The sequence below is a fragment of the Rhodococcus sp. CH91 genome, from assembly GCF_022554085.1.
Lineage (GTDB): Bacteria > Actinomycetota > Actinomycetes > Mycobacteriales > Mycobacteriaceae > Rhodococcus.
Genome location: NZ_JAKFYR010000001.1, coordinates 115,344 through 230,686, shown reverse-complemented (window position 1 = coordinate 230,686; position 115,343 = coordinate 115,344). Strand labels below are relative to the sequence as shown.

The window sequence follows — 115,343 nt, the reverse complement described above, 5'->3', positions numbered from 1 at the left end:
GCTGAAGGTCTGACGAAAGCCTCGGACGTATCCGGACGCGAGGTCTAACCTCGAATGTGTGACCGAGATTACACAGACACGTCAGGGCTTCGCGTCGTTGCGGGAAGGCGGCCTGAACTGGGACGCCTTCCCGCTTCGTCTCTTCGCCAAGGGCAATGCGGGATTCTGGGATCCGATGGACATCGACTTCTCCCGCGATGCGGACGACTGGGCCGCCCTCGACGACGAACAGCGTCGTAGCTCCACCTACCTGGTGGCACAGTTCGTCGCCGGGGAGGAAGCCGTCACACAGGACATCCTGCCGTTCCTCCGGGCGATGGAGTCCGAAGGGCGTCTCGGTGACGAGATGTACCTGACGCAGTTCTGCTTCGAGGAGGCAAGGCACGTCCAGGTGTTCCGCCGGTGGATGGACGCCGTGGGACTGGTCTCCGATCTCCACCCGTACGTCGCGGACAATCCCTACTACCGGCAGCTGTTCTACGAGGAACTCCCGCACAGCCTCCGGGTGCTCGAACACGATCCCTCCCCGGCGAACCAGGTCCGCGCGAGCGTCACCTACAACCACGTCATCGAGGGCAGCCTCGCGCTGACCGGCTACTACGCGTGGCAGAAGGTGTGCATGAAACACGGGATCCTGCCAGGCATGCAGGAACTCATCCGCCGGATCGGTTCCGACGAGCGCCGGCACATGGCCTGGGGGACCTTCACGTGCCGACGGCATGTGGCAGCGGACGACGCGAACTGGGACGTCGTGCTGCAGCGGATGGGGGAGTTGTTACCCCTCGCGACCGGGATGATCGAGTGGGTCGACGGGCAGTTCGACGAACAACCCTACGGACTCGACAACTCGGAGTTCGTCGCCTACGCCACCGATCGCGCCCAACGGCGTCTCAGCGCCATCGAATCCGCGCGGGGACGTCCGCTGGAGGAGATCGATCTCGATTTCGCGCCGGCCGTGCTCGAGGAACGATTCGGGGACGAGGATGCCGCCGCGCTCGCTGCGGTTCCGCTCGCCGCCCGTCCCCGGGCGGAGTGACCGGTCAGAGAAACACGGCGAAAACGACCGCGAGCAGCACGAGAACGGCGACCGCAAGGATGACGACGGTCCTCGTCCTGCCGGCCTCCCGCGTCTCCGGATCGGCCGACGCGGCGATGAGAGAGCGAGCGGGCAGCTGTTCTTCGTCGTCCTCGTCCTCGGGAACGCGGCGTCTCTCCTCGAGTTCGCGCAGGCGCACGAGACCACCGGTGAGCACGTCGGTCTGGTCGTAGGAGGGCGGTAGCCCGATCCGGGTCTTCGTGGATTCACGTGCGGGAGTGAATCCGGCGGCGAGGATCGCCGCGCCGAGCGCCGCGGTCTGTTCCGGGCCCGGACCGACGAGACTGCGCACGGTGAGCTTGGTGGCGAGACTGTTGGCGATCTCCTGGATGTGGGTGCGGTCGCGCGCGACCAGACCGTCGCCCATGACCACCACGGCCTCGAGATTGCTGGGCATCCAGCCGAACGATCCCAGCGCGGTGGCGAGTTGTGCCGCGGGGGACGCCGCGCCCTTGGCCGGTGTGCGATACGCCTTGCCGGCAGGAACGCCGGAACGCACGAGGGTGACGGTCGAACCGCCGTCGTCGAGATGGAAGACGCCCACGAGCTGTCCTGGGGTCTCGGAGATTTCGGAGGCGTACCAGGCGGCGGCCGCCTGTGCGTCGGAGACGAGATCGACGTGGCGCAGATCCGCGTAGTCCAGGGCGGCGCGCAGGGTCGCCACGGTGACCGGATCCCAGTGCGAAGGATAGGTCGCGGCGTAGCCGGGGTCGCTGTCCCTGTCCATACCCCCGAAGGTCGGCAGAGGGTGGCATTCCGTCAGCAGGCAGTGGATGGCGGTGGCCATGGCATCCTCGGCGCGGTACATGCGGCCGTCGCTCGCGGTGATGCCCGTCGCATCGCCCACCCGGGTGAGGAAGCCTGCGATCGTCCGTGCCTCTTCTCCGCGTGTGACCTCGCCGAGCGATGTGGTGCCGTCGTGATCGACGTGCAGCACGGTGTCCCGCGCGAGGACGACGGGATCGGGAGTGCCGGGTTCGTTGGATGCGATGACCGCCGTGGAGACGACTCGCCCGATCCGGAGGCCGACACCGATCGCCATGTCTTCCCTTCCTCGAGAGGCTGCTCGTCGAGCGTGCCGCCGAGCACCTGCCTCGCTCTGAACGTGCCGGACAAAAGCACCGTATCCGGCGCGGAAGACGATTGTGGCAGACAGGTAGGGAGTACCGACCTTACTCGTCGGTAAGTGCGTGTTACAGTCCGTACCGCAGTGACGAGGGACACACGGTTTCCCGAGGTGGTGGAGGTTTACATGATGGGGCGTGCTCGGCGATGGGCGGCCGTGACGGTGGCGGCGACATTTCTCGCCGGTACCTTTCTCGGAACGGCGGCTACGGCGGGAGCGGAGACCGACTTCTACCTCCCGCCCGACCCCCTGCCGGCCGGTGAACCCGGCGACATCCTCCGGACGGCGCCGTCCGACCTGGCATTGAGGGTGCCCACAGCGAACGGGGCGTTCCCCGGCCAGGGCACCAAGCTGCTGTATCGCAGCAACGACGCGAAGGGCGCACCCAACGCGGTGAGCGGCACGTACATCGAGCCGTCGACCCCGTGGAACGGACCGGGGGACCGTCCTCTCGTCGCGCTCGCGATCGGAACGCACGGCCAGGGCGACCAGTGCGCCCCGTCGAAGAATCTCGGTGCGCTCGTTCACTACAACCCGCCCCTCGACTTCTTCACCGAGTACGAGGTGCTGTCGATCAATGCCCTGCTGGCGAAGGGTATCGCCCTCGTCGTCACCGACTACGACGGTCTGGGTACCCCGGGGCATCACACCTACGTGAACCGGGCGGCCGAAGCGCATGCCGTCTTGGACTCGGTCCGCGCCGCACTGAAACTCGAGAACGCCTCCGTCACGGAGAACAGCCCGGTCGGGTTGTTCGGTTACTCGCAGGGCGGAGGCGCCTCGGGCGCGGCGGTCGAGCTCGCCCCCGAGTACGCACCCGAACTGAACCTCGCCGGTGCGTACGTCGGTGCTCCGCCCGCCGACCTCGTGGCCACGCTGAAGCAGATCGACGGCACACTTCTCACCGGTGCGATCGGCTACACCATCAACGGTCTGAGCGAGGCGTATCCGGAGCTGCGCGACGACATCGACGCCGAGGTCAGCGACCGCGGACGGCAGATGCTCGCGGCGGTGGCGAACCAGTGCGTCCCGGAGACCGTCGCGAACTTCGCCTTCCAGCGGACCAGCGACTACACGCGCACCGGCGAGCCCCTCGACGTCGTGCTCGGCCGGATGCCCGAGGTCCAGAAGATCCTCGAGGAACAGCGCATCGGCACGCGCACCCCGGCCGTGCCCGTCCTGCTCCAGCACGGCACACAGGACGACACCGTCCCCTACGGCCAGGGCCGCGAGCTCGCGCTGAACTGGTGCGATCAGGGCGCGACCGTGCAGTTCCTGCCGAACACCACGCCGCCGGTCCTTCCGGGATTCCTCGTCAACCACGCAGTTCCCATGATCGCGGGTCTGCCCGACTCCGTCGCGTACATCGACGCGCGACTGCGTGGTGAGCCGGCACCGTCCAATTGTGGAAGCTTCTGACACACCGGACGATTCACGACCGGACCGGCCCGCATCCCTCTCTTGGGTGCGGGCCGGTGCCGTGTCCGGGTGCTACACCGAGTGGCGGGTGTCGATGATCCGGCGGGCGACATTCGCCTCGGACGACGGTCCCGGTTCCCACGGAGCGATCCACGGGCCGGTGCCTTCGCTCGGATCGGGTATACCGCGCTCGAGCCACTCGTATCTGCCCTCGAGGACGCCGGCCGAGGTGCGCCGGTCCTCACGGTCGGTGTTCGTCCACAGCGCACCGAACAACGCCTCGACACGCAGCCGGGACTGCCGGCAGAAGGCGTCCGCCAGCTCGAAAGCGGCATCGGCGCCGGGATGTCCGTCCACGCGCTGGCGTTCGGCCCGCACGCACACGGCTGTCGCGGCGAACAGTTCGGCTCCGATGTCGACGATCCGCCCCAGGAAGTTCTCCCGCTTCTCGAGTCCGGCCTGCCAGCGGGCCATCCCGTAGAAGGTCGAGCGCGCGAGTTTCCGTGAACTGCGCTCGATGTATCTCAGATGCGGTGCCAGAGAACCGAATTCCTTGTACGACCCCGGCAGGACGCCTTTTCCGGCCACGAGCTTGGGAAGCCATCCGGCGTAGAAGCCGCTCGCTCCCGCGACGGCTCGCGCCTTGGCCCCGCCCGTCGCATCGGGGTCGGCGAGGTCTCCGGCGGCACGCAGGTGGGTGTCCACCGCTTCACGGGCGACGAGCAGGCGCATGATCTCGCTCGAACCCTCGAAGATCCGGTTGATCCGCAGGTCGCGGACGAGTTGTTCGGCAGGAACGGCCCTTTCGCCACGCGCGGCGAGCGACTCGGCGGTCTCGTAGCCGCGGCCACCGCGAATCTGCACCAGTTCGTCGGCTATGAGGCAGCCCATTTCGCTCGCCCACAGCTTCGCCAGGGCGGCTTCGATGCGGATGTCGTTGCGCTTCTCGTCGTTCATCTGCCCGGACAGTTCCACGACGGACTCGAGAGCGTAGGTCGTCGCTGCGATGAAGGAGATCTTCGCGGCGACGGCTTCGTGTTCGCCGACGGGCTTTCCCCACTGCACACGGGCCGACGACCATTCCCGGGCGATCTTCAGGGCCCACTTCCCGCCTCCCGCGCACATCGCAGGGATGGCGAGCCGGCCCGCGTTGAGTGTCGTCAGCGCGATCTTCAGGCCGTCGCCCTCGCGTCCGACGAGGTTCTCCTTCGGCACCCGGACCTTGTGCAATCGGGTCACGCCGTTCTCGATGCCGCGCAATCCCATGAAGACGTTGCGTCGCTCGACGGTGATTCCGGGCGAATCCGCTTCCACGACGAAGGCGGAGATCCCTCCACGGTGCCCTTCGCTCCTCGGAATTCGTGCCATGACGACGAGCAGTTCGGCGATCACACCGTTGGTCGTCCACAGCTTGACGCCCTCGAGTTCGTAGGCGTTGCCGTCTTCGATCGGAGTCGCGGTGGAGGCCAGTCGTGCCGGGTCGGACCCGACGTCGGGCTCGGTGAGCAGGAATGCGGAGATCGCGCCGCGGGCGCATCGGGGCAGGAATCGCCGCTTCTGTTCGGGCGTGCCGGCAAGCTTCAGTGGTTCCGGTACACCGATCGACTGGTGTGCCGACAACAGTGCACCGAGGCTGGGATGCACCCCCGCGACAACCGCCAGAGCCCGGTTGTAGGCGACCTGCGACAGACCGAGTCCGCCGTATTCCTCCGGGATCTTCATGCCGAAACAGCCGAGCTGGGCGAGCATCCGCACGTATTGGTCGGGGATCTGCGCGTCGCGCTCGATGCGCGTGCCCTCCATCGAACGGCACAGCGCGCGTAGTCGTGCGAGGAACTCTTCGGTGCGGGAGTCCTCGTCGGGCGTGGGTCTCGGGAACGGATGGACGAGGTCGAGGGTGAGACGTCCGAGGAAGAGTTCCTTGGCGAAGGACGGTTTGTTCCATTCGGACTCACGAGCCTGTTCGGCCACCTCCCTGGCCTGCCGCTCGCTGATCTGTGGGGTTCGGACATCGGCGCTGTCTGCCATGACTGCCTCCGGGTCGCGTGCCTACCGGTGAGTATGCACCCGGATGTGTCACGCATCACAGATTTGCCCGAGTTGATCGTGAAGCGGCGGAATGTGAACGACGTCACTGCTCGGGCCGGCGCCCGCGGGCTGCCGCGCACCCGGAATGGGCCTACCCTCGAAGAGTCACTGTCGACGTGCCCCCGCCCGTCACTCGCCGATCCTCCGGGAATCGGAACGGAGGTGGCCATGGAATTCCTGGCCCTCGTCCCCGTACTGTTCATCTTCCTGGGCGTGCTCTACTTCGCGGCGTGCCTGATCGTCGATCACGAAATCCGCTCTGCAGAAAAGAAATTCGGTTATGTAGAGGGCATGCCTGCCGGATCCGGTGGTCAGTCGCCGGAAGTGTCGGTGGGCTTCGGCGAAGCGGTCTTCGAGACGTCCTCGGCGGCGGCCGCCGGCGAGTCGACCGGTCGCACACGCGGCGGTTCGGGTGCGATCGGCGGATGGGCCGGCCGGCGCCTGCGGTAGAGCACGACTCCTCCGGCGGCCACCGTTGCAAGGGCGACTGCGACGACGAGCCCGGTCCGTCCGCCCGTGCGATCCGGCCGTGCGGCAGCAGCCTTCCCGGCCCGTCGTTCGGCCGCCGCGCGACGCGTGGCCGCGAAAATCCCGCCGGCGGCGTCCAGACCCTTGCGGGCCGCGAACAATCCGGCTGCGCTCGAACCCTGGGCGAGTGCCACCGCGCCCTCACCGGCCACCCGAAGCGCCTCCGCGAGAGTGTCGGAGTCGTCGTGACGCTGCACGAACGCCGGAAGTCGCAGGTCGTGGGTGTCGGCATGGATCAGCTTGCTCATGGCGTCCACTCTTGCACAAGGCCGGCCTCCGTGGTCGCGACCGGAGAGTGTGTGTCCCGCGCGCGGCGTGTCCTGCCCGGCAACGGGCAATGGCACCATGGTGGGGTGACTTCACCGCATCAGACAGCAACGGCCACGCTCCACACCAACCGTGGCGACATCGCGATCGCACTCTTCGGCAACCACGCTCCCAAGACGGTCGAGAACTTCGTCGGCCTCGCCCAGGGCACCAAGGAGTACAAGACCCAGAACGCCAAGGGCGAGACCAGCGGCCCGTTCTACGACGGCGCGATCTTCCACCGCGTCATCGACGGATTCATGATCCAGGGTGGCGACCCGACCGGCACCGGTCGCGGCGGCCCGGGCTACCAGTTCGGCGACGAGTTCCACCCCGAACTGCAGTTCGACCGCGGCTACCTGCTCGCGATGGCCAATGCAGGCCCGGGCACCAACGGTTCGCAGTTCTTCATCACCGTCGGCCCGACCCCGCATCTCAACCGCCGCCACACCATCTTCGGCGAGGTCGTCGACCCCGAGTCGAAGAAGGTCGTCGACGCGATCGCCACCACCGCCACCGACCGCGGCGACCGTCCGGTCGACGACGTCGTGATCAACAGCATCACCATTTCCTGAGAGAGTTCCCATGACGAACCCCGGCTGGGGCTCCGCGGCCGAGGGTGGAGGCCCGCAGTCCCAGCCGCGGTGCGTTCGCCACCCCGACCGCCCCACCCTTCTGTCCTGCTCCCGCTGCGGGCGCCCCGCGTGCCCCGAGTGCCTGCGTCCCGCAGCCGTCGGGCAGCACTGTGTCGACTGCGTGGCCGAAGCCGAACGGTCGACGCCGCAGGCGCGCACCGTCGCCGGTGCACCCGTGCGTTCGGACCGGCCCACGCCGATCGTGACGTACGTGCTCATCGCGCTGAACGTGCTCGTCTTCGGAATCACCGCCGCACAGTCGGCCAGCGTGATGAACAACGAGCAGGGTTCGGCGCTCTTCCTCGACTGGGCGCTGTGGCCGCCCGTCATCGCCGCGCACGGCGACTACGTCCGGCTTCTCGGCAGCGGCTTCCTGCACTTCGGCCTCGTCCACCTGGCCGTCAACATGTTCGCCCTGTGGGTGATCGGCCGCGACACCGAACTCGTTCTCGGCCGTGCCCGCTATCTCTCGGTCTATCTCGTGTCGATCTTCGGCGGTTCTGCCGCCGTCATGCTGATGGAGACACAGGCGGTCACTGCGGGCGCCTCGGGTGCGGTCTTCGGGCTCCTCGGAGCGCAGGCCATCATCCTGTTGCGGCTGCGCCGGAGTCCGACACCGGTGCTGACCATCGTCGGCCTCAACATGATCATCAGCATCACGATTCCGGGCATCTCGCTGTGGGGCCACCTCGGTGGACTCGTCGCCGGTGCCGCGGCGACCGCTGCCCTGCTGTACGCGCCGCAGTTCCTCGGTGCCGGCACCGACCGGGAGCGCATCGTCCGCACGGGCTGGTTCGCTCTGGTCGCCGTTCTGGTGGTGACGCTGGTCGTGATCGTGCTCGCCGTGTTGCGACTACGCGCTCAGTTGGGCGTCTGATCGGGAGCCAGATCGCGAGCCGCGAGAGCTTCGTGCACATTCCTCGGGTCGGTCCCCAGATCCCATCGGCCGAAGATCATCAGGTGCTCCGCGCCGGTGGACGGGTCGAGCGCATCGATCTCGAGCATCGGCACACGGCGCCCGAACCGGGGATACTCGACGATCCGTACGCGCTGCAACGCCGCGCGCGGGAATTCGCGACGGCCCGTCAGCCTCGTCGCGGCGATCCCCTTGCCTTCCGGAAGCACCTCGAGTCGTGGCCGCTGTCGCAGCGCGAGCACGACGGTCGTCAGGACGATCAGCGCCGCGAACCCCACCAGTACCCGGCCGGCCGCGTCGGGCACCGCCACCGCGGCTATGACGGCGAGCCCGATTCCGGCGAGCGACAATGCCGCCACCGCGGCGGGCGGTGTCGACCACCGCAGCGGCAGATCGTCGGGCATGGGTGTCCTCTTCGTCGGTCCGGTCACGGGGTTGTGCACAGCCTTATCCCCAGGTGGGGATGAATCACATCGATGTAACCCGGAGCGGTGGAGTTCAGCGCCACCGCATCGTCATGATCAGACCGACGACCATGAAGCCGAAGCCGATCAGGAAGTTCCAGGCACCCAGATCGTTCATCCAGGAGATCTGCTCGGCAGCGAGGTAGTAGACGACCAGCCACAGCAGACCGATGACCATCAGGCCGAGCATGACCGCCACGTACAGCGTGCTCGAGGGCGCGGCCTTGATCTTCACCGGTGTGCGGCTCACCGTCCGGGGCGCGGAGTCGTCCTTCTTGCGAACCTTCGACTTGGGCATGATGTCCTCGTTCTCGGACTCCACCCGTCGCACGCGAGTGGAGTGATCGGTCGGCTACCTGTAGAGATCACGCTAACGTAAGGCCAGGATCGGAGGTACGACGTGTCGGAACGACGACTGCGCGCACCCGCCTGGGGTGTCGCGACCCTCGTCGTCTGCCTCGTGGCGGGAGTGCTCGTCGGCGCCACCCGCGGAGTATCCGAGGGCGACGAACTGCGGGCCGGTGATTCACCCCGGCTTTCCGACCTCGTCCGGGCCGCGCAGGAGCAGGTCGACGAATCGGCCGCCGCCCGCGACGATCTCACCGCGCGTGTCGCCGAACTCCGCAACCGGGCTGCCGCGACCGACGAGGACGTCGCGGCGGTGCTCGACGAACTGTCCGCACTCGAGGATCCGGCCGGGCTCGTCGCCAGGCGCGGCCCGGGCGTGACCGTGACCCTGACCGACGCGCCCCGGGACGCGAGCGGACGGTATCCGTCCGGCGCCTCACCCGACGACCTCGTCGTCCACCAGCAGGACGTGCAGAGCGTGCTCAACGCGGTATGGGCCGGAGGCGCCGAGGCGGTGGCCATGCAGGACCAGCGGATCGTCGCGACGTCCGCACCTCGCTGCATCGGCAACACCCTGCTGTTGCACGGACGCACCTATTCGCCTCCCTATGTCGTCACCGCGCTGGGCGATCCTGCTCGCCTCGAGGCGGCCCTCGACGCGGAACCCGGCATCCGCATCTACAAGCAGTACGCGAACCGCTACCACCTCGGATACACCCAGCAGGCCTCGGACGATCTGTTCGTTCCCGCCTACACCGGTGGCTCGTCCGCCCGCTGAGCTGCGCCCGGGTGCACGACTCGACGCGCACCACTGAGTACCCTCGTCTCATGCGCATCCTGGTCGTCGACAACTACGACAGCTTCGTCTTCAACCTGGTCCAGTATCTGGGCCAGCTCGGAACGACAGCGGACGTCTGGCGCAACGACGACGAACGTCTCACCGCTCCGGGTGCTCTCGCCCGCGTCGCGGCGGAATACGACGGCATCCTGCTCAGCCCCGGACCGGGCACTCCCGAGCGTGCCGGGGTGAGCATCGACCTCGTCAAGGCCTGCGCCGACACGAGTACCCCGTTGCTCGGTGTGTGCCTCGGCCACCAGTCCATCGGCGTCGCGTTCGGAGCGACCGTCGACCGCGCCCCGGAACTCCTGCACGGCAAGACCAGCATGGTCCACCACACCGGTGCCGGTGTGCTCGCCGGCCTGCCCGATCCGTTCACCGCGACCCGCTACCACTCGCTGACCGTGCTGCCCGAGACGATGCCCGCCGAACTCGAGCCGACGGGCCACACCGACACGGGGATCGTCATGGCTCTGCGCCACGTCGAACTGCCGATCCACGGTGTGCAGTTCCACCCGGAGTCGGTGCTCACCCAGGGCGGACATCGGATGCTCGCGAACTGGCTCGCGGCCTGCGGCCGGGCACCGGAGGACGCGCTCGTCGCCCGCCTCGAAGCGCAGGTGGCGCGCGCTCTCGACGGTGGAGCCGCCTGACGCAGCGGGATGATTCGACGGGAAAGGCGCCGGTCGCGAGGACCGGCGCCTTTCGTCGTCTGCGAGGGGCTCAGCGGATACCGAGCACACCCACTCCGACCGTGATCGGCTGGTTCTTCGAGATCTCCGAACCCGGGGGCTGGGCCTGTGTGATCACCGTTCCCACGAGATCGACGTCGAGCGTCGCCTCCCGCGTCTGCTGGAGCTGTGAGCCACTTCCCGTCCAGCCCGCGGCGCGCAGCGCTGCGAGCGCATCCGAGACGGATCGGTTGGTGATCACCGGCATCTCGATGCGGTCGCCGTTGGAGACCCGGATGGTCACGGTCGAGCCCTGCTCGGTGGAGGCGCCACCGGCCGGACTCGTCGACACGACGGTACCGGCCTTCTCGCTCGAGTCGATCTGCTCGACGACGACCTCGAATCCGGCGCCTTCGATGTTGTCGCCGGCGACCTCGGCCGTCTGGCCCACGACATTGGGGACCCGCACCAGCTCCGGTCCGGACCCGAGCGTGATGGTGATCGGGCTGTCGCGTTCGACGCTCGCTCCCGCATCGGGGCTCTGCTCGACGACGAGATCCTCGTCGTCCGCGGCGGACGGCGCCCGGCCGACATTCGGGTCGAGCCGAAGGCCGACGGCAGCGAGTTCCTGGGCCGCACGGTCCTGCGTCATGCCCTCGAGCCGGGGAATCTGCACCTGCTCCGGCCCGCTCGACACCTCGAGCGTCACGGTCGACCCCTGCTCGGCCTGACTTCCGGGCACCGGCCGGGTGTTGATGACATTGCCGTTCGCGACGACCGGATCGCTCTTCTGCTGGATCGAGACACGGAATCCGGCGTCCTGCAGCCGGCTCTCCGCAACCTCGGCGGCGACATTGCGGACGTCGGGAACCGCGACCTGCGCTGCGGTCGAACCGGGTCCGAGCGACCACAGGAAGACGCCGACGATACCGACGACCACCACTGCGGCGAGGCCGAGCAGCACCTTCTTGAGAACCGAGCCGCCGCCACCGTCGTCGTCGGACCCGCCGGACGCACCCGCGGCAGCGACGCGGCTGTGCCGGCCGTTGGTGTGGTCGACGGAATCGATCAGCGTCGTGCGGTCCTCGTCGGTCATCACCATCGGGGCGCTCGGACGCTGCCCGCCCAGGACGCGGATCAGGTCGCTGCGCATCTCCGCTGCCGACTGGTAGCGATTGGCGGGATTCTTCGCCATCGCCTTGAGGATCACGGAGTCGAGCTCGGGCGGCACCGACGGATTCACCGACGACGGCAGCGGCGGATCCTCCCGCACGTGCTGGTAGGCCACCGCGACCGGCGAGTCACCTTTGAACGGCGGCTCGCCGGTGAGGATCTCGAACAGGACGCAACCGACCGAGTAGACATCCGACCGGGCGTCGACCTGCTCACCGCGCGCCTGCTCGGGAGAGAGGTACTGCGCGGTGCCGATCACGGCGGCCGTCTGCGTCATCGGGCTGGCCGCATCCGAGATGGCCCGGGCGATGCCGAAATCCATGACTTTGACCGCGCCGGCCTTGTTGATCATGATGTTGGCCGGCTTCACGTCGCGGTGGACGATCATGTTGCGGTGGCTGAAGTCCAGGGCCGCGCACACGTCGGCGATGATCTCCATCGCCCGCTTCGGGTTCATCGGCCCGTCCGCACGCACGATGTCGCGCAGCGTGTCGCCCTCGACGTACTCCATCACGATGTACGGCAGCGGTCCGGCCTCGGTTTCGGCTTCACCGGTGTCGTAGACGGCCACGATGGCCGGATGATTGAGCGCAGCGGCGTTCTGCGCCTCGCGCCGGAAACGCAGATAGAAGGTGGGGTCGCGCGCGAGATCGGCGCGCAACACCTTGATGGCCACATCCCGGCCGAGCCGCAGATCCCGCGCGAGGTGCACCTCGGACATACCGCCGAAGCCGAGGATCTCACCCAGCTCGTAGCGGGAGGAGAGCTTGCGGGGTGTGGTCATGACGTTCCTTGATTGTTCGTACCGTTGCTGGTTGCGGATGGATTGTCGTCCCCTCCACCTGCGGCCCCGGGATCGACCTCGTCGCCGTCCCCATCACCCTCCGCACCGTCGTCGGTACCCCCTCCGTCGCCGGTGTCCTGAGTGGTGGTGGGAGGGGGCGTGATCGTGGTCGTGGTGGTGACGGGTGGTGTGGTGGTGGGCTGCGTGGTGGTGGGTTGCGCGGTCGTGGGTGGCTCGGTGGTCGTCGGCGGCACCGTCGTGGTCGGAGTCGGGGAGAAGGTCTCCGGCTGCACGGGCGGCGGCACCGGCCGAACCGTCGTGGTGGTGGTCTCCGGTGGACGAGTCGTCGTGGTGGTCGTGCGGGTCGTGGTGAGCTGTGTGGTCGGCGACGGGGTGCTCGGACCCTCGTCGTCGTCGCCACCGAGCAGCACTATTCCCAGGGTCACGAGGGCGAGCACCACAGCGGCTCCCGCGGCCCACGCCAGAGCGGTCGGGCTCGGCGAGCGCTTGCCACCGTCGTCGGCGGGCACACCCGCGGTGGGCGGACCGGCGACGGGCGGGCCCCCCATGGTGGGCGGCCGATCGGCGCGCGGAACGGACGAGTACGCGGTCTGGTCGTACTGCTGTGTCGGATGCAGGGCGCGGGTCGAGGAGGTCGGTGCCGAGGTTCCCGGCACACCGGGAGGTAGCACCCGGTTCGCGCTGGTCACGGGCGGCACGTTGCCCGGCGGGGGCACCGGTCGCCCCGACCGCACCGCCGCGACGGCGTTCGCGAACTCCCCACCGTTCGAATAGCGGTAGGACGGATCCTTCGACATCGCGATCTCGATGAGCTCGCGCACCTCGGGCGGCAGATCCGTCGGCAACGGCGCCGGCGTCTCCTGGACGTGCTTCATCGCGACGGTCACGACGCTGTCGCCGAGGAACGGGCGTCGACCCGACAGCACCTCGTAACCGACGACACCGAGCGAATACACGTCGCTCGCCGATGTCGCCTCCTGGCCGAGGGCCTGCTCGGGAGCGATGTACTGGGCGGTACCCATCACCATGCCGGTACGCGTGACGGGGGAGGCGTCCACCGCTTTCGCGATACCGAAGTCGGTGATCTTCACCTGACCCGTGGGAGTGATGAGGATGTTGCCCGGCTTGACGTCGCGGTGCACCACCCCGGCGTTGTGCGCGGCCTGCAGGGCGCGACCGGTCTGCTCGAGCATGTCCAGCGCATGCGGCAGCGACAGACGTCCCAGCCGCTGCAGGACGGCGTTGAGCGGCTCACCGTGCACGAGTTCCATCACCAGATAGGCGATCGACTGGCCCTCGGCGTCGGTGGTCTCGCCGTAGTCGAACACCCCCGCGATGCCGGGGTGGTTGAGCTGCGCGGTGGTACGCGCCTCGAACCGGAAGCGCGCGAGGAAGTCCTCGTCGCCGGACAGTTCGGCCTTGAGGACCTTCACCGCGACGCGGCGGTCGAGCCGCGTGTCGAGTCCCTCCCACACCTGACCCATTCCGCCGGTCGCGATGAGTCGCTGGAGACGGTAACGGTCGGCGATCATGGCGCCGCTGCTCAGAGCCATGTCAGCCTCCCTGTAATCCGGCCGAGATGACGGCCCGTCCGATCGGAGCGGCCACCGAGCCGCCGGTCGCGGCGAGTGCACGGTCGCCGCCGTCCTCCACGATCACCGCGACGGCGATCGTGGGCTGCTGTGCAGGTGCGAAAGCGATGTACCAGGTGTGCGGTGGCGTGTTCCGCGGGTCGCTTCCGTGTTCCGCGGTGCCGGTCTTCGACGCGATCTGCACGCCGGGAATCGCGCCCTGCCCGCCGGCGTTGTTCTCCGCCCCGATCATCAGGTCGGTGAGCGTCGACGAGACGGTCGGGGAAATGGCCTGGCCGAGGGACTCGGGGGTGGTCTCCTCGAGCACCGACAGATCGGGACCCTGACGGCGGTCGACGAGATACGGCTTCATGCGGACCCCACCGTTGGCGATCGTCGCAGCGATCGACGCGTTCTGCAGCGGAGTGAGCGCCACGTCGCGCTGCCCGATGCTCGACTGGCCCAGGGCCGCACCGTCCGGAATCGGGCCGACGGTGCTGGCCGCGACGGGCAGCGGGATGTCCAGATTCTCTCCGATCCCGAGTTTCTCCGCCTGGGTGATCAGGGCCTCCCGGCCGTCGTCGATACCCATTTCGACGAAGGCGGTGTTGCACGACCGCGCGAAGGCCTCCCGCAGGGAGACCGTCGGTGCCGAACCGCACGCCGCACCGCCGTAGTTCTCGAGCGTCGTGGCGGTGTCCGGCAACGTGATCTGCGGCGCCGCGGTGAACTGCGTGTCGGGGGTGACGCCTCTCTCGAGCGCGGCCGCGGTCACGACGACCTTGAAGGTCGAGCCCGGGGGATAGGTCTGGGAGATCGCACGGTTGAGCATGGGCTTGTCGGGGTCTGCGTTCAACTCGTCCCATGCCTGGGAGGTCGCGGCCCCGTCGTGCCCCGACAGCAGGTTCGGGTCGTAGCTCGGCGTGCTCACCATCGCGAGGATCCTGCCGGTACTCGGTTCGATCGCGACGACCGACCCCGTGTACCCCTTCGCGGTCAGTTCGTCGTAGGCCACCTGCTGCATGACCGGATCGATCGTCGTGACGACGTTGCCGCCGCGCGGATTGCGTCCCGACACCAGATCGAAGAGGCGACGACCGAACAGCAGATTGTCCGAACCGTTGAGGAGCGAGTCTTCGGCACGTTCGAGCCCGGTGCTGCCGTACTGCATCGAGTAGAAGCCCGTCACGGGCGCGTAGGCCAGCGGGCTCATCGGCAGGCTCGGCGGAGCCGGGTACTCGCGCAGGTACTTGTAGCGGCTGTCGGTGGGCACCGACACCGCCAGTGCCTGCCCGGAAGCGACGATCTGCCCCCGCTGACGGGAGTACTCGTCGATCAGCACACGCGAGTTGCGCGGATCGGTACGGAGATCGTCGGCCTTGATGACCTGGACGTAGGTGGCATTTGCGAGCAACGCGACGACCATGAACATGACGGCCATCGCGACCTTGCGGAGCGGACCGTTCATTCGCGCCCCATCATCTCGGTTCGGGCCTCGGCGATGGGCGTGGGTGCCTTCTTACGGGGTGTCGCGGGTTGACGCGCAGCGTGCGAGATCTTCATCAGCAGAGCCAGGAGCAGATAGTTTGCGAGCAGCGACGAGCCTCCGTAGGAGACGAACGGTGTGGTCAGGCCCGTCAGGGGGATCAACTTCGTGACGCCGCCGACCACCACGAACAGCTGCACCGCGAGCGTGAACGACAGGCCTGCGGCGAGCAGCTTGCCGAAGCTGTCGCGTACCGCCAGGGCGGTGCGCATGCCTCGTACGACGAGGATCAGGAACAGCAGCAGGATGGCGGCGAGACCGATCAGACCGAGTTCTTCACCGATCGCAGCGACGATGAAGTCGGTCTTCGCGAACGGCACCTGACCGGGCCGTCCACTACCCAGACCGGTCCCGGCGACACCGCCGGTCGCCAGACCGAACAGGGACTGGGAGATCTGGTAACCGGTGTTGTTGTAGTCGGCGAGAGGGTCGAGCCACGTCTCGACGCGCACCCGCACGTGGCCGAACATCTGGTACGCCGCGTAGAAGCCGACGGCGAGCAACGAGAATCCGATGATCAACCAGCCGACACGCTCGGTCGCGATGTACAGCATCACCAGCACGGTGGTGAACAACAGCAGCGATGTGCCGAGATCCTTCTCGAAGACCATGACACCGATCGAGATGACCCAGGCCGCCAGAATGGGGCCGAGATCGCGGGCGCGGGGGAAATCCATGCCCAGGAAGTGCTTGCCGGCCGTAGTGAACAGATCGCGTTTGGCGACGAGTACGGACGCGAAGAAGATGATCAGCAGGATCTTTGCGAACTCGCCCGGCTGGATGCTGAAACCGGGCAGCCTGATCCAGATCTTCGCGCCGTTGACCTCGGAGAAGCGGCTCGGCAACAGTGCCGGGATCGCCAGTGCCACCAGCCCCACGAGACCGAGGGTGTAGCTGAATCGTGCGAGCAGACGGTAGTCGTGCAGGAACACGAGAACGGCGATGAACAGGGCGATACCGAACGCTGTCCACAGCACCTGTTGCGTCGCGTCGGGAGACGGCGGTGGCAGGCCCATATAGCGGGCGTTCTCCTGATCGGACAGGTCGAGCCGGTGGATCAGCACGAGTCCGAGACCGTTGAGCAACGCCACGATCGGCAGCAGCAGAGGATCGGCGTACTTCGCGTAACGCCGCACGGCGAGGTGCGCAGCGAGGAACAGCGCGGCGAAGGTCAGCCCGTACTTGAGCAGGTCGAACGTGAGTGCCTGCTCCATCGAGACCTCGACGAGCATCAGCGACACCGTCGTGACACCGATGGCCGCGAGGATCAGGGCCAACTCGGTGTTGCGGCGGGTCGACTGGACCGGGGCCGGGGCGAAACCTCCCGGAGGGCTCGGGAAGGCTCCCACACCATGGGACACCGACATCAGGCGCCCACCCTGCAGTTCTGGCCGGGGACCTGAGGCACGGGCTCGGGAGCCGGTTCCGTGGTCGGCGCGGGCTCGCCGGGCTGAGGTGAGGGCGCCGGTTCGCCGGGCTGAGGCGTGGGTACCGGCTCCCCGGGCTGGGCTGTGGGTGCCGGTTCGCCGGGCTGTGCTGTGGGTGCCGGCTCGCCCGGGGCCGGAGACTGCCCTGCAGGGGTCTCCGTGGCCGGGGCGCCGTTCGTTCCGGGTACCGGTGCCGGCTCGCCCGGAGCGGGGGCCTGCCCCGGTACCGGCTCGGGTTCCGGCTCCTCGGGGGTGCACACGGGCAGCAGGTCCAGTTCCGCGAGTCGTTGCATCTGCTCGCGGGTGTCGTCGAGCGAACCCGAGGGCAGACCGGCGCGCACCTGTTCACGGGCGGCGGGCCACAGATCGTCGACGAGCATCACCCGGCACGAGGCGCTGTTCGGCTCGACGAGAGTCAGATCGCCCTCGTCGGTGATACAGCCGACGCGCGCGGGCTCCTGCAGCGAGTAGCCGAAGATGTCGCCGGGGATGCCGCGCAGCACGGTCACACGACCGTCGTCGGCACCCACGTAGTAGTTGTTCCGGAGCAACTGCCGGCCCACGAACAGGCCTCCGACCAGCACCACGATCACCAGGAGAGCGGCGACCGGCCACCACAGGCGGCTCCGCTTCTTCTCCGGCTCCGCTTCCGGGGCCTTGTTGATGACCCGCTTCGGTGCGGCACGAGGCGGCCGCATCGCAGCGGCCCGGCCGGCCGCGGTGTTCGGCGGGGGAGTGTCTTCGTCGTCGTCCGCCGATGCCGCACCGGCGACGATGGGATTCGACTGCCCGTAATCGAGATCGATCACGTCGGCGACGACCACGGTGACGTTGTCGGGACCACCGCTGCGCAAGGCCAGTTCGATGAGCCGATCGGCGCACTCGTCCTGCGTACCCTGCCGCATGGTGTCGGCGATCGTCTCGTCGCTGACGACGTCCGACAGTCCGTCCGAACACACCAGATAGCGGTCACCGGCCCGCGCTTCGCGCACGGTGAGCGTGGGTTCCACCTCGCTGCCTGTCAGCGCACGCATGATCAGCGACCGTTGCGGATGCGTGTGCGCCTGCTCCGGCGTGATGCGCCCCTCGTCGACCAGCGACTGCACGAATGTGTCGTCGCGGGTGATCTGGGTCAGCTGACCGTCGCGCAGCAGATACGCACGGGAGTCGCCGATGTGTGCGAGTCCGAGCTTGCTGCCCGCGAACAGGATGGCCGTGAGCGTGGTGCCCATGCCGTCGAGTTCGGGTTCCTCCTCCACCTGATCGGCAATCGAGGCATTGCCCTCGCGGACGGCTTCGGCGAGCTTGCCGAGGAGGTCGCCACCCGGCTCGTCGTCGTCCAGGTGGGCGAGCGCAGCGATCATCAGCTGCGAGGCGACCTCGCCGGCCGCATGACCGCCCATGCCGTCGGCGAGAGCGAGCAGGCGTGCACCGGCGTAGACGGAATCCTCGTTGTTCGAGCGAACGAGGCCGCGGTCGCTGCGGGCGGCGTAACGGAGTACGAGGGTCACGGGCGGAGCTCGATCACGGTCTTGCCCACGCGGACGGGTGTTCCGAGCGGGACACGGACGGCGGTGGTGACCTTGGCACGGTCGAGATACGTACCGTTCGTCGATCCCAGGTCCTCGACGTACCAGTCGGACCCTCGTGGCGACAACCGCGCGTGACGTGTCGACGCGTAGTCGTCGGTCAGGACGAGTGTGGAGTCGTCGGCGCGGCCGATGAGCACCGGCTGGGTGCCGAGCGTGATCCTGGTTCCGGCCAGGGCACCTTGGGTGACCACCAGATACTTGGCGGTCTTGTTACGGCTGAGCGTCGGCAGTACCGACTGCTTGCGGGAGTAACGAGGGAGCGGACGCGCGGCGCCGGCGTAGATGTCGGACCGGAGCGTGCGCAACACCGCCCACACGAACAACCACAGCAGGAGGAGGAATCCCGCTCGGGTCAGCTGCAGAATCAGCCCCTGCACGGTGCATCCTCCTTCGGGGTAGTCGACCGGCCGTCGTCGTCCGGGTCGTGCGGTCACTCACAATACGGACACCGGACGATTCCATGCAGCGTCCGACGCGTCGATACACGCGTCGGACGGTATGAACGGGTCCGGTAGGTCCTTCGATACCGGCTGCTCAGAGGATGCGCACCAGAATTTCGGAATGTCCGGCGCGAATCACATCACCATCGGCGAGCTGCCAGTCCTGCACGGACGCACCGTTCACGGTGGTGCCGTTGGTGGAGCCGAGATCGGAGAGCATCGCGACCTGGCCGTCCCAGCGGATGTCGATGTGGCGGCGGGAGACGCCCGTGTCCGGGAGACGGAACTGTGCGTCCTGGCCGCGGCCGATGATGTTGCTGCCTTCGCGGAGCTGGTAGTACCGGCCGCTGCCGTCCTCGAGCTGGAGAGTGGCGGTCAGCACACGACCGGCGGCCGGTGACTGGTAGCCACCGCCCTGGTAACCCTGGTCGTAGGCCGGGGCGGCGCCGTAGCTCTGCTGGTCGTATCCGCCCGGCTGGTCGCCGTAGCTCTGCTGGTCGGAGTAACCCTGCTGGTCGGAGTACGGCTGCTGGCCGTAGCCCTGCGAGTAACCCTGCTGGCCGTAGGCCTGCTGGTCGTAACCGCCCTGCTGCTGGTAACCCTGATCCTGGTAGCCCTGGTCGTATCCGCCCTGCCGGTCGTACGCCTGCTGGCCGTAGGCCTGCTGCTCGTAGGCCTGCTGGTCGTAACCGCCCTGCTGCTGGTAACCCTGATCCTGGTAGCCCTGGTCGTATCCGCCCTGCCGGTCGTACGCCTGCTGGCCGTAGGCCTGCTGGTCGTAGGCCTGCTGGTCGTAACCGCCCTGCTGGGGGTAGTCGCCACGGCCGTAGTCCTGGCTGTACGCCTGCGGCTGCGCGTTCTGGCCGCCGTAGCTCTGCTGGTCGTAACCGCCCTGCTGCTGGTAACCCTGATCCTGTTCGTCCTGGTCGCTGTAGGCCTGACCGCCGTAGGCCTGCTGGTCGTAACCGCCCTGCTGCTGGTAACCCTGATCCTGATAGTCCTGGTCGCTGTAGGCCTGACCGCCGTAGGCCTGCTGGTCGTAACCGCCCTGCGCCTGGTCGTAACCGGCGGCGTTGCCGTAGCCCTGGTTGTAGCGCTGCTCCTGGCCGACGTGCGCGTGACCGTTGCGTGCGTACTGCGGTTCCGCCTCGGCGGGGTCACGGCTGGGGTCGTAGCCGGGGTTCTGCGTCATGGGGCCAGCTCCTGGTTCAGAGTTCACGGGTGGGCGGTTCTGTGGGTTCCGCGGTGACGGAGCACGCGTCGCTGAGCGCCCCGCATCGGGATCTACCGAGCCGCGAGTCCGGAACTGCCCGGTGTGCAGTGCCGACGACGACTCGAAGACGACTTGGATCTCACCGTACGTCTGCCATCCCTGTTCTCGGATGAAGTCCTCAAGGTGACGGGAGAAGGCCTTCACAGTCAAGTCCCGATCCGCCGCGAGCGCGTCGTGATCGGATTCGCTGATGGTGATGACGTATCTGTTGGGGGCGAGCATATGGCCCCGATCGAGCTGTTGGACACCGTCCGCTGCCTCCTGCTGCAGCGCGGCCTCCACTTCCTGGGGCACGACGCCGCCGCCGAACACGCGCGCGAAAGCGTCGCCGATCGCGGCCTGGAGTTTGCGCTCGAAACGCTGGGCGATGCCCATGGCGACCCCCTTTCCGTACTCAGCGTGTCGCAATGCAGATCTCGTCACTGCATGGTATCCACTTTTCCCGAGTTTCGACCTCGGGGCGCTCGGTGCGTCGTGGCCGGATGTGTCCCCGGCCTGCGCGAGTCCCTCGTTCGGTGGTCTGACCAGGCGAATAGATGTTTGGCTTCCGCGTGTGTTACTGTTTTCGGCGTTGCTCGGGCGAGTGGCGGAATGGCAGACGCGCTGGCTTCAGGTGCCAGTGTCCTTCGGGACGTGGGGGTTCAAGTCCCCCTTCGCCCACAGTGTGCAGTTCTACGAACTGCGACGAACGAGGTCACGAACTCGAAAGAGATCTTGACCTCGTTTTCGTATGCAGGGATCGTGACGAGAATGCTCGCTCTCACCTTCCGGTGGGAAGCACCCCCGGTCACTTCCGCCAGAACAGGTGATGTGTCACGCCGCTGGGACTCGGCACGACCTCGAGGTGGAAGCGATCGCGCAGTTCGTCCGGCGAATCCCAGAGCCGCAACCCGGAGCCGATCTCCACGGGCGAGACGGCGACATGCATGGTGTCGACGAGGTCGGCGTCGAGGAATCGGCGGATGGTGGTGACACCGCCGCCCAACCGGACGTCCTGGCCGGCCGCAGCCTCACGGGCCTGTTCCAGGACGGCGGCCGGCTCGTCGTCGACGAAATGGAAGGTCGTGTCCGAAAGGGTGAACGACGGCCGCACATGATGGGTCAGGACGAAGACCGGGGTGTGGAAGGGCGGTTCGTCGCCCCACCAGCCGAGCCAGTCGTAGTTCTCCCAGGGCCCGCGCTGCGGACCGAACTTGTTGCGCCCCATGATCTCGGCGCCGATGTTGTGGGCGAAGTCGCGCGTGAAGTAATCGTCGAGTCCCCGGCTTCCGCCCGGCTCGGTGCGGTTGGGCCAGCCGGCTGTCGCCCCGGCCCACGCGAACAGGGCGCTGTGGTCGAAGCCGAACGGACTCTCGAAGCTCTGGTTCTCTCCGGCCGCGACTCCGTCGCTCGAGACGCAGAAGTTCTGAACTCGCAACAGCTGGCCCATGGCCCCTCCCTGGGCGAAGACGATCGTCGGCAAGTGAGACCCGGCAGCTCGGCGAAAGTCATCGCGACGATCCGCGCGCGTCGCCCGTCCGGACATCCCGGCAGGAGATCGACCGGCAGGGCGGACCGGCGCACAATGGGAAGAGGAGGTCGTCATGCGAGCGTTGAGTGGCCTGCTGGATGTCGTGCTCGGACTTCTCACGGCCGTGCTCGGCACGGTTCTGGGGATCGTCGCCGCGGTGGTGATGCTTCTGGGGGCGGTGCTGTGCGTGACGATTCTGCTGATTCCGCTGGGAATCCCTGTCATCAGGTTGTCGCGCCGTTTGTTCACACTTGCGGGGAAGATGATGCACGTGCCCTGATCGCAGGGGTGGCACGCGCATATCGTTCGCGCATCTCCGGTCCCGCGGCCGGCCCGGCGGCGTAGACGTAGCGGGGATCGTCGACGCGGTCGCCCGTCGAGGCATCGACGACCACCGGTTCGATCTCACGACCGGTCTGCGAATCGACCAGGATCATGGATCGCTCCTGCGGATCCAGCTGGGCGTTCCGCCAGGCCGCCAGCGCCACCAGCACGGGTCGCAGCGAGCGGCCGAGTTCGGTGAGGACGTATTCGTAGCGGACCGGGCGTTCCTGATACGGCCTCCGTTCGAGGATTCCCGCATCGACCAGCGTTTTCAGTCGGCTCGTGAGCATGCTCGACGAGATTCCGGTGTTGGCCTGGAACTCGTCGAACCGCGAATAACCGTCGAAGCAGTCGTGGAGGATCAGCACCGTCCACCACTCACCGACGAGGCCCAGCGTCGTCGACAGTGGGCATTCACGGTCTTCGAGGCGAATTCTCGCGGCCACACATCCTCCTTCAGGTCACTGCTATTCTAGCAGTCACAGTCACTTCTAAAACAGAAGTGATGACGGAGACTCTCGGAAGGTATGGCAATGACCGATTCCACGATCGCCCGATGCCCGGACGCCGTGCGCGCCTACATGACCCTCGCGACGGGGGACGACCGCCCTGCCGCGACCGTTCTCTTCGCGGAGGACGCGCACGTCACCGACGACGGCGTGGACCATCGCGGCCGGGACGGGATCAGGACGTGGCTCGACCGGGTCGCCGGTGAGTTCTCGTACACCACGACCCCCGTCTCGGTGTACGGCGACGCACACTCGGATCGGGTGACCATCCGGTGCCGGATCGAAGGCGACTTCCCCGGGGGCGTGGTCGACCTGGACTACGACTTCCGGCTCGACACCTCGGGCCGGATCGCGAGTCTCGTGATCGCTCCCGCCACCGACCTGGGTTGATGCTGCAGCGGTGCGATCGGTTGCAGCGTATACCCTAGGGGGGTATGGTATCGAGCAGACGATCGCACCGTGCACCGACAAGGACGACTCCGATGCCGAAGAACACCGCTGAGAACGTGACCGCCGACGAGGTCGTGCAGGCGGACGCCCACCAGCACAGCTACATCGCCAACAACTCCAAGGCGGACTACCTCAAACGACTCCGTCGCATCGAGGGGCAGGCCCGGGGTCTGCAGCGCATGGTCGAGGAGGAGAAGTACTGCATCGACATCCTCACCCAGGTCGCGGCGATGAAGAAGGCACTCGAGGCCGTCGCACTCGGTCTGCTCGACGAGCACATGGCCCACTGCGTGGCCGGTGCGGTGCGAGCGGGGGGCGAGGAGGCCGACCTGAAATTGAAGGAAGCCAGTGACGCCATCGCGCGACTCGTCCGTTCCTGATCGTCTCGAAGTATTCCCGATCCACCCGGAAGGAATTCCCGTGAGCCAGACCAGCACCTACACCGTCACCGGCATGACCTGCGGCCACTGCGTCGCGTCCGTCACCGAGGAGGTCCAGGAGATCCCCGGTGTCGAGACCGTCGAGGTCGACCTGCCGACCGGTGCCGTAACCGTCACGAGCGCTGCGCCTCTCGACGATGCCGCCGTCGCGGCCGCCGTCGAGGAGGCCGGCTACCGGCTCGCATGAACACGCCGGTCAGGCTCGCCGGATTCGCCGCGGCCGTCGCCGCGGTCTTCGGTGTCGCGCTGCTCGTCGGTGCGACCGTCGGCCCGGTGAGCGATCCGGCCGGCAGTACACACGACAGTGATCACAGCGGCGCGTCCGGAAGTGAAGATTCTACGGAAGTGTCTGCTGCGGAAGATATCCCGGGGGGTCTGATGACGTCCGGCAACGGTTATTCCCTCGCTCTCGGGGAGGTGAACCTCGCCCCGGGCGAGGATCGGGAGCTGACCTTCGTGATCAACGGCCCCGGCGGCGTACCGGTGACCGAGTACGACGTCGAACACGAGAAGGAACTGCACCTGATCGCCGTGCGTCGCGACTTCACCGGCTACCAGCACATCCATCCCGTGCTCGACGAGAACACCGGGATCTGGTCCGCCGACGTCGATCTCACTCCCGGCACGTGGCGGATCCTCACCGATTTCGTGCCCACGGGCGGTGAGCCGCTCACGCTCGGTGCAGACCTCGCGGTCGGAGGCGAATTCCTCCCCGCTGCACCAGCAGTCGACAACCGCATCGCCGTCGTCGGCGACTACGAGGTCACCCTCGACGGCGACCTGCGGGCAGGCGAGGACGCGACGCTCACCGTGACCGTGACGAAGGACGGCGAACCGGTCACGGATCTGCAGCCCTATCTCGGCGCTTACGGGCACCTGGTCGCGCTACGTGCCGGCGATCTCGCCTATCTCCACGTCCATCCGGACGGCACGCCGGACGACGGCACCACGCGGCCCGGTCCCGAGGTCGTCTTCCACACCGACGTCCCGAGCGCCGGTAGGTACCACCTCTATCTCGACTTCCGGCACGACGGTGTCGTCCGCACCGCCGCGTTCACACTCACCGCCGACGGCGCCGGAGACGCACACGCCGAACCCGGCGTACCCGCCGAGCACAGCCATTCCGGCCGCTGAGACCCACCCCCGAGGAGACATCCATGACCACGCAGAGTCAGCCGGTCGCAACCGAATCGATCGAACTCGCCATCACCGGCATGACCTGCGCATCCTGCGCGAACCGCATCGAACGCAAGCTCAACAAGCTCGACGGTGTCACCGCGACCGTCAACTACGCCACCGAGAAGGCGAAGGTCACCTATCCGGAGGACATGACACCCGACGATCTCGTCGACGTCGTCGAACAGGCCGGATACGGAGCCCGCCTGCCACGTCCGCCGGTCGAGAAGGCCGACGGTGATGCGGTCGTCGAATCCGATCCCGTTGCGGCACTTCGGCGCAGGCTGATCGTCTCGGCAGTTCTCACCGTGCCGGTGATCGCGATGGCGATGATTCCGGCCCTGCAGTTCACCAACTGGCAGTGGCTCTCCCTCACTCTCGCGGCGCCCGTCGTGGTGTGGGGCGCCTGGCCCTTCCACAAGGCCGCCTGGACCAATCTGCGCCACGGCACCTCCACGATGGACACCCTCGTCTCGCTGGGAACCCTGGCCGCCTTCGGCTGGTCGATCTACGCCCTGTTCTGGGGAACGGCCGGGACGCCGGGGATGACCCACCCGTTCGAATTCGTCATCGAACGCGGAGACGGCAGCGGCAACATCTATCTCGAAGCAGCGGCCGGCGTGACGACGTTCATCCTGGCCGGACGCTATTTCGAGCAACGGTCCAAGCGACGTGCCGGTGCTGCTCTGCACGCCCTGCTCGAGCTCGGCGCCAAGGATGTCGCGGTGCTCGGACCGGACGGAGTCACCGAGAACCGGGTTCCGGTGGAACAGTTGGCCGTCGGGGATCTGTTCGTCGTCCGGCCGGGCGAGAAGATCGCCACCGACGGCGTGATCGAGCGCGGAACGTCCGCGGTGGATGCGTCGATGCTGACCGGGGAATCGGTGCCCGTCGAGGTCGGAGTGGGAGACACCGTCGTCGGCGGAACGGTCGACGTGGGCGGACGACTGGTGGTGCGCGCGACCCGCGTGGGTTCCGACACCCAGCTCGCACAGATGGCGAAGCTGGTCGAGGACGCCCAGAACGGCAAGGCCGAGGTCCAGCGTCTGGCGGACCGGATCTCCGGCATCTTCGTGCCGATCGTGCTGCTGATCGCCGCCGGCACACTCGGTTTCTGGCTCGGGACCGGAAACGGAGCCGCAGCGGCGTTCACCGCTGCGGTCGCGGTGCTGATCATCGCGTGCCCCTGCGCCCTCGGCCTGGCCACTCCGACCGCGTTGATGGTCGGCACCGGACGTGGCGCCCAGCTCGGCATCCTCATCAAGGGTCCCGAGGTGCTCGAGTCCACCCGCTCGGTCGACACGGTGGTGCTCGACAAGACCGGCACGATCACCACGGGCCGGATGACCCTGCGCGAGGTCGTGGCCGACGACGGTGAGGATGCCGCCGACGTGTTGCGTTACGCCGGCGCACTCGAGTCCGCCTCCGAGCATCCGATCGCCCGTGCCATCAGTGAGGCCGCCACGGCGAAACACGGTCCGCTTCCCGAGGTGGAGGACTTCACGAACATCGAAGGCCTCGGTGTCCAGGGAATGATCGTCGACGGTGACGCCGGCCGTGCCGTGCTGGTGGGACGGCCGACGTTGCTGGCCGACTGGTCGCAGCGCCTCTCCGACCGCCTGCAGCACGCGTTCGAGGAGGCACAGCAGACCGGTGGTACGGCGGTCGCGGTCGGCTGGGACGGAAAGGCCCGCGGCATCGTTGTGGTCGCGGATGCGGTCAAGCCGACCTCTGCAAGGGCCGTCGCCGAGCTCCGCGAGCTCGGTCTGCGGCCGATCCTGCTCACCGGCGACAACGCTGCCGTCGCCCGTGAGGTGGCCGCCGAAGTGGGCATCGACGAGGCCGACGTGATCGCCGACGTCCTGCCCACCGGCAAGGTCGACGTGGTCGAGCGACTCCAGCGCGACGGCAAGGTGGTCGCGATGGTCGGCGACGGTGTCAACGACGCCGCAGCACTCGCCAAGGCCGATCTCGGCCTCGCGATGGGCACCGGCACCGATGTCGCCATCGAGGCGAGCGATCTGACTCTGGTCCGCGGCGACCTGCTGGTCGCGGTCGACGCCATCCGCTTGTCCCGCCGCACACTGTCGACGATCAAGGGCAACCTGTTCTGGGCCTTCGCGTACAACGTCGCCGCACTACCGCTCGCGGCGGCGGGTCTGCTCAACCCGATGCTCGCCGGTGCCGCGATGGCGTTCTCGTCGGTGTTCGTGGTGTCCAACAGTCTGAGGCTGCGGCGGTTCCGGGCTCACGCGGCCTGACCGGCCGGCTCGTTTTCCGCTGCAGCGAGCAGGATGGCCTGCCAGGATCGGATCCATGACCGAGTCCTCCTCCTTCCGCGCCCTCGTCGTCGACGACACCGACGACGGCCAGACGGCACAGTTCCGCGACCTGACCGAGGCCGACCTTCCCGACCACGACGTCCTCGTGGAGGTCGAGTACTCCTCGCTGAACTACAAGGACGGTCTCGTCGTCGCGGGACCGCAGAAGATGGCGCGGCGCACGCCGCTGGTCGCCGGAGCCGACCTGGCCGGCACCGTCCTCGACAGCCGCAGCCCCGACTGGAAAGCCGGCGATCGTGTCGTCGTCAACGGCTGGGGACTGTCCGAGACGCAGTCGGGCGGATACACCCGGCGTCAGCGGGTGAAGCCCGAATGGCTGGTGCGCATCCCCGAGGTGTTCTCCACCCGTGACGCGATGGCGATCGGCACGGCCGGATACACCTCTGCGTTGTGCCTCGACGCACTCGAGCGGTACGGAATCGCGTCGGGTGCCGAACTGCTCGTCACCGGGGCGGCGGGTGGCGTCGGTTCGGTCGCCGTCGCGCTCGCCGCCGCTGCGGGACACACGGTCGTCGCTGCGACCGGACGCCCCGAAACTCACGACTTCCTGAGGGAACTCGGTGCGTCCTCGTTCGTCGACCGCGCCGAACTCCAGGGAGAGGGCCGGCCGCTGGGCAAGGAGCGCTGGGATGCGGCTGTCGACGTGGTCGGCGGTTCGACACTGGTGAACCTGCTGTCGCAGATCAGGTACCGCGGCGCGGTCGCCGCGTGCGGACTCACCGAGTCGCCCTCGATGCCGAATGCCACGGTGCTGCCGCACATCCTGCGCGGAGTCGCCTTGCTCGGAGTCGACTCCGTGATGGCTCCCGCGGACGTGCGCCGGGCAGCGTGGGAACGTCTCGCCCGCGATCTTCCTGCTGCGACCGTGGATTCGCTCTCTCGGGTCGAGCCGCTCTCCGAGATCCCCCGCCTCGCCGAGGAGATCCTGGCCGGGGGTGTGCGCGGCCGCGTGGTCGTCGACGTCACCGCCTGACGGTCCGGGACCGTCAGCCCGGCGTCCGCAGGTTCGACAGCGGTGCCGGCGACAGGCTTTCCGGACTCGTGCGGCGAGCGAACGCGACCCACAGGAGGAATCCGGATCCGACCGCCACGTACAGGGCTCCGAGCAGATGCTGCCAGGGGGCCCAGGCGAGTTCGAGATCGTCCCCGCTGGGTAACAGGTGGTGCGGTCCGATCAGGAAGATCAGCGCGATACCGGCTGTGATCGCGGCGAACTTCCGCGAGGCGGGTGTGCTCAGTGCTGCGAGGGTCACGGTGAGCAGCGCCGGTGCGATCCACACCCAGTGGTGCGACCACGACACCGGCGATGCCAGCAGAACGGCCGTCGCGTTGGCGAGCAGGGCGAGCACGAGGTCGCCTCGTTCGAGGGCGCGCCGGATGGCGACCACCGCGACCGACAGCATCACCGCGACGGCGATCATCCACAGCACCGAGCCCACGGTCTCGGGCGTGCCGAACCGGGAGATAACGGCTTCGAACGCCTGGTTGGTGGCGAAATAGGATGCGCCGATCCGGCCGGTGTCGGCCAAGGTCTGCAACCAGTACTTCGCGGAGGCGCCCGGCAGCACGAGGAAGGCCAGCGCGGTGAAGCCCAGCGTCGACGCGATGATGGTGATGCTGGTCCGCCGATCGCGCCGGAGCAGGAACAACAACAGGAAGGCGATGGGTGTGAGCTTGACGGCGGCGGCCAGTCCGATCAGCAATCCACGCGGCCATCTCGGGTTCTTCGACAGCACGTCGACCGCGACCAGCGCCATGAGGACCAGGTTGATCTGCCCGAACGAGACGGTCTCGCGTACGGGTTCGAGCAGCAGCGCCCCGGCGAGCGCGATCATCGTGATGATCCACGATGTCCGGCGGTCGAGGTCCGGGCGGATCCGGTCCAGCACGACCCGCAGGGTGACGACGAGCGCCGCGACGGACACGAGGGTGAAGACGATCTTGCCCAGTACGACGGGGATCACCGCCAGAGGCGTGAAGAGCATCGCGGACAGTGGGGGATAGGTGAAGGGCAGGGTGAAATCGTCGGTCACCGGGGGCATCTGCCCGTAGATGTCTTCCCCGTCGAGCAGAACCCGGGCGCCCATCCGGTAGACGAGCAGGTCGATGAGTTCGCTTCGGACGAGGATCGTGACGAGCACACCGACCGAGACGAGCGAGGCGACCACGGCGGCGGCAGTGCCCGCACGGCCGTCGAGGGAGAACGAAGATGTCGTCGAGCCGATCGATTTCTGCCGTGGATGTCGCACCCGGCAACTTTAGTCAATTTCGATGATGTCGTTTCTCCGACGGGAAAACGACATGCCGACCGGTCTGTCAGGAATCGACGGGGCGCAGCAGGTCGGGGCCGTTGTTGCGGGGTGAATTGACGGCGGTGCTCACTTCGTACGGTTCGAGATGCGGTTCCGGAATCGAATTCAGCAGGGCGTCGACGTCGTCGCGGTCGTTCAGTCCGGGATCGAGCCAGGGACCGACGAACGTCTCGGGAAGGATCACCGGTGACCGTTCGTGGATGTGCCCGGCGGCGTCGGTGGCAGGACGGGTCAGCACGGTGCACGTCCACAGCCAGCGGCCGGGGTCGTCCTCGGGCAGTTCCGGGTTCGGCCACAGTTCGTAGAGCCCGGCCATCGACAGCGGTGCCTCGGCGTGCAGGAAGAACGGAATTTTCCGGCCGTCCTCACCCTTCATCCATTCGTAGTAGCCGTCGGCGGGCAGGACACAGCGCCTGCGTGCCGCGGCGGCCTTGAAGGCGGGCTTCTGCGTGATCGTCTCCGACCGGGCATTGATCATCCGGGACCCGATCTTCGGGTCCTTCGCCCAGGAGGGTACGAGTCCCCACTTGACCTGCGAGGACACGATGCGCACCGGCTCGGCGTCCGGTTCCTCGCGTGGAGCACGCTCGAGGACCACGTTCACCCGCTGGGTCGGGGCGATGTTGTACGAGGGCGGCAGTTCCTCTCCGGCGGTCTCGACGGCGTCGTAGGCCGCGAGCAGATCACCGCGGGTACTGGTGCTGGCATAACGTCCACACACGATGCATCTCCTGTCGGCGACTGCGGAGCGACGATCCGATTCTCCCGCATTCGACCCTCCGGAGTGGCTCGCTCAGACGGAGACCTCGACGCCGAGTGCTTCGAGCAGGACGCGGCGGTACTCGGCCGTCTCGACGACGTGATCGGTTCGCGGGTGCGGTATGTCGATGGTGAGTTCGACGGCGAAGGCACCGTGGTCGAGCACGAGCACGCGGTCGGCGAGAGCGATCGCCTCGTCGACGTCGTGGGTGACGAGCAGCACTGCGGGCCGGTGCCTGGTGCACAGTTCCTGCAGCAGTCCGTGCATTCTGATCTTGGTCAGGGCATCGAGGGCACCGAACGGTTCGTCGGCGAGCAGCAGTTCGGGTTCGCGTACGAGCGATCGGGCGAGCGACACACGTTGCTGTTCGCCACCGGACAACTCGTTGGGCCAGGCCCTTTCGCGTCCGGCGAGCCCGACCTCGGCGAGAGCGGTGCGGCCACGCTCGGTGGCGTCGGCTCCGCCGAGACCGAGAACGACGTTGTCGAGCACCCGCGCCCACGGCAGCAGGCGGGAATCCTGGAAGACGACAGCACGCTTCTCCGGTACCTCGATCGTGCCGGAGCCGGGTACGCCGTGGTCGAGTTCGGCGAGGGCCCGCAGCAGTGTGCTCTTGCCCGACCCGCTGCGCCCGAGCAACGCCACGAACTCGCCGGCCCGGATCTCGAGATCGATGTTGTTCAGAACCGCACGCCCGTCGAAGCCACGGCTCAGGCCGGACGTCCGGACGGTCAGCTCCCGATGGTCCTGCGCCATGCCAGGGCCTTCCTCTCTGCTGCGCGGACCAGCAGGTCGCTGCCGAATCCGAGGATCGCGTACACCACCAGCCCGACGATGATGATGTCGGTCAGTCCGTAGTTGCGGGCTTGGAACATCAGGTATCCGATGCCGCTCGAGGCGTTGACCTGTTCCACGACCACGAGTGCGAGCCACGCGATGGTGACGGACAGTCGCAGGCCGGTGAAGAAGCCGGGCAGTGCGCCCGGAAGGGCGATACGTCGGATGAACTGTGCCCGGGACAGATCGAGTGTCTCGGCGAGCTCGACGTAGCGGGCGTCGATCCCGCGCAGTGCGGAGTAGGTGTTGATGTAGACGGGCACGAAGACCGACAGGGTGATGAGCAGGATCTTCATCTCTTCACCGATCCCGAACCACAGGATCGCCAGGGGCATCAGTGCGAGGGTGGGGATGGACCGTTTGATCTGCACCGGTCCGTCGATGAGCGCCTCACCGATACGGGACAGACCTGCGATCAGGGCCAGGAGCACGCCGAGGGCGACACCCGCGACTCCACCGATCACCGCTCGTTCTACCGATGTCAGGAGGTTGCTGCCCAACCGGCCGTCCACGATCAGATCCCACGCGGTGGTCACCACCGTCCACGGTTCCGAGAGGGTCTTCGGGTCGAGGAGACCGGTGGCCGAAGCGACGGTCCACGCGATCAGCAGGAGCAGCGGACCGAGGGCCAAGCCGAACTCGATGGGCCGGCCGGGCGCGAGACGACTGCGCGTTCGTCTCGGCGGCAGGTCGGGGGCGTCACCCGGGCGGGGTTTCCGATCGGTGTCGGCATCACCGGCGAGACCGCTGCCGAAGCGCCGGGATCCGAGGGCCGAGACGCTCATGAGCTGTGTCCTCTCGTCGATAGGTCAGATGCCGGCCGCAGCGAGTGCGCGGGCGTACTGGCTGGCAGGGCGCGGGAGGCCGTAGTGGTCACGGAGCGTGGTTCCCGAGTACTCGGTCCGGAACAGGCCACGTTCCTGCAGGATCGGTACGACCTGGGATGTGAACGCCTCGAGTCCCTGCGGGTACTGCGGGGGCATGATGTTGAACCCGTCTGCAGCGCCGTTGGTGAACCACTCCTCGATGATGTCGGCGATGCGAACGGGTGTGCCCGCGACGACGTTGTGACCGCGAGCGCCGGCGAGCTTGTGCAGAAGCCGGCGCAGGGTGGGCTGCTCGCGCTCCACGATCTTGGCGACCACGAGGCGACGGCTGTGATCGTTGTCGGTGATGTCTCCGGAACCGGCGAACAGTTCGGCGGGGACCGTGTCGTCGAGTTCGAGTCCGGAGACGTCGACGTTCCCCATCTTCCGAAGTTGCCCCAGTCCGTATTCGGCGATGGTGAGTCCGTTGAATTCGCGGTGCAGTTCGTCTGCTTCGGCCTGGCTCGCGCCGATGAAGGGGCTCAGTCCGGGAAGGATCTTGACGTGGTCGGGGTTGCGTCCGATCTCGGCCGTGCGGGTCTTGATGTCGCGATAGAACGCCTGCGCATCCTCGATCCGCTGGTGTGCGGTGAAGATGGCCTCGGCGTAGGTGGAGGCGAAGTCGCGTCCGTCGTTCGATGAACCGGCCTGGACGAGCACCGGGCGTCCCTGCGGGGACCGTGCGGAGCCGAACGGCCCACGGACCTTGACGTATTCACCTTCGACATCGATGCGATGGATCTTCTCGGGGTCGGCGTACACGCCGGCTTCCTTGTCGATGACGACGGCATCGTCCTCCCACGAATCCCACAACTTGATGGCGGCGTCGACGAACTCGCGGGCGCGGGCATAGCGTTCGCGCACATCGGGGTGCTCGGTGAGTCCGAAGTTGGCGGCCGCCGCGTCGGTGGCGGTGGTGACGATGTTCCACGCCGCACGGCCGCCGGAGATGTGGTCGAGCGAGGAGAACAGCCGGGCGAGATTGTAGGGCTCGTAGTAGGTCGTCGAGGCGGTGGCAATGAGGCCGAGATGCGTTGTGGCGGTGGCCATCGCGACCAGTGTGGTGATCGGTTCGAGACCGTAGTCGGGGCGGTATCTCACCTCGGTGCGCAGCGCAGGCCCGTCGGCGAAGAACACCGCGTCGAACTTCGCGCTCTCGGCCAGCCGGGCGAGTTCCTGGAAGTAGGTGACGTCGTACAGCCGCTCGGGCACGCTGGCGGGGTGCCGCCAGGACGCCTCGTGGTGACCGGTCGGGTAGATGAACGCGTTGAGGTTGAGCTGACGGTTCGTCACGGGTTGTCTCCTCGGGATCGATCGCGGGTGTGAGCGGCGCCGACTTCGGCGACGGTGGTGGCGACCACCTCGTCGAACCGCAGGTCGTAGGCATCGGCTGCCTCGACTGGTCGCGGAAGTTCGCCGGCCTCGTCGATCACGTCGACGATGTGCTGCTGCACAGCGACGAGATTCTCGTCGAGCCGGGGGAAAGAGGTGGGACCACTCGCGTCGAGGATGCGCCGTCCGTCGTCGGCGGTGAGCCCCTGGCTCTTCACGAAGTATTCGTCGATCCAGACGTCGCGGTTGTCGTTCGCCCAGTCGACCGCGGTGATGTAGGCGGCCACGTAGGCGCGGATCGCGGCAGCGGTGCCGGGATCCGACAGCGCCGTGCCGGCGGCGTACAGATAGGAGACGCCGTCGCTCAGCGTCGCGGTCTCCGCCCGGGGCAGGGCGCTCGCACCGGGGGACTGCATGTACCGCGAGAAGACCGGTTCGCTCATCGGTGCTGCGTCGATCTGGTTCGAGCGCAGCGCGTCGGGGAAGTCGGGCAGAGCCATCGGCACGAGGGTCACGTCGTCGACGCTCAGCCCGGCCCGGTCGAGGGCGCGGAGTACGAACGCCTGCTGGGAGGTGCCTTCCGCGTAGCCGATTCTCCGGCCCTTCAGGCCGGCGAGGGAGGTGATGTCCGAGGCGCCCGGAGCGATGCCCATGTTCAGGCCGTTGTCCGTCTGCAGCGCGGCGACCACCCGGACGTCGTCACCGGCGACGAGTGACTGGATCGCCATGATCTCTCCCGCCCACGCGACATCCACGGCGTCGGCCCGGAATGCCTCGAGGATGGCCGGCGCGCCCTGGAAGGTGGCGAATTCGTGGCCGAACGGAAGAGTGTCGAGCTGCCCTGACGCGGCGAGCGCGACCTGCTGGCGTTCGCCCTGATCGGCGATGACGAGCGTCGTACCGGCGGGGATCTCGGTGGGCAGCGGGCTGTCGGAGGCGAGTCCGTCGCCGGAGGATCCGGAGCTACACGCGGTGATCGCGGTCAGCAGGAATGCGACGGCAACCATGAGTCCGGATCGACGTGGGCTCGGCATGGACTTCCTCACAGATCGGATGACAGGAACGGTTCCGACGGATCGAAACCCCTCGCCGATCCTGGCCGCCCGGCTCGTCACGAGCCAGGTTTTACATCAGCGTGAGCAAAAGGGCGCGGCGCCGGATCGGAACCTCGATCGGCGGTCCGATATGGGCGATGTGCGGGGGCGTTCGCGGTTACTGTGCGAGGACGACCTCCGGAAGGAGCCAGGCATGACCGGGGACGATCGGCGGATGTCGCAAGCGGATCTCATGTCCTGGCGGATGGAGGAGGATCCCGTTCTCCGGTCCACCATCGTCGCGGTCGCGCTGCTCGATCGTTCCCCGGATCAGGATCGCTTCGTCCGGATGATGGATCGGGGAACGCGCGCGGTACCGGCGTTCCGGCGCACGATGGCCGAATCCGCCTTCGGACAGACCCCACCACGCTGGGTGGACGATCCGGATTTCGATCTGTCCTGGCATCTGCGGCGAATTGCTCTTCCACATCCCGGAGGGCTCGATGCCGTGCTGCCGCTCGTGCGCGCCGCCGCGATGACGGCCTTCGACAAGGACCGGCCGCTGTGGGAGGCCACCGTCGTCGACGGGCTCGACGGCGGTGGTGCCGCCGTTCTCCTCAAGATCCACCATTCGCTGACCGACGGTATCGGTGGCATCCAGATAGCCCAGGAGATCGTCGATTTCGAGCGTGAGGGTACCGATCGGGGGACCCTGCCGGAGAGCCCGCCCGCATCGGGACCCGAATCGGATATCGCCGATTCGGTGAACTGGTATCTGTCGGCGGCCGGTGCGGCGGTGAGCAATGCCGTCCCGTGGGCGCTCCGGTCGGGTCTTCGATCCCTGGCGAATCCCGTCTCCGCGATACGCACCGTCGTGGGCACGGCCCGATCGACCGCGCGATTCGCTCGCCCGGTGTTCACGACACGTTCCCCGGTGATGACCGGTCGCAGCACGGTGCGCGAGGTCGCCGCGCTCGACCTGCCGCTCGCAGCCCTGCGGAATGCCGGGCGGGCGGCGGATGCGTCGCTCAACGACGCCTTTCTCACCGGAATTCTGCTGGGGCTGAGGAAATATCATGCTCGCCACGGAAGGCAGGTTTCAGAGCTGATGACGACGCTGCCGATCAGTCTCCGCCGGGAGGGAGACGCGATCGGAGGGAACAGGATCACGCTGGCGCGGTTCGCCCTGCCGCTGGACGTCGCCGAGCCGGTGGCCTTGATGCACAGGGTGGGCCGGATCGTCCGGTCCTGGCGGGACGAGCCGGCCGTGCCGCTCTCGTCCGCCATCGCGGCCGTCCTGAACGTCCTCCCGGCCGGCGTGCTGGGCGGGATCCTGAAGCACATGGATTTCCTCGCCTCCAACGTCCCCGGATCACCCGTTCCGCTCTACATCGCAGGTGCCGAGGTGCTCAGGTACTACCCGTTCGCCCCCACCATCGGTTCGGCGATCAACATCACCCTGATGTCCCACACCACCCACTGCTGCATCGGCATCAACGCCGATTCTGCAGCCGTGCCGGATCTTCCGGTCCTCGTCGACGCCATGGCGGAGGGATACGGCGAGGTGCTGGCCGTGGGTACGGGCGCGGAGGACAGTGTCACCGTCGAGGTCACCCTGCCCACGGGAACCGGCTGACGGCGGCGAGTGCTCCGGCTGCGCAGGAGATGTTCGTGGGTGCACCGCACGGACGGCGCCTACAGGGCGTCGAAGTGGCGATCGGCGAGAACACCCATGGCGGAACGCAATTGCTGGGTCCGGCCCGCGATCTGACGGAAGAGGACGTTCAGGACCCCGGCGACGGGGATCTCTCCGGCGAGATGTCGCTCCACCAGTGCGGCCGTGCCGTCGGCGACGGTGTCGGGCCGTGTCCCCAGAACGCCCTCGAGATCGTGCAGGTCGCGTTCGGACACGCGGTCGGCGTACCGATCGGCGTCGCGGAGATACTTCAGGATGCGGGCGAGACCCTTGCTGCGCTGGATGACGAAGGCATCCTCGCTGCGCGGCACGATGATGTGCCGGATCTGTTCGAGGGCCGCGTCGTAGAGCCATTCGCGCTCGGTCGACTCCGCGTCGACGTCCTCCGGCGGGGTGAGTTCGATATCGAGGACGTCGCCGAGTGCCTCGATCAGGAGGCGGCGGTGAAGAAGGCCGTAGGCCAGGGCATTTCCCACCTCGGACAACGGATCCGGATGCACGGAACCCCCGTGCCCGAGTATCACGATGCGCAACTCGGCGAGCACCCGGTAGTAACGCACCCGGTCGAGATCGACGGTGATTCCGGACGCCCGCTCGTAGTCGCGGAATCGGTCGTGGATGTCGGTGAAGGGTTCCTGTACCGCGCGGGTCGTCACCCAGGCCAGGTCGTCGTGCGGATCGCCGAGATGGCCGAGTTCGAGGTCGAGTACCGCGGTGACCTTCCCGTCCTCGAACAGGAAGTTCCCCGGCCCGGTGTCCCCTTGGACGATCACGACGGGCCCGTCGCTGTCGGGGATGTTCTGCTTCACCCACGCCAGTGCGAGTTCGATCAGGGGGTCGGCCTTCGCGCCGGCGCCGCGGTAGATCGTCTCCCACGTGTCGATCTCGTGGGCGACGAGTTGCCGCAGACCGCTTTCCGGGTTCCGGTCGGTCAGCTGCAGGCGGTGCGGATCGACGCGGTGCATCTCTGCCAGGATGCGCATGAAGTCCGATGCCACCGACACCCGTTCGTCCTCGTCCCGGATCCGGGAGAACCAGGCCTGCCCGGGCACCCGTTCGGAGAGGATCGCCTGTTCGGTGGGGTGGACGCCGACGATGCGGGGGACGGGGACCGGGGAATCCTCGAACGCGCGGTAGAACTGCGCTTCGCGGTGCAGCGTGAACGGGTCCCCGCGCTGTTCCGGAACGAGCCGGTCGTACCGCAGGAACAAGGGGAGGAGCGTGCCGTCTTCGGTCTCGACGTCCACCACCCAGGCTTCGCGCCGGCCACCACCCGGGCGCCGGTCGATGTCGACGATCCGCCCACCCGCCGTCTCCGCCACCCATTCGATGAGGGCGGGGTCGAGTGCACTTCGGTTCTCGCTCATGTCTCTGCTCCTTCGTGCACCGCGCACCGTTGGTTGTGAACTAGGTTATATATCTCAGCACGCCCCGGACAGTGCTCGGGTCACTTTGCCGGGCGTTTTCGAGCATGGGGTGACGTGGGTCATAGCCGGTGCTAGCATCCGTCCCCAAGTTGTCTAACTTGGTGATCGGGCACAGGGGGTGAAGAGTGGGAGAGTCCCGCAGACCGTTGCCTCAGCCCACCCTGACCACGGCCGGGTTCTGGGCCTCCGGAGCCGAGGGCGTTCTGAAGGTCGCGCAGTGCGCGTCGTGCGGAAAGTACATGCACCCGACGGCGGTGCTGTGCTCGGAGTGCGGCTCCCGCGACGTCTCGCTGCAACCGGTCTCGGGGCGCGGCGTCGTCGTCGGCACCACCGTCAACGCGCAGCACTGGCTCCCGGACCTCCCACCGCCCTACGTCATCGCGATCGTCGCCCTGCAGGAGGATCCCGACGTCCGTCTGACCACCAACATCATCGGGTGTGAGCCGGACGATGTCGCGGTGGGGGACCGCGTGCGGGTCGTCTTCGAGAAGGCCGCCGACGACATCTGGCTGCCGCTGTTCGAACCGGACCCCGAGGCCGAGGGCGGAGCCCGGTCCCTGCCCGGCTCGTACGACCCCCGGGTGCATGTCCGAGCCGCGTCCGGCACCACCAAGTTCGAGGACCGGGTCGCGATCACCGGGACAGGACAATCCGCGGTCGGACGGCGACTGATGGTCGACCCCCTGACCCTCACCGTCGATGCGTGCCTGCAGGCCGTCGCCGACGCGGGTCTCACCCTCGCCGATATCGACGGTCTGTCCACCTATCCGGGAGCCGCGCCGGGGGGTATCTCGGAAGGCGGGATCATGCCCGTCGAACAAGCTCTGCGGATCCGTCCGAACTGGGTCAACGGCGGGGGCGACCTGCCCGGGCAGAACGGTTCGATCATCGCCGCGATGCTCGCCGTCTCGTCGGGCCTGTGCCGGCACGTGCTGTGCTTCCGGACGGTCTGGGAGTCGACGCACGCCGAGTTGACGAAACAGGGGCGGTGGGCGCCGGCCGGTGGCCGCGCGACGGGCATGCTCGAATTCCGCCACCCTTTCGGTGCCGTCTCGGCCGCCAACTGGATCGCGTGCCAGGCGTCGCACTATTTCCACCGGTACGGCGACGCGAAGGAAGCGCTCGGTGCGATCGCCGTCACGGCCCGCGGCAATGCGTCGGCGAATCCCGAAGCCGTCTACCGTGATCCGATCACGATGGACGATTACCTCGCAGCGCGCGTGGTGTCCACTCCCTTCGGTCTCTACGACTGCGACGTGCCTGTCGACGGTGCCGTCGCGGTCGTGGTCTCCGCCGTCGAGACGGCACACGACCTGCGACACGAGCCGGTGCTCGTCGAAGCCGTCGGTACGCAGATCACCGAGAATCTGTCCTGGGACCAGGGCACGCTGACGCATCTACCGCAGTCGCTCGGTCCTGCCGCGCACCTGTGGAGTCGTACGGATCTGCGACCGGACGACGTCGATGTGGCCCTGCTGTACGACGGGTTCACGTTCAACGCCCTGTCGTGGCTCGAAGGTCTCGGCTTCTGCGAGTTCGGCGGTGCCGCCGACTTCATCGACGGTGGGAAGGGAATCGCCGTCGACGGCCTGCTGCCGCTCAATCCGCACGGAGGTCAGCTGTCGGCCGGGCGGACCCACGGATACGGGTTCGTGCGCGAAGCCGTACTGCAGTTGCGAGGACAGGCGCCCGGCCGCTGCGTCCCCGACGCGCAGGTCGCCGTCGTCACCGCCGGGGGAGGTGTGCCCTCGGGCGCGCTCCTCCTGCGAGCCGGATGAATCGAACCGCCCCACCGCACCAGGAAAGCAGGAGTCGTCATGGACCGTCCCTTGGAGGGCATCCGCATTCTCGAGGTCGCGCAGTTCACCTTCGTTCCCGCCGCCGGCGCGGTGCTCGCCGACTGGGGAGCCGACATCGTGAAGGTCGAGCACGCCGAGAGCGGCGATGCCCAGCGTGGGCTCGTCCGAGTGCTCGGCCTCGCCGCGAGCAAGGCGGGCTCGTCGTTCGCACCGATCATGGAAGGGCCCAACCGCAGCAAGCGCAGCATCGGCATCGATCTCGCCAATCCCGAGGCGCGGCCGGTACTCGAGGAACTCATCCGGCGCAGCGACGTCTTCCTGACGAACTACCTGCCGGGGCCACGGTCGAAGCTCGCGATCACCCTGGACGACGTCCGGGCGATCAATCCGAGGATCATCTACGTCACCGGAAGCGGATTCGGCACCGAGGGACCCGATGCGGACAAGGGCGCCTACGACGCGACAGCGTTCTGGGCACGCGGGGGCAGTGCCGACGGTGTCATGCCCCCGGGCACCGACCACATGGCGTTCATGCCCTCCGGTGCCTACGGGGACAACATCGGAGGGATGACCATCGCGGGGGGAATCGCCGCCGCGATCGCCGGGCGGGAACGCACCGGGCAGCCGTCCGAGGTGGACGTCTCGCTGCTCGCCGTCGGGGCCTGGGCCACTCAGTTCTCGGTCAATCTGTCGCTGTTCACGGGTGGGCCGCTTCCGAAGGTGCAACGCACGACGGCTGCGCCCGGAAACCCTCTCAGCGGGTCGTACCGTACGGCCGACGGCCGCTGGCTCCAGTTCTCGATGCTCCAGCCGACCCGGTACTGGAACGAATTCGTCACCGCTCTCGGCCGGGAGGATCTGGTGGACGATCCACGATTCGCGACGATGGAGTCGATCTTCGAACACGCGGAGGAGATCGGCGGGTGGTTCGCCGACGCCGTCGCGCAGCGCGACTACGACGAGTGGCTCGAGGTGTTCGCGTCTCTGACAGGGCAGTGGGCGCCGGTGCAGGACGGCTGGGATCTCGGACACGACGAGGCCCTCGTCGCGAACGGACGGATAGTCGACGTCGTCGACGCCGACGGCAATCCGCAGAAGCTCGTCGCGAGCCCGGTCAAGTTCGACAATGCGCCGGTGAGGATGACCCGGGCCCCGCAGTTCGCCGAACATACCGACGACATACTCCGGGAACTCGGCTTCGACGACGACGGGCTCATCGAGCTGAAGATCGCCGGTGCCGTGACGTAGTCAGCTCGCCTCGTGCTTCCGGCGGATCTCCGCTGCCTGCCGGGCCGCGATCTCGATCGCGTCCTTCGCTGTGGCAAGCGCCTTTTCGAGTTCCGCCTGAGCTTCCTCGCGTGCACCCCCGGTCGGCTGAGGACGCAGAGCCGGAAGTACGAACCGCCGGAATCGGAGCCGCGCCGCATCCTCGGACCGGTCGGGATCCTCCGCTGCGAGGAAGGTCTGCTCGACGAGGAATTCCATCAGTTCGTCCAGCGGGATGTCGGTGCGCACGAGGCCGGACTCCTGGCCCGCGCGCAGCAGCGGTTCGGAGACGCTTGACGTCACCGCCCGGATGTCGGGATGTCGCGCCGACGCCGAGTGCTGTGCCATGAGGGCGACGATCACCGGGTCGCGGGGCAACTCCCGCGCGTTGTAGACCATGGTGTCTTCCATCTTCGAGAAAATGTCCCCGCGCCCGGCGGAGCGTTCCAGTGCCCGCTCGATGTGCCTCTCGGCCCGGAGCAGCGCGACCTGAATGATCATCTCCTGGGCACCGCCGAGCTGCCGGAAGGCGGTGGCGCGGGAGACGCCGGCTCTCTCGGCCACGGCCGTCATGCCGACGGCCACCGTGCCGCGGCGCCGTATCTCCTCGTCGGCTGCACGAACGAGGCGCTCTCGCAAGCTCATCTCGGTGTCGGTCGCGGCATCGTCGCTCGGCATCGTCTCAGCCTAACGGCGTATCGGGAACCGTCCGGAAACCGACCGAGCGGCCGACATAGTGAACTTGGTAAAAAGTGTGATCCAGGTCTCGACTTACACGCCTCATGTTGCTACTGTGTGTCGTATGAGTCTCAGTCCGTGAGACCGATCGGGTATCGGGTCTCACGTGTCGTCGCGACTGTCCTCATCCCGCGTCTCTTCGTCCACCGAAAGCAGGGCCTCATGAGACTTACGATCGACGCCGGAAAATGCACCGGTCATGCGCGTTGCTGGGAGACCGCGCCGGACGTCTTCGACATCGACGACCACGGCTACGCTCTGCCGCTCGATCGTGAGGTCCACGAGCCGCTGGACGAAGCCGTCCGGGCCGGAATCGCGGCCTGCCCCGAGCGGGCCATCTCCGTCCACTGATCCGTTCGACGGATCTATGTCACCGATCCGTTCGGCGGATCTCTGTTCACCGATCCGTTCGACGGAACATGTTCACCGGCACCACTGTTCACGTCGTTCGATCCGCCTCGGACGGTTTCCCGTCGACGTCCGACGAGGCGTACCGCCTCCCTCGGAGGCTTCCCCGGATCTCGAGTAAAGGACACCCATCATGGGCCGTTTGCAGGACAGAGTCGTCTTCGTCACCGGCGTCGCCCGCGGTCAGGGACGCGCCCACGCCGTGCGTCTCGCCCGCGAGGGCGCACAGGTCATCGGCGTCGATCTCTGCGACAACATCAAGACCAATGGCTACCCGCTCGCCACACCGGACGATCTCGCCGAGACCACCCGTCTCGTCGAGGACGCCGGCGGCACACTGATCACGACGGTCGCCGACGTGCGCGACCGGCAGGCGTTGTTCGCCGCCGTACAGCGTGGGGTCGAGGAGTTCGGCAGGCTCGACGGGGTTGTCGCCCAGGCGGGCATCTGTCCGCTGGGAACCGACGACCCGCAGGCCTTCGTCGACGCGTTCACCGTCGATTTCGTCGGCGTCGTCAACGCGGTCGAGGCGAGTCTGCCCCATCTCTCCGAGGGCGGATCGATCGTCGCCACAGGCAGTCTCGCGGCCCTGCTCCCGGGTGCCACCGACAATCCCACCAACGGTGCGGGTGGCCTCGGCTACTCGCTCGCCAAGCGGATGATCTCCTCGTTCGTGAACGACCTGTCGGTCGTGTTGGGGCCGAAGAAGATCCGCGTCAATGCGGTGCATCCGACGAACTGCAACACCGACATGCTCAACAGCGAGGTCATGTACCGGCAGTTCCGGCCCGACCTCGAATCGCCCACTCTCGAGGACGCCCTGCCGGTCTTCCCCGTCATGAGTGTGATGGGTGTTCCCTATGTCGAACCCGAGGACGTCACCGACACGGTGCTGTTCCTGCTCTCCGACGAATCGCGGTATGTCACCGGCATGCAGATGCGTGTCGACGCCGGCGGTTACGTCCGCAACCGACCCGCCACACCGGCCGTCTGAGTCCTTCCCGCGCTACCGCCGAATCCGGAGAATCACAGTGACACACAACTTCACGGAACTGTTCATCGACGGAGCCTGGGTGGAGAGCGACGGCGGTGAGATCCTCGACGTCGTCAATCCGGCGACCGGCGAACTCGTCGGTCGCGCCCCGCAGGCCACCGTCTCCGATGTCCGCCGCGCGATCACCGCCGCCCGGCGCGCCTTCGACGAAGGCCCGTGGCCGCTCATGTCCCCGCGCGAACGTGCACAGGTGATGCTGCGCATGGCGGACGCCCTCGACAAGCGCCGCGCAGAACTGGTCGATCTGAGTATCGCCGAGGCAGGTTCCACCCGAGCGCTTGCGGAATATCTGCAGGTGGGGGCGCCGTTGCAGCACTTCCGCGACATGGCCGAACGCATCCTCCCGGCATTCGACTTCGAACGGCCTGTGCTGCCGACCATCGGGCAGGGCATCGGCCAGGGTGTCGTCCTGCGGGAACCGGCCGGGGTCGCCGCGCTGATCTCGGCATACAACTTCCCCCTCTTCCTCAACATCATGAAGGTCGCGCCGGCGCTCGCCGCGGGGTGTACCGCCGTGCTCAAACCGGCACCCGCCACTCCTCTCGAGGCACTGATCCTCGGCACGATCGCCGAGGAAGCCGGGCTGCCGGCGGGCGTCCTCAACATCGTCACCGGCGACACCGAGGCCGGTCGCGAACTCACGACGCACCGCGATGTCGATCTGGTGAGCTTCACAGGCTCCGACACCGTCGGCCGGGCCGTCTACGAACAGGCCGCACCCACGCTGAAGAAGGTCGTCCTCGAGCTCGGAGGCAAGTCGGCCAATATCGTCTGCGAGGACGCCGATCTCGCCAAGGCCGCCGAATCGGTGATCGGGAACATGATCACCCATGCCGGACAGGGCTGCTCCCTGTTCACCCGCACCCTGGTGCACCGCTCCCGCTACGACGAACTCGTCGCCTACGTGACCGCGGGGCTGGGGAGCATCGCTGTCGGCGATCCGGCGGATCCCGGCGTCATGATGGGTCCACTGATCAGCGAGGCCCAACGCACCAAGGTCGAGAAGCTCATCGCCCGCGGCATCGAGGAGGGCGCGACGCTCGCCTTCGGCGGCGGTCGTCCGGAAGGCCTCGAGGAGGGCTTCTTCGTCGAGCCCACCCTGTTCGTCGACGTCGACAATTCGATGGACATCGCGCAGAAGGAGTTCTTCGGTCCCGTCGGTGTCCTGATCCCGTTCGACGACGACGATCACGCGGTACGCCTGGCCAACGAGAGCGATTTCGGGCTCGGGGGAAGCGTCTTCACCGCAGATCCGGTGCGCGGCTACGGCATCGCCAAACGAATCCGCACCGGTTTCGTGTCGCTCAACGGAGGTGGCGGCGGAGTGACCCCGCACATCCCGTTCGGCGGATACAAGCAGTCGGGACTCGGACGCGAATGGGGCGCGGCAGGACTCGAGGAATATCTGGAAACCAAAGCCGTGACGTGGAGCGCCGCGAGCGGCTGAGCGTCGCACCCGTCCCCACCCTTGTCATCCCCCTCCGTAAGGACCTGTCATGACCCGAGCCGAATCCGACCGAACCACCACCTCCGGTTGCCCCGTCCACAATTTCAACTACACCGACCTGCAGAAAGCCGGTACATGGTTCGAGAAGTACGACACGCTGCGCACCGAATCGGCCGTCTACCGCAACGAATTCGGACCGGGATTCTATTCGGTGGTGAACTACGAGGGCATTCTCGATCTGCTCCAGCGTCCCGACACGTTCTCGAACAGCGTGGTCACACCGCTCGATCCGGAGCCGGTGTTCAAGTGGATTCCCGAGATGCTCGACGGTGACGAACACCGCCAGTGGCGGCATCAACTCGGCCCGCTGTTCTCACCCAAGTGGGTGCAGTCGCTCGAGCCGCACATCCGGCAGTGCGCAGCGGACCTGACCGAGGAGATCGCATCGCGGGCGGACAACCAGGTGGATTTCATGCGCGAATTCGCGCAGGTCTTCCCCGCGACCATCTTCCTCGAACTCATGGGCATGCCCGTCGAGGAACTCGACCTGTTCATGGAATGGGAGCACGCGATCCTGCATGCGACCGACGACGACGTCGAAGCCCGCGGGCAGCGTCAGCTCGCCGCGATGCAGGCCGTGATGGGGAGATTCGCCTCGATCATCGCCGAACGACGCGCCGAGCCCCGGGACGACATCGTCAGCAAGGCACTGGAGTTCGAGATCGACGGGCAGCCTGTCGGTGACGAGGACCTGCTGTCGTTCTGCCTGCTGATGTTCATGGCCGGGCTGGACACCGTCGCCGCCACGCTGGGATGGTCCTTCTACCATCTGGCGACCCATCCCGAGGATCGCGCACGGATCGTCGAGGACCCCTCACTCGTCCCGGGTGCGGTCGAGGAGTTCCTGCGTGCCTACGCGATCGTCGTTCCGGCCCGGAAGGTGCTGCACGACACCGAGCTCGAGGGCGTCCGGCTGAAGGCCGGCGACATGGTGAACTTCCCGCTCAGCGGCGCGACCCGCGACGAGGCGGCGTTCGACGACGCGGCGGAGGTCGACATCGAGCGCAGCCCGAACAATCACATCGCCTTCGGTGCAGGACCGCATCGTTGTCTCGGTTCCCATCTCGCGCGGCGGGAACTACGCATCGCACTGGAGGAGTGGCACAAGAGAATTCCCGACTACCGCCTCGTTCCGGGTGTCGAGCTCACCGAGACCGGCGGCCAGCTCGGACTCACCTCGCTACCGATCGAATGGGACCGCGCCTGAGGTCTCGGATCCGCCGCACGACGATCCACCGCCCATCCAGGAGGATGCAATGCCATTGCAGGACCATATGCATTTGATCTCCACCGACGATCATCTGATCGAACATCCGGCGCTGTGGTCGGATCGGTTGCCGTCGAAATTTCTCGAGGCCGGTCCGAAGATCGTCGAGAAGGAACTACCGCGGGCCATCCACGTCGGAGACGGCGACCGTGCGTTGGACTCGGCGACCAAGATCGCGCAGGTGTGGGAGTACGAGGGCCGGATCTATCCCTACATCGGCCTCAATGCCGTGGCGGGCAAGAAACCCGAGGAGTACGGCATCGAACCGACTCGTTACGACGAGATGCTCCCCGGTTGCTACGACCCCACGGCTCGCGTGCAGGACATGGACATCGACGGGGTGCAGGCCACCCTGTCGTTCCCGTCGTTCCCGCGCTTCGCGGGCACGGTCTTCCTCGAAGGGCAGGACAAGGACCTCGCGCTCGCCTGTGTCCGCGCCTGGAACGACTACATCCTGGACGAGTGGTGCCCCACTGCACCCGACCGTCTGATCCCGTTGACCATCCTGCCGCTGTGGTCGGTGGACGAGGCCGTGGCGGAGGTGCGGCGCACGGCCGCGAAGGGTTCGCGGGCGATCTCGTTCGTGGAGAATCCGGTACCGCTCGGACTGCCGTCCTTCCACACCGATCACTGGGACCCGTTGTTCTCGGCGGTGGAGGAGACGGGTCAGCCGCTGTGCGTGCACTTCGGAACGTCGGGTCAGGCACCGATCACCGCGCCCGAGGCTCCGATGGCCGTGATGATCGCCCTGTTCGGCTGCAACTCGATGTACGCGACCGCCGACCTGCTGTTCTCTCCGGTCTTCCACAGGCATCCGGGCCTGAAGTTCCTGCTCTCCGAGGGGGGAATCGGCTGGGTGCCGTATCTTCTCGAACGGATGGACCAGACCTGGGAGAAGCATCGCTTCTATCAGAACATCCATCAGTCGGCCCGTCCCTCCGAGTTGTTCGCGAAGCACATCTACGGCTGCTTCATCGACGACCAGTTCGGCGTGGACAACCGTGAGGCCGTCGGTATCGGCAACATCACCTGGGAGGGCGACTATCCGCACTCCGATTCCAACTGGCCCAACAGCCGCAAGGTGGTGCAGGAGCAGATGCGCCTGGTGCCCGACGAGGACGTGCACAGGATCGTCGAACTCAACGCACGTGGTCTCTTCCGGTTTCCGCGGACGTGACAGGACGGAGAGTGGGTCATGGAGGAACCGGTCACGCAGATCCCGCAGGACGATTGGGTCGATCAGGATCTGCTCACCCGCGATCTCGCGGGGTCGCTTCTCGAGCGTGAGATCGAGGCCGAGCGCGACCGGCTGGCGCGGGTCGACAGAGGTGAAGGGGGAGACGACATCGTGATGTCCAGGGAGGACATGCAGCGCAGGCTCACCGCGATGATCGCCGTACGTGACCGGGTGCGGGGCGAGGGCCGCCGCGCGCCCCTGAGAGGACTTCCGTGATGTCGGTCTTCGGACCCGAGGACGACGGGCTGCACGCCGTTTCCGGCAACTTCTACGAGACGGAGACCTTCTGGTTCTCGTTCTTCGTACCCGAACGCAACATCGGTGCGTGGGTGTACGTGAGTGTCCGGCAGAATGCCGGCACGACCGGTGGGGGACTGTGGATGTGGGACGACACGGGCACCGCGCCGTGGGAAGTTCCCTTCTTCGAGGGGTTTTCGCATCTCAAGCCTGCGAAGTACGAGAACGGGATACTGGTCAGCCCCACCGGAGCGACGATCACGGTGATCGAACCGGGTATGCGGTACCGGATCGGGTACGACGACCGCGATCGCATCGTCGCGGATCTGTACTTCGAGGGGGCGGAGCGGCCGGTGCCGTTGCGGAGCGGATCGCCGCCGTACCCGTCCGCATCGCACTACGACCAGACCGGTCACGTCACCGGAACGGTGGTGCTGGACGGCGAACGGATCGCCGTCGATTGTTACGCGATGCGGGATCGTTCGTGGGGGCCGAGGACCGAACGCGGTTACCGCCGTGTCGGTTACACCTGGCTGGCCGACTCGGAGATCGGTCTGCTCACCTATTCGGCACCCACCGACGACAGCGACGACATCCATTCGGGATATGTGCGCCGGGGTGACCGGGTCGTCGCGGTGAGCGGTGGCCACCGGAAGGCCGGTCGCGATCCCGACCGAGGATGGATCGACACGCTGGATCTGACCGCGGTCGACGAGCGCGGTGAGGAGATCGCGGTGAGCGGCCGGGCGCGGAGCCGCCTGATCCTGCCCGGGTCGACGAACATCTGCATCAACACCCTGCTCGAGTTCGACGTAGCCGGCCGCATCGTCTACGGGGAGGATCAGGACGTGTGGCCGGTCAAGGAGTTTCGGGCGGCGGTGCGCAGGGAGTGAGGAGCCTGAAGTTGGTCAACCGGTGGTTGACGGGATGAAATCGTCAACCTACAGTTGACGCATGGACACCATTCGGCCATCGCATCCGATCCGGCTCGACGACCTCATCGACGCGATCACGAAGGTTCACGACGATCCCCTCGAGCAACTCTCCGATGCCGTCGTCACCGCCGATCATCTCGGTGAGGTCGCCGACCATCTGATCGGCCACTTCGTGGACCGGGCTCGTCGTTCCGGCAAGTCGTGGTCCGAGATCGGCCGGAGCATGGGCGTCTCGAAACAGGCCGCCCAGAAACGCTTCGTGCCGAAGAACGAGAACGACCTCGACCCCGAGCAGGGATTCTCACGCTTCACGCCGCGGGCGAAGAACACCGTGGTGGCCTCGATGAACGAAGCGCGTGCCGCGGGCAGCATCGAGATCACACCCGTGCACCTTCTTCTGGGGCTGCTCGTCGACGCCGACTCGATCGCTGCGAGAGTGTTCCGTTCCCGGGGGGTGGATTTCGCGGCTCTGCGCTCGGCCGCCGAGGCGAGATTGCCCGAGCCGGCCGAGGCGATCCCCGATCTCATCCCCTACGACGCCGACGCCCGCAAGGCCCTCGAACTGACCTTCCGCGAGGCACTGCGACTCGGGCACAACTACATCGGCACCGAACACATCCTCCTCGCGCTCCTCGAACTCGAGAACGGTGCGGGGGTGCTGTCGGAGGCCGGAGTGCGCAAGGCGGATGTGGAGTCCGCGATCGAGGACGAGCTCGCCGCAATCCAGGAACGATCGGGTTCGGAGTAGGACGTTTCGGGGTACGTCCCGGGCATGAACACACGCCAGGCATGTCTCGTCGCAGGTATCTCCGTCGCCACCCTCGTCGCCGCAGGATGCAGCAACGACGACTCGGCCACCGACAACGAGACCACTGTCGAAACCCCGTCCACGACGACCACCGACGTGCAGCCCACCCCGTTTCCGGGTATGAGCGGAGACGCCTTCGGCCTTCCGGGCGAGGGGACCGACGACGACAACGCTTTCACCTACGACGAGGCGGCCGTGCCGGCCGGGGCGACCTTCGACGTCGAATCCGACGACGAGGACGGCCGGACCACGGTGCGCCTCGTCGTGAACGGCCTGCAGCCCGACCGGGATTTCGGTGTGCACGTCCATACGCGGCCGTGCGGGCCGAACCCCTCCGATTCGGGGCCGCACTACCAGAACGAGACCGATCCGGCGGCGAGTCCCGACTCGCCGTCCACCGATCCCGCCTACGCGAATCCGCAGAACGAGATCTGGCTCGACATGACCACCGACGCCGAGGGCAACGCCGAGGCCTCCACGACCGTCGACTGGGAATTCCGCGACGGGGAAGCCAATTCGGTGGTTCTCCACGAGCGGCACACGATGACGGCGGCGGGTGAGGCCGGTCAGGCCGGCGACCGTCTGGCCTGCATCGACGAGGATTTCTGAGCCGCATCACGCGGATCCGATTCCGCCGTCGACGTTTGATCTTCCGTCTACCGGGTAGTCGCCGGACGGACCTGTCCCAGCCACCGATCGGAGTTGCCAGATGTCCGGTGACACACCCAAGGTTCCTGGAGTACCCGCCTCCATCGAACCGTCGTTCGACGAGCCCACCACGCCGGTCGAACCCCCCGCGGCCAAGCCCGACCAGGCCGAGCCGGCCGTAGCCACCGCTACCGGTACGCCGGCGGATCTGCCCCGCGGGCGCGCGCAGCAGGGTGCCTACCTGACCACCGCGCAAGGCGCCCGGCTCACCGATACGGATCATTCGCTCAAGGCCGGCCGACGCGGCCCGATCCTGCTGCAGGATCACCATTTCCGCGAGAAGATCACACACTTCGATCACGAGCGCATCCCGGAGCGGGTGGTGCACGCCCGCGGCGCCGGCGCCCATGGCGTCTTCCGGGCGACGGGCGCCGCGAGTTCCATCACGAGTGCCGGGTTCCTGCAGAAGGATGTCGAGACACCGGTGTTCGTGCGGTTCTCGACGGTGCTCGGTTCCCGCGGTTCGGCCGACACCGTGCGCGACACGCGTGGTTTCGCGACGAAGTTCTACACCGAAGACGGCACCTTCGACCTCGTGGGCAACAACATCCCGGTGTTCTTCATCCAGGACGCGATCAAGTTCCCCGACATCATCCACGCGGGCAAGCCGCATCCGGATCGGGAGATCCCGCAGGCCCAGAGTGCGCACGACACCTTCTGGGATTTCGTCTCGCTCCATACCGAGGCCACGGCGCACACGATGTGGAACATGTCGGACCGCGGTATCCCGCGTTCCTACCGGATGATGGAGGGCTTCGGTGTCCACACCTTCCGCATGATCAACGCCGAGGGTGAGACGGCGCTGGTGAAGTTCCACTGGAAGCCGCGTCTCGGCGTGCATTCGCTGGTGTGGGAGGAAGCCCAGCTCATCAACGGCTTCGATCCCGACTTCCATCGTCGCGATCTCGCCGACGCGATCGAGGCCGGAGCCTACCCCGAGTGGGATCTCGGTGTGCAGGTCTTCCCGGACACCCCGGAGCAGACCTTCGAAGGGATCGATCTGCTCGATCCGACGAAGATCGTTCCCGAAGAGCTCGCTCCCGTGCAGATCATCGGCACGATGGTGCTCAACGCGAATCCGACCAACTTCTTCGCCGAGACCGAGCAGGTCGCCTTCCATCCCGGTCATCTCGTCCCGGGCATCGACGTCACCGACGATCCGCTGCTGCAGGGTCGCCTGTTCTCCTATCTCGACACGCAGCTCACCCGGCTGGGTGGGCCGAACTTCGCCCAGATCCCGATCAACCGTCCGCATGCACCCGTCAACGACATGTTCCGCGACGGCTTCCACCAGCACGCCGTCCACACCGGTGTCGCGCCCTACAAGCCGAACTCGCTCGACGCGGGATGCCCGTTCATGGCCGGGGTCACCGAGGGCGCGTTCGTCGACGTGCCGGTGGTGGTGCCGGAGGGGAAGAAGGAACGCGAGGTCTCCCGCTCCTTCGACGACCACTACACCCAGGTCCGCCAGTTCTACCGGAGCTTGTCGGACATCGAGAAGGCACATGTGGCCTACGCCTACACGTTCGAGCTGGGCAAGTGCTACGAGCAGGCGATCAAGGAACGGCAGCTGCAGATCCTGGCGAACATCGACACGGGACTGTGCGAGACGGTGGCCGCGGGGCTCGGACTGCCCGCGCCGAAGCCGACCGTCGAGGTCTCCGACCTCCCGCCGAGCCCGGCGCTGGCCCAGATCGGCAAGACCTGGCCCGTGAAGGGCCGGTTGATCGGCATCGTCGTCGACGACACGACGGAGGTCGATCAGGTTCTCGAGGCCGTGCAGGCCGTCGATGCCGCCGATTGTGTGCCCCTGGTCGTCGCTCCGCACGGCGGCAAGCTCGGGGGAGTCGTGCCGATCTCGCGCACCTTCCTCACCGCACGCTCGATCGAGTTCGACGCCGTGATTCTTGCGACGTCCGTGGCCGACGATCGGGTCCGGATCCTCGTCGACGAGATGTTCCGTCACCACAAGGCACTGGCGGCGTGGGGAGCGGGAGCGGCGGTACTCGAGGACCGCAAGGCACCGGGTGTCGAGATCGTGGACGGCCCCGGAACCGCCGTTGCGCAGGTACTGGAGCTGCTGGGTACCCACCGCGTGTGGGAGCGAGACATGGTGTGACAGACCTCACCTGAACTCGGCTTACGGGTTTCGGGTGCCCCAAGTTATTCTTTCGTTACCTCTGGCCGCAGCTGATATCCATCGCTGCGGCCAGTTGTTATTTCAGGGGTGATCCGTCGCTTTCGGGCGCGGTGTCAGGCGACGCGCGCGGCCGTTCCCACCAGCCTGTCGCGCAGAGCGGTGAACCGGCTCGCGGTCGCGACCCGTGCGACTGCCCGGGAGGCCCGGACGAGCCGTTGCGTGCGCCTCCGCCGCGCGCGGTCGTAGCGCTGAAGTGCCTCGGACACCGGATGTTCGGACAGCAGAGCTGCAAGGGTCGTCGCGTCGATGATCGCTTCGCACGCGCCGCGGCCGAGGTTGGGCGCCATCGCGTGCGCCGCATCGCCGACGAGCGCGACCTTCCCCCGCACGTACGCCGGCAGGGGAGGGCTTTCGTACAAGTCGTGGTGGAGTATCCGGCCGGGCTCGATCCGATCGAGTACATCGCGCACGGCCGGGTGCCACCCGCGGTAGCGTTCGCGCAGTTCGGCGGCGCCTCCCGTCCGGCCGGGCGGCGTGCGTACGGCGGCGAACCAGTTGGTCAGATCTCCGTCGCGCGGGGTGATGCCGAACAGTGCGCCCGGCCCCCACGACTCGCTCGCTGTCGTGGTGACCCCGGGAACCCAGCCGCGCCACGCCGCATAACCGGTGTGGACGGGACGGTAGGCGGGCCCGAAGAGCCGGTCGCGCACGGCGCTGTTGATGCCGTCCGAGGCGATGACGACGTCGTAGTCCTCGAGCTCGGAGACCTCCGGGCCGGGAGTGGCGAAGTGGAGGAGTCCGGGCGGGAGATTCTCGGCGAGGATCTCGAGGAGGGCCGGCCGGGAGAGCAGGACGGGTGAGCGCGTGAGGCCGTCGACACGCCCGATCACCGTGCCGTCCCATCGGAGGAGGGTGGCGGTCTCCTGCAGCACGCCGAGCTTCTCGATGCGCCGGCTCCGGTCGCCGTCCCCGTCGGCGGTCGTGAGGGCGTCGAGGGCTTCGGGCCATATACCGAGCGCTGTGCCGGTCGTGGGGAGGGACGGTGCGCGTTCGAACACGTCCACGTGCCAGCCGCTGCGGAGAAGGGCATCGGCAGCGGTGAGCCCGCCGATCCCGCCGCCGAGAATCGCTGCCCTTCGCTGTGATGTGGCCATGCTGCCACGCTACTACTTCTGTAGTGCCCCGTCACTACTTCTGTAGTGAGAGTCGTAGGATCGAATCGTGAGCGACAAACGCACCGCGGTTCTCGACGCCGCGATCGCCCTGGTGGGCACGGAAGGGCTGCGGGCTCTCACACATCGCCGCGTCGATGCCGTCGCCGGAGTGCCCGCCGGCTCGACGTCCAACTACTTCCGTACCCGGCAGACCCTCGTGGAGGGCGTGCTCGACCGGCTCCTCGAGAAGGATCGAGTCGAACTCGCGGCCATCGCCGAGAGCGCGATGCCCCGCGACACATGTGAACTCGAGAACCTCGTACACGGATATGTGATGTTCGCTACCGGCCCCGACCGTCCGCGGACGCGGGCACGCTTCGCGATGTTCGTCGAGGCGATGGCGACACCCCGATTGCGCGCCGGCGTCGACGCCCGGCGCAGTGAACTGCGCGCGTGGATCGGCGGGATGCTGACGGCGCTCGGAGTGGAGGATTCCGCCACTGCCGCCCGGGTTCTCATCGATTACCTGGACGGACTCGTCCTGCACCGATGCACCTCGCCGGACGACCAGCCGGACCCGCGCGAGGGGATAGCCCGGATGCTGCGGGCGCTTGTGCCCGTAGCCACGTGACGCCCGCGATTCACGCGCGTTACGACCGCGTTTCCGCAGGTGAGTACGACAATAGGGCAGGCTTGCTTGCGTTACCCCCGGTTACCTGACATATCGTTCATTTCGAAGACGGTGGGACCACGACGTCCCACCGGTCGCCGGGTCCACGCTCGCGCTGCCGAAAAAAGGCACCCGCACCGTCGCGGATGAGCGGATACTGGCGATGTCGAAGGTATCGGGCACCCGGCCGATACCCGTCTACGGCAGTAGATGGCCATCAGCGCTGCTGGTCGTCGGTGCTATCGCATCAACGAAGGCTAGGTATGACTCATCTTCCCGGGCCTCGAGGGCTCTACCACCCGGCGAACGAGCACGACTCGTGCGGCGTCGCGTTCGTCGTCGACATGCACGGGCGTCGCAGCCGCGACATCGTCGAGAAGGCGATCACCGCCCTGGTGAATCTCGAACACCGCGGTGCCGCGGGCGCGGAACAGAACACCGGCGACGGCGCCGGCATTCTGATCCAGGTCCCGGATGCCTACTTCCGCGAGGTCGTCGACTTCGACCTTCCCCCCGAAGGCGCATATGCGACCGGTATGGCGTTCCTGCCCCAGGGTGACGCCGCCGCCGATGCCGCTGCCGCAGACGTGAGCCGCATCGTCGAGGAAGAAGGCCTCCAGGTCCTCGGCTGGCGCGAGGTGCCGATCGACGACTCCGAGCTGGGTTCCATGGCGAAGAACGCCATGCCCACCTTCCGGCAGATCTTCATCGCCTCCGGCGCCCGGGCGCTGACCGGCCTCGAGCTCGAGCGTCGCGCCTACGTCGTGCGCAAGCGGACCGAGCACGAGCTCGGACACCACGGCGCGGGGGAGGACGGCCCCGGCAGCGAGACCGTCTACTTCCCGAGCCTGTCGACCTCGACCTTCGTCTACAAGGGCATGCTCACCACGCCGCAGATGAAGGGCTTCTACCGCGACCTGCAGGACGAGCGTGTCGTCTCGGCTCTCGGCCTCGTGCACTCGCGTTTCTCCACGAACACCTTCCCCTCGTGGCCGCTCGCCCACCCCTTCCGGCGTGTGGCGCACAACGGTGAGATCAACACCGTCACCGGCAACGCGAACTGGATGCGCGCCCGCGAGGCACTCATCGACACCGAGGTCTTCGGCGGCCGCGACAAGCTCGAGAAGATCTTCCCCGTCTGCACGCCGGGGGCGTCCGACACCGCGCGTTTCGACGAGGTGCTCGAACTGCTGCACCTCGGTGGTCGCAGCCTGCCGCACGCCGTTCTCATGATGATCCCCGAGGCGTGGGAGCGGAACGAGTCGATGGACCCGGCCCGCCGCGCTTTCTACGAGTACCACGCGGCCCTGATGGAGCCCTGGGACGGACCGGCCTCGGTGTGCTTCACCGACGGCACCGTCATCGGCGCGGTGCTCGACCGCAACGGCCTGCGTCCGTCGCGCGCCTGGGTGACCGACGACGGCCTCGTCGTCATGGCCTCCGAGGTGGGCGTGCTCGACATCCCCACCGAGAAGATCGTCAGCAAGCGCCGCCTGCAGCCGGGCCGCATGTTCCTCGTCGACACCGCGAAGGGACGGATCGTCGAGGACGAGGAGATCAAGCGCGAACTCGCTGCCGAGCATCCTTACGAGGAGTGGGTCGCCAACGGCGTCACCCGCCTCGAGGATCTGCCCGAGAGCAAGTACACCTACATGTCGCACGAGCGTGTGGTGTTGCGTCAGCAGGTCTTCGGCTACACCCGCGAGGAAGTCGACCTGCTCGTCAAGCCCATGGCGGCCTCCGGGGCGGAAGCGCTCGGATCGATGGGCACCGACACGCCCATCGCCGTCCTGTCGTCGCGTCCGCGTCAGCTGTTCGATTTCTTCTCGCAGCTCTTCGCCCAGGTGACGAACCCGCCGCTCGACGCGATCCGTGAGGAGATCGTCACGAGCATGGGCGGCATGCTCGGCCCCGAGGGCGACCTGCTGAACCCCACCGAGGCGTCCTGCCGGCAGATCCTGCTCTCGGCACCGGTCATCGACAACGACGACCTGCAGAAGCTCATCCACGTCAACGACGAGAAGCAGTTCCCGGGCTTCAACAGCGTCATCATCCGCGGCCTGTACCCGGTCGCGGAGGGCGGCGAGGGCCTGCGGCGCGCACTCGACACGATCCGCGAGCAGGTCTCGCAGGCCATCGAGAAGGGCGCCCGCCTGATCGTGCTCTCCGACCGTGAGTCGGACGAGAAGCTCGCGCCGATCCCGTCGCTGCTGCTGACCTCCGCGGTGCACCACCACCTCGTCCGGGAGAAGACCCGCACCAAGGTGGGTCTGCTGGTCGAGGCGGGCGACGCCCGCGAGGTCCATCACATCGCCGCGCTGTGCGGTTTCGGTGCGGCCGTGGTCAACCCGTACATGGCGTTCGAGAGCATCGACGAGCTGTTGCAGAACGGCGACCTGCCCGAGGGCATCACCCTCGAGAAGGCGATCGCCAACTACATCAAGGCGGCCTCGAAGGGCGTGCTGAAGGTGATGTCCAAGATGGGCATCTCCACACTCGCCTCCTACACCGGTGCCCAGCTGTTCCAGGTCATCGGCCTGTCGCAGGAACTCGTCGACGAGTACTTCACCGGTCTGCAGTCGCAGCTCGGTGGTGTGGGACTCGACGAGATCGCCGCGGACGTCGCGGCCCGGCACCGCACGGCCTTCCTCGATCGCCAGTCCGAGCGCGCGCACCGCGAGCTCGAGGTGGGCGGCGAGTACCAGTGGCGCCGCGAGGGCGAGTACCACCTGTTCAACCCGGACACGGTGTTCAAGCTCCAGCATGCGACCCGCACCGGTCAGTACTCGATCTTCAAGGAGTACACCAAGCTCGTCGACGATCAGTCGGAGCGGCTCGCGTCGCTGCGCGGTCTGTTCGAGTTCAAGAAGGGTGTGCGTCCGCCGGTGCCGCTCGACGAGGTCGAGCCGGCGAGTGAGATCGTCAAGCGCTTCTCCACCGGCGCGATGAGCTACGGCTCCATCTCGGCCGAAGCACACGAGACCCTCGCGATCGCGATGAACCGTCTCGGTGGCCGGTCGAATTCCGGTGAGGGCGGGGAACATCCCAGCCGCTTCATCCCGGACGAGAACGGCGACTGGCGGCGCTCGGCCATCAAGCAGGTCGCCTCGGGCCGCTTCGGCGTCACCGCGCACTACCTGAGCAACTGCACCGACATCCAGATCAAGATGGCGCAGGGTGCGAAGCCCGGTGAGGGTGGTCAGCTCCCGCCGCACAAGGTGTACCCGTGGGTCGCCGAGGTGCGTGGCTCGACGCCGGGTGTCGGCCTGATCTCGCCGCCGCCGCACCACGACATCTACTCGATCGAGGATCTCGCGCAGCTGATCCACGACCTGAAGAACGCCAACCCGCAGGCCCGCATCCACGTGAAGCTGGTCTCCGAGCTCGGTGTCGGCACGGTCGCCGCGGGTGTGTCGAAGGCACATGCCGACGTCGTGCTCATCTCCGGTCACGACGGTGGTACCGGAGCCTCGCCGCTGACCTCCCTCAAGCACGCGGGTGCTCCCTGGGAGATCGGTCTGGCCGAGACCCAGCAGACCCTCATGCTCAACGGTCTGCGCGACCGCATCGTCGTGCAGGTCGACGGGCAGATGAAGACGGGCCGTGACGTCGTCGTCGCCGCACTCCTCGGTGCCGAGGAGTTCGGTTTCGCGACCGCACCGCTGGTGGTCTCGGGTTGCATCATGATGCGCGTCTGCCATCTCGACACCTGCCCCGTGGGTGTGGCGACGCAGAACCCGGTGCTGCGCAAGCGGTTCACCGGCAAGCCCGAGTTCGTCGAGAACTTCATGCTCTACATCGCCGAGGAGGTGCGGGAGTACCTGGCGGAGCTCGGTTTCCGCAGCCTCGACGAGGCGATCGGCCAGGTGGACGTCCTCGACACCCGCAAGGCCGTCGAGCACTACCGCGCGTCGAAGCTCGATCTGTCGCCGCTGCTCGAGAAGGTCACCTCCCCGATCTTCGGCGAGCAGGACATGTACTGCACCAAGGAGCAGTACCACGCCCTGGACAAGGCGCTCGACAACGAGCTGATCGCGAAGGCGCAGCCGGCTCTGGAGTCGGGTACGGCGATCGCGTTCGACACGCCGATCACCAACGTCAACCGCACCGTCGGCACGATGCTCGGTCACGAGCTCACCAAGAAGTACGGTGCGGAAGGGTTGCCGGACGACACGATCGACATCACCTTCACGGGTTCGGCCGGCAACAGCTTCGGCGCGTTCGTCCCGCGCGGTATCACGATGCGCCTGAACGGGGATGCGAACGACTTCGTCGGCAAGGGCCTGTCGGGTGGCCGCATCGTCGTGCGCCCGCCGCACAACGCCGCCGAGGGCTTCGTGCCCGAGGACAACATCATCGCCGGCAACGTGATCCTGTTCGGTGCCACTGCGGGTGAGGTTCTCATCCGGGGCATCGCGGGCGAGCGTTTCGCGGTCCGCAATTCCGGAGCCACGGCCGTCGTCGAAGGCGTCGGCGACCACGGCTGCGAGTACATGACGGGTGGCAAGGTCGTCATCCTCGGCAAGACCGGCCGCAACTTCGGTGCGGGCATGTCCGGTGGCGTCGCGTTCGTGTACAACCCGGACAAGGACTTCGAGAACAACCTGAACACCGAGTTGGTCGACCTCGAGGATCTCGAGGGTGAGGACTTCGCCTGGCTCAAGGGCGCGGTGGAACGGCATCGTGACGAAACGGGCTCCGAGGTCGCAGCCCGCATCCTGGCCGACTGGTCGCAACAGGTCAGCCACTTCGCGAAGGTCATGCCTCGCGATTACAAGAAGGTGCTCATGGCTATCAAGGACGCCACCATCCGTGGTGCGAACGTGGACGAGGCGATCATGGAGGCTGCTCGTGGCTGATCCCACCGGTTTCCTCAAGCACGGTTCCCGCGAGACCCCGGTTCGCCGGCCCGTCCCGCTGCGCTTGCTCGATTGGAAGGAGGTCTACGAGCCGTTCCCGCTCGAGACCCTCCAGGTTCAGGCGAGCCGCTGCATGGACTGCGGTATTCCCTTCTGCCACAACGGTTGCCCGCTCGGAAACCTCATCCCCGAGTGGAACGACCTCGCCTACAAGGGCAAGTGGGAGGACGGCATCGAGCGTCTCCACGCCACGAACAACTTCCCCGAGTTCACCGGACGCCTGTGCCCGGCGCCGTGCGAGGCATCGTGCGTGCTGGGCATCAACCAGGACCCGGTGACCATCAAGCAGGTCGAGGTCGAGCTGATCGAGAAGGCCTTCGACGAGGGCCGCGTCAAGCCCGTCCCGCCGTCGAAGCTCACCGGTCGCAAGGTCGCGGTCGTCGGCTCCGGCCCTGCGGGACTCGCTGCTGCACAGCAGCTCACGCGTGCCGGTCACACGGTGACGGTGTTCGAGCGTGCCGATCGCATCGGCGGCCTGCTGCGCTACGGCATCCCCGAGTTCAAGATGGAGAAGCGTTTCATCGACCGCCGTCTCGCGCAGATGGAGGCCGAGGGCACCGTCTTCAAGCCGGGCGTGAACGTCGGTGTCGACATCACCGCCGACGAGCTGCGCGAGCAGTTCGACGCCGTGGTGCTCGCCGGTGGTGCGACCGTCGCGCGTGATCTGCCGATCCCCGGTCGTGAACTCGACGGCATCCACCAGGCGATGGAGTTCCTGCCGATCGCCAATCGTGTGCAGCTCGGTGACCTGCCCGCCCCGACCATTACGGCAGAGGGCAAGAAGGTCGTCATCATCGGCGGTGGCGACACCGGTGCCGACTGCCTCGGCACCTCGCATCGTCAGGGCGCGGCCAGCGTCCACCAGTTCGAGATCATGCCGCGTCCGCCGGAGCAGCGTGCCGACTCGACCCCGTGGCCGACCTACCCACTGATGTACCGCGTCTCCTCGGCTCACGAGGAGGGCGGCGAGCGTGTGTTCTCCGTCAACACCGAGGAATTCATCGGTGAGGGCGGCAAGGTCACCGCGCTCAAGGCGCACGAGGTGGAGATGGTCGACGGCCGCTTCCAGAAGGTGGAGGGCAGCGACTTCGAGCTGGAGGCCGATCTGGTGCTTCTCGCGATGGGCTTCACCGGCGCCGAGAAGCCCGGCCTGCTCACCGATCTCGGTGTCGACTTCGACCAGCGCGGCAACGTGGCCCGCTCGCCGGAGTGGGCCACCAACGTCGACGGTGTCTTCGTCGCCGGCGACATGGGCCGGGGGCAGTCGCTCATCGTGTGGGCCATCGCGGAAGGGCGCGCATGCGCCGCGGCGGTGGATCGTTTCCTCGAGGGCGCGTCGGCGTTGCCGGAGCCGATCACGACGAGCACGATGCCGCAGCGCTGATCCGCCTCTCCGGACGACAGACGGGGCCGCACACCGCAAGGGGTGCGGCCCCGTTCTCGTTCCGCCGACACCTCCCCGAGATTCTCCTGCCGTTCCGCATCCCGACCGTTATGGTTCTGCGCATGACGGCTACGAGACGGGCACTGACCGCGATCCTGATGGGTGTGGGTGCCGTCGCTGCGGCCGTGGCGACAGCACCGAGTGCGGCCGCCGATCCGGCGGATACGTGCGTGCGCAACGGCGGGGGGCTGGTCTCCGTGGACGGCGCCGAACCTCTTCCGCCGGTCTTCGGATTCGACGGACCGCGACTGCTCGGTCTCCAGGCCGGGGTAGGGAACGCGTGCATCACGAACGTCGGGCCCGGAGCGGTCACCGTCACTCATCCCGAAGGGCGTGTCCCGGGGCGAACCGAGGTCTCCACTGCCCTCGTGGAGATGCGGGTCGACGGCGGATTGGGCAATGTCGCGGTCACGAATGTGGGTACCGGCGCGGTGACCGTGCATCGCAGCCGGGTCGTCCCCGCGCCCACCGCGGCGCCCGCCCCGGCGCCGGATCCGGAGATGCCCGAGCTGATCCTCGATGCGGGAACCGACGGCGTGTACGTGACGAACATCGGAACGGGCGGCGTCACGGTCGTCGACCGTGAGGTCGCGTCGGCGCAACTCCCGCCGCCGCCCCCGCCGCCGGGTGCCGTGGTCACCGATCTGTTCAGCGGAAACGTCTACGTCACCAACCTTTTCGGGCCGGACATCGTCATCACCGAGACCGTCCCGACCACGGGTGCGAGTGTGGTGGAGCGACCGGTACCGGGTACCGCGATCGACTACGGGACGGGCAACGTCTTCGTCACCAACATCGGTGGGGGACAGGTCACCGTCGTCCGGAACTGACGTCTCCGTCGCCCGGTCGCGACATTCCGGACTCGGATACATCACATCCGGTTCACGAGTATGTCATTCTTCTCCGGAACACTGCCGTGGAGGGACGACACGAGGACGGTGGCGGGGCGGGCTATGGGGATGACGAGAATGTGGGCGACGGCGGTCGCTGCGATGCTGGCGTGGGCAATGGGATCGGTGGCAGTTCCTGCGGCACAGGCGAACCCGCCGGGGTGTCCGGTCTTGCACGTGGTCGCGGTCCCGGGCACCTGGGAGACCTCGGACGAGCCCGACCCGGGCCGAGGGAGCGGCATGCTGGCCGAGGTCACGTCCGGGTTACCGCCGGGCACGCGGGTCGACTACGTGGCCTATCCCGCGACGGCCTTCCCCTGGGAGGGCGACATGTACGCCGTCTCCCGGGACCGTGCCGTCGACAACGCCCGGGACCTCGTCGCCGCGACCGCTGCCCGCTGCCCGCTCACGAACTTCGCGCTCGTCGGATACAGCCAGGGAGCCGACGCCGCGGGCGATCTCGCAGCCGAGATCGGCTCGGGGATCGGCGTGGTCGGTCCTCATCGTCTCGTCGCGGTCGGCCTGCTGTCGGATCCGCGTCGCTCGGAACTCGATCCGTTCGTCGGCCCCCCGGTGGCAGGGGGCGGTGCCGGTGGCGCTCGTGCGGGCGGATTCGGGCTCGTGACGCCGAACGTCCGGACCCTCTGCGCCGTCGGCGATCTGTACTGCTCCACTCCACCCGAGGATTTCGTGACACGACTGGCCGGTTTTCTCGCGATCTCCGCGGGCAGCCCGTTCGAGCAGTTCGAGAACTATCGGGACGAGGCGGCCGCGCTCTACGACGACATCATGATCGCCGGGGGCATCCCGATGCTGCAGGTGCAATTGTCGCCGGAGGCGAACGGCGTGCGCGGGGAGAAGATCCGCCGCTTCTACGGCTCACAGGTGCATCAGGACTATTCGAACTACGTCGTCGACGATCGTGGCACCACCGCGACCCGCTGGCTGCGCGACTGGATCGCCTCGAAGGCGTGATGCGTGCGACGCCGGGCTCAGTACAGGAATTCGCGGTAGAGCTCCCGCTTCCCTGGTTCGGCGTCGGCCGGCACCTCGATCGAATGCAGTTCGGCGTGCATGTCGCGCATCGAGGGCACGGCCGCACGATCGGGATAAGTCGCCGGATCCCACAGCTTCGCTCGGAGCAACGCCCGGGCACAGTGGAGGAACACCTCGTCGATCTGCACGATGACGGCCAGCTGTGCCGGCTTGTCCTGAAGCGACAGCTTTTCCAGTAGTTCGGGGTCGGTCGAGAGAGTGGCGCGGCCGTTGATCCGGAGCACCTCTTCGTCGCCGGGCACGAAGAACAGCAGGCCGACGTGCGGGTTCTCGAGGATATTGCGGTAGGAATCGGCGCGGCGGTTACCCGGCCGGTCGGGTAGCGCGATCGTGTGATCGTCGAGCACCAGCACCGACGACTCGAGGTCGCCGCGGGGCGAGCAGTCGCAGTTGCCGACGGCGTCGGCGGTCGCGATCGTGAAGAACCGCGCGAGGGACAGGAAATGCCGGATGAGCGGCGTCAGGTGTGGGCGCGCCTTGTCGACGATCGCAGGGTGCGGAATGCCGAGAACGGCTTCGAGTTCGCCCTGGGTCCGTATCCCGGTCTGCACGAGTTCGTCGATCCTGTCCGCATCCATTCGGTGCCACCTCCGGCGGTGACCGTACCAATCGGTCGAAACGGCGCGTCCACCGGAACGGCATTCTCGCGTGATCCGCCGATCAGACGCGCAGTGTGTCGCGCACGTGGCCCGTCTCGTTGATCGATGCGACCCGGCGGGCACCGCTGCGGGAGACGAGGATGCGGGTCACCGACGCGTACTCGATAGGGAACATCAGTGGCCGGGGCAGATCGAGCAACTGCTGCAACACGATGTTGACGACCCCACCGTGGACGAAGAGCGCCACCGTCTCGGAGTGGTCGCACGCGGCCACGACGTCGTCGATCCCCTTCGCCACACGGGTGCGGAAAACATCCGCATCGACGAAATCAGGAAGATGACCGGCGAGAATGCGCTGGTAGGCGGCCGGCGCGACCTCCTTCGCGGCGTCGATCGTGAAGTAGTGATCGTGCCCGTAATCGTATTCGGCGATGTCCTCCACCTTCTCCACACCGAGATGCCGGTGCTGTGCGACGGGCTCGGCCGTCTGCAGTGCGCGCAACTGCGGGCTCGAGAACAGCCGGGTGATGGTGTAGGGGGCCAGCGCCTCCGGTAGGCGCGCAGCCTGCAGACGGCCGGTCTCGGTGAGCGGCGGGTCGGCGACCCCCGTCTCTGCTCGGGCATTGTTCGGCTCGGCATGGCGGATCAGGAGTAGCTGCACGACCTCACGATGCCAGCAACGCCGGTTTCACGTGAAACCGCCCTCACACGCGGCGCGGCTTCGTGAACGGGAACGCCAGCGACTCGCGGATGCTGCCGCCGAGCACGAGCATCACCACCCGGTCGACACCCATCCCGAGTCCGCCCGTCGGGGGCATGGCGTATTCGAGGGCTTCGAGGAAGTCCTCGTCGAGTTCCATCGCCTCCTCGTCACCCCCCGCTGCGAGCAGCGACTGCTCGGTGAGCCGGGCACGCTGATCGAGCGGATCGGTGAGTTCGCTGTAGGCCGTGCCGAGTTCGACACCCCACGCCACGAGATCCCATTTCGCCGCGACTCCGGGCTTGCGTGGGTGTGGGCGGGTCAACGGGGACACCGAGGTCGGAAAGTCCGTGTAGAAGGTGGGGAACTCGGTCCGCGACTCCACGAGATGCTCGTACATCTCCTGCGCGGTGGCACCGGCGTCCCAGGCCGGGTTGTAGGGGATCTCGTGCTCGTCGCAGAGGCGGCGCAACACCGCGACGGGTGTCTGCGCATCGACGAACGTGCCGAGTGCCTCCGAGATCGCATCGTGGAAGGTCTTCACGGGCCATTCGCCGGAGATGTCGACCTCGACCGGACTGCCGTCGGGGCCGGGCCGCAGGATGACCTCGCGTCCGTGTGCCGCACGGGCCGCGGCCTGGATCAGCTCGCGAGCCATGACACGCATCTTCTCGTAGTCGCTGTGCGCCTCGTACGCCTCGAGGATCGTGAACTCCGGGTTGTGTTTGAAGTCCGCACCCTCGTTGCGGAACACCCGCCCGATCTCGAAGACCTTCGCCATGCCCGCCACGCACAGTCTCTTCAGATACAGCTCGGGAGCGATGCGCAGATACAGATCGGCGTCGTAGGCGTTGATGTGTGTGATGAACGGTGCCGCGTTCGCGCCACCGTGCACGGACTGCAGGATCGGTGTCTCGACCTCCAGATATCCACGAGCCTGGAGTTCGTCGCGCAACGACCGCACGACGGCACTGCGCGCCGCGAGATGCCCGCGCGCTCCGGCGTCGATCGCGAGGTGCAGATAGCGTTGCCGTACCCGGGCTTCGGGATCGACGAGACCGTGATACTTGTCGGGCAGCGGATGCAGGCACTTGCCGTCGATGCGCCACGAATCGGCGAGCACCGATATCTCCCCGGTACGGCTGCGACCCATCGTGCCGGAGACCTCCACGAGATCGCCGAGATCGAACAGGAAGCGCCGTCCCTCGACCCGCCGGCGGTCGACGAGGATCTGGATGTCGCCCGACCAGTCGCGCACCACCGCGAACAGCACTCCACCGAAATCGCGGATCCGCAGCAGACGGCCGGCCACGACCACCTCGGTGCCGGCCTTCGCGCTCGCGGCCTCTGCTGCGGTGTGGGTCGGTGGGTGGGCGACCGGATAGGGATCCACCCCGTGTTCGACGATCCGGTGCAGTGTCTCCATACGCACCTGGACCTGTTCCGGAAGCTGCCGGGTGTGCGCCGCCCCCGCGGCGGTGTCTCCGGTCATACTGTCGGGAGCGCTGCCGTCGTCGTGCAGCGCGACCGCGGCTTCCTGGTTCTCGGGGAACGACGAATGCGTTCCGGTGTGGGTCCGGGTGTTCCGGCGGCCGAAGGTCGGGAGCGCGAGGAATCCTTCGGCGATCGCCGCGGCGAGTGCGACACGCGGGATGAGGCGGTTGTCGCGGAAACACAGAAAACGCGGAACCCATTCGGGATGGTACTTGACGTTGGAGCGGTACAGCGCCTCGAGCTGCCACCACCGGGAGAAGAAGAGCAGGATCGACCGCCACAACCGGAGGATCGGCCCGGCGCCGATCTTCGCGCCCTCTTCGAACACCGACCGGAAGACCGCGAAGTTCAACGAGATCCGCTCGATGTCGAATTCGGCGCTACGCGAGGCGAGGTCGGACACCATGAGTTCGACGACCCCGTTGGGAGCCTGCGGGTCGCGGCGCATGAGGTCCAGGGACACGCCGTCCTTCCCCCACGGAACGAACGAGAGCATCGCGACCACCCGGTCGTCCACGACCGCTTCGACGAGCAGGCAGTCCCCGTCGAGCGGATCACCGAGTCGGCCGAGCGCCATGGAGAATCCGCGCTCGTCCTCGGTGTCGCGCCACGCGTCGGCGCGCCGGATCACCGCCGCCGTCTCCGCGGGCGACAGGTCGCGGTGACGCATGATGCGTGCCGTCACACCGTGTTTGCGGGCTCGGTTGACCGCCTGGCGCACGGGCCGCATGTCGCGTCCGGTGAGGGTGAATTCCCGGGTGTGCAGGACTGCCTCGTCGCCGAGTTGCAGTGCGTTCAGACCGGCGCGGTGATACGCCGTCGCTCCGTCCTCGCTCGCACCCATCACCGCGGGTGTCCATCCGTAGGCGCGTGTCAGCGCGAGCCATTCGTCGATCGCATGCGGCCACGCCTCGGGATTGCCGATCGGATCGCCGCTCGCGAGGCATACGCCGAGCTCGACACGGTAGGTCACCGCTGCCTTGCCGCTGGGCGCGAACACGACGGCCTTGTCCCGGCGGGTCGCGAAGTAGCCGAGCGAGTCGTCGCCGTAGGTGAGCAGTCCCCGGATGGCCGATTCGTCGCTGCCGGTCAGTGCGTTGCTCGCTCGTTGCGAGCGGAACAGGACCACGACGGCGGCGAGGAGCGCCAGGGCGCCGAACAGCCCGAGGAGGGTGTTGACCAGTCCGTGCGGGCGGCCGCCGAACTGGTCGTTGTCGATGAACGACAGGGCGGTGACACGGTTGAACGCCCACAGGAACCGATCGGCGGACGGGAGACTGCCGGGGAACAGTTCCACCAGCCCCCAGCCGAGCAGTGTCCCGACGGCAAGGCCCCCGACGAGCACACCGAGTGCGGCCCAGACGTTTCCACGCCGAACCCGGGTGCGGAATTCGGGATAGGACAGCAGTAACAGCGCGACGACGGCCAGATGGACGATCAGCGCGGCCAGATGGTTCGGATCCCGGTCCGCGATGGCCATGACGAGATTGGTGATCGCGAAGCCGCCGAGATAGATCGTCAGGATCCACCATGCGATGCGCTTGCGTCCGGCGATCGCGCCGGCGAGCAGACCCAGGACGAGGGCGAACGACAGGCTCGTGTCGGGAGCATCGAAGTAGTACTCGTCGACGTACTCGCGTGGTGTGTGGATCCAGTAGCGCAGGGTGGGGGAGATCGACCACAACGCCATCGCGATCGCGTAGATGCCGAGGGTCAGGCCGACGATGTGCGGCACGGCGGACAGGCGCCCGTCGATACGGTCGGTCACCGACGGCCGCGAGGTCCGTCGCTCGTCCTCCGCCGGAGGGCGCTCGGCAGGAGCGGTGAGATCCGCAGACATGACATAGAACGGTAACGGGCAAAGACGGCAACTGTCGGGAGAACGGCCGCGGGACGGATCACACCTTCCGTCCCGCGGCCGTCGTCCGTGCGGCTACGAGCTACAGCTACGAGCGCGGTGTTCCCGCGGTCGCGACATCGGCCGGGGCATCAGGCTCGGACGGCTCGGTGCGGGCCAGCCGGCTCGGCCACCAGACCTTCTTCCCGATATCGATGGTCAACGCGGGCACGACCAGCGACCGCACGAGCAGCGCGTCGAGCAACACGCCGAAGGCGACGATGAACGCGAGCTGCGCCAGGAACAGCAGCGGGATCACCGCCAGCGCCGAGAACGTCGCGGCGAGAACCACGCCGGCGGACGTGATGACACCGCCGGTGACGGTCAGTGCCCGCAGCGTGCCCGCACGTGTCCCGACCTTCTTCGTCTCCTCCCGGACACGGGTCATGAGGAAGATGTTGTAGTCGATGCCCAATGCCACGAGGAAGACGAACCCGAACAGGGGCACCACCGGGTCGGCGCCGGGGAACCCGAACACGTGGTTGAACAGCAGGGACGACACGCCGAGCGTGGCGGCGAACGACACGATCACGGTGATCATCAACAGGATCGGGGCGACGAGCGCACGCAGCAGGACGATCAGCACCAGCAGGACCACGAGTGTCACGGCCGGGATGATGACGGTACGGTCGCGGGTCGCGGTGTCCTTGGTGTCGAGGTCGACGGCGGTCGGGCCACCGACGAGTGCCTCGGACCCGGGCACGGCGTGCACCGCCTCGCGGAGGCGTTCGACCGTCTGCTCGGCAGCGAGCGAGTCGGCCGGATCCGACAGGGTGGCCTGTACCGCGACCAGGCCGTCGACGACCCGGGGCGCGCCGTCGGGGCCGGGGACGGGCTGGACGGTCGTGACACCCTCGACGCCTTCGGCGGCGCGGAGCACACCGTCGAGAGAGCCCTCGCGGGCGACGACGATGCTGGGCGAGCCGGTGCCGGCGTCGAAGTGCTCACCGAGCACCTCCTGGCCGGACTTCGAATCGGTCTGCAGCAGGAAGACATCCGAGGACGCGACACCGGAGGCCTTGAACTGCGGTGCGAGTACAGCGAAGGCGACGAGCACGAGGCTGCACACGATCCAGATGGGCCGCGGCTTCGAACCGACGAAGGCAGCGACCCGGCCCCACAGCTTGTGCGACTGCTGCATGTCGTTCACGTCGGCGTTCGCGTCGTAGCGCGGGCGGGTGGGCCAGAACGCCGCGCGGCCGAGGAGGACGAGGGCAGCGGGCAGGAAGGTCACCGAAGCCAGGAACGAGGTGGCGATACCGATGGCGGCGACCGGGCCGAGACCACGGTTGGAGTTCAGGTCGGACAGCAACAGGCACAGCACACCGAGGATGACGGTGCCGGCCGACGCCGAGATCGGTTCGATCGAGCCGCGCAGAGCGCTGCGCATCGCGGCGTACTTGTCCTGCTGCAGTCGCAGTTCCTCGCGGTACCGGGAGACCAGCAGCAGCGCATAGTCGGTGGCCGCACCGAACACGAGGATGAACATGATGCCCTGGCTCTGGCCGTTGAGGGCGATCGCTCCGGCGTCGGCGAGCACGTAGACGAGCAGGCTGGCGAGCGCGAGGGCGAACAGCGCCGAGAGGATGACGACGAACGGCAGGATCGGGCTGCGGTAGACCACCACGAGGATGACCAGGACGACACCGCCGGCGACGAGCAGCAGCAGCCCGTCGATGCCGCCGAATGCCGACGACAGATCGGCTGCCTGCCCGGCCGGACCGGTGACGTAGACGGTCAGCCCCTCCGGTGCGGCCTCGAGTGCGGTGCGGAGTTCTTCGACGGAATCCTGCACCTCCCCGGAGGCGTCGAGCGGAACGATCATCTGCGCCGCTGCACCGTCCTCGGACGGGATCGGCGGGGGTCCCGCGGACTCGGTCGCCAGGAAGGCGAGATCCTGGTCGGTGATGCCACCCTCGCGCTCGGCGACGACGATCGCGGGGATGAACTCGCTTTCGTTGAACTGGGCGTACAGCTCGTCGGCGCGGGTGGATTCGGCAGAAGCGGGAAGGAACGAACTCGCATCGGTCGATGCCACTTCGCTGAGCTTGCCGGCGAACGGGCCGCCGCCACCGGCGGCCACGAGCCACGCGATGAGCAACAGGGCGGGCAGCAGCCACCGCCATCGGCTGGTTCTGCGTGGGGGCTCGGTAGCAGTGCTCAAGATTCCTCCTGGCGTGAGCGGATGATCCGGATCTAGATTATTCAGCGTGCTGAACGATGGGGGAGGAGACGACCTCGACGAGTGGCCCACCGGCCGCTTGCTGTCCACGGCGGCCAGGCTCGTCGAACAGGCCTGGGAACAGTCGCTGCGTCGGCGGGGGCTCACCCATGCGGGGGTGATCGCCCTGCACGCGGTGGCCCACGCTCCGTTGTCTCAACGGCAGATGGCGCGTGCCTGCCGGGTGACGGATCAGACCATGAGCCGGACCGTCGATCATCTGGTGCGCGGCGGCTTCGTCACCCGGACGGTCGACCCCGAGGACGAACGCCGGATGCGGGTGGAGATCACGCCCTCGGGTGTGGAGGCGTACCGGCGGGTGATCGAACTCGAGCGCGACGACGCGGCCGACGGTGACTCGCCCGTGGCGGTGTCCGATCCGGCGGCCCTGCGCCGGCTCCTGCTCGAGATCGTCCGTTCCCACAACACCCCTCGTGACAGCGGTCCGGATATCCGGCCCGGCCGGAGGGCGGATACCCGTCACAGCCGGAGGGCGGATACCCGCAGCGGCGGGGTTCCATCCCTCGACGGGATGTGAGCTGCCGATACCCCGCATGCGTGCGCGGTAGGGTGCCTCATGGTCTCCGCCCACCAGGCCCGAGCCGACATCGTCACCACGCTGCGTGCAGCCGGATGCGTGTTCGCCGAGCAGGAGGCGCAGCTGCTCGCCGAGGCCGCTCGCACGCCCCCCGACCTGGAACGGCTCGTCGCGCGGAGGGTCGCCGGCGAGCCGCTCGAACACGTGCTGGGCTGGGTCTCCTTCCGCGGTGACCGCATCGCGGTACGGCCGGGAGTGTTCGTGCCCCGGCGGCGCACCGAATATCTTGCCCACTGCGCGATCGAGCTCGCTGCGCCCGGCGCCGTGATCGTCGACATGTGCTGTGGATCCGGTGCGATCGGGGCGTCGATCGCGAATGCCGTCGAGTCGTGCGAGATCTACGCGGTGGATATCGACCCCGTGGCGGTCGACTGCGCGCGACTCAACCTGCCCGCGGACCACGTGTTCGAGGGAGACCTGTGCGCCCCGCTGCCCGGAAGGCTGCGGGGCCGCATCGACGTGATGGTGGCCAACGCCCCCTACGTACCGTCCGCGGCGATCGGATCGATGCCGCGCGAGGCACGGTGCAGCGAACCCCGGCTCGCGCTCGACGGCGGGATCGACGGCCTCGACATCCACCGCCGGCTCGCGGCGGACGGCGTCCGGTGGCTGGCCGACGGCGGTGCGCTGCTCGTCGAGTCGGCTGCGGCGCAGTCCTTCGCGGTGGAGGATCTCATGTCCCGCACCGGCCTCGATCCGGTCACCCGGGTCTCTCCGGAATTCGACGCCACGGTCGTCATCGGCTTCCGTCGATGAAGCGAGCGTTGCCGGAGACATGTCAACCGAGTGGGAGTTGAGCGAAGATCGCACTCGGCTCCGTCGATCCGCCCGCCGGCTCCACGCTGAAGCCCAGAGCGGTGGCCCCGGAGATGTCCTCGAGCACCGCGGTCGTCGACGGTGCGACGTCCTCCGGTGTCATCGTGCCCGCCGCCTGCGCACCGTCCGGCCCGAGCAGCCACATCTGGTAGACGCTTCCCTCGGCCGGCGGTGCGACGTTGTTCATCACCAGGACACCGGCGTCCGCCTCTTTGGAGAACACCACGGTCGCGGTGCCGCCCCCTTCGAGGACACCCGAGGAGGTTCGTACGTCCTCGGCAGCGAAGACCCGTTCGCTCGTGGCCGGTGCCGATTCGGTCGACCACTGGCCGGCCACCACGACACCGCCGATCGCCACGATCACGGCCGCCGCCGCGGCGAGCAGGAAGTTGCGCCGACGTCCCCGGCGTCGCTCGTCGAGCGAGACGGGCGGGGTGACAGCGTCGTCCTCCACGGACTCCGGTGAACCGGTTTCCTGCCGATCCTCGGTGGACGTCTTCGCGGTGAGTTCGGCACGGACGAGGTCGAGCAGTCGCACCCTGAGTTCGGGCGGGGGCTCGGTCGCGGTACCCGCCGACATGGCCGCGAGAGTCTCGTGGATCTCGCGGACCTCGGTGGTGAACCGTTCGGCCACCTCCGGATCGGCCTCTGCGAGGCGGTCGGCGATCTCCCGGCGTTCGCCGGGCGCGACGATGTCCAGTGCGAAACCGGGCGCCATGTCGAGCAGATCGTGAGAGGAATCGTTCGTCTCATTCGCCATCGACGGTCACCCCCAGACAATTCTTCAGTCGTTTCAGACCGTCCCGGATACGCGACTTCACTGTCGGTAACGGAGACGAAAGTTCTTCTGCCACTTCGTTGTACGTGAACCCTCGGTAGTAGGCGAGCTCGACGGAGCGGCGTTGAAGTTCCGTGAGCGAACCCAGGCAGTCGTTGACCCGGCGACGCGCGTCGCGCTGGGTGACCTCCTCGCTCACCGAGTCGAAGGCCGCGTCGACGTTCCTCGAGCCGTAGTGGGCCTCCCGGTCGGCCCCGGACTGCTCGCTGCGGACCCGGTCGACGGCCCGCCGATGGGCGAGGGTGATGATCCACGCCAGCGCGGAACCCTGGCGCGGATCGAAATTCCCCGCCGACCGCCACACCTGCAGGTAGACCTCCTGGGTGGTTTCCTCGCTGTACCCGGGATCGCGGAGTACGCGCAGCACCATGCCGAATACGCGTGCACGCGTGGCGTCGTACAGTTCGGCGAAGGCCGTAGGGTCTTGTCGGGCCACCCGCTCGAGCAGGTCGCCGAGGGTATCGGTGTGGCCTCCGACGCCGGTCATCGGCTCAGTCCGCTCATCGGGGGCAAGCCTAGCCGGGACATTCCCTCCACTCAAGGCAACCGTTCCGGTCACGCCGTCACCCCATCCACATCCGTGCGCGCAACACTGTGGTCGGATCGACGGGCAACCGCTCGCCGCTGACGGTCGCGGTGAACACCGGGACACCGGGACGCCGGAGCGCGATCGAGACCGCGAACATGTCGCCCGCCCGGGTGACGATGTCGATCTCGTCCGATCTCAGCGTGTAACAGTGCGGTCCGCTCCGGCGCGTGTGCACCTCCGCGACCACGTAGGCCAGCGCCCCGCCCTGCTCGTGACACCAGAACAGATTCAACGGATCCGACCCGAGACCGAGACGGCGGATGTTGAGCAGGGCCGTGATCCGTCCCCGCGGTGGCTGGACGCCGTCGGCCACCAGCTGATCCTCGACCCGCCCGCGGAAGGTATCGGAATCGCTGGCAGCGAAGTGATCCCACGGCTCGAACCGCATGAGCGTACGCAGCCACCAGGGCGACGAGGGAGCCTCGTCCACATCCACCATCCAGCTGTAGCCGTGATATTCGAGCAGGGGCCGCTCGGCGGAGCCCCGGGCATGGCGGACGAAGGTGCGATAGATCGCCGGCGTGAGCATGCCCTGGCCGTTCAGGAACTCGACGTCGTCGCCGATCATCGCGACGGCTCGGGGGAGTTCAGGATGCATGGTCGTCTCCGGGGCACGTGGTCGGTTTCCCCGACAGTGTGCACGTCAGGAAATCGGCAGTCGTGTCGGCCCACCAATGTGGGTCGGCGAGAAGGAAGTGCCCACCTCCGGGCAGCGGACGCCACCGCGCGTGCACCCCTCGTTGTCCCGCCGCCATCACCTGACTCTGCGCTGCCCGGGGGTCGGTGCGGGTGTCCTCCGTGCCGTGAGCGACCAGCAGGTGCCGGCCGGCCGGAATCAGATCCGCGTCGTCGGTGGGCCACCACGGCGCCAGGGCGACGAGGGACTCCACTCCGTGCTGGCCCGCGAGATGCGCGACCGCCCGTGCGCCCATCGCGTGCCCGACCAGACCGATCCGCACGTCCCCGCGGCGCCGCACCACCGACTCGATCGCCCGCAGGCCGTCGCGCACCGGACTCAAGTGGTCGTCGTTCCACCCGCGATAGCGGTAGTCGACCAGATCGACCGCGATGCCGTACTTGCGCAGCCGTCCACGCAGCGCGCCGGCGAACAGACGCATACGCACCTGCGGCGGATGCCACGGACGTGCCGGTGTGGTGCCGACCGGACGCCCGCCGGGCAGCACGAGCACGTGAGCCGGTCGGCGATCCGAGAAGTCGTCCATGACCTGCATTCGGAGCGACCCCGCGATGCGGATGGGTTCCGGATGAATACCGATCCGGAAAAAATTCTTCCGATCCGACCCATCCGCCCCGTCCCCGGGGTCGAATGACCCGTGACACACCTGATCGACGTGGCCGCTCCGGCCACGGCCTACGAAGGGAAATCACAGTCATGAACATCACTGCGCGTAAGAGCCTTGCCGCCGTCGGCGTCGGTGCGCTGTCCCTGCTGGGTGTCGCGGCGTGCTCCGACGACGGAGGAACGGACAACGGGGAAGTCACCGTCGAGGAGACCATCGAGGAGACGATGGAGCCGACCACGGAGGCAACGGGAACCGAGACGACCGGAACGGAGACGACCGGAACCGCGGCCGCGTCCGCTCCCGTCGGCCCCGGATGTGCCGACTACGTCGCCGCGAACCCCAGCGGCCCCGCTTCCGTCGAGGAACTCGCGAACCAGACCATCGTCGAAGCCGCCGGCAGCGTGCCGATTCTCACCACCCTCACCGAGGCCCTCTCCGGACAGCTCAACCCCGACGTGAACCTGGTCGAGACTCTCAACGACGGCGAATACACCGTCTTCGCCCCGGTCGACGATGCGTTCGCGGCACTGCCCCCCGAGACGATCCAGACACTGCAGACCGACTCGGGTGCGCTCACCGACATCCTCACCTACCACGTGGTTCCGGGCGATCTGACCGTCGAGGACGTCGCCGGCACGCAGACCACCGTGCAGGGCGGCACCGTCGAGGTCACCGGTGAAGGCGAGATGTGGACGGTCAACGACGCCAACGTGATCTGCGGCGGCATCGAAACCGAGAACGGCACCGTGTACCTGATCGACACCGTTCTCACCCCGCAGTGATCCGCGCCGTGCAGTAGTCCCCACTCTGCAGCGAGCGGCATGCGGCACCAGGCCGCATGCCCTGGCAAACGATGCCCGGTCGACGAAAGGTAGAAGATATGCGTTGGTCCCGACACGGCGTTCGGGGGCTTGCGGCGGCGTTCATCGCCGCCGCAGGCGCGTTCCTGTTCGCCGCGCCCGCAGCCGCAGCGCCCCTCACCCCGGTCCCGGAACTGGACGTGAACCGGTATGTGGGGCAGTGGTACCAGCTCGCCGCCAATCCGGCCCCCTTCAACATCGACTGCGTGCGCGACACCACCGCGGTCTACACGCTGCTCGACGAACGTAATGTCCGCGTGGAGAATTCGTGCACCACGGTCACCGGGGAGCGCCGCGGAATCGTCGGGAACGCGCGCGTGAACGACACCGCTTCGCTGCACGTGTCGTTCCCCGGTGTGCCGTTCCAGGATTCGCTCGACGGCCCGAGCAATTACATCGTCACGTACCTGGCGGACGACTACTCGTGGGCATTCGTCGGTGACCCGACCCGCGTCTCCGGATTCGTCCTGTCACGTTCGCCCGTCGTCGGACCCGACGCGTGGCGGCAGATCCGGGAGGTCGTCGAAGCGCGTGGTTACAACTCGTGCCTGATGCTCACGTCGCCGACCACCGAGGGCCTGCAGGAGATCCGGCCGCTCTGCACCGTCTGACCCCGCAGAGGGAGAGGGCCGTGTGCGCATTCGAGGAAGATGCGCACACGGCCCCGCCTTCGTCACCTCATCTGCCGGCAGCGCCGACCCACCTCACCTGCCGGCAGCGCCGGCAATATGCTCCAGCATTCCCCGGAAGATGATGCCGTGGAAGGGAACCAGCACGTACCAGTAGAGACGGCCGGCGATTCCTCGCGGAAAGAACACGGCCCGCTGATGTACACGGCAGGGCGCCGGCGATCCCGGCTCGAGTGGTTCGACCCTCCACTCCAGCCACGCGCGTCCGGGCATCCGCATCTCGGCGCGCAACCGGAGCAGCTTCGGTCGTTCGATGCGTTCGACCCGCCAGAAGTCCAGGGCGTCACCGGTGTGCAAGGTCTTCGGATGACGTCGGCCCCTGGTGAGACCCACGCCCCCGACGAACCGGTCGAGCCAGCCCCGCATCGTCCACGCCAATGGGAAGGAATACCAGCCGTTCTCGCCGCCGATGCTTTCCACCACCGCGAAGACCTCTCCGGCGGAGGAATCCGACACGAGCGACCGCTCGTCCGTGAAGACGACCTCGCCCGCCCAGTCCGGATCGGAGGGGAGCGGATCGGCGGGTGCCCCGACCGGCGACGCCCCGGCCCAGGTCGTCTCCACCTCGCCTCGTTCGAGACGTCCCAGAGCCAGTCGCACGGCCTCCCGGTAGCCGGTAGGGCCTCCCTCCGGCGGCGGGATGATGGCGTCGATGTCGTGATTGCGCATGACCGCATCCGTGGCCAGTGATTCGATGAGCGCACGTCCGAGTCCCGGAGGAATCGGGGTCACCAGACCGATCCACAGACCGGCGAGTTTCGGTGTGAGAACGGGCAGGACGAGGATCCGCCGCTTCGTCAATCCCGCGACCTCCGCGTACTGCTGCATCATCTCGCCGTACCGCAACACGTCGGGCCCGCCGATGTCGTATGTGCCACTGCGGGGCAGTGGTGCCTCGGCGGCTGCGACCAGATAGTGCAGTACGTCGCGGACGGCGATCGGCTGGATCCGGTTGTTCACCCACCGGGGAGTGGTCATGACCGGAAGCCGGTTGCTCAGATGCCGGATCATCTCGAAGGATGCCGAACCCGAACCGATCACCACACCGGCTTGCAGCACGAGCGTGGGTACGCCGGATGCGATGAGGATGCGTCCCACCTGAGCCCGCGAATACAGATGTGGCGAGAGCTCGCCCGATTCGGGATGCAGCCCGCCGAGGTACACGATCCGCGAGACGCCGCAACGCCGCGCGGCGCCGGCGACGTTCTGTGCGGCCCGCTTCTCGGTATCGACGAACTCGTCGCGACCACCCATCGAATGCACCAGGTAGTACACGACATCGATGTCGCGGAAGGCCTCGACCAGGGACTCCGCATCGTCGAGGTCCCCCCGGACGATCTCGACATCGTCCGCCCACGGCACGTCCCGCAGCTTGTCGGGATCGCGGGCGAGTACCCGCACGCGAAAACCTGCCTCGAGCAGGCGGGGGGCGAGCCTGCCACCGATATATCCTGTTGCTCCCGTGACCAGCACCCGGATGTCGCTCACGGCTGCTCCAGGATGTGGCCGAGCTGGTGACGCAGCGACGCTTCGAGATCGGGCCGGCGGAACCGGTGCCCGATGTCGAGCAATGCCTTCGGGACGACGAACTGGTCCGCCTGCGCGACCTCGCGCGCGCCTTGGTCACCGAGCAGCAGGCGAGGCCCCAAGCCGGGAACGGGAAGCAGCGCGGGCCGATGCAGCACCGACGCCAGGACGCGGGTGTAGTCCTGGTTCCGTACCGGTTGCGGCGCCACGGCGTTCACCGGTCCGGTCATGGAGGGGTCGGCGAGCGCACGATGGTAGACGTCGACCAGATCGTCGAGATCGATCCAGGAGAACCATTGCCGTCCGTCACCGAGACGGCCTCCGAGGCCCGCCGCGAACAGCGGGCGCATCAACTGCAGTGTTCCCCCGCGAGGTGTCTGGACGATCCCCGTGCGTACCTGTACGACCCGCAGCCCTTTCCTCTCGGCAGGAGCTGTCGCGGCCTCCCAGTCGGCGACCACGCCTGCCAGGAATCCGGTTCCCCGAGAAGCGTGCTCGTCCAGCGGGGTGTCGCCCCGGTCGTACCCGTAGAGTCCGATCGCGGAGGCGGAGACGAAGGTCGCCGGCCCGTTGGGCGTTGTCGCGGCGAGTTCGGCGAGTCGCCGTGTCGGTTCGATCCGGCTGTCCCGGATCGCCGCCTTGTGTGCATCGGTGAACCGGCCGGCGATCGAGGCACCCGCGAGGTGGACGACGGCGTCGACACCTTCGAGCAGGTCGGGTGCGGGATCGGCGGGATCCCACTGCCGTTCGTCCGATCGTTGCCGTTCGTCGGATCGCTGCGGCGGACGACGGACGAGGCGGATCACCCGGTATCCACCGCTGGACAGGAAAGCGGTGAGGGCGGTGCCGACGAGACCGCTCGACCCGGTCACGGCGACGGTCGCGGGACGGACACCCTGGGCGTGGGACCAGCGATGGCTCGCGAGGTCGTCGGCGAGCTGGCGATGCCGGTAGCGAAAGGTCTGTGTCAGTAGACGACCCGGTACCGCTGTGTCGACGCGGTCGACGACGCGGGTACGGAATTCGTCGACCACGTCGAAGCGATGTTCGTGACGCCACGATCCGATCACCGTGGCGGGTCGCGACATCACTCCGTCGTGGGAGAGTTCGTCGACGAAACGTGCGGGGGGATCGTAGTGTTCGGGGTCGTGCCGGGAGATCCAGCGAAGCCCGCCCGGGAGGCCGAGGATCGCGGTGCCCGATTCGAGCGAATCGGATTCGGAGACGACGCTCATCGGCTGCCAGGGCGGCACGAGACGCAGGATGGCGCCGGGACGCGAATGCCAGCCGAACACCTCCCCGCGGGATTCGTCGACGACGCTCGAGAACTCGATGCCCATGATGTCTCCTCGCGATACGGCTCTGTCCCGACGATCACGGCGCCGGAGCGGACTCCGGCGCCGTGATCGCTCAAGCGGGCAGGACGCTGATGAGGAAGGTGTAGGCGTCGACGAGCGGGGTGTGGATTGCCATGAAAACGGATTCGACGAGTGCGCGCACTGCAGTGTCCTTTCGTGTGGTCCTACTCGTGTGGTGTACGGCGAACGGTGGGTCCGTCCGAAGGTTGTTCGGAGCAGATCTCCGGGCGGATGGGTCGTTTCGCCGACATTTTCATCGGGGTGAGCGAATTCGCTCGTATCTGTCCAGAGCGACCCGCCGTTCGTGTGCGTGATCGACGACCGGTTCCGGGTAGCCGTCCGGAGGGCCGTCGGGAAGGCTGTGCACACGAGCGCCGCCGACGCTCCGCAGTTCGGGTACCCATCGGCGGACGTATTCACCCGTCGGATCGAATTTCTCACCCTGCCGCGTCGGGTTGAACACCCGGAAGTACGGGGCGGCATCCGTCCCGCTTCCTGCGGTCCACTGCCAATTGTGTTGGTTGGAGGCGAGATCACCGTCGACGAGATGCCTCATGAAATGTCGCGCGCCGCGCCACCACGGCAGATGCAGATCCTTGGTGAGGAACGATGCGACGATCATCCGTACCCGATTGTGCATGACACCCTCGGTGAGCAACTGCCGCATCCCCGCATCGACGATCGGGAATCCCGTACGACCCTCGCACCATGCGGCGAACAGGGCCTCTGCGTCGGGGCCGGAATCGTAGGTGATGGCGTCGAAATCGCTGTTGTAGTTCGTGTGTGCGGTCTCGGGGCGGTGGAACAGCACGTCGGCATAGAAATCACGCCAAGCCAGTTCGCTGCGGAAGGTAACGGCACCATCGTCCGATCGGTCCCGGAGGTCGTGCAGGAGGGTACGCGGATGGGCGCAGCCGAATTTCAGGTACGGCGACATCCCGCTCGTACCGTCGAGGGCAGGCCGGTCGCGGTCGGTGGCATAGCGGTCGAGGCCGCTGTCCACGAATTCTCCCCACCGCCGAAGTGCAGCCGCCTCTCCCGCGATCGGTGTCGCGTCGGTCTCCCCCTCCTCGGGGATCCGGACACGTGAGGAGACACCACTCGCGTCGACCCAGTCGATCACCTTCGCATCGGTAGCCGCCGGGGTGTGCCATCCGTGATCGCTCCACGCCCGGCGGAATGCCGAGAACACCTTGTACGGCGTGCCGTCGGGTTTGGTCACGCGGCCGGGGGTGACCGCATAGGGGGAGCCGGTGGCCACCAGCGGGACGTCGCCGAGCGCGTCGGCGACGCTCCGGTCACGTCGCGTGCCGTACGGACCGTGATCGGAACTGATGTGGACCTCGACCGCATCGAACTCGCGAGCCACCGCCGGCACCGCGTCCACCGGATCTCCCCTCACGACGAGCAGCCGGCCCTCGAGCTCGCGATCCAGTGCTCGTAGGCACCCCATGAGGAAGGCACGACGTCGTGCCCCGGAGGGCCGGAGCAGTGCGTCGTCGAGAACGAACAGGGCGAGTGTCTCGTCGGCCACCTCGGTCGCGGAGAACAGGGTGGGCAGATCGTGCAGGCGGAGATCGCGTCGGAACCAGATGATGCTGGGGCGGGCCATGGAACCAGTGTCGGGGACAATGGGTGCCATGTCCGACGCATTCGATGTACCGATCCGTGACGAGTCGATCCGGCTCGGCCAGTTCCTCAAGCTCGCGAGTCTCATCGAGTCGGGCGCCGAGGCCAAGGAGGTGATCGCCGACGGCCTGGTGTCGGTCAACGGCGAGGTGGAGGAGCGCCGCGGCCGTCAGCTGAAGGTCGGCGACGTGGTGGAGATCGCCGGGGCGAGCGCGCGGGTAGCGCACGACGGGTGACGGGGCGGCCCGCGCGCTCGGCGTCGGCCGTCAGTCCTCGGCGCGGACGACCACGCCGTCGGAGTCGCTGTAGACGATCTCGCCCGGGTTGAACGTGACGCCGCCGATCTCGACGGGCACGTTCTTCTCCCCGGAACCGGTCTGGGTGCTCTTGCGCGGGTTGGTGCCGAGGGCCTTGACGCCGATGTCCAGCGTGCGCAGGATCGCGGAGTCGCGGACCGCACCGTTGACGATGACCCCCGCCCAGCCGTTGTCGACGCCGCGACCGGCGATGATGTCACCGACGAGCGCGGTGTGGATGCTGCCGCTGCCGTCGACGACGAGCACACCGCCGTTGCCGGGTTCGGACAGGGTCTGCTTGACGAGCAGGTTGTCCTGGAAGCAGCGGATGGTGGTGATGGGGCCGGCGAACTCGGTGCGTCCACCGAACTGGATGAACTGCGTGTCGCAGCTGCGGATGTCCGGGCCGATCTCGTCGGCGAGGTCGGCGGTGGCTGTGAATGCAGTAGCGTCGTTCATGGTGCGAGGATAAGGGGACGTTCCTCCCCGGGTGGGCGGCGGTCGCCGGCGACCGGTTCGCGCAGATCGGCCGAAGGGTGAATTCGGTAGATTCTTGTATCCTTACGCGACCGGTTCGCCACGAGAGACGTACAGGATGGGGACATGCCACTTGCCGGACGTTCCACGGTAGTTCGGGTCCCCAAGGCCGGAGAACTCATCGCAGCAGATCTTCGCCGGCAGATCATCACGGGCGAACTCGAAGCCGGAGAACCGCTTCCCAACGAAGCAGCACTCATGGAGCGTTTCGGGGTGTCGCGCCCGACCTTGCGCGAAGCGTTCCGCATCCTCGAGTCCGAGGGCATCATCAGGGTGCTTCGCGGAGCCCACGGTGGTGCCCGCGTCCAGGCGCCCGACGGATCGACCGCGGCCCGCTACACGGGGTTGCTCCTGCAGTACCGCGGCGTGCCCCTCGCCGACGTCTATCGTGCCCGCACCCAGATCGAGGTCGCGGCAGTAGGACTGCTCGCGGCCGAGGGAGGCGACCGCGTCGATCGGCTTGCTGCCGTCGTCGAGCGGGGTGAACAGGTGCTCGACGAGCCCCACGCCTTCGCCGGGTACGACGCCGAAGTGCACCGCACGATCGTGGAACTCGGTGGCAATCGGACACTCGGCGTCCTCGCCGGGATGCTGCTCGACATCATGGATGCGCATGCGGCCTTGTTCATCTCGCAGCGCAGCCGGCCGGACAGGCCCGGAGCAGCAGTGGCGCTGCGCGCCAACAGGAAACTCGTCGGTCTTCTGCGGGATTCGGAACCCGGTGCTGCGCAGTCTTTCTGGCGTAAGCATCTCGACAGCGTCGAGCACTACATGACCGACGACAACGAGACCACCCTCATCGAGGTGCTCTCCTAGTCCGCCTGCCGCCCAGGGCCTTTCCGGTTGTGTGCCGGAAGTCTTCAGGCCGCGCGGCCGAAACGGCGCTCGTAGTCCTCGCGTACACGTGCCGCACGGGCGCGGGCCTTGGCGCTGAGCATGTCCGGATCGAGGCCGTGCTGCTGGAGGCGGTGCCGCTGCCAGACGGGCATGAGCGCCACCGAGAAGTAGGTCCACGGCAGCAGCAGCAACAGCATCATCGACACCGGGATCCATACCGGCCCGGGGATCAGCAGGAACAGCATGAGGAGCGGAATCACGGGCAGATTCCAGCGCAGCAGGTACCTGCGTGCACCGCCGGGACCGAGGATGTCCTCGCGTACCCACTCCTGCATCTCCTGCGGCAGCGTGCGACCGAACATGTAGCCGACGCGCTGGAGCAAATTCGGTCGTGCACTACTAATCATGGGGACCAGGATAGGCGCTAGTCGTAGAGACCGGCCAACCTGTCCGCAAAGCTGTCGATGACCACCCGCCGGCGCAGCTTCATGCTGGGCGTGAGGTCGCCCGCCTCGACGGACAGTTCGCGCTCGAGAATCGTGAACTTCTTGATCTGTTCCCATCGGTTGAGCTGCAGATTCAACTCGTCGACGTGGCCGGAGATCAGCTCGCGGGCCTTGGGATGCCGGGCGATCTCCTCGAACGACGAGGTGCCCAGGCCGGTCTTCCGGGCCCACTCGGTGATCGACTCCGGATCCAGGCCCACGAGGGCCACGCAGTACGGTCTGCCCTCCCCGTAGACGAGGATCTCGGAAGCGTAGGGGCAGATCGCCTTGAAGGAGGCCGCCAGGGAGGACGGGGCGACGTACTTGCCCTGCGACGTCTTGAACATGTCCTTCTTGCGGTCGGTGATCCGCAGGTATCCCTCGTCGTCGAGGCTCCCGATGTCGCCGGTGCGGAACCACCCGTCCTCGTCGAACGCCTCGGCGGTCGCATCGGGCCGGTTGTGATAGCCGGTCATCACGCCGGGGCCCTTGACGAGCACCTCGCCGTCCTCGGCGATACGGACCTCGGTTCCGGGAATCGGCCAGCCCACGGTGCCGAGCCGGTTGGCGTACGGGCGGTTGACGAACGAGGCCGCCGATGTCTCCGTGAGACCGTATCCCTCGAGGACGGGAATGCCCACCGCATCGAACCACTCGCCGACATCGGGGTCGAGCGCCGCGGATCCGGAGATGAAGAAGCGCAGCCGGCCGCCGAAGCGTTCGCGGATGGTGGAGAAGACCAGCTTGTCGGCGAGCGCGTGCTGCAGATTGTCGAGCACGCCCGGCGACCTCCCGGCCTGCCGTGCCTTCGACATCTTCCGGCCGATGCTCATGGCCCGGTCGAAGATCTTCTTCTTGGCGCCACCCTCCTCCTCCATCATGGCCTCGACGCGCGCGTGGGCCTTCTCGAAGATCCGGGGTGCCGCTCCCATGAAGGTCGGGCGCACGACGGCGAGGTTCTCCACGATCTTGTCGACACGGCCGTCCACCGCTGTGGGGAAGCCGATCTGCAGGGGGAGGGTCAGCAGAACCTTGCCGAAGACGTGGGAGAGCGGAAGCCACAGATACTGCAGGTCGTCGGAATTCAGCATGTTGAGCGAGGCGATCGCCGCGGCCTCGTAGGTCCACGCCGAGTGCGGCAGGCGCACGCCCTTCGGTTTGCCCGTGGTTCCCGAGGTGTAGATCAGGGTGGCGAGCCGGTCGGGTCCGATGCTGTGGATCCGGTCGGTCACCGTGTCGGAATACCGGGTCAGCAGGTCGCGGCCGAGGGCGGCGAGTTCGTCGAAGCCGATCACCCAGTCGCCGTCCCCGGTGCCGTCGACGAGGACGACCTTCCTCAGGTGGGGGAGCTCCCTGCGCTGGGCCATGAGCTTCTCGACCTGGGTTGCATCCTCGGCGATGACGATCCTGCTGCCGGAGTCGGAGACGATGAACGCGACATCGGCGGCATGTGTCGTGGGGTAGACCGTCGTCGTCGCGGCGCCGGCGCACATGACCGCCAGGTCGGCGAGCACCCATTCGTAGCGGGTGGACGACAGGAGTGCCACGCGGTCCTCGGGTTCGATTCCCAATGAGATCAGGCCGGCCGCGAGCAGCCGAACTCGTTCCCCGGCCTCGTCCCAGGTGACGGACGTCCAACCGCCGTTGCCGTCAGGGAAGCGGAACGCCTCGGAGGTGGGAGCGGCTGCCACCCGGTCGATGAACAACCGTGCAACAGAGGGGGCTCGATCGTCGATGACGGATCGGTCGACTTGTTCCTCGGACACACGCGCCATGGTCGACATGACTCCAGTCTAGAAATGTCGAGCCTGCCTTCTGGTGAATATAAGCGGAAACTTATATAGTGGGAGTATGCACGGGTTCGAGGTTCTCGCAGATCCGGTCCGTCGCCGGATTCTCGAGTTGCTCTCCGGCGGCGCGCGGGCGGCCGGAGACATCGTCACCGCGATCGGGGAGGAGTTCTCCATCTCCCAGCCCGCCGTCTCGCAACATCTCAAGGTTCTGCGCGACCACCGGTTCGCCGTGGTCTACAAGGACGGCGCCCGCCGCCTCTACGAACTCGAACCGGAGGTCCTCGTCGAACTCGAGGACTGGCTCGAGCGACTGCATCCGCCCGTGTACGCGTCCCTCGACGCACTGGAGACGGAGATCGCCCGCGGCAGGCGTGAGCGCCGGGGGCGCGATGCGGACCGACCCACTGTTCCTGTCCCGGACGAGAGGAAATCGTCGTGAAGAACGTGATCGCCGGAAGTGATACGAGTCGACGCACGGTCGGGCACCGGACCGTCGAAGGGCGGGAGGCGAAGGTCGTCACCGTCTCACGCAGCTACCGCACGAGTGCGGAAGATCTGTGGCAGGCCTGCACCGACCCGCAACGTATCCCTCGCTGGTTCCTTCCGATCGAGGGGGACCTCGACGTCGGCGGCCGATACCAACTCGAGGGCAATGCCGGTGGAGAGATACTCACCTGCGATCCTCCCAGAATGTTCAGCGCCACCTGGGAATTCGCAGGCCGGATCAGCTGGATCGAAGTGTCGATCCTGCCCGAGCCCGGCGATCGGGCGCGGCTCGAACTCTCGCACATCGCCCACCCCGACGAGCACTGGGAGCAGTACGGCCCGGGCGCTGTCGGAATCGGTTGGGATCAGGCACTTCTCGGTCTCGGTTTGCACATCGAATCCGGGGAGCCGGTGGATCCCGGTGAATTCGTCTCCTGGTCGATGTCGGAGGAAGGGCTGCAGTTCGTCCGCGACAGCAGTGCGGCCTGGCGCGACGCCGACATCGCCGGCGGTGAGGATGCCGAGCAGGCGCGCGCGGCCGCCGAGCGGACGAGTTCGTTCTACACCGGAGGGTAGAACGGCCGATCGTCCGTCGGCACGTCCTCAGTCGCCGGACCGGCGCCGCTGCCGGGCGTTCGCGTAGAGGGCAGCGCCCTCGGCGCGCGCCGCGCGGCTGTCAGGACGACGCGATCGAAAGTGGTGAGAGAAAAGCGTTTCCGGGGCACGTGCACGGCAGGTCGGCCACCGGTCACGGCGAAGAGGTGGACCTTGCCGGGCACCCCGGTGAGTCGGCGTGTACCTCTGTCCGAGAACTGCAGTCCCGATCCGCCGCCAGTTCGCGCACCTGACGCGAGACGAGCACTTCCCCGGGACGGGCCTCGACGCCGAGCCGGTGCGCATCGTCGACGATGCGCCGGGCGCACTGCACAGCGGCCAGGGGCCCGTCGAACAGGCTGAACGTGCCGTCCCCGACGATGCTGACCAGAGTGCCGCCGGCCTCCGTCACCGCGAACCGGACGTCGCGTTCGTGGCGGGTGAGCAGCGCACGATAGGCGGTGTCGCCGATACGGGCGAGGAGCTTGTATCTCGCCGCCCCCACGGGTAGCGAACTTCCGGCGATGAGCACCGCGGTGGTGGGGCACTGGACGGAGCGGAGGGCGTGCGAATAGTCGAGACGAAGACTCGCTTCGAGGTGGGCGCGCATCGTGCTCGGCGACGCCGAGCACCGTTCGAGCATGGCGGTCAGCCGCCGGTTGTACGGACTGTCGGCATGGGAATCGGTCAAGGCCGACGTGCGCCCCTCTCCCCAGTGCCGGACGGCCTCCCGTCATCCGTCGACGAACGCTGTGACCTCGGTCTCCGTCCATCCGTGCAATGTCCGGCCGGTGTCGAGCAGGGGTTCGCAGAAAGGTGCGACCAACATCGACGCGTTGACCCGTTCGGGGGCGGTCGCGGCGACGAGGACCTGCGGCCCGCACGTGCTGTGGATCCCGACGAAGGAGGCGTGGCGGACCTGTTCGGCGTCCATGACGGCGAGGACGTCCTCCGCCTGCTGTTCGACGGTGGGCACATGATCGACCGGGTCGGAGAGCCCGAAACCCCGGCGCTGGAAGTAGACGGCGCGCGAGTACGTCGCGAGTCGCTCGAACAGCGAGTGCATGTGCGGATCGGTCCACAGCAGGTCGAGGTGCATCTGGATGTCGAAGAACCACACGACGTCGGCGGGACCCGTGCCGACCACCCCGTAGGCCGGATTGTGGCCGTCGCGGGGTAGATACCGGGTCACCGGCGGGTCCACTCGTACAGCCTGACGAGGTGGGGGAGAGGGAGGGCACGTTCCGGACGTGGAGTCGCCGTGGAAGACTCGCAGTCCCCGGTGATCGACGTGCGATCTTCCGGATCTGTGGAGCGGAGATCGTCGTCCGCCGGAGAGGAGACGTTCCCATGGGGAGTTCGATCGAACCAGGGGATCTCGGACGCCGTATCGCGCAGTTGGCGCGGGGCTTCTACAGGCCTGCCGATCTCGACGAGACGTTGCGCGGCGTGACCGCCGCGGCAGTCGAACTCGTAGGTGGGGCCGAGTGTGCCGACATCCTCATCGTGACCGACCGGAAGCACTTCCGTTCCCTTGCGGCCACCTCGGAGCTTGCAGAACACCTCGACGACCTGCAGGAACAGTTCGGTGAGGGCCCGTGCCTCGATGCGAGCTTCAAGTACCTCGTGGTGCGGTCCGAAGATCTCCGGGAAGAGCGGCGCTGGCCGCATTTCGCGAAGGCCGCGGTGGATGCGGGTGTGCTCAGCGCCTTGTCGTTCCAGCTCTATCTCGAACAGGAGAGCATGGGGGCGCTGAACATGTTCTCTTCCGAGGCCGATGCGTTCGGCCCCGGCGCGGAGGCGATCGCCGAGGTTCTGGCCGCGCACGCGGCCATGGCGATGAGCGCGGCGCGTAGTCGGGGGCAGTTCGCTTCGGCGCTGGCGACCCGCGATGTCATCGGTCAGGCCAAGGGAATGATCATGGAGCGCTTCGGCATCGACGCGGTCGCCGCGTTCGAGTTGCTGCGCAAGCTCTCGCAGGACAGCAACGTTCCGCTCGCCACGGTCGCCCAGCGGATCGTCGAAGCGGGACCCGAGCCCAGGGGTGACGACCGGCGGGTGGGACCGGCCGCGAGGTGAGCGGCGCCGCACCTGTGTGACAGGGCACACTTCACGCAGGTAGGTTTGGTGCAACTGCAAGTACTACTCACCGGTAGGGGTGCATCATGCCAGCTCCCAGCGCTGCGACCTTTCGGCGTCTCGCCGACCTCATAGCCGTTCCCGATGCCGACAAGCGGCCCACTCGCCCGGTCGTCGAGGCGTTCACCGGCCGGGAGATGGCCACCGTGCCGGTCGCCACCGCCGAAGACGCCAAGGCTGCGATCGCGCGCGCTCGTACCGCCCAGGCGGCCTGGGCACGGCTGCCGGTGGAGGAGCGCGCCGCGATCATGCATCGCTACCGCGATCTCGTGCTCTCCCGCCGCGTGCACCTCATGGACATGGCACAGGCCGAGACCGGCAAGTCGCGCAGTTCGGCGCAGGAAGAGATCCTCGACATCTCGATGACCGCGCGGTTCTACGCCCGCGTCGCGCCGAAGCTGCTGCGGCCCCGCAAAGCGGTGGGCATGCTGCCGGGTCTGACCAAGACCACGATCCGGTACCACCCCAAGGGCGTCGTGGGTGTGATCGCGCCGTGGAACTATCCGATGACCCTGGCGGTCTCGGACGCGATTCCCGCGCTGCTCGCCGGTAACAGCGTGGTGCTCAAGCCCGACAGCCAGACGCCCTACTGTGCGCTCGCCGTCGTCGAACTGCTCTACGAGGCGGGGGTTCCGCGCGACGTCTTCGCGGTGGTCCCCGGCCCCGGCTCCGTGGTGGGCACCGCGATCGTCGAGAACGCCGACTACCTCATGTTCACGGGGTCGTCGGAGACGGGCAGATTGCTCGCCGAACAGGCGGGGCGGCGGTTGATCGGATTCTCCGCCGAACTCGGCGGCAAGAACCCCATGATCGTCACTGCCGGAGTGAATCTGCGCGAGGTCACCGAGGCGGCGGTGCGGGCGTGCTTCTCCAATTCGGGGCAGCTGTGCATCTCGATCGAGCGAATCTACGTCGAGAAATCGATCGCTCCCGAGTTCGTCCGGATGTTCGGGGCGCGGGTACGCGAGATGACGTTCGGCCCGGACTACGACTTCGGCACCGAGATGGGCTCGCTGATCAGCGAGAGCCAGGTGAAGGCAGTGACCCGCCATGTCGAGGATGCGGTCGCCAAGGGCGCGACCGTCGTCGCGGGCGGGCGGGCCCGTCCCGATCTCGGGCCGCTGTTCTTCGAGCCGACGGTGCTCACCGACGTGCCCGAGGACGCCGAGTGCTACCGCAACGAGACGTTCGGCCCGGTCGTGTCGATCTATCCGGTGGAGAACGTCGAGGAGGCGATCCGGGAGGCCAACGACACCGAGTACGGGCTCAACGCGTCGGTGTGGGCCGCGACGAAGGCGCAGGGCGAGGCCATCGCGGCGCGGGTGCACGCCGGCACCGTCAACGTCGACGAGGGATATGCACCCGCCTGGGGCAGCACCGACGCCCCGATGGGCGGTATGGGAATCTCCGGTATGGGACGCCGCCACGGTGCGGAGGGCCTGTACAAGTACACCGAGCCGCAGACCGTCGCGACCACCAGGCTGCTCAACCTCGACGGCCCGCGGGGGATTCCGCGACGGGTGTGGTCGAAGGCGCTGCCGCCGCTCGTGAAGTCGATGCAGTGGCTTCCGGGACGCTAGCGGCGGACTCGTTCTTCCGCACGATGGTGGTCGCGAGGGGTTTCTCGACGACGAAGCACAGCAGGATCCCCGCGACCACCACGAGCGGTGCGATGTACAGATAGATGGGCACGAGGGCGTCGTTGTAGGCGTCGAGGACCGGCTGCCGCAGAGCGTCGGGAAGGCCGTGAACCGTACCGGGCGTGAGGGAATCGGCGTCGTCGCCGAGACCCACCGCGGACAGCCCGTCGGCGAGGCGCGCGGCGAACACACTGCCGACCACGGCGGAACCGAGGGTCGCGCCGATCTGGCGGAAGTAGTTGTTCCCGGCCGTGGCGGTGCCGACCTCCTCGACGGGGAAGGAGTTCTGCACGACCAGCACGAGAATCTGCATCGCCGTACCGAATCCGACACCGAGCACGGCGAACCAGCAGCAGGTCACCCACACCGGTGTTCCGGCGTCCAGGGTCGACAGGAGCACCAGGCCGACGGTGACGAGAACCGATCCGGCGACGGGGATCCGTTTGTAGCGGCCCGTTCTCGTTACGAAGCGTCCCGCCAGTGTCGAGGTGAGGAACATCGACCCCATCATCGGCAGCATCAGCAGGCCGGCGGCGGTGGCGCTCTTGCCGGCGACCATCTGCAGGTAGGTGGGCATGTAGGCGGCGACGCCGAACAGCGCGATGCTGACGACGAGTCCGGCGAGGGTGGCGACGTCGAAGTTTCGATCGCGGAACAGGTGCAGGGGGATCACGGGTTCGGCGGCGCGCCGTTCGATCGTGACGAACAGAACCCCGCACGCCAGGGTGGCGGCGATCAGGGCGACCGTGACGGGCGACGTCCACGGATACCGCGAACCGCCCCAGGTCGCCACGAGAACGAGGAGCGTGGTGGCGACGGACAGTACCGCCATGCCGAGGACGTCGATCCGGCGGCCCGACCCGGAGACCCGGGGCAGGCGCAGGAAGATCACCGCCGCCGCGATGGCGAGGGCGCCGATCGGCAGATTGATCCAGAACACCCAGCGCCAGCCCGGACCTTCGGTGAACCATCCGCCGAGCAGTGGCCCGGCCACCGACGACACGGCGAACACACTGCTCATGATTCCCAGATACCTGCCGCGCTGGCGGGCGGGGATGACGTCGGCGATGGTGGCCTGCGACAGCACCATCAGGCCTCCACCGCCTGCTCCCTGAACGACCCGGCCGACGATGAGCCACGTGATGTCGCCGGCGAGCGCGCCGATCGTCGAGCCGATCAGGAAGATCGTCAACGCGGTGAGCAGGAGCGGCTTGCGTCCGAAGAGATCCCCGAGTTTGCCGTAGACGGGCATCATGATCGTCGAGGCGAGGATGTAGGCGGTGATGACCCACAGCATGCGATCCACGCCGTGGAGTTCGCCGACGATGGTGGGCAGTGCGGGATTGAGAACGGTCTGGTTGAGCGAGGCCGCGAGCATCGCGAGCATGAGTCCCGCGAAGACGAAGGTGACGCGGGGCGTGCTCTGTTCCCCTGCCCGGGAGCGTTCTTCGTTCGGAGTCGGGGTGCTCACCCTCGCGTGACCTTCCGGAACAGCGCGCAGGTGCGGTGCAGCACCGAGTCCGCGTCGGCTTCCGTCCTCCCCGGTGCCGTGAGCAGGGGCCGCATCGCGGAGCGCATGAGGGCGCCCGCGACGGTGACGATCATGTCGGCGGTGTCCTCCACGGTGCCCTCGTGCACGACAGGGTCGTCGGTGAGCCGGGTCGCCGCCAGGCGGAGGGTGACCAGTTCGGCGACGACGGTCTCCACGTCGTCGATGTGCTGGAAGCGTCTGCGCGCGAGTTCGGGATGGCGATCCATCAGGGCGATGTACTCGTCGTAGCCGATCGCGCGACAGTTCGCGGTACGGAACACGGCGAGGAGAAGGAATGCGACCTTCTCGACGAGATCGTCACCCGGTGAGAAGCAGAAGTCGCCCGCGATCGCGTCGTCGAGGACCGGGGTGCACAGACCGAGGACGGCGTCCTCCTTCGACCGAAAGTAGTTGAAGAAGGTCCGTGGCGAGACCTCCGCCTGCTCGGCGATGGCCTCGACGGTGATGTCGGACAGACGGGCGTGGCGTGCTGCGGCGTCGGCGGCAGCGAGGTGGATCGCCGTCCAGGTGCGCGCGCGTTTGCGTTCGCGATGGGAACTCGTCGCCTTGCGGGAGGCGTCCGGCGCAGCTGCAGTCATGAAGTTTTACACTAGCGCAAATTTCCGATTATGGAAATCGGAATATCGATAACGAGAGTGTTGTTCTCATCGCAGGCCGGGGAGGCTCACTCGCCCACCGTGATCTCCGCGGCATCGTCGTAGAAGCACACGTACCCCTCGATCGGCTCCATGCCGGGAAACGGCTCGGGATACGACCACGCCACATTGTCGGCAGCGGGCGGTCCCGTATACGACCAGTACCGGGCGGTGCCCTTGTACGGGCAGCTCGTCCGCCATTCGGACTCCTCGAGCACGGAGAAATCGACGTCCTCGGGCGGAAGGTAGTACCGCGTGGGAAGGCCGGTCTCGAAGACCAGCACGGGATCGTGGGTGTCGGCGACCACGACGTCCTCGATGGTCACCCGTACGTGCCGGGAACTGCGCAGTGCGTCGACCCGGTGATAGGGATCGCGCGGATGGGTGAACACCTCGGTTGCCTCCTCGAACCAACGTTCGCCTTCGTCGATTCCGTCGCCGGGGCCCGTCTCCCCGTACCGGAACCACTGGAAGACGAGCCTGTCGTCGAGTCCGTCGACGTCGAGCTGACAGACCGCAGAGTAGGCCCGCCGGTCGTCGACGACGATGTCGTACCACTGCCACACATCCTGCCGCGACCGACTCGGCGACAGGGAGGCCGAGATCAGATCGAGCCGGACGTCCTCGCGAGGGAAGGCATAGAACGGGACGGGTTTGCCCGGTGCCCACACCAGCACCGCCCGGCTGCTGTCGACCACCGTCCGGCCGAACCACTCACCCCTGATCCGGCGCTCGACGGGTTCGTAGAGATAGTCGTCGGACTCCACCGGCCTACGGGGTACAGCGGTCTTGCGGGCAGCCATACCTCGACCGTATCGCGCCGTCCGGCAGGTGGCAGGCACCGGCAGGTGGGGATCCCTGCACGCCGACCCATCCGCGTCCTTCCGGGCTCCGAATACGGGGCGAGGCGGCGTGAGGGCCGTCACCCCGACCGACCGAGAAGAAGCCCGCGACACCAGTTCGTACAGTTCCGGCGACGACCAGAGGAACACCGACCATGCCTGCATCCGAACCCCGGCAGAACGAGAACCGGCATCCGCATCCGTCCGTAGGTTTTCTCCAGTTGTTCATGGAAGCACGTACCCGCACGGAGCAGCCGGCGCCGCGCGTACAGGGAGGAAAAGCATGAAATCCGTGAGCGGCCCCGCCGAGTCCGTCGTCGTCGTGGGGGCAGGCCTCGCCGGATTGTCGGCGGCACTCCACCTGACCGGAGCCGGTAGACGCGTCACCGTGCTCGAACGCGAGAGCACGGTCGGCGGACGCGTCGGCAGGTACCCGGTCTTCGAGGACGGTCGCCATCTCTACGACATCGACAACGGCGCCAGCGTCCTGACCATGCCGAATCTGATAGCCGACGCGCTCGCCGCAGTGGGGGAGTCCTTCGCCACGACCACCCCGGCGCTCGACCTCACCCGGCTCGCACCGGGCTATCACGCTCGCTTCGCCGACGGCACCTCCCTCGACGTGTACTCCGATCCGGACGCGATGTCCGCCGAGATCGCGCGGGTGTGCGGCCCCGACGAAGCCGACGGATACCGGAGACTGCGCCGCTGGCTCGCCTCGATCTTCGATGCGGAGTTCGACCGCTACATCGACTCCAACTTCGATTCCCCCCTCGACCTCGTATCGTCGCGATCGGCACTGCGGGACACCGCGAATCTGGTACGGCTCGGCGGTTTCGGCCGCCTCGGTCCGCGGGTCGCGTCCTTCGTCAAGGACGACCGGCTCCGTCGGATCTTCACCTTCCAGGCGCTGTACGCGGGTACGGCCCCCTCGACCGCCCTGGCCGTCTACGGCGCCATCGCCCACATGGACACCTCGCTCGGTGTCTACTTCCCCTCGGGCGGTATGTCCGCGATCGCCGCCTCGATGACGGATGCGCTGGTGCGCAACGGTGCCACGGTGCACACCGGCACCGAGGTATCGGAACTGGCCGTCGAGAACGGCCGCGTCACCGGCGTGCGGACGGCCGACGGCATGCTCTTCGCATGCGATGCGCTCGTTCTCACCCCCGACCTGCCCGTGGTGGACGGGCTGCTCCAGCGGGCCGGTGTGCCACCCCGCGGGCGCATCCGGAGCACGACGCCCGTCGCATCGCCGTCCGCTGTCGTCTTCCACGGCACGGTACCCACCGAGGTGACGGACACGTGGCCCTCCCGTTCCCACCACACCATCGACTTCGGTGCACAGTGGTCGGAGACCTTCGCGCGCATCACCGCCCCGCGCGGCCGCGGCCGGCTGATGGCGGATCCCTCCCTGCTCATCACACGACCCGCCGTGACCGATCCGTCCCTGCGCGTCGTGCGAGACGGCGTCGAGTGCGAACCCGTCTCGATACTGGCGCCGTGCCCGAATCTCGCCGGTGCACCGCTGGACTGGAACCGTCTCGGCAAGCCCTACATGCGCGAGCTTCAACTGGTCCTCGAGCGTCGCGGCTATCGGAAACTGGCCAAGACCATGCGTGTCGACCATCTGGACACGCCGCAGACCTGGGCGGACAGGGGAATGCTCGACGGCAGCCCGTTCTCGTCGGCGCACGTCTTCCGTCAGACCGGGCCGTTCCGCCGCCCGAATCTCGTACGCGGGGCGGACAACGTCGTCCTCGCCGGGTCGGGTACCACACCGGGTGTCGGAGTCCCGACCGTGCTGATATCGGGGAGGCTTGCCGCAGAACGTGTCTCGAATCCGTCGGCGGGTACGCCCGTTGCGCATTCCGCTTATCCGGGAGTAGGTGCAGTCGCTCATGGGTGAACTCGACCGGATCGATCCCGACCTGCACGAGGCGTATCACCTGTGCCGCGAACTCAACAGGCGCCACGGCAAGACCTACTTCCTCGCGACGCGCTTGTTCCCGGTGTCGAAACGTGCCGGAGTCCATGCCCTCTACGGTTTCGCGCGGATGGTGGACGACATCGTCGACGTCGAACCCGTCGATGCCGCACCGGTTCTCGACGCGCTCGAACGCCGGCTCACCGATGCACTCGGCGGCCGGCCACCCACCTACGACGAATTCGGTCTCGTACTGCGGGCACTCGTGGACACCACCGAGCGGTACGACATCCCGCACGAGTACTACTACGCCTTCCTCCACTCGATGCGGATGGACGTTCCCGGCACCGCCTCCTTTCGCTCGCGGTACCGCACCCTGGCCGAACTGTCCGAGTACATGTACGGCTCGGCCGCCGTCATCGGATTGCAGATGCTTCCCATCCTGGGGATCGAGACCGAACGCGACCGGGCCGCTGCTCCCGCCGCAGCCCTGGGGGAAGCCTTCCAGCTCACGAACTTCATCCGGGACATGGGAGAGGATCTCGACCGCGACCGGATCTATCTGCCCACCGACGAACTCGCCGCCTTCGGGGTGGACGAGGACCTGCTGTGGCACTGCCGCAGCACGGGGCGCAACGACATCCGGCTCGAACGTGCCCTCGCCCATCTGATCGCGCACACCCGGGCGATCTACCGCGTGGCCGAACCGGGTATCGATCTGCTCGACCCCGCGGTGCGCCCCGCGATGCGCACCGCATTCCTGCTCTACGGCGACATCCTGCGGGCCGTCGAGGAGAGCGGATACCGGGTGCTCCACGAGCGGGCACGCGTGTCGCGGCGCCGGCGACTGTCGGTGGCGGCCCCGCGACTGGCGTCGGCCGGTTGGACCACGCTGCGTACACGGTCGAGACTGGGAGCACTCACCGCGCCGGGCAACCGGTGACGCTCGCCCGGCCGTGCCGGGCCCGGTACACGAAATACAGAACAGGACATCACACATGGAACAGGTCGTGCTTCTCGACGACACGGGCCGCGCGGTCGGTATCGAGCCGAAGGCAACCGTCCACACCACCGACACCCCGCTGCATCTCGCCTTCTCGTCGTACGTCTTCGACCGCGACGGGAACGTCCTGCTCACCCGGCGGGCCCTGGACAAGGTGACCTTTCCCGGTGTCCTGACGAACAGCTGCTGCGGGCATCCGGCACCGGACGAACCCCTCGTCGACGCGGTGCGACGCCGGTTGCGTCAGGAACTCGGTCTCGACGTGCACGACATCGCGGTCGTCCTGCCCTCCTTCCGGTACCGGGCGGCGATGGACAACGGCATCGTCGAGAACGAGATCTGTCCGGTCTTCCGGGTGCTCTACGACGGGCCCGCGCCCACTCCCGACCCGTCGGAGGTACACGACACCGAATGGGCCGAGTGGACCTCTTTTGCCGACGACGTCGTCGCCGGACGCCGGCGGGTGTCGGTGTGGTGCCGCGAGCAGGTGGAACAGCTGCGGAAGCTCGGACCCGATCCGCTGCAGTGGCCGGTCGCCTCCATCGCGGACCTGCCGCACGCGGCCCCCGATCGCCGGCAGGACACACATCCCGGCCCGGGTCGCTAACGTGAGGGCGTGATCGGCGACCCGTCCGTCCTGCTCCGCACGCTCGGCGGTGTCCTGGCGCTGGCTGCGATCTCCACGGCCGTGTTGTGGTCGTTCCGGGTCCCACAGCGATTCGCGCCGGTAGGTGCCATCGCGCGCGGCGCGGTCCAGCTCGCGCTCATCAGCGTCGTGCTCTCCGGCGTCATCTCCGACGCCCGCTGGGTCGCGGTCGTGCTCGTGGTGATGTTCGTCGTCGCGTGGTGGACGGCGTGCAGGCGCATCGGGGGAGAATCGGCCGTCCGCGCGACGGTGGCCGGTGCGATGCTCGCCGGGGTGCTCGTCTCGATGGGGATCATCTTCGCGACCGGGTCGGTGGAAGCGGCGCCGAGATACGCCCTGGCCCTCGGCGGCATCATCATCGGCAACAGCATGACGGTCGCGACCCTCGCCGGCCGGCGGTTCCACGAGACCGTCGACGATCGCTGGCCGGAGGTGGAAGGGTGGCTCGCACTGGGGGCCACCATGCGGCAGGCGACGCTGTGGCCGGCGCGGTTCGCCGTGCACGCCGCGATGATCCCCTCGACCGATCAGACGAAGACGACCGGGCTGGTGACCTTGCCGGGGGCCTTCGTCGGCGCCATCTTCGGCGGCCTGTCGCCGCTCGAGGCCGGACGATTCCAGGTGGTCGTCCTCGCGGCGATCATGGCGACGGCGTCCATCACCGCGGTGCTCGTGGCGCTCGGCCTCGGTCGTGGCCTCCGCCGTCACCCCCTGGTACTCGCGTGAGACACACGGTGTGGCATTCGCGTGAGGCACGGTGTGGCACTCGCGTGAGGCACGGGGCTGCAGTATGACTGGACCTACCGAGACGAGCGGACACCGAAGCCGCCGAGAAAGGGGGATCGTCGATGCTGCTCGTCGCCAACCGGGGTGAGATCGCAGTGCGCATCGTCCGCACGGCCGGTGAGCTCGGACTCGACACCGTCGTGATCCACGGCGCGGACGAGATCGACGCTCCCCACGTCCGCGCCGCCACGCGCGCCGAGCAGCTCCCGGGCTCCGGTCCCGCGGCCTACCTCGACTCCGATGCGATCGTCGGGATCGCCCGCGCGACGGGATGCACGCTCGTGCACCCGGGCTACGGCTTCCTCAGCGAGAATGCCGCCTTCGCACAGGCGTGTGCGGACGCCGGACTCACCTTCGTCGGCCCGTCCCCGCATGCACTGCGAGTTCTCGGCGACAAGCGGTCCGCCCGCGAGGTGGCCGGCACGCTCGGTATTCCGGTGATCGCCGCCACCGAGGCGACCGGTCCGGAAAACCTGCGGTCCTTCCTGCGCGCTCATCCGGAGGGGATCGTCGTCAAGGCGCTCGCCGGTGGTGGGGGTCGCGGGATGCGAGTCGTGCGTGAGGAGGACGCACTCGACGAGGCCCACCGGATCGCGGCCGCGGAAGCGCGCGTGGCCTTCGGGGACGACAGGGTGTATGTCGAGGCACTCGTTCATCCGGCCCGGCACATCGAAGTGCAGGTCGTGGCTGCGGAATCGGATTCGGGCACACGCGCGGTCGCGCTGGGCGACCGCGACTGCAGTGTGCAGCGCCGCCATCAGAAACTGGTGGAGATCGCACCGGCACCCGACCTCTCCGCATCCTTGCGGCAGGAGTTGCACGAGGCCGCCGTCCGGCTGATCGGGCACGTCGGCTGCCACGGGCTGTCCACGGTCGAATTCCTCGTCCACGGCGATTCTTTCGTGTTTCTCGAGGTCAACCCCCGCATCCAGGTGGAGCACACCGTCACCGAGGAGGTGACGGGGGTGGACCTCGTGGCGACGCAGCTGGCGATTGCTCGCGGCGCGGCGTTCGACCAGCTCGGTCTCCCGCCCGGCGTCGTATTCGACGGCGCCGGAGTGGAGGGCAGCCCGGCCCGTCCCCACGGAATCGCGGTGCAGGCGCGCGTCAATGCCGAGAGGCAGCGTGCCGACGGATCTGCCGTACCCACCGCCGGCAGGCTCACCGGGTTCACGCCACCCACCGGCCCGGGTATCCGCGTCGACACCCACGGCCGGCCCGGCCTCGAAGTGTCCGGCCGCTACGATTCGCTGCTCGCGAAGGTCGTCGCACACGTGCGGTCCGGGGACCGCGGGGCTGTTCTGCGCAAGGCGTCGGCAGCTCTCGGCGAATTCGTCGTCGAGGGCACAGGAACCAATCTCGACCTCCTGCGGAAGATATTCGACGACAAGGAATTCCGGTCCGTCAGTGTCCACACGGAGTGGCTGGGGGAGCGACTCGGGGATTTCGTCGGTACCGAACCCGACGTGCCCGGGGAGCAGGCGGTTCTGCTCCCGGACGAACACGCGGTCCGTGCCGAGACGGCCGGGACGGTCGTGGAGACCGCCCGTGAGGGCGACACGATCGCGACCGGCGCGCCGATCGCGGTACTCGATGCGATGAAGATGCAGCACGAGGTTCGCGCACCGGGAACCGCCGTGATCGAACGCGTGCTCGTCCGGCCGGGCCGGACGGTCGCGCCGGGGGCCGTCCTCGCGGTGGTCCGCCTGCTCGACGAGAAGACCGCGGCCGGCGGCACGGAGTCCTTCGACCTCGACGCGAGGCGCGCCGACCTCGACGAGATCCGGCGCCGGCACGAGATCACCACCGATGCCGCTCGGCCGGACGCGGTGACGAAGCGGCACGAGCGGGGCCGGCGTACAGCACGGGAGAACATCGCCGACCTCGTCGACGACGGGACGTTCGTCGAGTACGGGCCCCTGGTGCTGGCGGCGCAGCGCGGCCGGCGCAGCGAAGAGGACCTCGTCGCGAACACGCCCGCGGACGGCCTCGTCGGCGGCACGGCGCGGATCGGTGGTGCCGAGGCGGTGGTGATGTCCTACGACTACACCGTTCTCGCGGGGACCCAGGGGCGCAACAACCACCGCAAGACCGATCGGCTGCTCGACCTCGCGGCGCGCCGCCGAGTGCCGCTCGTGCTCTTCGCCGAAGGCGGGGGCGGCCGGCCCGGAGACGTCGACGCCGGTCCCGGCGCGGGTCTCGAACTCCCCACCTTCCGGTCGATGGCGTCCCTGCGCGGGCGGGTACCGACCGTCGCCGTCGTCTCCGGCCGGTGCTTCGCGGGTAATGCCGCACTGGCCGGGGTGTGCGACGTGCTCATCGCGACGCCCGACGCCAATATCGGCATGGGTGGCCCCGCGATGATCGAGGGTGGCGGGCTCGGGGTGCACCGTCCCGAGGACATCGGCCCGATCGAGGTGCAACGCCGCAACGGGGTGGTGCACCTCGCCGCCCGCGACGAACCGCACGCCGTGGATCTCGCGCGCAGGTATCTCGGCTACTTCACGGGGCGGGACGAGGACTGGCAGGCGCCCGATCCCCGTCGCGCACGGCACGTGGTGCCCGAGAACCGGCTCCGCGCCTACGATGTGCGGGCCGCGATCGACGCGATCGCCGATGTCGGCTCGGTACTCGAACTGCGGCCCGATCACGGCGTCGGTATCGTCACCGCCCTGATGCGTGTCGAAGGTGCGGCCTACGGTGTACTCGCCAACAGCAGCGCCCATCTCGGCGGGGCCGTCGATGCGGAGGCCGCCGACAAGGCCGCGGACTTCCTCGAGATGTGCGAATCGCACCGACTTCCCGTGGTGAGCCTGTGCGACACACCGGGATTCATGGTCGGGCCGGAATCCGAGAAGGAGGCCACCGTGCGCCGGTTCGGCCGCTTCTTCGTCGCCGGTGCCCGCCTGACCGTCCCGTTCGGCACGATCATCCTGCGCAAGGGTTACGGCCTCGGCGCCATGGCGATGGCCGGGGGGTCGTTCCACGCCCCCGAATTCACCATCGCGTGGCCGACGGGAGAGATCGGTGGCATGGGGCTCGAAGGCGCGGTGCGACTCGGCTTCCGCAAGGAACTCGACGCCGCAGAGACACCCGCGGCTCGCGAGGAACTGTTCGGGCGACTGGTCGATCTCGCCTATCAGCAGGGCAAGGCCCTGCAGGCGGCGACGAGCTTCGAACTCGACGACGTCGTCGACCCCGCCGACAGCCGCGCGTGGATCGCGCGCCTGGTGCAGTCGCGGTGAAGCCGGGTACCCGACGCGCATGGTGACCTATCCCGGGGCACAGCAGTACGTCCCCGACACCCGTGATCTCGCCGAACTCGCTGCTGCCTCCGCGGGGTGCCGGGGGTGCGATCTCTACCGGGAGGCCGAACGCACCGTCTTCGGCGGCGGCGGGCACGAGGCGCGCATGATGCTCGTCGGCGAGCAGCCGGGCAACGAGGAGGACCTGGCCGGAGAACCGTTCGTCGGTCCGGCCGGCCATCTGCTCGACAAGGCTCTCGAACGTGCGGACGTCGATCGGGGGACGGTGTACGTGACCAACGCGGTCAAACACTTCCGGTTCGATCGGTCGGCCAACGGCCGCCGCCGGATCCACAAGAAGCCGACCGGCGCGCAGGTCTCCGCGTGCCGGCCGTGGCTCGAGGCCGAACTCGACGCTGTCCGCCCCGAAGTGGTGGTGTGTCTCGGTGCTACGGCCGCACAGTCGCTGCTGGGCAAGGATTTCAAGCTCACGCAGCATCGCGGTGAAGTGCTCCGGCTGCCCGGCGAACTGCGCGAGGGGTGCGACCCCGCAGTGGTCGTCACAGTGCACCCGTCCGCGGTGCTGCGGGCCAAGTCGCAGCGCGACGACATGTTCCGGTCGTTCGTACAGGATCTGGCACGCGCCGCCACCCTGTGACGGCTCACGCCGTGGTGGCGAGTCCGGCCGCGAGTCCCAGCGCGACCGACATCGCACACACCTCGAGGACGGCGTTGCGCAGGGATTCCTCCTCCTGGTTCCGATGGGCTGCGGCGGCGGGCAGCCAGGTGCGCCGCCAGTTCCACGCGAGCACCAGCAGAGCACCCAGCACGATCACCTTGGCGAGAACGATGCGCCCGTAGCCCGTCCCCAGCAGCGCGGAGACGGATCCGAGCCGCACCGCCGCGTCGATCACCCCCGTCACCACCAACGCCACCACACACCACAGGGCGAGTCGTGAATAACGCGGAAGGAGGTCTGCCCACGCCGCTCGTCCCCGGATCGTCACCGCCAGTGCCACCAGCACGCCGAACCACACCGCGGCCGCGAGCACGTGTACCGCATTGAGGACGGACCCGAAGGGCTGCTGTGCCATGTGACCCGTGACCGGCCGGGCGATCAGCGCCAGAGCCGCAGCGACGAGTACCGGTGCGGTCGACCACGACGCCGACCTGCGATAGGCCACCGCAGCGACCAGCGTGCTCACCGCGACACACAGCCACGCCGCGGCATCCACGCGTCCGGTGGTGGTGGCGAGGTAATCCCCGAAGCGGGCCACATCGAGATCGAGAGCGGGCACGTCGAACGCCGTGGACGCCGCCCACGCGAGATCGATGCTCGCGAGCACGAGCCAGGCTCCCCCGAATACCGCGATTGCCCGCCACACCGCATCGGAGGCGACCGCCGGGCGGCGCTGTCCCTGCACCATCGACGCCAGCACGGCCAGTCCGAGCACGGTGGAACCGGCACACAGGCTCAGTGCCCGCACCGAACTCGAGGCAGCCGGAAGCGCGAGAGAACCCGCCGCGGAGATGCCCGCGAGGGCCCCGAAGGCGACGCCGGCAGCGGCCACGACGAGCCACTGCCGGCGTTCCGGGATCATGCGGGTCAGGCCTTCGGCTTGCGCAGCGCGAAGACGAGGCCTGCGGCGACCACCACGACACCCGCCACGACGAACCACCAGACGGCGGGACCGCTGTCGCCGTCGTCACCCGATTCCGAGCCGGAATCGCCGGAGGCGGCCTTGCCGGGTGTGCCGGTGCCCTCCTGGGTGAGTGTGAAGGTGCGTGTGCCGCTGACGGGATGTCCGTCCGCGGAGGTCACCCGGTAGGCGATGGTGTACTCGCCGACGGGTCCGAGACCGTCGAGTTCCACGGCCGCTGTCGCACCGTCGATGATCGGGTCGCTCTTCGACCACAGGTTGCCGTCGGGCCCCACGACCGTGAGGGCCGCGAACTGCTCCTGCAGCTCCTCGTTGAACGTCACGGTCACCCGGTCGGGGGCCTCGGCGATCTGCGCGCCGTCCTCCGGTGAGCTCGACAACGCTACCGAGTGAGCGGCCGCGGAACCGACGGACAGGGACAGGGACGCGATCAGCGCGGCGAGGAGAACGAGGATGCGCTTCATGCCCGCCGCCCCCGGATCACGGCGCCGAGGCCGAGTGCGGCACCGAGCGCGCCGAGCACGAGACCGACTCCGCCGAGCCAGCGCGCGGTGGTGTCGGTGGCCGTGGTCTCCGCCGCGCCACCGGCCTGCCCGGTGTCCGTGGCAGTGCTCGTGGCAGCGCTGTCGTCGGTGCCGTGTCCGTGCCCGTCGCCGCTGCTCGCTGCGAGTGTGAGGGTCGGGGCGGGGCGCTCGGGCTCCGCGTCGCCGGTCGCGATCTGGTCCCATGCGACGACCTCGCCGTCGCTGTAGGTCTGGATCGCGGGGAAGGCGATCTCCTCGTCCTCCGGGAGCGGCCCGGCGGACAGGACGAACTGCTGGAACTGGCCCGGACCGACCTGGACGTCCGGCTCGGCGGTCCAGGTGACCGAGGTGACGAGCTGCGACTCGGGATCCTTCTCGACGGTCGCGGTCCAGCCCGGGAGCGGTTCGGTGCGCGCCGAGCGCAGCCCGGGGAGTTCCACGGTGACGGCGGTGGTGCCTGCGGTCTCGGATTCGGTGGGCACCCGGAAGGTCAGGACGGAATAGCCGCCCTGCTCGGCACCGGGAGCGACGACGCTGACGTGGGCGGAGGCGAGGCCCGTGCCCGCGAGCATCAGTGCAGTGGTTGCTGCCGCGCCCACGAGGGCGCGACGGGAGAACTGGGACATGGAGATGTCTTTCTCGTGGGAAGAGGATCGGTGATCGTCACGGTCGAACCGCGGCGACCGGTGGTCCTCGCCTCGAGATGGCCGGGGGCGCACGTCCCCATACGAGCCGGTCCGTCGAGGAGGTCGGGGCGAGCACGCCCGGCGCTTCGACGACCGGACCGCGCATCAGCACGGTCCTCAGAACGGCACCGCACACCGCGTACACGCGGGCGGCCGCGCCGAGCAGTGCAGCGCATGCGGCCACGGCGATCACGTGCGCGGCCAGCATGGACATCGGCATGTGCCCGTGACCGGCGACCAGCATCGTGAGTGCGACGTGTGTGGCCGCCTGCCCGCCGGCGAGCAGTACCAGCGGGGACAGCGACGGCAGGTGGGCGCCGAGAATCCCGACCGCGACCGAGACCGCGACGAGCAGGACCGTCACCGGACCGGTCGGTACACCTCCGCCGGCGGCGCCGTGGGCGGCCACCGCCAGCACCGCGGTCGTGATGCCGGCGGTGGTGCCGAGAACGGTCGGAAAGGTGGTCACTGCGGTCGCGTCTTCTCGATCCCGGCAGATCAGCGCACGCCGAGACGGGCGAGCAGGTCCGCCTCGATCCCGTCGAGTTCCGACGAGATCGCCGCGTGTGCCGACTTCCGCCGGGCGCTCGGCATCTGCTCGGCCGTCTGCACCGCGGTGGTCAGATCGGTGAGCCGCTCGCGGGTCGCGGTGGCGAACTTCTGGGTCTCCGCATCCTTGGGGTTGCGCTGCTCGACCTTCACGAGCGACTGCTCGGCCCCCGCGATGCGGGCGCTGAGCCGTGCACCGTGCCCGGTGAACGAGCCGAGCTCCTCGATCGGAACTCCGAGCTGCTGCGCCCGGCGTGCGTCGAGCTGACCGCGCAGTGCGGTGACCACCTGGTAGACGATCGGGACGAGAACCGGCGCGAGCAGACGCGCGACGCCGAGATAGCGGCGCACCTTCGCTGCCGTGAGACCCTGGCTCTCTGCGGCCTTCTTCTGCGCCTTGAGTGTCGCGATCTGTTCCTTCTCGACCTTCGCCTGGGATTTCACCAGTTCCTGATCGAGCTTGACCTGGGACTTCGCGAGCTTCTTGTCGATCTTGGTCTTGGCTTTGGCCGCCCGGCGGTCGTTCTTGAGCCGGTTCTTCGCGACCAGCCTGGCCTCGAGCTTCGCCTTGGCTCTGAGTGCCTTGGCCTCGGCCCTGCGAGTCGCGCGACGCTTCCGTGTGAACAACCCCATCGAACAGCACCCTCCATTCGGTACGACACGACGCTCCGGCGCCCCGCGTCAGCCTAACGTGACGGTGCTGCTGCGAGCCGTCGCCTGTGCAGGGAATACCCTGGAATGTCGTGGAGGCAACCGGAGAACTACCGCGGCCCGACCGCGGAGTGTCACAGCACAAGGCCATCGCCATCGAGGCCGCTGCTCTGACGAGGTGCCGTCACCGGGTCTATCTCGATGCCACCTTCCCCGACGAACTCGCAGGTGCACCCGATAATCCCGGTGCGCGGCAGCGTCAGGAAGCGGCGGCCGCGCATCGCGAGGCGATCCGTCAGAAGCTCTTCGACGCCGACCCGGAGGGCTGGGTGCTCGTCGCTCCCGAGGGGCCGATGGCGCGGCGTGCCGAACGCACGCTCGACGCGTGCCGCGCGGGCGCCGACCGGATCTGGGGCGCGGTCCTGCCCACCGAACCCGATACCGGCCGTCGTGGCAGGTCCGAGATCCTGATGCGAGATCTCGAACACGGGGGCTACATCCCCGTGATCGTCGTCAACCACAAGGTCACCGATCCCGGACACGGGGCCGTCACCAGCGGTCTGTTCGCCTGGGAGCCGGCCGTCGACGACAGCCGCAAGGTGCGCAGTCAGCTGCGCGACCAGATGCGTCTGGCGCATCTGTACCGGATGCTCGAGCGGCACGGACTGGCGAGTCCGGCGAAGGTCGCGGGTGCCATCGGCTACGGCGGTGACTGCATCCTCGTGCACGATCTCGACGCGATCCTCGACGACTACGACGCTCGCCTGACCGATCGCCTCGAGATCGCTCGTGGCCGGGTACCGACGTCTCCCTCGCAGATCGGTGAGTGCAAGACGTGCCCGTGGTGGGATCGCTGCCGCGCCGAGCTCACGAGGACCCGGGACGTCTCGCTGGTCGCCCCGGGGCAACGCGCCGATGTGCTGCGCGAACTCGAGGTCCACACCATCGACGGGCTCGCCCGGTGGGAAGGTGGCGAACCGGAGGCGTGGCCGCAGGGATCGTTCGAGGACTCGATCGTGACGGCGCGGGCCTGGCTGGCCGGGGCGCCGCTGGTCCGGCGATACCGGCACGTGCACGTGCACCGCGCCGACATCGAGGTCGACATCGACATGGAGAGCTTCCACGAGCACGGGGCCTATCTGTGGGGCACCCTGCTCAACTCGGGATCGGACTCGGAATACATCCCCTTCGCGACGTGGGAGCCGGTGCCCACCGACGACGAAGCGCGTTCGTTCGCCGATTTCTGGCGCTGGTTGTCGGACCAGAGGCGCACCGCGGAGCGTCGTGGGAAGACCTTTGCGGCCTATTGCTATTCGCGTTCGGCGGAGGACAAGTGGCTGTTGTCGTCGGCACGGCGCTTCCACGGATTTCCCGGTGTGCCCGAACTCGCCGAGATCAAGGCGTTCATCGGATCGAACGAGTGGGTGGACATCTTCCAGGCGGTCACCGACCAGTTCGTGTGCCCGAACGGCAAGGGACTCAAGAAGATCGCGCCGATCGCCGGACATCACTGGCGCGACCCGGAGGCCGGGGGTGAGGCGTCGATGAGCTGGTACCGCGAGGCCGTCGGACTCGCCGGTGAACCCGATCCCGCGCAGCGTGTGCGCCTGCTCGAGTACAACGAGGACGATGTCGTCGCGACGAAGGTGCTGCGCGAGTGGATGAGCGAGCGTGCCGTGCTCGACATCCCGTACGTCGAGGATCTGTAGGGCGCTGCGCACCCCGCGCGTGGTCCCGGCGGAGGGAACCACCGGAACCACGCACGTACGGTCACACCAGCGCTGCAAGGGCGAATGCGGCCAGGGCGACGAGCACACCGCCGGTGAGGGTCTGGACGCGCCGGTCGATCACGCACATCGCTGACAGGAAACCGGGCATCGATCCACCACGCCGGGTGTGCAGGATCGCCAGCACGCTGGGCATGCACCGTCCGAGGCTGACGGTCGCGAACATCGCGGCGCCGAGGACCGGTGAACCCGAAGCGATCACACCGAGCACCAGGAGGTAGTACGCGCTCGAGCGGATGAAGATCATGAATCCGGGTCCGATGAGAGCGCCGAACAGCAGCGAGACCTTCCACGGGGCCGTCGTACGGCGCAGATGCCGGGGGAGCTGCTGCCGCCGCATGGGCGTCGGCAAGGTGATCATGCCCAGCTCGTGCAGACCGTAACCGAGCGCGAGCACGCCCCAGACCCCGAGCATCCACGTCCACGGCACCGAGTCCGTGGCCAGGGCACCGAGGGCGCCGAGGAGTGCGCCGGTCGGGATGCCGGTGGCGAGGGACCCCAGAGCGTGCCATCCGAGACGCCGGACCGGTGTCGACGACCCGCGGCGCCCCGGCTGTTTCGGGGCGGCGACGACGCCGGCGACCGACATGCCGCAGGTCGACCAGTTCGCCGCGAGTGCGGTGACGGCACCCGTGCCCACCACGGCGGCCGTCAGTGCCGCGGGTCCGGCGGGCGCGGCGAACTGTCCGGCAGCCGCGCCCACCGCGGCGGCGCCCGCGATCAGCCCGGCCCGAGCCGTTGTGGGAACGGCGTTCTCCAGAGTGGGCCGGATCTCGGGTACATCGATGTCCAGGGGTGCGTGAGCGAGCGGCTCACGCACGAGCGTTTCCGTCATGGGACTACTCCTTTGTCGTATTCGGGGCTGTCGAAGTCGGGCGCTGGGGACGACGTCGTCCGTCAGCCGGTCACGGTGACCGTTCCGGTCATGTACCGGTGGACCGAACAGTGGTACTCGTACACACCCGGCGTGGTGAAGGTGTGCTCGTAACTGCCGTCGGGTGTGATGCCGCTGTCGAATTCGCCTTCGGAGCCGACGTGGTGCAGCACCCCGCCGTCGTCGAAGACCCACCGGACGGTGCTGCCGGCGGGCACGGTCACGTCGGCCGGTGCGAAGTGCACGTCCCGGACCACGATCTCGGCGTCCGGTCCGGCAGCGGACGCGCTGCACGACGTCGCCGTCAGCAGAGCGAACACGGCTGCGCCCCGACGGATCCACGTCACCGGACGATGACCGTGCCGACCATCGCCGGGTGCGGTGTGCAGTGGTAGGTGTACGTGCCGGATTCCTCGAAGGTGTACTCGTAGGTGCCCTCGGTGAGCAGGTCGCTCTTCAGTTCCCCGGCGAGCGCGCCGTCACCCGCGACGTCGTGTGGGAGCCCGGAATCGTCGAACTGCCACCGGACGGTCCGGCCCTTGTCGATCGTGACCTCCGCCGGACTGTACGCCATGTTCTTCACCTCGATGACGACGGCGGGCTCGGCCGAGGACGAGCCGCCGCACCCGGTCAGCAGAGCCGCCGCGAGTGTCACGCCCGCTGCGGCGGAAAGAATTCTTCTCATGTCCTGTCCTCTCACCGGATGTACCGCAGGTTCGCGGTCATCCCTGCTTCGAAGTGATATGCGTTGTGACAGTGGAACATCCACTCACCCGGATTGTCGGCGTCGAACTCGATGGCGAGCTCGGTGCCCGGGAGCACGTTGACGGTGTCGCGTCGCAGGCCGCCGTAAGCCGGAACGGCGAAGGTGTGACCGTGGGTGTGCATGGGATGCCACATCGCCGACGAGTTGACCATCGTGATCCGCACCCGCTCACCGGTTCTCATCACCAGATGCCCGGCATCGGGCCCCGCCATGCCCCACACGTAGCGGTCACCCGCCTGGATCAGCTCGATCCGGTAGTCGCGATCCACCTCCCGCTCGTCGAGCATCACGGCCTCCACCGGCCGCAGCTCGCTCTCGGGGACGAGCCGCCCGTCGAGTTCGGGTATCCGTCCGGCCACATCGGGGTCCGGCATCGGGATCGCATCGTGGCTGCGGAGCACGGTCGACGCGTAACCGTCGCGGCCCTCGACCTTCGCGACGATCGGCCACGCCCCCGACCGGACGGTGACGAGCACATCCACGCGCTGGGCCATTCCCACGATCACGGTGTCGGCGGTCGCGGGGCTGACGTCGAAGCCGTCCACGGCGACCACCGTCAGCTCGTGACCCGCTACCGCGAACCGATAGGGGGTCTCGGCTGCAGCATTGATCACTCGCAGCCGCAGCCGTTGTCCCGCAGCTGCTTCGACCACCGACGGATCGTTCGGAGGGCGCCCGTTGATCAGATGGAGGGGATACGCGATGTGCTGCGTCATGCCGCCGAGCGGCGACGAGTCGCCGTGCCCCTGGGAGACCAGTCGCTGTGCGGTCGCCATCTCGTCGTCGGAATGCGTCACCGGCGCCGAGGCATCGCCGTGCCCGCTGGGGCCGTGTCCGGAGATCTGCGGGTTGAGGGCTGCCAGGACGGCGTCGGGTGTCGTGCCCAGGCCGTCGACCCAGTCGTCGAGCACGAGCACCGCGTCGGCGTCGGCACCGGTGCGGTCGTCCGGATCCTCGATGATCATGGCGCCGAACAGTCCTCGATCGGCCTGCAGGCCGCTGTGCGAGTGGTACCAGTAGGTGCCGGGGTCCGGCGCGACGAAGTCGTACTCGAATCGGCCGCCGTCCGCGCCGATGGCCTGCTGTGTCACCGGAGCCGCACCGTCCATGTCGTTGCGGATCCGGATGCCGTGCCAGTGCAGGGTGGTCTCCTGCGGCAACCCGTTGTCCACCGAGACCCGGACCCGGTCGCCCTTCGACAGGCGCAGCTCCGGCGCCACGGCCGCTCCACCGTAGGTCCACGTGTTCACGATCCGCCCGCCGAGATCGACGGCCCCGACGCCCGCGGCGAGCGCGAAGGCCGCAGTCGCCCCCGAGGTGGAACGAGCCGCCTCCGCAGCGGCCACCTCGGGATCGGTGGGCAGGATGTAGTCGAGGTCGGCTGCCGCCACCTGCTGCCCGGACGCTCCGGAACTGCAGGCGGCGGCGCCGAACCCGAGTACGCCGAGCCCCACCGCGCCGGCCCCGAGGGTGCCCAGGCGGAGGAAACGCCGGCGGTCGAGCACGAGCCCGGTGTCGGGTCGTGTCATCGGATCACCTGCGGGGTCAGCAGCGTGCGGATGTCGTCGACGGTGCCGGTGACATCGGCGGCACTCACCTGCTCACCGGTGCTCGCGGACACCCCGACGATGCGCTGCGTCGACTCCCCGTCGACCTCGGGCCCGGCGCCGACGACGTAGAGGACCTCGCCGTTCACCGAGAACGCCGCCGACGCAATGTCCGTCAGGCCCAGCGTCGCGAGGTCGAGGCTGCGGATCGGCGCGAAGGTGGTCGCGTCGAACAGGTCGATCTTCACGACGTCACCACCGCGGCCGGAGTGTGGATGGACGGCAGTGTCGGTGTATTCGACGGCGATCCGGGCACCCGTGTTGTCGATGATGCCCTCCGCGAACCGGCCGCCGTCCTGTCCGGCGTTCCCGATGGGGGCGATCGGGCCGTCCGGCAGGCCGTCCGAGAAGTCGAACACGAAGACGTCGCCGGTGGCGCTCAGGAGCAGGCCCTTGCGGGCCTCCGCGGCCCAGGTCACCTTGCGGGTGCTGACGAAGTCGTCGGGCAGCACCTTCGCGCGTGCCGTCTCGGTCGGCACGCCGGAGTCGTCGATGGAGATCCGGATCAGCTCCCGTGTGTCCTCGCAGACGCTGTAGATCTCGTGGTCGACGAGCCAGGTGAACGGACCGCACCCGACGATCTGCAGGGCGCCGCTCTCCCTGCCTGCTTCGAGATCGACGACACGTACGCCGTAGAGACCGTCGTCCCAGGTCACGAAGTACTTCCCGTCGGAGGTGACCGCATTGGATCCGGGACGCGAATGCACGCGGGCGTAATCGGGCAGTTCGATCTCGTCCGGTTCGAGGAGATCCCCGGAATAGGTGGTGACGGTGAAGTCGGCGGCCCCACGCGAACCGCGGGGACGCCACACTTCGGCGGCGAGAACCGCGGGATCGGAGGTGGTCTCACCGACGAAGCCGTGGATGACGGGATCCCAGATACCCGGGCCCACCACGACGCGTCCGGCGGCCACGCCCGTGACCGGATCGATGATGTTGACCCCGAGTTCGAGCTGGCTGCCGCCGATCACCGCGAGCAGTTCGTTCTCGTTCGCGGGCTGGATCTCCGAGACGTGGAGCGGTTCGGGGATGGTGTCACCGATCTCCTGGTCGTCGTGGCCCAGGGAGATGCCTTCGCCCGGTGTGGTGTACGGCACGGTGGGATAGGTGACCTCGCCTGCGGCAGCGGATGATTCGTCGTCGCTCGAACAGGCGGTGAGCGACAGGGCGAGGGCGAGTGGGACGGTCGCGGCGACCATCCGTGAGGTGCGGTTCATGATCCGGCGCCCACCTTCGGACGTGCCGCGGGACGAGCCTGGCAGTCCTCGCCGATGATGGGGGCCATCGTGCAGGTGTACGACTGGGATTCGTCGGAGACGCACCAGATGATCTCCTGGTCGTAACTGCCGGAGACCGGGTTGTACATGATGGCCTGCATGTCGGGTTCACCGCAGAAGGCGTTCGAGCACGACGGTGCGCCACAGCAGTCGTAATAGGCGATGAGATAGGTCTTTCCGGTGTCCGGATGCGTGCAGCAACCGACCCAGAACTCGGCGCCGGGACGGCTACCGGGTGCGCACGTCGTGACACCACCGCCGTTGCACGCCGCGCACGACGTGCCGTCCATGTTGCACCAGCGCCAGTACTCGCACTCGGCCGGATCCTTGCCGTCGAAGACGGGCAGCAGCGGTTCGGGTTCGGGCGCCGGGGCGGGTGGTTCCTGGGCCAGAGCGGTACGGGTGACGGGAAGCGAACCGATCAGGGCGACACCGGACACACCCATCGTCCACCGGCCGATCCTGCTGATCACGGAACGACGCGACACGCGTTCGGACAGCCGGCGCCCGGCACGGCCCGCCAGGGACCCGCCGCGCCCGGCCATCCACTCGGCTTGTTGCGCGACGGTGGCTTCGTCCACCGGATATCGGTTCTCGTGCATTTCCGGTTCACCGGAAGAAGGCCTGAATTCCAACGACGTACTCCGATCTCGAGAAGGGGATGTCACACGCCTGCTGCGGCGCGGGTCTTGGCTGCCTCGTGCAGGTGCTGCAGGGACGGAGTGCCGGATTCGAGTGCGTTGAGGAGGGATTCGACCTGTGCCATGTGGTTGCACAGGCCCTTGGACCGGATCTTGCCGTGCTCGTCGAGGATCACCCCGTACGGGGTGGTGCCCACCTGGTAGGCGATACCCACGTCGCGGGCGTCGACGTAGCTCAGTTCGGCGCCGATACCCGAGCCGGCCAGGAAGTCCCGGTGCTCCTCGGCCGTGCCGTCGGAGACGATGACGATGTCGAGATCCTTCTCCGCCCTGGCCATCGCCTTGATGCCCGGCAGCAGGCTCTTGCACGTCGAGCACGACGGCGCGGTGAACAGCAACAGCTGCGGCTTGTCGCGATGGCCGCCCACGCCGACCTCCCGGCCGAGCTGATCGGTCAGGCCGCGGAAGCTCGGCCCGGCCTGTTCGATCTTCGGTCCGGTATCCATCATCCGGGCTCCGAGGGGACCGAGACGCACCTGCACACGGCCGATCTCGCGGGCGAGGGCGAGCACCATGAGGAACAGGACCGCGACGGCGACGGCCAGCACGATGATCGCGATCAGAAGAAAGGTGTTCACAAGCGTTCTCCGTCCGGGAAGGTGCCGGCTCGGCCGGCAGGTGGTGGGGCGGGCAGGACTTCAGTACCGGGAGAGGGTGGCTGCGGCGCGCAGTTCGATGGAGGCATTGGTCAGATGGCCGTCGACCGGGCGCCGTCCCGGATGCACCACCGCGCGGAGTTGCGAGGCGGTGACGACGGCGGCGAGCGCCAGGGCGGCGAGGACGACGGCGAGGACGTGCTCACCGGGCGTCGGTGACCCGGCGGGAACGACCGCCAGCAGGGCGGCGGCCACTGCGAACGCACCGGCGCGTATCGCGTGGAACCATCCGATCCGGGGCACCTCGTGCGCGGCGCCGAATGCGAAGCACCCGCAGTCGAGTTCCCGCCGGCCCCGCACCAGATTGACGGACAACCCCGCGCAGAAGGCCGCGAACACCAGGGCAGCGAGCGCGGCCGCATACCTCCCGGCGAGTCCGGTGACGAGCGCGGCACCGACGACGATCTCCACCCACGGCAGCACGATCGCCACCGCCTGCTCGAGGGGGGCGGGAAGGAGGCGGTAGCCGCGCACGACACGCAGCAACCCGTCGCGATCCCGTACCTTCGGAATGCCGGCGAGCAACAACGTGCCTCCGACGATCGATGCGATCAGCAGCCACATCATGTGCGCGATCCACTCCTTCCATGCCAGGGCGGCTACCGCGGGGATCGGGCCGGATCCCCGCGCAGTCCGGATGGAGACATCGTGGTGCGGGCGTGAGTCGCGACGGCGTCCGCGGAGAAACGAACCGTGACACACCGAACGAGAACGCGGACGGGGATGTCGCACTCGGGAATGAGCTTCGACCTGCGCTTACGGCCGTGCTCGGCCCGTGCGTCCGGTTGCGGGACACGGCATCCGCATGACGATGCCGACCGGATTCCCACTCGGCCGTCACGTGGTGTTCGCGTCGATAATCCGTCCGTAACACGGGCGCACTAGCGTTCCCCGCGCACCGGTCGAACGGAAGGACGCGATCGTGACGGCAGCGCTCCGGGCGGCGATACACCGCGCGCAGGAAACGGAACCCAGCGCACAGCAGGTTCTTTCGCCTCTGCATGCGCTCGGTCGCCGGCAACTGTCGCAGGTGGATCTGATCGGGCAGTCGCTGTCGACGATCGCGCCTGCCACCGGAATGGTGTTCATCGCGCTCTGGATGACGGTGCGGGATCCGGGTCTCGGCGGAGTGCTGACGATCGCGGCGACCACGGCCGTGGTGGTACTCGTCGCGGTGTGCATCACGGGATTCACCCGCCGCCTGGCGGCCGCCGGCTCGCTCTACAGTTTCGTGTTCCAGGGACTCGGCACCCGCGCGGCCCTGGCGACGGGCACGGCGCTCATCGTCGGATATCTGGGGATCGCGGTCTCCGTGCTCGCGCAGGGGGCGGGCACGGTCCTCGACATCGGAGAACTCGTCGGCCTGCCCGTACCGGACCACGGGATGTGGATCGTCGCGATCGTGATCCTCGGAGGCGTAGTCGCCCTGATCGCCGTGCGTGGCGTGCGGTTCGCCACGCGAGCGATCCTGATCGTCGAATGCTGTTCTCTCGTCCTCATCGTCGCGACGATGATCGTCGTACGTGACGACACCGGGGTCTCGGCGACCGTGCAGTCCGACCCGTCGATGAGCCTGCTGCCCTTCCTCGCTCTCATGACGGTGCTGTCGATGGCCGGATTCGAGAGTGCCGCCTTCTTCGGCCCGGAAGCCCGGCGGCCCCTCGTGACGGTGAGCCGGACGGTGCTGATCACCCCGCTCGTCGTCGGCGTGCTGTTCGTCTTCGCGGCGATCGCGTCGCTGAGCGGCCGTGGATCACTCATCGTCGACGCCTATTTCGGCGGCCTCGACTCCGGTGCCCCGTGGGCGGTGGTCCTGGCGGTCAAGACGGGGATGGCGTGTTCGTGGTTCGCCTCGACGCTCGGATGTGCCCAGGCCGGATCGCGGTTGCTCTATTCCATGGGGGTCGAGGGTGTGCTGTCGTCCTCCCTCGCCCGGGTCCACGGCACGTTGCGCACACCCTGTGTCGCCGTACTCGCGTTCACGGGTGCGAGTGTGGTGGGCGCAGGCGTGTACGCCGCGTCGGCCGGGGCGGATTCGCCGGCCTTCGACGGAGTCGTCGAGATCGCGTTGGTCACGGCTTACACGCTGGTCGCCGTGGCGTCGCTGCGGTTCCTGCACCGGATCGGTGAGGACACAACCTGGACCCGGGTGGCAGGAGTGTTCGTCGCGCTGCTCGGCGGTGGCCTGCTGGTGTCCACCGCGGTGGACGGGATCGTTCGTGCGGCGCTCGTGGTGCCGGTGGCGGGGGTCGTCATCGTGGTGTCGGGTGCGGTCTGGCAGACGGTGCTGCGCTGGTTCCGGCCACGCAGCCTCACCACGATCGGTGCGTTCGACACCGTGGAGACCACCGATCTGCTTCCCGGGGCGGGACAGCTGATCCTCGACGAGGACGGACGGCGCCGGATCGTCACCGACAGTGTGCCGGGGGAGACGTGACCGCCCACGCCGCGGTCCGGTCCTCCGATCCGGCCTTCGGCGGTCGCCAGCCGCACGCGGTGCAGAAGGCGCTGGGAATGCTCGAGGCGGTGGCTCAGCTCGGACCGGGGAGCACGGCGAAGGAGATCGCGACGTTCGCCGGGGTTCCGCCGGCCACGGCCTACCGGATGCTGAACCTGCTGGTCGCGGACGGCTATCTCGTGCGGGTACCCGATCTGTCGGGTTTCGCGCTGGGCCGGCGTACCGCCGAACTCGCCTATGCCGCAGCGGAATCGAATCCGTCCGAATCCCTTCACGAGGTGATGGAGGATCTGCGTCTGCGGACCCGATTCGGACTGCACGTCGCCTCGTTCGCCGGTGGGCGTCTCCGCTTCGTCGACCAGGATCCGGACCACGAGATCGTGGCGATAACGATGTTGTCGAAGTCGTTGCATGCCAATGCCATCGGCAAACTCATGCTGGCCCATTTGCCGGACTCGTGCCCGCCCGGCGACATGCGCAGGATCACCGACTTCACGGTGTGCGACAGCGAGATGCTCGTGCGTGAACTCCACGGCGTCATGTCGGCCGGATATGCGCAGGAGAATCAGGAGACGCGCCTGGGTCGGGCGGCACTGGCGGTTCCGATCCGCGACGCGTCATCGTTCGTGGTGGGCGGGTTGTACCTGCACGGATCGGCCGCGAAGGTCCGGCCCGAACCCGATCTGGTGAAATTCCTCGTCGACGGTGCGGCGCGACTCACCGGACTGCTGTAGGGCGGCAGGAGTCATCCGCCGGCCCGCACCGACTCGGCGAGCCGCGACAGCGCGTCCACGACCGGAGCGCCGAACATCGGCGGGTCGTTGTGCCCGAGCCCCGGCAGTTCGAGGCGTTCGTGCAGAGTCCCCGCGGCATCGGCGACGTCGACACTCTGCGTGGAGGGAACGACGGTGTCGGCCGTGCCGTGGACGACGGTGAGCGGCACGTCGATCCGGGCGACGAGATCGGCGACGGGGAATTCGTCCTTCAGCAGTGCGGCGGGGACGAACGGATAGTGGTGCCGGGCGACGGCGGCGAGATCGGTGAAGGGCGAGCGCAGCAGCATCCCGGCCGGGGGCTCGTCGACGGCGAGCGCCGCGACCACGGCGCAGCCGAGGCTTTCGCCGAAGTAGAGCAGCCGGGTGGGGTCGACGTCCTCCCGCGAGCGGAGATGATCCAGGGCCGCGCGTGCATCGGCGGCGAGACCCGGCTCGTCCGGCCGGCCGGGGTTGCCGCCGTATCCGCGGTAGTCGAGCAGCAATGTCGAGAAACCCGCGGCGGCGAGATCGGCGGCGGTGCCGGCGCGGCCGAGCCGGTTGCCTCCGTTACCGGGAGCCAGGAGGACGGTGAACCCGTGCCCGGGTCCGTCGGGATTGCGGCCGGGCACGAACCAGGCGTCGAGTTCGAGGCCGTCGGAGGTGGTGAGTACGACATCCTCGGCGCCCGCCAGGACGGTCGCGGCGGCAGGGGGAGCGGAAGCGTCGGGCAGATAGATCAGGCGTCGCTGCAGGGCCCAGCCGGCGACGCCGAGGAGGACGACGATCACCGTCACGACGATCGGGATGCGCACTCCGTCCGGGTACCCCGTGCGCGCCTCCGGTAGCAGCGACTACCGGGCACGCGCACGGGGCACGACGGTCGCTGTTACCGCGGCGCCATACGCAGGGCGCCGTCCATGCGGATGGTCTCGCCGTTGAGATAGTCGTGCTCGACGATCATCTGTACGAGCTGCGCGTACTCGGCGGGCTGGGCGAGCCGGGACGGGAACGGCACTCCGGCTTCGAGGCCCTTGCGGTACTCCTCGGTGACACCGGCGAGCATGGGGGTGTCGACGATGCCGGGGGCGATGGTGTTGACGCGGATGCCGAACTGCGCGAGGTCGCGTGCGGCGGGGACGGTCATGCCGTGCACGCCACCCTTGGACGCGGAGTACGCGATCTGGCCGATCTGTCCCTCGAACGCCGCGACCGAGGCGGTGTTCACGATGACGCCGCGCTGACCCGACTCGTCGACCGTGTCGGTCTTGGAGATCGCATCGGCGGCCAGCCGCATGACGTTGAACGTGCCGAGCAGGTTGACGGTGATGACCGTGCGGAACAGCTCGAGGTCGTGGGGACCGTTCTTGGACAGGATGCGTCCGGCCCAGCCCACACCGGCGCAGTTGACGACGATGCGCAGCGGAACACCGGACTCGACGATGCGATCGATCGCGGCCTGCACGTCGTCGGGGCTCGTGACATCGGTGGCGATGAGCGTGACGCCCTCGGGCGCGGAATCGCCGACCCGCTCGATGGACTGCTGGAGGTCGAGGCCGAAGACGGTGGCCCCGGCGTCGGCGAGGCGGCGCGCGGTGGCGGCACCGAGGCCGGATGCGGCGCCGGTCACCAGCGCGGCGGATCCCTGAATCTCCACTGTTCGTATCTCCTGTCTCGAGCTGTAGGGCTCGTCAGTGTCCTTCGTCACGAACCCTAGCCGGTGACCGTCGTGACCTCCGCGGGGGTGGAGGTCCTGCGGCGCAGGGCGAGAAGACCCAGCATCGCGGCCACGAGACAGGCGCCGGCACCGAGCAGCAGACCTGCCCTGCCTCCCCACTGCTCGCTGACCCATCCGGCGATCGGGCCACCGATGGCGGTGGAACCGAGGAAGGCGACGGACCACAGGGCCATCACCCGGCCACGCATGGTCGGCGCGGCCGCGAGCTGGAGCGAGCTGTTGGTGGTGGACGTGAAGGTCACGCTCAGTGCGCCGACGACCACCATGATCACGACGAGGCTGGTGAGGGTCGGCGCCGCTGCGGCGACCGCCAGGGCGATGCCGAACGCGAGGGCGGAGACGACGAGCGGCTTGGTTCCCGTGCGGCCCCAGGTCGCCATGGCCAGTCCGCCCACGACGGACCCCGCTCCCATCGCGGCGGTGAGGAAGCCGTAGGCACCGGCACCGGATTCGAACGTGCGGTCGGCCAGGACCGGCAGGACCACCTGGAACTCGAATGCCAGACAGCCGACGAGCGCCATCATGAGCAGCGGGACGGCGAGGTCGGAGGTGCGTCGCACGTAGGCGAAGCCCTCGCGCA

Annotated in this window: 109 protein-coding genes and 1 tRNA gene (2 of these 110 cut by a window edge); 52 read left to right on the top strand and 58 right to left on the bottom strand. The window is 67.9% G+C overall.

All coding sequences use genetic code 11. The features are described from left to right. Positions 1-13: the 3' end of a Dyp-type peroxidase gene (locus MOM01_RS01055; RefSeq protein WP_241383536.1), read on the top strand. 1,163 nt of this gene lie to the left of the window's left edge; the window shows 13 of its 1,176 coding nt (coding positions 1,164-1,176); its start codon lies beyond the left edge, outside the window; the stop codon is at positions 11-13. Positions 14-58: 45 nt separating this feature from the next. Next, positions 59-1,036, top strand: a complete 978-nt coding sequence (locus MOM01_RS01050; protein WP_241383535.1) for a R2-like ligand-binding oxidase — start codon at positions 59-61, stop codon at positions 1,034-1,036. Between the two features lie 4 nt (positions 1,037-1,040). Here MOM01_RS01050 and MOM01_RS01045 read toward each other — a convergent pair whose 3' ends face one another. Next, a complete protein-coding gene (locus tag MOM01_RS01045; RefSeq protein ID WP_241383534.1) occupies positions 1,041-2,138 on the bottom strand; it encodes a hypothetical protein in 1,098 nt (365 codons plus the stop codon). A gap of 210 nt (positions 2,139-2,348) precedes the next feature. Between MOM01_RS01045 and MOM01_RS01040 the strand changes: the two genes are divergently transcribed. Then, on the top strand, positions 2,349-3,641 hold the full coding sequence (locus tag MOM01_RS01040; RefSeq protein ID WP_241383533.1) for a lipase family protein: 1,293 nt from the start codon (positions 2,349-2,351) through the stop codon (positions 3,639-3,641). A gap of 72 nt (positions 3,642-3,713) precedes the next feature. Here the strand turns inward: MOM01_RS01040 and MOM01_RS01035 are convergent, their stop codons facing one another. Then, entirely contained in the window at positions 3,714-5,669 is a 1,956-nt protein-coding gene (locus MOM01_RS01035; RefSeq protein ID WP_241383532.1) for an acyl-CoA dehydrogenase family protein, read from the bottom strand. Between the two features lie 371 nt (positions 5,670-6,040). Continuing rightward, positions 6,041-6,505 (bottom strand): hypothetical protein, encoded by a 465-nt coding sequence (locus tag MOM01_RS01030; protein ID WP_241383531.1) that lies wholly within the window; start codon positions 6,503-6,505, stop codon positions 6,041-6,043. Between the two features lie 105 nt (positions 6,506-6,610). On the opposite strand from MOM01_RS01030, the gene MOM01_RS01025 reads away from it, so the two are divergent. Then, a complete protein-coding gene (locus tag MOM01_RS01025) occupies positions 6,611-7,138 on the top strand; it encodes a peptidylprolyl isomerase (protein WP_241383530.1) in 528 nt (175 codons plus the stop codon). Between the two features lie 10 nt (positions 7,139-7,148). Beyond that, positions 7,149-8,075 carry a rhomboid family intramembrane serine protease gene (locus MOM01_RS01020; protein ID WP_241383529.1) on the top strand — a complete coding sequence of 309 codons (927 nt, stop codon included), beginning with the start codon at positions 7,149-7,151 and terminating at the stop codon, positions 8,073-8,075. Here MOM01_RS01020 and MOM01_RS01015 read toward each other — a convergent pair. Continuing rightward, complete coding sequence (locus tag MOM01_RS01015) at positions 8,060-8,518, bottom strand: PH domain-containing protein (RefSeq protein WP_241383528.1); 459 nt, start codon at positions 8,516-8,518, stop codon at positions 8,060-8,062. The genes MOM01_RS01020 and MOM01_RS01015 overlap by 16 nt on opposite strands. A gap of 94 nt (positions 8,519-8,612) precedes the next feature. Continuing rightward, the gene (crgA, locus tag MOM01_RS01010) at positions 8,613-8,876 is read right to left on the bottom strand and encodes a cell division protein CrgA (RefSeq protein ID WP_241384023.1); all 264 of its coding nucleotides are present in this window, start codon (positions 8,874-8,876) and stop codon (positions 8,613-8,615) included. Between the two features lie 102 nt (positions 8,877-8,978). Here crgA and MOM01_RS01005 point away from each other — a divergent pair, with 102 nt between their 5' ends. Further along, entirely contained in the window at positions 8,979-9,704 is a 726-nt protein-coding gene (locus MOM01_RS01005) for a DUF881 domain-containing protein (RefSeq protein ID WP_241383527.1), read from the top strand. Between the two features lie 50 nt (positions 9,705-9,754). Next, positions 9,755-10,417 carry an aminodeoxychorismate/anthranilate synthase component II gene (locus MOM01_RS01000; RefSeq protein WP_241383526.1) on the top strand — a complete coding sequence of 221 codons (663 nt, stop codon included), beginning with the start codon at positions 9,755-9,757 and terminating at the stop codon, positions 10,415-10,417. A gap of 70 nt (positions 10,418-10,487) precedes the next feature. Here MOM01_RS01000 and pknB read toward each other — a convergent pair whose 3' ends face one another. From pknB to MOM01_RS00965, 7 genes are all read right to left on the bottom strand, one after another. Further along, a complete protein-coding gene (pknB, locus tag MOM01_RS00995) occupies positions 10,488-12,392 on the bottom strand; it encodes a Stk1 family PASTA domain-containing Ser/Thr kinase (RefSeq protein ID WP_241383525.1) in 1,905 nt (634 codons plus the stop codon). Next, positions 12,389-13,966 carry a serine/threonine-protein kinase gene (locus tag MOM01_RS00990; protein WP_241383524.1) on the bottom strand — a complete coding sequence of 526 codons (1,578 nt, stop codon included), beginning with the start codon at positions 13,964-13,966 and terminating at the stop codon, positions 12,389-12,391. The genes pknB and MOM01_RS00990 overlap by 4 nt, the downstream gene beginning before the upstream one ends. Position 13,967: 1 nt before the next feature. Continuing rightward, a complete protein-coding gene (locus tag MOM01_RS00985) occupies positions 13,968-15,452 on the bottom strand; it encodes a peptidoglycan D,D-transpeptidase FtsI family protein (protein ID WP_241383523.1) in 1,485 nt (494 codons plus the stop codon). Further along, entirely contained in the window at positions 15,449-16,897 is a 1,449-nt protein-coding gene (locus MOM01_RS00980; RefSeq protein WP_241383522.1) for an FtsW/RodA/SpoVE family cell cycle protein, read from the bottom strand. The genes MOM01_RS00985 and MOM01_RS00980 overlap by 4 nt, the downstream gene beginning before the upstream one ends. Then, positions 16,897-18,468, bottom strand: a complete 1,572-nt coding sequence (locus tag MOM01_RS00975; RefSeq protein WP_241383521.1) for a PP2C family protein-serine/threonine phosphatase — start codon at positions 18,466-18,468, stop codon at positions 16,897-16,899. Before MOM01_RS00975 ends, MOM01_RS00980 begins: the two co-directional genes overlap by 1 nt. After that, positions 18,465-18,926, bottom strand: a complete 462-nt coding sequence (locus tag MOM01_RS00970) for an FHA domain-containing protein FhaB/FipA (RefSeq protein WP_241383520.1) — start codon at positions 18,924-18,926, stop codon at positions 18,465-18,467. Before MOM01_RS00970 ends, MOM01_RS00975 begins: the two co-directional genes overlap by 4 nt. Positions 18,927-19,083: 157 nt before the next feature. Beyond that, on the bottom strand, positions 19,084-20,637 hold the full coding sequence (locus tag MOM01_RS00965; RefSeq protein ID WP_241383519.1) for a DUF3662 and FHA domain-containing protein: 1,554 nt from the start codon (positions 20,635-20,637) through the stop codon (positions 19,084-19,086). Between the two features lie 202 nt (positions 20,638-20,839). On the opposite strand from MOM01_RS00965, the gene MOM01_RS00960 reads away from it, so the two are divergent. Then, positions 20,840-20,922: transfer RNA gene (locus tag MOM01_RS00960), tRNA-Leu, on the top strand. Positions 20,923-21,049: 127 nt separating this feature from the next. On the opposite strand, the gene MOM01_RS00955 is transcribed toward MOM01_RS00960, so the two are convergent. Then, complete coding sequence (locus tag MOM01_RS00955; protein WP_241383518.1) at positions 21,050-21,691, bottom strand: dihydrofolate reductase family protein; 642 nt, start codon at positions 21,689-21,691, stop codon at positions 21,050-21,052. A gap of 154 nt (positions 21,692-21,845) precedes the next feature. Between MOM01_RS00955 and MOM01_RS00950 the strand changes: the two genes are divergently transcribed. Continuing rightward, positions 21,846-22,052 (top strand): hypothetical protein, encoded by a 207-nt coding sequence (locus MOM01_RS00950; protein ID WP_241383517.1) that lies wholly within the window; start codon positions 21,846-21,848, stop codon positions 22,050-22,052. Here the strand turns inward: MOM01_RS00950 and MOM01_RS00945 are convergent. Then, on the bottom strand, positions 22,018-22,542 hold the full coding sequence (locus MOM01_RS00945) for a winged helix-turn-helix transcriptional regulator (protein WP_241383516.1): 525 nt from the start codon (positions 22,540-22,542) through the stop codon (positions 22,018-22,020). The genes MOM01_RS00950 and MOM01_RS00945 overlap by 35 nt on opposite strands. A gap of 87 nt (positions 22,543-22,629) precedes the next feature. On the opposite strand from MOM01_RS00945, the gene MOM01_RS00940 reads away from it, so the two are divergent. The 6 genes from MOM01_RS00940 to MOM01_RS00915 all read left to right on the top strand — a co-directional run bounded on the left by MOM01_RS00940 (position 22,630) and on the right by MOM01_RS00915 (position 27,986). Further along, positions 22,630-22,995: a nuclear transport factor 2 family protein gene (locus tag MOM01_RS00940; protein WP_241383515.1), complete on the top strand. Its 366-nt coding sequence runs from the start codon at positions 22,630-22,632 to the stop codon at positions 22,993-22,995. A 92-nt stretch (positions 22,996-23,087) separates the two neighbouring features. Continuing rightward, positions 23,088-23,435: a metal-sensitive transcriptional regulator gene (locus MOM01_RS00935; protein WP_241383514.1), complete on the top strand. Its 348-nt coding sequence runs from the start codon at positions 23,088-23,090 to the stop codon at positions 23,433-23,435. Between the two features lie 40 nt (positions 23,436-23,475). After that, positions 23,476-23,682: a heavy-metal-associated domain-containing protein gene (locus tag MOM01_RS00930; RefSeq protein WP_241383513.1), complete on the top strand. Its 207-nt coding sequence runs from the start codon at positions 23,476-23,478 to the stop codon at positions 23,680-23,682. Beyond that, entirely contained in the window at positions 23,679-24,629 is a 951-nt protein-coding gene (locus tag MOM01_RS00925; protein WP_241383512.1) for a hypothetical protein, read from the top strand. The genes MOM01_RS00930 and MOM01_RS00925 overlap by 4 nt, the downstream gene beginning before the upstream one ends. A 23-nt stretch (positions 24,630-24,652) precedes the next feature. Further along, positions 24,653-26,932 carry a heavy metal translocating P-type ATPase gene (locus MOM01_RS00920; protein ID WP_241383511.1) on the top strand — a complete coding sequence of 760 codons (2,280 nt, stop codon included), beginning with the start codon at positions 24,653-24,655 and terminating at the stop codon, positions 26,930-26,932. 55 nt (positions 26,933-26,987) lie between these two features. After that, positions 26,988-27,986, top strand: a complete 999-nt coding sequence (locus MOM01_RS00915) for an MDR family oxidoreductase (RefSeq protein WP_241383510.1) — start codon at positions 26,988-26,990, stop codon at positions 27,984-27,986. A gap of 13 nt (positions 27,987-27,999) precedes the next feature. Here MOM01_RS00915 and MOM01_RS00910 read toward each other — a convergent pair whose 3' ends face one another. The 6 genes from MOM01_RS00910 to MOM01_RS00885 form a co-directional block, all read right to left on the bottom strand. Further along, entirely contained in the window at positions 28,000-29,262 is a 1,263-nt protein-coding gene (locus tag MOM01_RS00910) for a glycosyltransferase 87 family protein (RefSeq protein WP_241383509.1), read from the bottom strand. A gap of 67 nt (positions 29,263-29,329) precedes the next feature. After that, entirely contained in the window at positions 29,330-30,046 is a 717-nt protein-coding gene (locus MOM01_RS00905; RefSeq protein ID WP_241383508.1) for an SOS response-associated peptidase, read from the bottom strand. A gap of 72 nt (positions 30,047-30,118) precedes the next feature. Then, positions 30,119-30,841, bottom strand: coding sequence for an ABC transporter ATP-binding protein (locus MOM01_RS00900; protein WP_241383507.1), 723 nt, complete (start codon positions 30,839-30,841; stop codon positions 30,119-30,121). Continuing rightward, positions 30,817-31,707, bottom strand: coding sequence for an ABC transporter permease (locus tag MOM01_RS00895; protein WP_241383506.1), 891 nt, complete (start codon positions 31,705-31,707; stop codon positions 30,817-30,819). The genes MOM01_RS00900 and MOM01_RS00895 overlap by 25 nt, the downstream gene beginning before the upstream one ends. A 24-nt stretch (positions 31,708-31,731) precedes the next feature. Next, on the bottom strand, positions 31,732-33,081 hold the full coding sequence (locus MOM01_RS00890) for an LLM class flavin-dependent oxidoreductase (RefSeq protein ID WP_241383505.1): 1,350 nt from the start codon (positions 33,079-33,081) through the stop codon (positions 31,732-31,734). After that, the gene (locus MOM01_RS00885) at positions 33,078-34,154 is read right to left on the bottom strand and encodes an ABC transporter substrate-binding protein (RefSeq protein ID WP_241383504.1); all 1,077 of its coding nucleotides are present in this window, start codon (positions 34,152-34,154) and stop codon (positions 33,078-33,080) included. The genes MOM01_RS00890 and MOM01_RS00885 overlap by 4 nt, the downstream gene beginning before the upstream one ends. A 214-nt stretch (positions 34,155-34,368) precedes the next feature. Between MOM01_RS00885 and MOM01_RS00880 the strand changes: the two genes are divergently transcribed. After that, positions 34,369-35,790, top strand: a complete 1,422-nt coding sequence (locus tag MOM01_RS00880) for a wax ester/triacylglycerol synthase domain-containing protein (RefSeq protein WP_241383503.1) — start codon at positions 34,369-34,371, stop codon at positions 35,788-35,790. A gap of 59 nt (positions 35,791-35,849) precedes the next feature. Here the strand turns inward: MOM01_RS00880 and MOM01_RS00875 are convergent, their stop codons facing one another. Continuing rightward, positions 35,850-37,217: a phosphotransferase family protein gene (locus tag MOM01_RS00875; protein WP_241383502.1), complete on the bottom strand. Its 1,368-nt coding sequence runs from the start codon at positions 37,215-37,217 to the stop codon at positions 35,850-35,852. Positions 37,218-37,402: 185 nt separating this feature from the next. Between MOM01_RS00875 and MOM01_RS00870 the strand changes: the two genes are divergently transcribed. Beyond that, entirely contained in the window at positions 37,403-39,055 is a 1,653-nt protein-coding gene (locus MOM01_RS00870; RefSeq protein ID WP_241383501.1) for a thiolase C-terminal domain-containing protein, read from the top strand. A 39-nt stretch (positions 39,056-39,094) separates the two neighbouring features. Continuing rightward, complete coding sequence (locus MOM01_RS00865; RefSeq protein ID WP_241383500.1) at positions 39,095-40,324, top strand: CaiB/BaiF CoA transferase family protein; 1,230 nt, start codon at positions 39,095-39,097, stop codon at positions 40,322-40,324. Here MOM01_RS00865 and MOM01_RS00860 read toward each other — a convergent pair whose 3' ends face one another. After that, positions 40,325-41,020 (bottom strand): TetR/AcrR family transcriptional regulator, encoded by a 696-nt coding sequence (locus MOM01_RS00860; RefSeq protein WP_241383499.1) that lies wholly within the window; start codon positions 41,018-41,020, stop codon positions 40,325-40,327. Positions 41,021-41,242: 222 nt separating this feature from the next. Here MOM01_RS00860 and MOM01_RS00855 point away from each other — a divergent pair, with 222 nt between their 5' ends. From MOM01_RS00855 to MOM01_RS00810, 10 genes are all read left to right on the top strand, one after another. After that, a complete protein-coding gene (locus MOM01_RS00855; protein WP_241383498.1) occupies positions 41,243-41,431 on the top strand; it encodes a ferredoxin in 189 nt (62 codons plus the stop codon). 190 nt (positions 41,432-41,621) lie between these two features. Then, a complete protein-coding gene (locus MOM01_RS00850; protein ID WP_241383497.1) occupies positions 41,622-42,482 on the top strand; it encodes a mycofactocin-coupled SDR family oxidoreductase in 861 nt (286 codons plus the stop codon). 37 nt (positions 42,483-42,519) lie between these two features. Further along, positions 42,520-43,989, top strand: a complete 1,470-nt coding sequence (locus tag MOM01_RS00845; RefSeq protein WP_241383496.1) for an aldehyde dehydrogenase family protein — start codon at positions 42,520-42,522, stop codon at positions 43,987-43,989. A 49-nt stretch (positions 43,990-44,038) separates the two neighbouring features. Then, entirely contained in the window at positions 44,039-45,256 is a 1,218-nt protein-coding gene (locus tag MOM01_RS00840) for a cytochrome P450 (RefSeq protein WP_241383495.1), read from the top strand. A 49-nt stretch (positions 45,257-45,305) separates the two neighbouring features. Further along, positions 45,306-46,493, top strand: coding sequence for an amidohydrolase family protein (locus tag MOM01_RS00835; protein ID WP_241383494.1), 1,188 nt, complete (start codon positions 45,306-45,308; stop codon positions 46,491-46,493). A gap of 18 nt (positions 46,494-46,511) precedes the next feature. Continuing rightward, positions 46,512-46,769 carry a hypothetical protein gene (locus MOM01_RS00830; protein WP_241383493.1) on the top strand — a complete coding sequence of 86 codons (258 nt, stop codon included), beginning with the start codon at positions 46,512-46,514 and terminating at the stop codon, positions 46,767-46,769. After that, on the top strand, positions 46,769-47,683 hold the full coding sequence (locus MOM01_RS00825) for a DUF7065 domain-containing protein (protein ID WP_241383492.1): 915 nt from the start codon (positions 46,769-46,771) through the stop codon (positions 47,681-47,683). The genes MOM01_RS00830 and MOM01_RS00825 overlap by 1 nt, the downstream gene beginning before the upstream one ends. A 61-nt stretch (positions 47,684-47,744) precedes the next feature. Then, positions 47,745-48,473, top strand: coding sequence for a Clp protease N-terminal domain-containing protein (locus MOM01_RS00820; RefSeq protein ID WP_241383491.1), 729 nt, complete (start codon positions 47,745-47,747; stop codon positions 48,471-48,473). 24 nt (positions 48,474-48,497) lie between these two features. Continuing rightward, a complete protein-coding gene (locus MOM01_RS00815; protein WP_241383490.1) occupies positions 48,498-49,142 on the top strand; it encodes a superoxide dismutase family protein in 645 nt (214 codons plus the stop codon). Between the two features lie 100 nt (positions 49,143-49,242). Further along, a complete protein-coding gene (locus tag MOM01_RS00810) occupies positions 49,243-51,360 on the top strand; it encodes a catalase (RefSeq protein ID WP_241383489.1) in 2,118 nt (705 codons plus the stop codon). 134 nt (positions 51,361-51,494) lie between these two features. On the opposite strand, the gene MOM01_RS00805 is transcribed toward MOM01_RS00810, so the two are convergent. Beyond that, positions 51,495-52,535, bottom strand: coding sequence for an FAD-dependent monooxygenase (locus tag MOM01_RS00805; RefSeq protein ID WP_241383488.1), 1,041 nt, complete (start codon positions 52,533-52,535; stop codon positions 51,495-51,497). A 67-nt stretch (positions 52,536-52,602) separates the two neighbouring features. On the opposite strand from MOM01_RS00805, the gene MOM01_RS23260 reads away from it, so the two are divergent. From MOM01_RS23260 to MOM01_RS00780, 5 genes are all read left to right on the top strand, one after another. After that, positions 52,603-53,166, top strand: coding sequence for a TetR/AcrR family transcriptional regulator (locus tag MOM01_RS23260; protein ID WP_241383487.1), 564 nt, complete (start codon positions 52,603-52,605; stop codon positions 53,164-53,166). A gap of 302 nt (positions 53,167-53,468) precedes the next feature. Continuing rightward, positions 53,469-58,064, top strand: coding sequence for a glutamate synthase large subunit (gene gltB / locus MOM01_RS00795; RefSeq protein WP_241383486.1), 4,596 nt, complete (start codon positions 53,469-53,471; stop codon positions 58,062-58,064). After that, a complete protein-coding gene (locus MOM01_RS00790; RefSeq protein WP_241383485.1) occupies positions 58,057-59,508 on the top strand; it encodes a glutamate synthase subunit beta in 1,452 nt (483 codons plus the stop codon). The genes gltB and MOM01_RS00790 overlap by 8 nt, the downstream gene beginning before the upstream one ends. A 122-nt stretch (positions 59,509-59,630) precedes the next feature. Continuing rightward, positions 59,631-60,398, top strand: a complete 768-nt coding sequence (locus tag MOM01_RS00785; RefSeq protein ID WP_241383484.1) for a hypothetical protein — start codon at positions 59,631-59,633, stop codon at positions 60,396-60,398. Positions 60,399-60,527: 129 nt separating this feature from the next. After that, positions 60,528-61,433 (top strand): cutinase family protein, encoded by a 906-nt coding sequence (locus tag MOM01_RS00780; protein ID WP_241383483.1) that lies wholly within the window; start codon positions 60,528-60,530, stop codon positions 61,431-61,433. Positions 61,434-61,450: 17 nt separating this feature from the next. On the opposite strand, the gene MOM01_RS00775 is transcribed toward MOM01_RS00780, so the two are convergent. The 4 genes from MOM01_RS00775 to MOM01_RS00760 form a co-directional block, all read right to left on the bottom strand. Further along, positions 61,451-62,092 (bottom strand): MSMEG_1061 family FMN-dependent PPOX-type flavoprotein, encoded by a 642-nt coding sequence (locus MOM01_RS00775; protein ID WP_241383482.1) that lies wholly within the window; start codon positions 62,090-62,092, stop codon positions 61,451-61,453. 82 nt (positions 62,093-62,174) lie between these two features. Beyond that, positions 62,175-62,774 carry a histidine phosphatase family protein gene (locus MOM01_RS00770; protein ID WP_241383481.1) on the bottom strand — a complete coding sequence of 200 codons (600 nt, stop codon included), beginning with the start codon at positions 62,772-62,774 and terminating at the stop codon, positions 62,175-62,177. 43 nt (positions 62,775-62,817) lie between these two features. Then, positions 62,818-66,147, bottom strand: coding sequence for a bifunctional lysylphosphatidylglycerol synthetase/lysine--tRNA ligase LysX (gene lysX / locus MOM01_RS00765; protein WP_241383480.1), 3,330 nt, complete (start codon positions 66,145-66,147; stop codon positions 62,818-62,820). 106 nt (positions 66,148-66,253) lie between these two features. Further along, positions 66,254-68,368, bottom strand: a complete 2,115-nt coding sequence (locus MOM01_RS00760; protein WP_241383479.1) for an MMPL family transporter — start codon at positions 68,366-68,368, stop codon at positions 66,254-66,256. A gap of 46 nt (positions 68,369-68,414) precedes the next feature. Here MOM01_RS00760 and MOM01_RS00755 point away from each other — a divergent pair, with 46 nt between their 5' ends. Continuing rightward, positions 68,415-68,963, top strand: coding sequence for a MarR family winged helix-turn-helix transcriptional regulator (locus MOM01_RS00755; protein WP_241383478.1), 549 nt, complete (start codon positions 68,415-68,417; stop codon positions 68,961-68,963). A 39-nt stretch (positions 68,964-69,002) separates the two neighbouring features. Further along, complete coding sequence (locus MOM01_RS00750) at positions 69,003-69,779, top strand: putative protein N(5)-glutamine methyltransferase (protein ID WP_241383477.1); 777 nt, start codon at positions 69,003-69,005, stop codon at positions 69,777-69,779. Between the two features lie 22 nt (positions 69,780-69,801). Here MOM01_RS00750 and MOM01_RS00745 read toward each other — a convergent pair whose 3' ends face one another. The 4 genes from MOM01_RS00745 to MOM01_RS00730 all read right to left on the bottom strand — a co-directional run bounded on the left by MOM01_RS00745 (position 69,802) and on the right by MOM01_RS00730 (position 72,489). Further along, the gene (locus tag MOM01_RS00745; protein ID WP_241383476.1) at positions 69,802-70,599 is read right to left on the bottom strand and encodes an anti-sigma factor; all 798 of its coding nucleotides are present in this window, start codon (positions 70,597-70,599) and stop codon (positions 69,802-69,804) included. Beyond that, the gene (locus MOM01_RS00740; protein WP_241383475.1) at positions 70,589-71,164 is read right to left on the bottom strand and encodes a sigma-70 family RNA polymerase sigma factor; all 576 of its coding nucleotides are present in this window, start codon (positions 71,162-71,164) and stop codon (positions 70,589-70,591) included. Before MOM01_RS00740 ends, MOM01_RS00745 begins: the two co-directional genes overlap by 11 nt. Positions 71,165-71,240: 76 nt before the next feature. Further along, the gene (locus MOM01_RS00735; RefSeq protein WP_241383474.1) at positions 71,241-71,864 is read right to left on the bottom strand and encodes a DUF1365 family protein; all 624 of its coding nucleotides are present in this window, start codon (positions 71,862-71,864) and stop codon (positions 71,241-71,243) included. Then, the gene (locus MOM01_RS00730; RefSeq protein ID WP_241383473.1) at positions 71,854-72,489 is read right to left on the bottom strand and encodes an alpha/beta hydrolase family protein; all 636 of its coding nucleotides are present in this window, start codon (positions 72,487-72,489) and stop codon (positions 71,854-71,856) included. Before MOM01_RS00730 ends, MOM01_RS00735 begins: the two co-directional genes overlap by 11 nt. A gap of 170 nt (positions 72,490-72,659) precedes the next feature. Between MOM01_RS00730 and MOM01_RS00725 the strand changes: the two genes are divergently transcribed. Then, positions 72,660-73,352: a fasciclin domain-containing protein gene (locus tag MOM01_RS00725; protein WP_241383472.1), complete on the top strand. Its 693-nt coding sequence runs from the start codon at positions 72,660-72,662 to the stop codon at positions 73,350-73,352. 98 nt (positions 73,353-73,450) lie between these two features. After that, complete coding sequence (locus tag MOM01_RS00720; RefSeq protein WP_241383471.1) at positions 73,451-74,041, top strand: lipocalin family protein; 591 nt, start codon at positions 73,451-73,453, stop codon at positions 74,039-74,041. 93 nt (positions 74,042-74,134) lie between these two features. Here the strand turns inward: MOM01_RS00720 and MOM01_RS00715 are convergent, their stop codons facing one another. The 3 genes from MOM01_RS00715 to MOM01_RS00705 form a co-directional block, all read right to left on the bottom strand. After that, positions 74,135-75,607, bottom strand: coding sequence for an SDR family oxidoreductase (locus tag MOM01_RS00715; RefSeq protein WP_241383470.1), 1,473 nt, complete (start codon positions 75,605-75,607; stop codon positions 74,135-74,137). Further along, positions 75,604-76,986: a TIGR01777 family oxidoreductase gene (locus tag MOM01_RS00710; protein ID WP_241383469.1), complete on the bottom strand. Its 1,383-nt coding sequence runs from the start codon at positions 76,984-76,986 to the stop codon at positions 75,604-75,606. Before MOM01_RS00710 ends, MOM01_RS00715 begins: the two co-directional genes overlap by 4 nt. 271 nt (positions 76,987-77,257) lie before the next feature. Then, positions 77,258-78,616, bottom strand: coding sequence for a cryptochrome/photolyase family protein (locus tag MOM01_RS00705; RefSeq protein WP_241383468.1), 1,359 nt, complete (start codon positions 78,614-78,616; stop codon positions 77,258-77,260). Positions 78,617-78,644: 28 nt separating this feature from the next. Between MOM01_RS00705 and MOM01_RS00700 the strand changes: the two genes are divergently transcribed. Further along, positions 78,645-78,869 (top strand): RNA-binding S4 domain-containing protein, encoded by a 225-nt coding sequence (locus MOM01_RS00700; RefSeq protein WP_241383467.1) that lies wholly within the window; start codon positions 78,645-78,647, stop codon positions 78,867-78,869. A 30-nt stretch (positions 78,870-78,899) separates the two neighbouring features. On the opposite strand, the gene rraA is transcribed toward MOM01_RS00700, so the two are convergent. Beyond that, on the bottom strand, positions 78,900-79,388 hold the full coding sequence (rraA, locus tag MOM01_RS00695; RefSeq protein WP_241383466.1) for a ribonuclease E activity regulator RraA: 489 nt from the start codon (positions 79,386-79,388) through the stop codon (positions 78,900-78,902). Between the two features lie 144 nt (positions 79,389-79,532). On the opposite strand from rraA, the gene MOM01_RS00690 reads away from it, so the two are divergent. Next, positions 79,533-80,282 carry a FadR/GntR family transcriptional regulator gene (locus MOM01_RS00690; protein ID WP_241383465.1) on the top strand — a complete coding sequence of 250 codons (750 nt, stop codon included), beginning with the start codon at positions 79,533-79,535 and terminating at the stop codon, positions 80,280-80,282. Positions 80,283-80,326: 44 nt separating this feature from the next. Here MOM01_RS00690 and MOM01_RS00685 read toward each other — a convergent pair whose 3' ends face one another. Together MOM01_RS00685 and MOM01_RS00680 are read right to left on the bottom strand one after the other, a co-directional pair. Further along, on the bottom strand, positions 80,327-80,710 hold the full coding sequence (locus MOM01_RS00685) for a DUF5313 family protein (protein WP_241383464.1): 384 nt from the start codon (positions 80,708-80,710) through the stop codon (positions 80,327-80,329). A gap of 17 nt (positions 80,711-80,727) precedes the next feature. After that, positions 80,728-82,572, bottom strand: coding sequence for an AMP-dependent synthetase/ligase (locus MOM01_RS00680; protein ID WP_241383463.1), 1,845 nt, complete (start codon positions 82,570-82,572; stop codon positions 80,728-80,730). A gap of 67 nt (positions 82,573-82,639) precedes the next feature. Here MOM01_RS00680 and MOM01_RS00675 point away from each other — a divergent pair, with 67 nt between their 5' ends. After that, the gene (locus MOM01_RS00675) at positions 82,640-83,020 is read left to right on the top strand and encodes an ArsR/SmtB family transcription factor (RefSeq protein ID WP_241383462.1); all 381 of its coding nucleotides are present in this window, start codon (positions 82,640-82,642) and stop codon (positions 83,018-83,020) included. Continuing rightward, entirely contained in the window at positions 83,017-83,643 is a 627-nt protein-coding gene (locus MOM01_RS00670; protein WP_241383461.1) for an SRPBCC family protein, read from the top strand. The genes MOM01_RS00675 and MOM01_RS00670 overlap by 4 nt, the downstream gene beginning before the upstream one ends. 172 nt (positions 83,644-83,815) lie before the next feature. On the opposite strand, the gene MOM01_RS23255 is transcribed toward MOM01_RS00670, so the two are convergent. Together MOM01_RS23255 and MOM01_RS23250 are read right to left on the bottom strand one after the other, a co-directional pair. After that, positions 83,816-84,352 (bottom strand): hypothetical protein, encoded by a 537-nt coding sequence (locus tag MOM01_RS23255; RefSeq protein ID WP_308196951.1) that lies wholly within the window; start codon positions 84,350-84,352, stop codon positions 83,816-83,818. A gap of 42 nt (positions 84,353-84,394) precedes the next feature. Then, a complete protein-coding gene (locus MOM01_RS23250) occupies positions 84,395-84,865 on the bottom strand; it encodes an alpha/beta fold hydrolase (RefSeq protein ID WP_308196950.1) in 471 nt (156 codons plus the stop codon). Positions 84,866-85,011: 146 nt separating this feature from the next. Between MOM01_RS23250 and MOM01_RS00660 the strand changes: the two genes are divergently transcribed. Together MOM01_RS00660 and MOM01_RS00655 are read left to right on the top strand one after the other, a co-directional pair. Then, positions 85,012-85,740: a GAF and ANTAR domain-containing protein gene (locus MOM01_RS00660; protein WP_241383460.1), complete on the top strand. Its 729-nt coding sequence runs from the start codon at positions 85,012-85,014 to the stop codon at positions 85,738-85,740. A gap of 86 nt (positions 85,741-85,826) precedes the next feature. Continuing rightward, positions 85,827-87,380 carry a succinic semialdehyde dehydrogenase gene (locus MOM01_RS00655; RefSeq protein WP_241383459.1) on the top strand — a complete coding sequence of 518 codons (1,554 nt, stop codon included), beginning with the start codon at positions 85,827-85,829 and terminating at the stop codon, positions 87,378-87,380. Here MOM01_RS00655 and MOM01_RS00650 read toward each other — a convergent pair. The 3 genes from MOM01_RS00650 to MOM01_RS00640 all read right to left on the bottom strand — a co-directional run bounded on the left by MOM01_RS00650 (position 87,286) and on the right by MOM01_RS00640 (position 90,430). Beyond that, positions 87,286-88,911 (bottom strand): MDR family MFS transporter, encoded by a 1,626-nt coding sequence (locus tag MOM01_RS00650; RefSeq protein ID WP_308196949.1) that lies wholly within the window; start codon positions 88,909-88,911, stop codon positions 87,286-87,288. The two genes, MOM01_RS00655 and MOM01_RS00650, sit on opposite strands and share 95 nt — an antisense overlap. Next, positions 88,908-89,570, bottom strand: a complete 663-nt coding sequence (locus tag MOM01_RS00645) for a TetR/AcrR family transcriptional regulator (RefSeq protein ID WP_241383458.1) — start codon at positions 89,568-89,570, stop codon at positions 88,908-88,910. The genes MOM01_RS00650 and MOM01_RS00645 overlap by 4 nt, the downstream gene beginning before the upstream one ends. Positions 89,571-89,656: 86 nt before the next feature. After that, positions 89,657-90,430, bottom strand: coding sequence for a DUF427 domain-containing protein (locus tag MOM01_RS00640; protein ID WP_241383457.1), 774 nt, complete (start codon positions 90,428-90,430; stop codon positions 89,657-89,659). 322 nt (positions 90,431-90,752) lie between these two features. Between MOM01_RS00640 and crtI the strand changes: the two genes are divergently transcribed. The 6 genes from crtI (at position 90,753) to MOM01_RS00610 (ending at position 98,734) form a co-directional block, all read left to right on the top strand. Continuing rightward, entirely contained in the window at positions 90,753-92,378 is a 1,626-nt protein-coding gene (crtI, locus tag MOM01_RS00635) for a phytoene desaturase family protein (RefSeq protein ID WP_241383456.1), read from the top strand. Next, positions 92,371-93,339, top strand: coding sequence for a phytoene/squalene synthase family protein (locus MOM01_RS00630; RefSeq protein ID WP_241383455.1), 969 nt, complete (start codon positions 92,371-92,373; stop codon positions 93,337-93,339). Before crtI ends, MOM01_RS00630 begins: the two co-directional genes overlap by 8 nt. 55 nt (positions 93,340-93,394) lie before the next feature. Beyond that, entirely contained in the window at positions 93,395-94,006 is a 612-nt protein-coding gene (gene idi, locus MOM01_RS00625; RefSeq protein WP_241383454.1) for an isopentenyl-diphosphate Delta-isomerase, read from the top strand. 12 nt (positions 94,007-94,018) lie between these two features. Further along, entirely contained in the window at positions 94,019-94,771 is a 753-nt protein-coding gene (locus MOM01_RS00620) for an ABC transporter permease (protein WP_241384021.1), read from the top strand. Positions 94,772-94,893: 122 nt separating this feature from the next. Beyond that, on the top strand, positions 94,894-98,076 hold the full coding sequence (locus MOM01_RS00615) for an acetyl-CoA carboxylase family protein (RefSeq protein ID WP_241383453.1): 3,183 nt from the start codon (positions 94,894-94,896) through the stop codon (positions 98,074-98,076). Positions 98,077-98,095: 19 nt separating this feature from the next. Further along, the gene (locus MOM01_RS00610) at positions 98,096-98,734 is read left to right on the top strand and encodes a UdgX family uracil-DNA binding protein (protein WP_241383452.1); all 639 of its coding nucleotides are present in this window, start codon (positions 98,096-98,098) and stop codon (positions 98,732-98,734) included. Between the two features lie 4 nt (positions 98,735-98,738). On the opposite strand, the gene MOM01_RS00605 is transcribed toward MOM01_RS00610, so the two are convergent. Genes MOM01_RS00605 through MOM01_RS00585 form a run of 5 tightly spaced genes read right to left on the bottom strand, consistent with a single transcriptional unit; the run spans position 98,739 to position 102,129 of the window. Further along, positions 98,739-99,677, bottom strand: a complete 939-nt coding sequence (locus tag MOM01_RS00605) for a copper resistance D family protein (protein WP_241383451.1) — start codon at positions 99,675-99,677, stop codon at positions 98,739-98,741. Between the two features lie 5 nt (positions 99,678-99,682). Further along, the gene (locus MOM01_RS00600; protein ID WP_241383450.1) at positions 99,683-100,201 is read right to left on the bottom strand and encodes a copper resistance CopC family protein; all 519 of its coding nucleotides are present in this window, start codon (positions 100,199-100,201) and stop codon (positions 99,683-99,685) included. Then, complete coding sequence (locus MOM01_RS00595) at positions 100,198-100,887, bottom strand: YcnI family copper-binding membrane protein (RefSeq protein WP_374112239.1); 690 nt, start codon at positions 100,885-100,887, stop codon at positions 100,198-100,200. Before MOM01_RS00595 ends, MOM01_RS00600 begins: the two co-directional genes overlap by 4 nt. A 37-nt stretch (positions 100,888-100,924) precedes the next feature. Next, positions 100,925-101,416 carry a hypothetical protein gene (locus MOM01_RS00590; protein ID WP_241383449.1) on the bottom strand — a complete coding sequence of 164 codons (492 nt, stop codon included), beginning with the start codon at positions 101,414-101,416 and terminating at the stop codon, positions 100,925-100,927. Positions 101,417-101,445: 29 nt separating this feature from the next. Next, positions 101,446-102,129, bottom strand: coding sequence for a DUF6474 family protein (locus tag MOM01_RS00585; protein ID WP_241383448.1), 684 nt, complete (start codon positions 102,127-102,129; stop codon positions 101,446-101,448). Positions 102,130-102,278: 149 nt separating this feature from the next. On the opposite strand from MOM01_RS00585, the gene MOM01_RS00580 reads away from it, so the two are divergent. After that, positions 102,279-103,856 (top strand): TM0106 family RecB-like putative nuclease, encoded by a 1,578-nt coding sequence (locus MOM01_RS00580; RefSeq protein WP_241384019.1) that lies wholly within the window; start codon positions 102,279-102,281, stop codon positions 103,854-103,856. A gap of 61 nt (positions 103,857-103,917) precedes the next feature. Here the strand turns inward: MOM01_RS00580 and MOM01_RS00575 are convergent, their stop codons facing one another. From MOM01_RS00575 to MOM01_RS00540, 8 genes are all read right to left on the bottom strand, one after another. Then, positions 103,918-104,769, bottom strand: coding sequence for a methylamine utilization protein (locus tag MOM01_RS00575; RefSeq protein WP_241383447.1), 852 nt, complete (start codon positions 104,767-104,769; stop codon positions 103,918-103,920). A gap of 62 nt (positions 104,770-104,831) precedes the next feature. Beyond that, complete coding sequence (locus MOM01_RS00570; RefSeq protein WP_241383446.1) at positions 104,832-105,155, bottom strand: cupredoxin domain-containing protein; 324 nt, start codon at positions 105,153-105,155, stop codon at positions 104,832-104,834. Beyond that, positions 105,152-105,493 (bottom strand): cupredoxin domain-containing protein, encoded by a 342-nt coding sequence (locus MOM01_RS00565; protein ID WP_241383445.1) that lies wholly within the window; start codon positions 105,491-105,493, stop codon positions 105,152-105,154. Before MOM01_RS00565 ends, MOM01_RS00570 begins: the two co-directional genes overlap by 4 nt. A gap of 11 nt (positions 105,494-105,504) precedes the next feature. Further along, positions 105,505-107,103 (bottom strand): multicopper oxidase family protein, encoded by a 1,599-nt coding sequence (locus tag MOM01_RS00560; protein ID WP_241383444.1) that lies wholly within the window; start codon positions 107,101-107,103, stop codon positions 105,505-105,507. Continuing rightward, entirely contained in the window at positions 107,100-108,398 is a 1,299-nt protein-coding gene (locus MOM01_RS00555) for a hypothetical protein (RefSeq protein ID WP_241383443.1), read from the bottom strand. Before MOM01_RS00555 ends, MOM01_RS00560 begins: the two co-directional genes overlap by 4 nt. Next, positions 108,395-109,060 (bottom strand): methylamine dehydrogenase light chain, encoded by a 666-nt coding sequence (locus MOM01_RS00550; RefSeq protein ID WP_241383442.1) that lies wholly within the window; start codon positions 109,058-109,060, stop codon positions 108,395-108,397. Before MOM01_RS00550 ends, MOM01_RS00555 begins: the two co-directional genes overlap by 4 nt. Before the next feature lie 62 nt (positions 109,061-109,122). After that, positions 109,123-109,737, bottom strand: coding sequence for a redoxin domain-containing protein (locus MOM01_RS00545; RefSeq protein WP_241383441.1), 615 nt, complete (start codon positions 109,735-109,737; stop codon positions 109,123-109,125). 60 nt (positions 109,738-109,797) lie between these two features. Then, complete coding sequence (locus MOM01_RS00540; RefSeq protein WP_241383440.1) at positions 109,798-110,382, bottom strand: MauE/DoxX family redox-associated membrane protein; 585 nt, start codon at positions 110,380-110,382, stop codon at positions 109,798-109,800. Positions 110,383-110,737: 355 nt separating this feature from the next. Between MOM01_RS00540 and MOM01_RS00535 the strand changes: the two genes are divergently transcribed. Next, entirely contained in the window at positions 110,738-112,252 is a 1,515-nt protein-coding gene (locus MOM01_RS00535; RefSeq protein WP_241383439.1) for an APC family permease, read from the top strand. After that, positions 112,249-113,007: an IclR family transcriptional regulator gene (locus tag MOM01_RS00530; protein WP_241383438.1), complete on the top strand. Its 759-nt coding sequence runs from the start codon at positions 112,249-112,251 to the stop codon at positions 113,005-113,007. The genes MOM01_RS00535 and MOM01_RS00530 overlap by 4 nt, the downstream gene beginning before the upstream one ends. A gap of 11 nt (positions 113,008-113,018) precedes the next feature. Here the strand turns inward: MOM01_RS00530 and MOM01_RS00525 are convergent, their stop codons facing one another. From MOM01_RS00525 to MOM01_RS00515, 3 genes are all read right to left on the bottom strand, one after another. Next, complete coding sequence (locus tag MOM01_RS00525) at positions 113,019-113,840, bottom strand: alpha/beta hydrolase (protein ID WP_241383437.1); 822 nt, start codon at positions 113,838-113,840, stop codon at positions 113,019-113,021. Positions 113,841-113,914: 74 nt separating this feature from the next. Then, the gene (locus MOM01_RS00520) at positions 113,915-114,682 is read right to left on the bottom strand and encodes an SDR family NAD(P)-dependent oxidoreductase (protein ID WP_241383436.1); all 768 of its coding nucleotides are present in this window, start codon (positions 114,680-114,682) and stop codon (positions 113,915-113,917) included. A gap of 56 nt (positions 114,683-114,738) precedes the next feature. Further along, a protein-coding gene (locus MOM01_RS00515; RefSeq protein ID WP_241383435.1) for an MFS transporter crosses the window boundary here: on the bottom strand, positions 114,739-115,343 show its 3' end. It continues 643 nt past the right edge of the window; 605 of the gene's 1,248 nt are visible here — the last part of the coding sequence; its start codon lies beyond the right edge, outside the window; its stop codon occupies positions 114,739-114,741.

Coding starts and splice junctions, on each gene's coding strand:
- MOM01_RS00680 (WP_241383463.1), bottom strand. CDS start 82,572: ATGTCGACCATGGCGCGTGTGTCCGAGGAACAAGTCGACCGATCCGTC.
- MOM01_RS00720 (WP_241383471.1), top strand. CDS start 73,451: ATGCGTTGGTCCCGACACGGCGTTCGGGGGCTTGCGGCGGCGTTCATC.
- MOM01_RS00600 (WP_241383450.1), bottom strand. CDS start 100,201: ATGAAGCGCATCCTCGTTCTCCTCGCCGCGCTGATCGCGTCCCTGTCC.
- MOM01_RS00750 (WP_241383477.1), top strand. CDS start 69,003: ATGGTCTCCGCCCACCAGGCCCGAGCCGACATCGTCACCACGCTGCGT.
- MOM01_RS00900 (WP_241383507.1), bottom strand. CDS start 30,841: ATGGCGCAGGACCATCGGGAGCTGACCGTCCGGACGTCCGGCCTGAGC.
- crtI (WP_241383456.1), top strand. CDS start 90,753: ATGAAATCCGTGAGCGGCCCCGCCGAGTCCGTCGTCGTCGTGGGGGCA.
- MOM01_RS00655 (WP_241383459.1), top strand. CDS start 85,827: ATGCCAGCTCCCAGCGCTGCGACCTTTCGGCGTCTCGCCGACCTCATA.
- MOM01_RS00725 (WP_241383472.1), top strand. CDS start 72,660: ATGAACATCACTGCGCGTAAGAGCCTTGCCGCCGTCGGCGTCGGTGCG.
- MOM01_RS00880 (WP_241383503.1), top strand. CDS start 34,369: ATGACCGGGGACGATCGGCGGATGTCGCAAGCGGATCTCATGTCCTGG.
- MOM01_RS00915 (WP_241383510.1), top strand. CDS start 26,988: ATGACCGAGTCCTCCTCCTTCCGCGCCCTCGTCGTCGACGACACCGAC.
- MOM01_RS00610 (WP_241383452.1), top strand. CDS start 98,096: ATGGTGACCTATCCCGGGGCACAGCAGTACGTCCCCGACACCCGTGAT.
- MOM01_RS01035 (WP_241383532.1), bottom strand. CDS start 5,669: ATGGCAGACAGCGCCGATGTCCGAACCCCACAGATCAGCGAGCGGCAG.
- MOM01_RS00675 (WP_241383462.1), top strand. CDS start 82,640: ATGCACGGGTTCGAGGTTCTCGCAGATCCGGTCCGTCGCCGGATTCTC.
- MOM01_RS00700 (WP_241383467.1), top strand. CDS start 78,645: ATGTCCGACGCATTCGATGTACCGATCCGTGACGAGTCGATCCGGCTC.
- MOM01_RS00940 (WP_241383515.1), top strand. CDS start 22,630: ATGACCGATTCCACGATCGCCCGATGCCCGGACGCCGTGCGCGCCTAC.
- MOM01_RS00555 (WP_241383443.1), bottom strand. CDS start 108,398: ATGAACCGCACCTCACGGATGGTCGCCGCGACCGTCCCACTCGCCCTC.
- MOM01_RS00855 (WP_241383498.1), top strand. CDS start 41,243: ATGAGACTTACGATCGACGCCGGAAAATGCACCGGTCATGCGCGTTGC.
- MOM01_RS00780 (WP_241383483.1), top strand. CDS start 60,528: ATGACGAGAATGTGGGCGACGGCGGTCGCTGCGATGCTGGCGTGGGCA.
- MOM01_RS00565 (WP_241383445.1), bottom strand. CDS start 105,493: ATGAGAAGAATTCTTTCCGCCGCAGCGGGCGTGACACTCGCGGCGGCT.
- pknB (WP_241383525.1), bottom strand. CDS start 12,392: ATGACCACACCCCGCAAGCTCTCCTCCCGCTACGAGCTGGGTGAGATC.
- lysX (WP_241383480.1), bottom strand. CDS start 66,147: ATGTCTGCGGATCTCACCGCTCCTGCCGAGCGCCCTCCGGCGGAGGAC.
- MOM01_RS00575 (WP_241383447.1), bottom strand. CDS start 104,769: ATGACGGAAACGCTCGTGCGTGAGCCGCTCGCTCACGCACCCCTGGAC.
- MOM01_RS00775 (WP_241383482.1), bottom strand. CDS start 62,092: ATGGATGCGGACAGGATCGACGAACTCGTGCAGACCGGGATACGGACC.
- MOM01_RS00990 (WP_241383524.1), bottom strand. CDS start 13,966: ATGGCTCTGAGCAGCGGCGCCATGATCGCCGACCGTTACCGTCTCCAG.
- MOM01_RS00645 (WP_241383458.1), bottom strand. CDS start 89,570: ATGACTGCAGCTGCGCCGGACGCCTCCCGCAAGGCGACGAGTTCCCAT.
- MOM01_RS00815 (WP_241383490.1), top strand. CDS start 48,498: ATGAACACACGCCAGGCATGTCTCGTCGCAGGTATCTCCGTCGCCACC.
- MOM01_RS00850 (WP_241383497.1), top strand. CDS start 41,622: ATGGGCCGTTTGCAGGACAGAGTCGTCTTCGTCACCGGCGTCGCCCGC.
- MOM01_RS00820 (WP_241383491.1), top strand. CDS start 47,745: ATGGACACCATTCGGCCATCGCATCCGATCCGGCTCGACGACCTCATC.
- MOM01_RS00980 (WP_241383522.1), bottom strand. CDS start 16,897: ATGTCGGTGTCCCATGGTGTGGGAGCCTTCCCGAGCCCTCCGGGAGGT.
- MOM01_RS00710 (WP_241383469.1), bottom strand. CDS start 76,986: ATGGGCATCGAGTTCTCGAGCGTCGTCGACGAATCCCGCGGGGAGGTG.
- MOM01_RS00785 (WP_241383484.1), top strand. CDS start 59,631: ATGACGGCTACGAGACGGGCACTGACCGCGATCCTGATGGGTGTGGGT.
- MOM01_RS00550 (WP_241383442.1), bottom strand. CDS start 109,060: ATGCACGAGAACCGATATCCGGTGGACGAAGCCACCGTCGCGCAACAA.
- MOM01_RS01020 (WP_241383529.1), top strand. CDS start 7,149: ATGACGAACCCCGGCTGGGGCTCCGCGGCCGAGGGTGGAGGCCCGCAG.
- crgA (WP_241384023.1), bottom strand. CDS start 8,876: ATGCCCAAGTCGAAGGTTCGCAAGAAGGACGACTCCGCGCCCCGGACG.
- MOM01_RS01030 (WP_241383531.1), bottom strand. CDS start 6,505: ATGAGCAAGCTGATCCATGCCGACACCCACGACCTGCGACTTCCGGCG.
- MOM01_RS00830 (WP_241383493.1), top strand. CDS start 46,512: ATGGAGGAACCGGTCACGCAGATCCCGCAGGACGATTGGGTCGATCAG.
- MOM01_RS00640 (WP_241383457.1), bottom strand. CDS start 90,430: ATGGCTGCCCGCAAGACCGCTGTACCCCGTAGGCCGGTGGAGTCCGAC.
- MOM01_RS01045 (WP_241383534.1), bottom strand. CDS start 2,138: ATGGCGATCGGTGTCGGCCTCCGGATCGGGCGAGTCGTCTCCACGGCG.
- MOM01_RS00810 (WP_241383489.1), top strand. CDS start 49,243: ATGTCCGGTGACACACCCAAGGTTCCTGGAGTACCCGCCTCCATCGAA.
- MOM01_RS00540 (WP_241383440.1), bottom strand. CDS start 110,382: ATGATGTGGCTGCTGATCGCATCGATCGTCGGAGGCACGTTGTTGCTC.
- MOM01_RS00560 (WP_241383444.1), bottom strand. CDS start 107,103: ATGACACGACCCGACACCGGGCTCGTGCTCGACCGCCGGCGTTTCCTC.
- MOM01_RS00685 (WP_241383464.1), bottom strand. CDS start 80,710: ATGATTAGTAGTGCACGACCGAATTTGCTCCAGCGCGTCGGCTACATG.
- MOM01_RS00705 (WP_241383468.1), bottom strand. CDS start 78,616: ATGGCCCGCCCCAGCATCATCTGGTTCCGACGCGATCTCCGCCTGCAC.
- MOM01_RS00805 (WP_241383488.1), bottom strand. CDS start 52,535: ATGGCCACATCACAGCGAAGGGCAGCGATTCTCGGCGGCGGGATCGGC.
- rraA (WP_241383466.1), bottom strand. CDS start 79,388: ATGAACGACGCTACTGCATTCACAGCCACCGCCGACCTCGCCGACGAG.
- MOM01_RS00825 (WP_241383492.1), top strand. CDS start 46,769: ATGTCGGTCTTCGGACCCGAGGACGACGGGCTGCACGCCGTTTCCGGC.
- MOM01_RS00615 (WP_241383453.1), top strand. CDS start 94,894: ATGCTGCTCGTCGCCAACCGGGGTGAGATCGCAGTGCGCATCGTCCGC.
- MOM01_RS00745 (WP_241383476.1), bottom strand. CDS start 70,599: ATGGCGAATGAGACGAACGATTCCTCTCACGATCTGCTCGACATGGCG.
- MOM01_RS00920 (WP_241383511.1), top strand. CDS start 24,653: ATGACCACGCAGAGTCAGCCGGTCGCAACCGAATCGATCGAACTCGCC.
- MOM01_RS00605 (WP_241383451.1), bottom strand. CDS start 99,677: ATGATCCCGGAACGCCGGCAGTGGCTCGTCGTGGCCGCTGCCGGCGTC.
- MOM01_RS00950 (WP_241383517.1), top strand. CDS start 21,846: ATGCGAGCGTTGAGTGGCCTGCTGGATGTCGTGCTCGGACTTCTCACG.
- MOM01_RS01015 (WP_241383528.1), bottom strand. CDS start 8,518: ATGCCCGACGATCTGCCGCTGCGGTGGTCGACACCGCCCGCCGCGGTG.
- MOM01_RS00865 (WP_241383500.1), top strand. CDS start 39,095: ATGGACCGTCCCTTGGAGGGCATCCGCATTCTCGAGGTCGCGCAGTTC.
- MOM01_RS00925 (WP_241383512.1), top strand. CDS start 23,679: ATGAACACGCCGGTCAGGCTCGCCGGATTCGCCGCGGCCGTCGCCGCG.
- MOM01_RS00690 (WP_241383465.1), top strand. CDS start 79,533: ATGCCACTTGCCGGACGTTCCACGGTAGTTCGGGTCCCCAAGGCCGGA.
- MOM01_RS00985 (WP_241383523.1), bottom strand. CDS start 15,452: ATGAACGGTCCGCTCCGCAAGGTCGCGATGGCCGTCATGTTCATGGTC.
- MOM01_RS00965 (WP_241383519.1), bottom strand. CDS start 20,637: ATGGGCATCGCCCAGCGTTTCGAGCGCAAACTCCAGGCCGCGATCGGC.
- idi (WP_241383454.1), top strand. CDS start 93,395: ATGGAACAGGTCGTGCTTCTCGACGACACGGGCCGCGCGGTCGGTATC.
- MOM01_RS00935 (WP_241383514.1), top strand. CDS start 23,088: ATGCCGAAGAACACCGCTGAGAACGTGACCGCCGACGAGGTCGTGCAG.
- MOM01_RS00595 (WP_374112239.1), bottom strand. CDS start 100,887: ATGTCCCAGTTCTCCCGTCGCGCCCTCGTGGGCGCGGCAGCAACCACT.
- MOM01_RS00835 (WP_241383494.1), top strand. CDS start 45,306: ATGCCATTGCAGGACCATATGCATTTGATCTCCACCGACGATCATCTG.
- MOM01_RS00860 (WP_241383499.1), bottom strand. CDS start 41,020: ATGCCGAGCGACGATGCCGCGACCGACACCGAGATGAGCTTGCGAGAG.
- MOM01_RS01000 (WP_241383526.1), top strand. CDS start 9,755: ATGCGCATCCTGGTCGTCGACAACTACGACAGCTTCGTCTTCAACCTG.
- MOM01_RS00585 (WP_241383448.1), bottom strand. CDS start 102,129: ATGGGGTTGTTCACACGGAAGCGTCGCGCGACTCGCAGGGCCGAGGCC.
- MOM01_RS00740 (WP_241383475.1), bottom strand. CDS start 71,164: ATGACCGGCGTCGGAGGCCACACCGATACCCTCGGCGACCTGCTCGAG.
- MOM01_RS00895 (WP_241383506.1), bottom strand. CDS start 31,707: ATGAGCGTCTCGGCCCTCGGATCCCGGCGCTTCGGCAGCGGTCTCGCC.
- gltB (WP_241383486.1), top strand. CDS start 53,469: ATGACTCATCTTCCCGGGCCTCGAGGGCTCTACCACCCGGCGAACGAG.
- MOM01_RS00660 (WP_241383460.1), top strand. CDS start 85,012: ATGGGGAGTTCGATCGAACCAGGGGATCTCGGACGCCGTATCGCGCAG.
- MOM01_RS00630 (WP_241383455.1), top strand. CDS start 92,371: ATGGGTGAACTCGACCGGATCGATCCCGACCTGCACGAGGCGTATCAC.
- MOM01_RS00730 (WP_241383473.1), bottom strand. CDS start 72,489: ATGGACGACTTCTCGGATCGCCGACCGGCTCACGTGCTCGTGCTGCCC.
- MOM01_RS00840 (WP_241383495.1), top strand. CDS start 44,039: ATGACCCGAGCCGAATCCGACCGAACCACCACCTCCGGTTGCCCCGTC.
- MOM01_RS00885 (WP_241383504.1), bottom strand. CDS start 34,154: ATGCCGAGCCCACGTCGATCCGGACTCATGGTTGCCGTCGCATTCCTG.
- MOM01_RS00955 (WP_241383518.1), bottom strand. CDS start 21,691: ATGGGCCAGCTGTTGCGAGTTCAGAACTTCTGCGTCTCGAGCGACGGA.
- MOM01_RS01040 (WP_241383533.1), top strand. CDS start 2,349: ATGATGGGGCGTGCTCGGCGATGGGCGGCCGTGACGGTGGCGGCGACA.
- MOM01_RS00875 (WP_241383502.1), bottom strand. CDS start 37,217: ATGAGCGAGAACCGAAGTGCACTCGACCCCGCCCTCATCGAATGGGTG.
- MOM01_RS00735 (WP_241383474.1), bottom strand. CDS start 71,864: ATGCATCCTGAACTCCCCCGAGCCGTCGCGATGATCGGCGACGACGTC.